Origin of the sequence: Mycobacterium sp. PS03-16 (genome assembly GCF_004570325.1) — a bacterium.
Lineage (GTDB): Bacteria > Actinomycetota > Actinomycetes > Mycobacteriales > Mycobacteriaceae > Mycobacterium.
This window is the reverse complement of sequence record NZ_SPQO01000002.1, coordinates 110,826-224,003: the sequence shown is the minus strand read 5'-3', so window position 1 is coordinate 224,003 and position 113,178 is coordinate 110,826. Positions and strand designations below refer to the sequence as shown.

The window sequence follows — 113,178 nt, the reverse complement described above, 5'->3', positions numbered from 1 at the left end:
ACAACTGCCGATGAACGGGCCGCCGAGCCGGGCGAGCGCGACGCAGACCGAGACCGCTGGTTGCAGGAAAACGTTCCGCCCCACCACGAGTGACCTGTGACTTCTCTGGGAATATCGCCCTCAGTCGATGAGGCGCCGGTCATTTTTGCCGTTTGACGCCGCCTGACGAGGCCGGACGCCGAGCCGCCCCGAATCAACGGCCGCGGTCGGCGCCGCCAGGCACGCGGGGCCTCAGCACATCTCCAGCAAATCCCGTACCGGCGGTAACGCGGGCGACGCACGCCCGACGGCTTGCGTTGCCGGTCGGATGCCTCCCCGTTATGTTCCCTGTGTCAAACAATGAGCTAGGCGTAAGAGCGGCGTGTGGGGTCTCTAATCCCACTCACATGTTGATCTTGCGAGGTGTGTGTGGAGCGGTCGGCCAGGCACCCAACCAACAACACTCGGCGATCTCCTCGATCGCCGGCGACATAGCTAGGGAGAACATGAAGGCAATCAGTCGGGTGCTGATCGCGTTGGTTGCGGCCATCGCGGCTCTGTTCACGAGCACGGGCACCTCTCACGCTGGTCTCGACAACGAGCTGAGCCTGGTCGACGGCCAGGGCCGCACGCTGACCATCCAGCAGTGGGACACCTTCCTCAACGGTGTGTTCCCGCTGGACCGCAACCGGCTGACCCGCGAGTGGTTCCACTCGGGCCGGGCCAAGTACATCGTGGCCGGCGAAGGCGCCGACGACTTCGAGGGCTCACTCGAGCTGGGCTACCAGATCGGCTTCCCCTGGTCGCTGGGCGTGGGCATCAACTTCAGCTACACCACCCCGAACATCGCGTTCGACGGTGAGGGCGTGAACATCATCGAGGGCGTCGGCGGCATCCTGCCGGCGGAGGGCATCGTGACCCCGCCGCTGTTCCCGGGTGTCTCGATCAGCGCCGACCTGGGCAACGGCCCCGGCATCCAGGAAGTCGCCACCTTCGCGGTCGACGTCGAGGGCGGCACCGGTGAGGTCGCGGTCTCCAACGCCCACGGCACCGTGACCGGTGCGGCCGGCGGCGTGCTGCTGCGCCCCTACGCCCGGCTCATCGCCTCCACCGGTGACAGCGTCACCACCTACGGCGAGCCGTGGAACATGAACTGAGTTCTTCCAGCTCTGAAGAAGCGGCCCCCGGAACTTCCGGGGGCTGCTTTTTTGTTTTTTCCCGGGCAAGAAGTGAGCAAACTCTAAGAGAACTCTGTGGTGTCTTTAATTCGGTTCACATCCGGCTCTTGGGCAGTGTGTCCTGATCGTTACCAGGCACCTAACTAACCAATCGGTGATCCACGGATCGCCGGCGACATGAGCTGGGGAGAACATGAAGGTATTCAGTCGGGTGCTGGTCGCGTTGGTCGCGGCCGTTGCGGCTCTGTTCACGAGCGCGGGCACCTCTCACGCGGGTCTCGACAACGAGCTGAGCCTGGTCGACGGACAGGGGCGCACGCTGACCATCCAGCAGTGGGACACGTTTCTCAACGGGGTGTTCCCCCTGGACCGCAACCGGCTGACGCGGGAGTGGTTCCACTCGGGCCGGGCCAAGTACATCGTGGCCGGCGAGGGCGCCGACGACTTCGAGGGCTCGCTCGAGCTCGGTTACCAGATCGGTTTCCCCTGGTCACTGGGGGTGGGCATCAACTTCAGCTACACCACCCCCAACATCGCATTCGACGGTGAGGGCGTGAACATCATCGAGGGCGTCGGCGGCATCCTGCCGGCCGAGGGGATCGTGACCCCGCCGCTGTTCCCGGGCGTGTCGATCAGCGCCGATCTCGGTAACGGCCCCGGCATCCAGGAGGTCGCCACCTTCGCGGTCGACGTCACCGGCGGCACCGGTGAGGTCGCGGTCTCCAACGCCCACGGCACCGTCACCGGTGCGGCGGGCGGTGTGCTGCTGCGCCCCTATGCCCGGCTGATCGCGTCGTCCGGTGACAGCGTCACCACCTACGGCGCCCCCTGGAACATGAACTGAGCGTTCTCTAAGAGACAGCCCCCGGGTTCACCCCGGGGGCTGTCTGCGTTCCGGCTCCAGCGAATCCCGCCGACGCCGATTTGGTGATGATCAAGCCTCGAGAGATATTTGCCTAGGAACAAACCCACCGCGCTGAACTGCACGTTTCGGTTGTTGACCTGTTGCCACGCTGTTATGTTCTTCGCGTCGCAAGATGGCTTGAGTCTAAGAGAACAGTGTGAACCTTCTCATTTTCATACTTTTTTGCGGCGCGTACGGGTGTGCAACGGCGGTGCACTGGTCCGCCGACGACATGAGCTGGGGAGAACATGAAGGCAATCAGTCGGGTGCTGATCGCGTTGGTGGCGGCCGTTGCGGCGGTGTTCACCAGTGCGGGCACCTCTCACGCAGGTCTCGACAACGAGTTGAGTCTGGTCGACGGCCAGGGCCGGACGCTGACCATTCAGCAGTGGGACACGTTCCTCAACGGGGTGTTCCCGCTGGACCGTAACCGGCTGACGCGGGAGTGGTTCCACTCCGGGCGGGCCAAGTACATCGTGGCCGGTGAGGCCGCCGACGACTTCGAGGGGTCGTTGGAGCTGGGCTACCAGATCGGTTTCCCGTGGTCACTGGGTGTGGGCATCAACTTCAGCTACACCACCCCCAACATCGCCTTCGACGGCGCCGAGGTCACCATTGCGGAGGATGACGGCGGCTTCGGTCTGCTGCCGGCCGAAGGCATCGTGACCCCGCCGCTGTTCCCGGGTGTGTCGATCAGCGCCGACCTGGGCAACGGCCCGGGCATCCAGGAGGTGGCCACGTTCGCGGTCGACGTCACCGGAGCCGAAGGCACCGTGGCGGTCTCCAATGCCCACGGCACGGTCACCGGTGCGGCCGGCGGTGTGCTGCTGCGGCCCTACGCCCGGCTGATCGCGTCGTCCGGCGACAGCGTCACCACATACGGCGCCCCCTGGAACATGAACTGACCTGCGCTGAGCACGTCGAGGTCCTCTACTCACCCGACGCTCGCAGAGGCGCTCATTCGAATCACAAGCCGGCACGTGCGATACGTGCCCAGTTTCCAGGCACCTAACTAATCGGTCGGTGATCCACGGATCGCCGGTGACATGAAACGGACAGAACATGAAGACAATCAGTCGGGTGCTGATCGCGTTGGTGGCGGCCGTTGCGGCGGTATTCACCAGTACGGGCACCTCTCACGCAGGTCTCGACAACGAGTTGAGTCTGGTCGACGGCCAGGGCCGGACCCTGACGATCCAGCAGTGGGATACCTTCCTCAACGGGGTGTTCCCGCTGGACCGTAACCGGCTGACCCGCGAGTGGTTCCACTCCGGGCGGGCCAAGTACATCGTGGCCGGTGAGGCCGCCGACGACTTCGAGGGCTCACTCGAGCTGGGCTACCAGATCGGCTTCCCCTGGTCGCTGGGTGTGGGCATAAACTTCAGCTACACCACCCCCAACATCGCGTTCGACGGCGCCGAGGTCGCCATCGTCGGTGAAGATGCTCTCGACTTCCTTCCCAACGAGGGCATCGTGACCCCGCCGCTGTTCCCGGGTGTCTCGATCAGCGCCGACCTGGGCAACGGCCCGGGCATCCAGGAGGTCGCCACCTTCGCGGTCGACGTCACCGGCGCCGACGGTGAGGTCGCGGTCTCCAACGCGCACGGCACGGTGACCGGTGCGGCGGGCGGTGTGCTGCTGCGCCCCTATGCCCGGCTGATCGCGTCGTCCGGAGACAGCGTCACCACCTACGGCGCCCCGTGGAACATGAACTGACACAACGCGACAACAGCCCCCGGTGCACACCGGGGGCTGTTGTCGTCTGTGGCGCGTCGGTCATGTGCGGTCGGCGCTGGTGGTCTCCGCGGTGTCGGGGCTGGGGCCGGTGCCCGGGCCGGTGGTGAGCTTGGGGGAGTCGGCGTTCTCGGCCAGCAGGTCACGGATCTCGGTGAGCAGGCTCAGCTCGGTGTCCTGGGCCTGCTCGACCTGGCCGCGCTCGCGGAGCTTCTTGTACGGCAGGACGATGAGGAAGTACACCACCGCCGCCACCAGGATGAAGTTGATGATGGCCGACAGCAGGACGTTGAAGTCAATGGTCTGTCCCGCGCCGATGTTGATACGCAGGACGCCGTAGTTGGACTCCCCGCCCGCGCCGACCCGCGTGATCAACGGTTCGATGATGCTGTTGGTGAACGAGGTGACCAATCCGGTGAACGCGGTGCCGATGACCACCGCCACCGACAGGTCGACGATGTTGCCGCGGGCGAGGAACTCCTTGAAGCCCTTCAACATGCTGTGATCCCTTTCTGCAGTGCCTTCTGCCGGTCAGCGCGAACGTTAGTCCGCGCATCTGCGGGGCACCGGCGATCGGACGGCACGAAGTGATGACAACTCGTGCAGGGAAGGACCACGGTCAATGAAGAGTGAGCGTGATGGCCTGCGTCAATGACGCGCCTGCCACGTCGGTGGCGGCGTGCGCAGGCAGCGCCAACAGCACCACCCGGTCGCCGCCGGCGCCCGGTCCCTGCGGTTTCGCCGAGACCAGCACCACCACCGCCTCGGTGGCGATCAGCCGGGGTCGTGCCTGCGGTCCGGTGTCGGAGGAGGGGGCGGCGAGCACGTCGACGATGTCGCCGGTGCGAATCAGATCGCTCAACGCGGTGTCGGCGGGATGCACCGACACCAGCCGCGCGTCCGGGCCGACGGCGGCGTCGGCGAGCCGGGGACCCAGGATCCGCACATCGGTGACCACCTCGCCGCGCCGGACGGGGCCGGCCGGCGTCGCGCCGATCACGGCGACGGTGTCGGTTTCGGCGCCGTCGGGGACGGTCGCCGCGGGGCGGCGGTCGACGCGCACATCGGCGGCCGACACCTCGGTCCCGGGAGTCAGGTCCGCCGCGGCGACGACGACCTCGACGTGGTCACCGTGCGGGTCCGAGCGCAGCGCGGCGATGGCGGCCAGCACGACGAGCGCACCCGCGGTGGTGCGCCGGGCCGCCACGGTGCGCGTCCACGCGGGCCGTAGCGCGGACAGCCTGGCCAGCGGCGTCGGATCCAGCGATTCCCCCATGCCGCCACGCTAGGCAGCCGAAGGCCCGCCCCGCGGAGATTGCCGCGCGGCCTGTGGATAACTCGAAGGTCAGCTCGAGGCGGCTGCGGCGGGGGCGGACGACGTGGAGCCCGACGACGACGACGAGGACGACGACGAATCGCTCTTCGACGAACTCGACTTGTCCGACGACGACGACGAGGACGACGACTCCGAGCTCTTGGCCGAGTTGCCGCCGGACGATGATGACGACGATTCCCGGCTGTCGGTGCGGTAGAAGCCGCTGCCCTTGAACACCACCCCGACCTTGCCGAACAGCTTGCGCAGCCGGCCGTTGCACTGCGGGCAGTCGGTCAGCGAGTCGTCGCTGAAGGCCTGCGCGATGTCGAACCGGTTGTCGCACTCGGTACAGGCATAGGAATAGGTAGGCACGAAAACCTCCGAGGTCATCAAACTTGTTAGCACTCTACCGTCTCAAGTGCTAGAACCGCCACGCGGTGGCGCTCATTCCCCCGAACGCGCCGTCGCGGCCAGCGTGACCAGTCCGCGGCCCGGGGTCAGCGCATGGGTCATGCGCACGTCGTGGGGTTCGGCCGGCAGGCGGTCGACCAGTTCCTCGTCGCGCACCACCGCGATCAACCGCGCTGACGGATCCGCACTGTCGAGCGAGCGGTCGTAGTATCCGGCGCCGCGCCCGAGTCGCACCCCGGTCCGGTCCACCGCCAACGCGGGCACCAGCACCGCGGCCGCCTCGGCCACCGCCGCCGCGGACCGCCACGGGGCCACCGGTTCCCACAACCCGTAGCGGGCGCGGACCAGCCCGCCCGGCCGGTACTGCCCCCACTGCAACGCCATTGCGGCGCCCGCCTCGTCGAGCCGGGTCACCGGTAACAGCACCGTCGCTCCCAGCTGCCGTAAATCGTCGACGAAGTCGAGGTCGCCCGGCTCCGCCGCGACCGGCACATACGCGCAAATAGTCTGCCCCGCCTCGACCACCGCGGGAAGATGCCGCCGCAGCGCCGTGGCCTCGGCCTCGTGCTGGTCGGGTGTCATGTTGCTGCGCGCGCGAAGCAATTCACGGCGAAGTTCGTCTTTCGTCGCATACTTCACAGACACCACGATGACATTTTCCGGCGCCGTCCGCCTCGGCCCTATACCGGGTTCAACCAGCGCGGAACGGTTAATCTGTCTGCGATGACTCGGCCAGAAGTTCCCATTCCGCACACTGCGGTCGTGCCCGCCGCCGGCCTCGGAACGCGTTTCCTGCCCGCCACCAAAACGGTTCCCAAAGAACTGTTGCCGGTGGTCGACACCCCCGGCATCGAGCTGGTTGCCGCAGAGGCCGCCGAAGCGGGCGCCGAGCGGCTGGTGATCGTGACCTCCGAGGGCAAAGACGGCGTGGTCGCACACTTCGTCGAAGACCTCGTGCTGGAAGGCACCCTCGAAGCGCGCGGCAAGAAGACCATGCTCGAGAAGGTGCGCCGGGCGCCCGCGCTGATCAAGGTGGAATCGGTGGTGCAGGCCGAACCGCTCGGCCTGGGCCACGCGGTCAGCTGTGTCGAGCCGACGCTGTCGCCCGACGAGGACGCGATCGCGGTGCTGCTGCCCGACGACCTCGTGCTGCCCACCGGTGTGCTCGAGACCATGTCCAAAGTGCGCGCCAAGCGCGGCGGTTCGGTGCTGTGCGCCATCGAGGTGGAGCGCGAGAAGATCAGCGCCTACGGCGTCTTCGACGTCGAGACGGTGCCGGACGCCGCCAACCCCAACGTGATGCGGGTGCGCGGCATGGTCGAGAAGCCGAAGGCCGAGGATGCGCCGTCGCCGTACGCGGCGGCCGGCCGCTACGTCCTGGACCGGGCGATCTTCGACGCGCTGAGGCGGGTCGAGCGCGGGGCCGGCGGCGAGATCCAGCTGACCGACGCGATCGCGCTGCTGATCGATGAGGGCCATCCGGTCCACGTGGTGGTGCACCGCGGCTCTCGACACGACCTGGGAAATCCCGGCGGCTACCTCAAGGCTGCGGTTGACTTTGCGTTGGAACGCGACGACTACGGCCCCGAACTACGGCAGTGGTTGGTCGAGCGATTGGGCCTGGCCGAGAAATAACCCTGCGCGACAGGCCCGGACGAAGGAGAAAGGCGTGTTGTGCGTTCGGTTGAGGAGCAGCAGGCTCGGGTAGCTGCCGCCGCGGTGGCTCCACGACCGGTACGGGTGGCCATCGCCGAAGCCCAGGGCCTGATGTGCGCCGAAGAGGTCGTCACCGAGCGCCCGATGCCGGGGTTCGACCAGGCAGCGATCGACGGCTACGCGGTGCGCAGCGTCGACGTCCTCGGAGTCGGGGGCGGTGACGACGTCGACGACCACGACGGCCGCGACATCAGCCTGCCCGTGATGGCTTCCATCGAGGCGGGAGCCCGCACGCCCAGCCGGTTACAGCCGCGGCAGGCCGCGCGCGTGCAGACCGGTGCGCCGATGCCGACGCTGGCCGACGCGGTGCTGCCGCTGCGCTGGACCGACGGTGGGGCGAACCGGGTGCGGGTGTTGCGCGGGGTGCGTTCGGGCGCGTACGTGCGGCGCGCGGGTGACGATGTGCAGCCCGGCGATGTGGCGGTCCGTGCAGGCACGATCATCGGCGCTGCCCAGGTCGGTCTGCTGGCCGCCGTGGGCCGCGAACGGGTGCTGGTCCATCCGCGGCCGCGGCTGTCGGTGCTGTGCGTCGGCGGGGAACTGGTCGACATCTCGCGTACCCCCGGCAACGGCCAGGTGTACGACGTGAACTCGTATGCGTTGGCGGCCGCGGCGCGGGACGCCGGTGCGGAGGTCAACCGCGTCGGCATCGTGGACACCGATCCGGCGCGGTTGCGGGAGGTGGTCGAGGGTCAGCTGAGCCGCGCGGAGATCGTGGTGATCGCCGGGGCGGTCGGCGGCGCCGCCGCGGAGTCGGTGCGCGGGGTGCTCAGCGAGCTCGGCGAGATGGAGGTCACCCGGATCGCGATGCATCCCGGGTCGGTGCAGGGCTTCGGTCAACTCGGCCGCGACGGCGTGCCGGTGTTCCTGCTGCCGGCCAACCCGGTCAGCGCGCTGGTGGTGTTCGAGGTGATGGTCCGCCCGCTGATCCGGTTGTCGCTGGGCAAGCGGTCGCCGATGCGTCGCGTCGTGCCGGCGCGCACGCTCTCGCCGATCAGCTCGGTGGCCGGCCGCAAGGGCTTCCTGCGCGGGCAGTTGATGCGTGATCAGGACACCGGCGAGTACCTGGTGCAGGCGCTGGGCGGGGCGCCGGGTGCCTCGCACCTGCTGGCCACGCTGGCCGAGGCGAACTGCCTGGTGATCGTGCCCGCCGACGTCGATCAGGTCCGCACCGGTGAGACCGTCGACGTGGCGTTCCTGGCCCAGCGCGGCTGAAGTCACGAGTCGAGGTGAGCCCGGTGCGGTCCAGTTCTGCACACCCCGGATGGCCGACGCCGGTGGGTCCGCTGCGAGTGGCCGCCGGCGTCGTGCGGCTGCGGCCGGTGCGGTTGCGCGATGCGGGACCGTGGAGCCGCATCCGGCTGGCCGACCGGGCGCATCTCGAGCCGTGGGAGCCCGCCACGGGCGTGGAATGGCAACAGCGGCACGCGTTCTCGTCGTGGCCGTCGGTGTGCTCGAGCCTGCGCAGCGAGGCCCGTAAGGGCCGCATGCTGCCCTACGTGATCGAGGTCGACGGGGAGTTCTGCGGGCAGCTGACCGTCGGCAACGTCACGCACGGCGCGCTGCGGTCGGCGTGGATCGGGTACTGGGTGGCGCGGGAGAAGACCGGTGGCGGGGTGGCCACGGCGGCGTTGGCGCTCGGCCTGGACCACTGTTTCGGTCCCGTCATGCTGCACCGCGTCGAGGCCACGGTGCGCCCGGAGAACCTGGCAAGCCGGCGGGTGCTGGCCAAGGCCGGGTTCCGCGAGGAGGGGCTGCTGAAGCGCTACCTCGACGTCGACGGCGGCTGGCGTGACCATCTGCTGGTCGCGATCACGGTCGAGGAGTTGCGGGTGTCGGCCACGGCGGCGCTGGTGCACGCCGGCCGGGCGAGCTGGGCCTGAGGCGGGTGTGGCACCGAGGGTCGCCGTCCGCGCCGCAACCACGACCGTGGACGCGAAATGTGGCGTCTTTGCGTGACGCGTGTGACCAATGTGACTGATGGTGCTTGTATACGACGAATTACAGGTGTGTAATTGTCTCGGCGCGTCGACCCCAGACGCGCTGGTCACCAGACCTAGCCTGTAGGGGAAAGGAGCAGGCACCATGCCAAGCATCCCCCAATCCCTCCTGTGGATCTCGCTCGTTGTGCTCTGGCTCTTCGTGCTGGTGCCCATGCTGATCAGCAAGCGGGACGCCGTGCGACGCACCAGCGACGTGGCGCTCTCGACCAGGGTTCTCAACTCCGGGCAGAGCGCGCGACTGCTCCGCCGGTCCCGCCCGTCGGCCGGGCACCACTCCGACCCGGACTGGCGGCCCTCGGAGGACGACCTCGACGAGGACCTCGACGACCACGACGAACGGGAGGACGAGGCGCCGAAGCGTTCGGTGGTGCTCGCCGCCGCCCCTTCCGCCGACGCGGAACCCGACTACCTCGACGTCGACATCGTCGAAGAGGACACCGGTGCGCTCTCGCTGGGAACGTCCGCCCCCGACATCGCCGACGAACCGTCCCCCGAGCCGGCGCCGGAGCCCGAGGTCGCGGAGGACGATGCCGAATCCCCAGCCGCCGCAACGGAATCCGAGGAGTCGCCGGACAGCGGTGATGGGACCGACGACGAGTACGAATACGTGCCGGACGACTCGGGGCTGGAGGCGTCACAGGACACCCCACAGGAGGCCGCGCCCGGAGTCGACTCGCTGAGCGCCGCGCGCCGGCGTCGCTACGAGTCGAAGACCGCCGCCGCGGTGAGCGCCCGCAAGTACCAGTTCCGCAAGCGGATGGTCACCGCCATGGCGGTCGCCCTGCTGGCCTCGGGCGTCGCGGCGTACCTCGTCGCGCCGTGGGCGTGGTGGGGGTGTGGCGCGGTGGGCACCGTGACCGTGCTCTACCTCGCCTACCTGCGCCGGCAGACGCGCATCGAGGAGCAGGTGCGCCGCCGCCGGGCGCAGCGCCTCAAGCGGTCGCGGCTCGGGGTGGAGAACACCGGCGATCAGGACCTGGACGTCGTGCCCGCGCGGTTGCGCCGGCCGGGTGCCGCCGTGCTGGAGATCGACGACGAGGATCCCATCTTCGAACACCTCGACGAGGTGGCGTTCGCGCGCCGCTACGACCTGCCGAAAGCGGCCGGACAGTAGCTCGGTTTCGGCTGGCGCGCGACGGCTGGTAGCCTTTCGTACCGGCATCAGGGGCTATGGCGCAGTTGGTAGCGCGACTCGTTCGCATCGAGTAGGTCAGGGGTTCGATTCCCCTTAGCTCCACAGTTTTCGACACGGCGGCCTTCGGGCCGCCGTTCTCATATGCCGGCCGCGACGGCGAGCATCAGCGGCATCGTGGCCATCGACAGCACGGTCTGCGCTCCGGTGATCGACGCCATGAGCCGTTCGTCGCCGCCCATGCGGGTCGCCAGCACGTACGCCGACGGGGCGGTCGGCAGTGCGCAGATGATCGTGATGCAGGTCAGCATGATGCCGTCCACGCCGAGCGCGGCGGCGAGCCCCGCCGCGGCCAGCGGCATCGCGACCAGTTTGAGCGCCGACACCAGTGCGATGTCGAGGGCGTCGCGGCGCCGCAGCTGCAGTGAGATCGCCGCCCCGGCGGCCAGCGTGCCGCAGACCAGCGCGGGCGAGGCGAGGATCTCCACCGGTGCGGCGACCGCCGACGGCAGTCCCAGCCCGGTGAGGTTGAGCGCGAGACCGGTCGCGCAGCCGAGGATGAGTGGGTTGGTGAGGATCTCGCGCCACACGCTGGTCCGTTTCCGGCCGTCGCCGGTCGTGCCGTAGAAGGACAGTGCCGTCACGCAGATGACGTTGACCAGCGGCACCATCACCGCCGCGGCCAGCGCGAACGACGCGACGCCGTCGACACCGTGCAGCGCGGAGGCGAAGACCAGGCCGATGTAGGTGTTGAGCCGGATGCTGCCCTGCACCAGCGATGTCAGCTGCGGCCCGGTGGCGCGCAGCACCCGGCGCAGCGCGATGAGCAGCGCCGACACCACGACGGTCGGGACGGCGAGGCTGACCAGCAGCGGGCCGACGGACACGCCGGTGAGGTCGGTCTGGGCGATCGATTCGACGAACAGCGCCGGGGTGAAGACGTGGTAGCTCAGCCATTCGAGGCCGCGCCAGAAGGCCGGTTCGGTGAGGAACTTGCGGCGGATGACCGCGCCGACGACGAGCAGGATGATGACCGGGACGATCGCGGCGGTGATCAACTGCACGGCTCAACTGTGGGGCAGCCGCGCGCGCCGGACCAAACGGCTTTACCGGCAGCAGTTCGGGTCGAGCACCGCGCACAGCGCACCGACCGCATCGCGATGGGGTCGGTGATACACGTTCATCCCGCGCCGGTCGGATTCGACCAGCCCGGCGCGGCGCAGCTGGGCCAGGTGATGGCTCACCGTCGACTCGCTCAGGCCGAGTGCCGCGGCCAGCTCACCGCTGTTCTCCTCACCGTCGGCGGCGCTGAACAGATAGGACATGATCTTCACCCGCGCGGGATCGGCGAGCGCCTTCAACCGCAGCGCGACGTGCAGCGCGTCCTCGTCACTCATCGGACCGGCCGCCACCGGCGCGCAGCAGACCGGCGCGGACATGTCGATCACCGGTAACGCCTTGGGCATACGGCAATTCTGCCAACCTTATTGACTTATGTCAAAGAGGTGGGCATGCTGGAGGCGTCAGTTCGACATACGTCGCAAAGGTAGGAGTTCACCATGTCCCGCGCACAACTCGCCCTCAATGTCGACGACCTCGACGAGGCCATCATGTTCTACGCCAAGCTCTTCGGCACCCAGCCGGCCAAGGTCAAGCCCGGCTATGCCAACTTCGCCATCGCCGACCCGCCGCTGAAGTTGGTGCTGCTCGAGAATCCCGGCCAAGGTGGCACCATCAACCATCTCGGCGTCGAGGTCGAGTCCAGCGCGGCCGTGCACGCGGAGATTGCGCGCCTCAGCGGCGAGGGCCTGTTCACCGACGAGGAGATCGGCACCACGTGCTGCTTCGCCACCCAGGACAAGGTCTGGGTCACCGGTCCGGCGGGGGAGAAGTGGGAGGTCTACACTGTGCTGTCCGATTCCGAGACCTTCGGGGCGGCACCCGAATCCGGCGCCGGCGGCGCGGCGTGCTGCGGCTCCGCCTTGTCCACCAATTAGATCTCTGTCAATATCGATGGGTGTCTAAATCGCAACTCCCGCCGGCGGGCGCGTGCGCGTACGCCCCGCTGGTGCGGGAGCCGTTGTCGGTGGCCGCCGCCGCGGAGGTGGCCGCGACCCTCAAGGCCCTGTCCGATCCGGTGCGGTTGCGCCTGTTCAGCCTGATCGCCAGCCGCGCCGGCGGCGAGGCCTGCGTCTGCGACATCTCCGGGGACTTCGACGTCAGTCAGCCGACCATCTCGCATCACCTGAAGGTGCTCCGGGACGCCGGCCTGCTGACTGCGCAGCGCCGGGCGTCGTGGGTGTACTACTCCGTGGTGCCTGGGGCGCTGAGCGCGCTGTCCACCGTCCTCGGCGCGGTCGCCGATCCGGCCGAGGTCGGCGCATGACGCGCGCGGCGACGGCCGATACCGAATCCGGTGTCGTCGAACGGCTTTCGCTGCTCGATCGGTTCCTGCCGGTGTGGATCGGCCTCGCGATGGCCGCCGGCCTGCTGCTCGGCCGCCTCGTGCCGGGCGTGGACGCGGCGCTGAACAGCGTGCAGATCGACGGCATCTCGCTGCCGATCGCGCTCGGGCTGCTGATCATGATGTATCCGGTGCTGGCCAAGGTCCGCTACGACCGCCTCGATACCGTCACCGGTGACCGCGCGCTGCTGGTGAGCTCGTTGGTGCTGAACTGGGTGCTCGGCCCCGCGCTGATGTTCGCCCTGGCCTGGCTGATGCTGCCCGATCTTCCCGAGTACCGCACCGGCCTGATCATCGTGGGCCTGGCCCGCTGCATCGCGATGGTGATCATCTGGAACGACCTGGCCTGCGGTGACCGCGAGGCCGCCGCGGTGCTGGTCGCGCTGAACTCGGTGTTCCAGGTGGTGATGTTCGCCGTTCTCGGGTGGTTCTACCTGTCGGTGCTGCCCGGCTGGCTGGGGCTGGAACAGGCGACCATCGACACCTCGCCGTGGCAGATCGCCAAGTCGGTGCTGATCTTCCTCGGCATCCCGCTGGTGGCGGGTTACCTCTCGCGACGGCTGGGGGAGAAGGCCAAGGGGCGAGCCTGGTACGAGTCGGCGTTCCTGCCGAAGGTCGGCCCGTGGGCGCTCTACGGGCTGCTGTTCACCATCGTCATCCTGTTCGCCCTGCAGGGAGAGCAGATCACCAGCCGGCCCGCGGACGTCGCGCGCATCGCCCTGCCGCTGCTGGCGTACTTCGCGCTCATGTGGAGCGGGGGCTATCTGCTCGGCGCGGTCCTGGGCATGGGCTACCGGCGCACCACCACGCTGGCGTTCACCGCCGCGGGCAACAACTTCGAACTCGCGATCGCCGTCGCGATCGCCACCTACGGGGCCACGTCCGGGCAGGCGCTGGCCGGGGTCGTCGGCCCGCTCATCGAAGTCCCCGTCCTGGTCGCCCTGGTGTACGTCTCCCTCGCGCTGCGGCGGCGTTTCGATCGGGGCCACCGATGACCGACACCAGACCCGCGGTGCTGTTTCTGTGCACACACAACGCCGGCCGCTCGCAGATGGCGCTCGGGTTCTTCACCCATCTGGCCGGCGGCGGCGCCATCGCCTGGTCCGGCGGTTCCGAGCCGGCCGATCAGCTCAACCCGGCCGCGGTGCAGGCGATGGCCGAGATCGGCATCGACATCACCGGCGAGTACCCGAAACCGTGGACCGACGAGGTGGTTCGAGCCGCCGACGTCGTCGTCACGATGGGGTGCGGGGACACCTGCCCGTACTACCCGGGTAAACGCTACGAGAACTGGGAGTTGTCGGACCCCGCCGGGCAAGGTGTCGAGGCCGTCCGCGCCATCCGCGACGACATCGAGGCGCGTATCCGCGTTCTCCTGTCTGAGCTGGGCATTCAGCCCAAGACCTGACCCCGGACCCGCCGCCGGCCGGCGTGACTGGGGCGGCGCCGCCGACCCGGGGCGAACCCGCCCGAAAACCCACAGGGTCTGGTACTGCCGTGCGGGTGCGGGGCGCGATCCGTACTGATAATCTTCGTGCGGGTCTTGACGTCAACAATCAGGGATTCGTCCCGCAGAGAAAGGGGAGGCAGATGGCCGAACACGCCGAAGCCCTCGTCCGCAGAACGAAGAAGCTGGGCCTGATGGGATTTGGTGCGCTCGCCGTCACGGGCGCCTTCCTGGCGTTCGGCGCCGGAACGGCCAGTGCCGACGTCGAGGACGTCGAGGGCGATCCCTCGGCACCCGCCGCCTTCCCGGTCGCCGAGGACGGCATTCGCGTCGCCGATCCTGGTGTCGTCAACGCCGGCCCGTCCGAGGTGCGTGCCGCCGACATCGGCGCGCCGCTGGCGCCCGCCGGTGGCGAGAGCAAGGACTCCCTGCGCGCGGTGCCGTCGATCACCGGTGGCATCGGCACCTACATCGACTTCGGCCCCTTCGGTGGCCCCGGCGCTCCCATCTGGGATTGGTGACGCTGGCCCAGCCGGCCTGATCTACCGGGAACGCCCGGTTCCGTCGCAGGACGGAGCCGGGCGTTTCCTGTTGTCCTGAAGCGAGATCACACCCGCGCGCCGGGCGCCTTCCTTGCCGCCGCCGGGGGCCCACCGTAGCCTCGGAATCGTGGCCGGTGCGACTGCCGTCCGCGCGGATGAGCTCGCGGCGTTGGACTTCTTCGTCGGCTGCTCCACGGAGGCGTTGGAGCCGCTGGCGGCCCAGCTGCGGCCGCTGCACGCCGCACCCGGACAGATCCTCATGCGCCAGGGCGAGGACGCGGTGTCGTTTCTGCTCGTCGGATCCGGGCGCATCCAGGTCAGCCACAGCGGCGCCGAAGGTCAGCGCATCGAGGCGGACCTGAGCGGCGGCATGATCGTCGGCGAGATCGCGCTGCTGCGCGAGACGCCGCGCAGCGCCACCGTGATCGCGCTCGACGAGGTGACCGGCTGGATCGGCGCGCACGATGCCTTCGACACCATGCTCGCGTGCCCGGGCATGATGGACAAGCTGGTGCGCATCGCCCGCCAGCGTCTGGCGGCGTTCATCACCCCGATCCCGCTGGAGGTGCGCGACGGGAACTGGTACTACCTGCGGCCGGTCCTGCCCGGTGACAACGAGCGCACCACCAACGGCCCGGTCGAGTTCTCCACCGAGACCCTCTACCGGCGGTTCCAATCGGTACGCAAACCCACGCCGCGGACGATGGCCTACCTCTACGAGGTCGACTACGACGACCACTTCGTGTGGGTGATGACCGAGGGGGCGCAGGGTCCGGTGGTCGCTGACGCCAGGTTCGTCCGGGACCCGGCCGACCGGTCCAGCGCCGAGGTGGCGTTCACCGTCGGCGACGACTACCAGGGCCGGGGAATCGGCACCGTGCTGATGAACGCGCTCGTCGTCGCGGCGGAATACGGTGGGGTGCGGCACTTCTCGGCCCGGGTGCTCACCGACAACTATCCGATGCGCAAGATGCTCGACCACTTCGGCGCCCGCTGGGTGCGCGAAGACCTCGGGGTCGTCACCACAGTGGTCGACGTGCCCGACCCGGCGACGCTGCCCTTCACCGAGGAGCAGACCGCCGACATCCGCGGAGTCGCACGCCAGGTCATGCGGGCCGTCGGCTGATGGCCCGACCACCGCTGAGCAAGGACACCCGCCTGTGCATCTCGCTGGCGGGCCGACCGAGCAACATCGGGACCCGGTTCCACAACCATCTCTATGACGTGCTCGGCCTCGACTTCCTCTACAAGGCGTTCACCACCACCGACATCGGTGCGGCCATCGGAGGCGTGCGGGCGCTGGGCATCCGTGGCTGTTCGGTGTCGATGCCGTTCAAGCGGGACGTACTCGCGCTGGTGGACGAGGTGGAGCCGTCAGCCGCGGCGATCGAGGCGGTCAACACGATCGTCAACGACGACGGGCACCTCACCGCCTGCAACACCGACTACCTCGCCGTGCAGCGGCTCATCGACGAGCACGGCCTCGACGCCGCGCAGCCGGTGCTCATCCAGGGCAGCGGCGGCATGGCGTCGGCGGTGGGCGCGGCCTTCCGCGACCACGGCTTCACGGCGGGGACCGTGGTGGCGCGCAATGCCGAGACCGGTCGGCGGCTGGCCGAGCGGCTCGGGTATGACTACGCCGGCGAGGTGGGTGACCGGCGCGCGGCCGTCCTGGTGAACGTCACGCCGATCGGGATGTCCGGTGGCGCCGAGGAACAGCAACAGGCGTTCACCGATGACGCTGTCGCACAGGCGCAGACGGTGTTCGACGTGGTCGCCCTGCCTGCGGAGACACCGCTGATCCGCGCGGCGCACGGGGCCGGGGTCCCGGTGATCACCGGCGCCGAGGTCATCGCCCTGCAGGCCGCCGAACAGTTCGAGCGCTACACCGGGGTGCGGCCCACCCCGGAGCAGATCGCGGAGGCCTCAGCGCTGTCGCGTCAGTGACCCCGTCAGACCGTGATCCTGATGGTCTCGTCGATGTTCGCGGTCGCATCCATGAGCGGGCCGATCTGGTCCTCGAGGCCGTCGGCGTTGATCTGCAGAACGTAGAGCCCGTCCGCGCCCGGGATGACGACCGTCTTCTGCGCGATCATCCGGGTGACGCCGTCGCGGGTGTACGCGCCGCCGATCTGGACCGCGTCGAAGCCGCTCATCTGTGTCTGCTCGCCGTCACCCAGGTTCTGATAGCCGGGCAGATTCTTGATCTCGCCGGGCGCGAATTCGAGAATCTTGGCGGGGTCGACGTCGCCGGTCAGCTTGGACATCAGCGCGATGATGGTCGGCGGGTCCTGCGCCATCGCCGGATCGGTGAAGAGGAACGCGGTGTAGGCCCAGGCGGGTGCCCGGTCGCCGGCGTCGGCCCAGCCGGGCGGCGGCGGCAGCTCGATGGTCGGCGCGCCGGGGTCACCGGGTTTGACCGGAGTCTCCTGGATTCCGTTGTCACGGATGTAATCGACGATCGTGTGGTTCTTCTCGGCCGCCTGCGGGGAGTCCGGCTCGGCGGCGGGCGCACTCGTCGACGTCTCGGCGGCGCTGCTCGAGGTGGTCTCCTCGGCGGCCGGAGCCGACTCTGAATCGGATCCGCAGCCGGCGAGCGTGATCGCCAGCGCCAGCGCGAGGGCGGTGACGCCGCCCGCCCGCAATGACCGTGCCATGGGTCCCCGTTCCTCGATGTTCTCTTGTCGCTGCGGATGATCGCACACACAACGACTGCGCGCTCAGGCTTGACGTCGATGCCGGTGGTGAGGCCGGTGTACGCATTGCGAAATTCGCGGCCATTCGTCTTGCTGTCGCAGCTCGCGGGCTCGCGGTCATTGCGTTCGACACCAGGTGATTGCATTCGCTAGGACTTCCTGAATTTTTCTTAGCGTTTGCCGGGGTCCTGTGTGAACCTGCATGTAGATGCTCGATTGTCCGGCATCTTCCGAGGGGGAGTCGGTGACCCGCCGACTGGATTCGGATAGCTGAGTACGGGGGGATGGTGCGATGGCGCAGACGCGTGTTCGTTCGCTGGTGTTGGTGATCGGTGCGCTGCTGACGGTGGTCTCGGTCAGTTGGTGGTCGGCTCCCGCGGCGATGGTGCACCTTCTCGCCTCGACGGTGCTCGCGATGGGCGGTACCGAGCATCCGCTGGTCGGTCCGGACGGTCGGCTGGCCGAGGACCGTGCGTTCGTGGACGGGTATGTCAGCGGCGCGATCAGCCGGTACGTCTCCCCGACCAGTCACACCAGGCCGGGCGGCACCGCGGAGGACCCGTATGCCGGTGTGGCGGTGCACAGCCCGGAGGAGTTCTTCCCGGTGTTCGGCACTATGACCTTCGATGACTCCACGGCCGCGGGCGTCACCAATCTCGACCACTGTGTGGAGGGCCGCGCCGGCTGCCGGTCGGTCACGATGTCGGGCGAGCGGGTGGACGGTGCGCCGATCATCATCTTCGGGTACTCGCAGAGCGCGCGCGTCGCCACGCTCGAGAAGCGGGACTTGATCGAGCGTTATGACGGCACGAAAAGCGCGCCGAACGTCTCCTTCGTGTTGATCGGCAATCCCAACCGACCCAACGGCGGGATCCTGCAGCGCTTCGAAGGGCTGTACATCCCGCTGATGGGGGTGACGTTCGACGGCGCCACCCCGACCGACAGCGACCTGGACGGCGACGGCATCCACGAGTTCCCGACCGCCGACATCACCCGGCAGTACGACGGCTGGTCGGATTTCCCGGCGTACCCGCTGAACATGGTCGCGACCATGAACGCCGTCGCGGGGATCTACTACCTGCACGGCGACTACTTCGGCGACACGGTGGGCCCGGCGGTGCAGCAGGGGGAGTACGGGGACACCACCTACTACATCGTGCCCACCGAGCGGCTGCCGCTGCTGCTGCCGTTCGAGCAGCTGGGGGTCCCCTCGCCGATTCTCACCGCAATCGACGCACCGCTGCGGGTGATCGTCGAGTGGGGCTATGACCGGGACCCCGCCCATCTGGGCATCCCGACGCGCGCCCGCCTCATCCCGCGGACCAACCCGGTGACCGGGCTCGTCGACCTCGTGGTGTCGATTCCGACAGGTCTCGACGACGGGTGGTCCGAGGCGGTCGGCGACCCGGAGGCGCGGCCGCTGGACACCGACCCGGTGGACAGCCCGTACGGCGTGGGCGGTGTGGCGGTGGGCGCACCCGAGGGGTCGAGCGGTGCGACGGCGTCGACCAGCACCCCGGAACCGACCGCGGCCCCGGCCGCCACGGCGGTGGAGCCGGCGGGGGAACCGTCCGGCGATCCTGAGCCCGACCCCGCGCTGACCGAGCGCCGTCGCGACACCACCGCCGCGTCGGAGGATGACGAGCCGTCGTCGCAGACCCGTAACTTTGGTGGCGGCCTGATCAAGCGGATCATCAGCCGCGCCACGACGCCGCGTACCGAATCCGAGACGACGTCCGAACCGTCGCCGTCCGGCGCCGATCCGACACCAAAAGACGAGGACCCGCCGAAGGATCGGGACGCCGCGCCGGCGGCCTGACCCGCGCCACGCCGGAATGCCGGCCGCCGCCTGAGCGATTCGTCGCGCAAGCTGTGATATCAACGCGGCGTGCGCCGCTTCGCGGCCGTCGTGGCCGCCGCTTCGACCGTGGCCGCCTGCGGGCAGCCTCCCGATCCGGCACCACCCGCCCCCGCTCCGGCCGCGGCGACGCCCACCGGGCCGATGGATCCCGGCCGGATCAACCGCGCCCGCTACGAACTGCCGCCGGGTTATGAGGTGGCCGAGATCAGCGGCCGCGTCGCGCCGTTGGCGCAGTGGGGCTTCGGATCCGGTTGGAACGCGGACCCGCCGCGGTGCGGTGCGCTCGCCGACCCGCCCCTCGACCCCGCGTCGGTGCGGGGCTGGTCGGCCTCCGGCGCCGGCGGCATCGTGTACGCGGTCGCGGCCGGCGGGGCGGTGCCCGTCGACCCGGCCGTGCTCGCCGAATGCGCAACCTGGACCATGTCGGCCGGTCCGGCCGGCGGCGACGTGCGACTCACCGACGCGCCGCCGGTCGCGGGAACGACCACCGTCGGTATGGCGGCCGATGCGCTGATCGTCGTCGAGGGCGGCACCGAGACGCGTTCACATGCCACGACGGTCGTCGCGTACGAGGCCCCGCACCTGGTGTATGTCACCGTCGTCACCGATCCCGGCCTGCCCGGCCCGCCCCTCGAGCAGGCCTTCGCGGCCGATCTGCTGACGAAAACGGTGGCGGCGTTGAGGAGTTGAGCCACCCGCCGCAGGTACATTGGCGGCGATGTTCAACCCGAGAGCGATGACGGCCGTGGCCTGTGTCGGTGTGCTGACCGCGTGCGGATCCGGTTCGGCCGCCGAGTATCCGAACGCCGACATCGCACACATCTCGCAGGTGAAGTCGGCGTTCGGCCCGCAGTTCCAGTACCGCGACATCGCGCCCGCCGGTATCGACCCGAAGCTGCTGCAGCCGCAGCAGATACCGCCCGGGCTGACGTTCCAGCCGCCGGACTGCGCGAAGCTCGCCGAAGGGCAACTGCCCGCGTCGGACCTGAAGGGCAACATGGCCGCCGCCACCGCGGAGGGTGAGGGGAACCGGTTCATCGCGATGGCCGTGGAGACCTCGCAGCCGGTCCCGCTGACCGACCCCGGCGATGCGTGCAGGAAGGTGGAGTTCAGCGGCGCCCAGTTGCGGGGCGTCGTCGACGTCGTCGAGGCGCCGCAGATCGAGGGTGTGCGCACCAGTGCGACGCACCGGGTGATGCAGACGGTGGTCGCCGGCGCCCCCCGCACCGGCGAGTTGTACAACTACACCGCCAGTTTCGGGCCCTACCTGGTGATCGTGACGGCCAATCCGCTGGTGATCCCGGGCAAGCAGGTGGCGCCGGTGAACACTCAGAAGGCGCGCGAACTTCTGGTCGCCGCGGTCGCCGCCGTCAGGGGCTGACGCTCACCGCACGTCGTGCGGGCGGAACTGGATGCTGATGCGCGGCCCGGTGGGTCTGGTGGTCTTCGGGATCGCGTGCTCCCAGGTGCGCTGACACGATCCGCCCATCACCAGCAGATCGCCGTGGTGGTGGTGGATGCGCAGGGAGCGGCCGCCACCGCGCGGACGCAGCGCGAAGACCCGGGTGGCACCGAGGCCGACGATCGCGACCATGGTGTCCTCGGTGCTGCTGCGGCCGACCGTGTCGCCGTGCCAGGCGACGCTGTCGTTGCCGTCGCGGTACAGGCACAGGCCGGCCGTGGTGAACGGTTCACCGAGTTCGCCCGCGTAGGCGTCGTTGAGGCGGCGGCGCATCTGCTTGAGCCGCGGGTGCGGCGCCTCGTCGTCGACCAGGTTGTGGAAGCTGACCAGCCGCGGCACGTCGAGCACCCGGTCGTACATCTGCCTGCGCTCGGCCCGCCACGGGATCACATCACGCAGCTCGGCGAAGAGTGTGTCGGCGTCGGTCAACCAGCCCGACCGGACGTCGAGCCATGCGCCGTCACCGAGGTGGCGGCGATTCTCGTGCTCGAAGAGCGAGCCCTGAAGCGCAAGCTCCATGAGAGCCAGTGTATCGCACAGGCGTTCGACTCAGAGGCGGGCCGCGCCCGGGCCCTGCGTGGCCAGGACGTCGTCGGGGTTGGACAGCACGCAGGTCTTGAGGCTCAGGCAGCCGCACCCGATGCAGCCGGCGAGGTTGTCGCGCAGCCGCTGCAGGTGCAGGATCCGCTCGTCGAGGTCCTCCCGCCAGCCGGCCGACAGCTTGGCCCAGTCCTTGCTCGTGGGCACCCGGTCGGTCGGCAGGGTGGCCAGTGCCTCGCGGATGCGGGACAGCGGGATGCCCAGGCGCTGCGACATCCGGATGAACGCCACCCGGCGCAGCGTGTCGCGGGCGTAGCGGCGCTGATTACCGGCGGTGCGCCGGCTGGTGATCAGCCCTTCGCGCTCGTAGAAGTGCAGCGCGGACACCGCGACGCCGCTGCGGGCCGACATCTCGCTGGGCGTGAGCTCCCGGCTCTCCATGACCCTCAACATTACTTCAGGTCTTCTCCGGGTCGGGATGGCGCTACGGTGCTAGATGTGACATTCGGCTGCGACTCCGAGGTCGGCACGCTGCGCGCGGTGATCCTGCACCGCCCCGGGGCGGAGCTGCAGCGGTTGACGCCGCGCAACAACGACGCGCTGCTGTTCGACGGGCTGCCGTGGGTGGCCAAGGCGCAGGAGGAGCACGACGCATTCGCCGCGCTGTTGCGCTCCCGCGGCGTCGAGGTGCTGCTGCTGGCCGATCTGCTCACCGAGGCCCTCACCAACAGCGGGGCGGCGCGCATGCACGGGGTCGCAGCGGCGGTCGATCCGCGCCGGCTGGGACGTCCGCTGGGGCAGGAGCTCTCGGCGTACCTGCGCACGCTGGAGGCGGCGGCGCTGGCCCGGGTGCTGATGGCGGGGATGACCTTCGACGAACTGCCGTTCGGGGAGAACGAACTGTCGCTGGTGCGCCGCATGCACCACGGCGGTGACTTCGTCATCGACCCGCTGCCCAATCTGCTGTTCACCCGGGACTCGTCGTTCTGGATCGGCGCCCGCGTGGCGATCACGTCGCTGTCGATGCCCGCCCGGGTGCGGGAGACCTCGCTGACCGATCTCATCTATGCGCACCACCCTCGGTTCCTCGGGGTGCGGCGGGCGTACGAGTCGCGGTCGGCGCCGGTCGAGGGCGGCGACGTGCTGCTGCTCGGCCCCGGCGTGGTGGCGGTCGGGGTGGGGGAGCGGACGACGCCGGCCGGTGCGGAAGCGTTGGCGCGCAGCCTGTTCGACGACGACCTGGCGCACACCGTGCTGGCGGTGCCGATCGCCCAGGAGCGGGCGCAGATGCACCTCGACACCGTGTGCACGATGGTCGACAAGGACGCTGTCGTGATGTACCCGAACATCGTGGATTCGCTGTCGGCGTTCACGATCCGCCGCACCGGCAGTGGGGTCGAGATCGACCGGGCGGCGCCGTTCGTCGATGCCGCCGCCGATGCGATGGGCATCGGCAAGCTGCGGGTGATCGACACCGGTCTGGACCCCGTGACCGCCGAACGTGAGCAGTGGGACGACGGCAACAACACACTCGCGGTGGCGCCCGGCGTCGTGGTCGCCTACGAGCGCAACACCGAAACCAACGCCCGGCTGATGGATTCGGGCATCGAGGTGTTGCCGATCGCGGCCTCGGAGCTGGGGACCGGCCGCGGCGGTCCGCGGTGCATGTCGTGCCCGGCGGCGCGCGATCCGCTCTAGCGGGAGCCGCTCGCCGGCACCTCACCGCCGATGACCACTTCCGACATGGCTCGATGTTGGCGTTGGGCGCCGACGACTCCGGCTGCAGCGGGCAGAGATCGCACAGGGCTGTAGATGACCAGCCCTACCGCCAGCTCGGCAACCAGATCTGCATGTTCCACGTCGACTGGGAGATCGGTATCCCGGTCAGGATCGGGAACAGCCACGCGAAGTTCGTGATGACCAGCGCCACGTAGCCGGCGACCACGATCAACCCGAGCGTTCGCCGCTCGGCGTTCTGCCGGGGCGCGTGCAGGATGTCGCCGAGGATCAACGCGATCGCCAACACCAGGAACGGCGCCATCACGGCGGCATAGAAGAAGTACATCTGCCGGTCGATGTCGGCGAACCACGGCAGGAAGCCCGCGCAGTAGCCGGTCAACACCACGGCGTAGCGCCAGTCGCGGTTCACGAACGCCCGCCACACCGCCCAGCCCAGCACCGGCACCGCGAGGAACCACATCGCCGGTGTGCCGACCAGCATCACGGCCTTCACGCAGGACTGTGCGCCGCAGCCCGGCACGTCCTGGTTGTCGATCGCGTACAGCACCGGCCGCAGCGACATCGGCCACGTCCACGGCTTGGACTCCCACGGATGGTGGTTGCCGTCGGAGTTGGTCAGCCCGGAGTGGAACCGGTAGGCGGCGTACGTGTAGTGCCACAGGGAGCGGATCGCGTCGGGCACCGGCCACACGCTGTCCTCACCGATCGACTGCCCGGCCTCGTGACGGTTGACGCCGGTCTCGGAGGCGAACCAGGGCGTGTACGACGCCAGGTACACCCCGAACGGGATCAGGCCCAGCGCGTACGCGGCCGGCCCCAGATCGCGGCGCAACACCCCGCGCCACGGCCGCGGCACGCGGTACTGCCTGCGGGCAGCGACGTCGAGGGCCAGCGTCATCACGCCGAAGAACGCGACGAAATACAGCCCCGACCACTTCGTCGCGCAGGCCAGGCCCAGCAGCACCCCGGCACCGAACCGCCACCACCGCACGCCCAGCCGCGGCCCCCACGGCGTCTCACCGATCCGGCCCTCGAGGAACGCGACGTGCATCCGCATCCGGACCTGGTCGCGGTCGACCATCAGGCACCCGAACGCGGCGACCACGAACGCGGTCAGGAACCCGTCGAGCAGCGCGGTGCGCGAGGCCACGAACGAGACCCCGTCGGCGATCACCAACAGCCCGGCGACGCCACCCACCGCGGTGGAGCGGGTGATGCGCCGGGCGATGCGCGCAACCAGCACCACCATCACCACACCGCACACCGCCCCGGAGAAGCGCCACCCCAGGCCGTTGTAACCGAACAGCGCCTCGCCGACCGCGATCAGCTGCTTGCCGACCGGCGGGTGCACCACCAGCCCGTAGCCCGGGTTGTCCTCGACGCCGTGATTGCCCAGCATCTGCCAGGCCTGCGGCGCATAGTGCTTCTCGTCGAAGATCGGCGTGCCGGCGTCGGTCGGCGACCCGAGGTTGAGAAAGCGGGTGATGGCGGCCAGCGCGGCGATGACGGCGGTCATCGCCCAGCCCTGCAGCCGGTCGACGGGCCCGAAGTCGGCCACCGGCACCATCGGCGCGGGGCCGATGACCGGGACCGCGCGTGGCGCATCGGTGGCGGGGGCGGTCACGACGTCCGATCGTAGGCTGTGTCCATGGGTGCCGGTCGACTGCTGCTCGGTGCGACACCGCTCGGCCAGCCGGGGGACGCCTCGGCGCGGTTGAGGTCGGCGCTGCACACCGCCGACATCGTCGCCGCCGAGGACACCCGGCGCGTGCGCCAGCTCGCGCAGGCGCTGGAGGTGCAGATCGGCGGCAAGGTGCAGAGCTTCTTCGACCAGAACGAGGAGTCGCGGGTCTCCGGCCTGCTCGACGCGATCAAGTCCGGGGCGACGGTGCTGGTGGTCAGCGACGCCGGAATGCCGCTGATCAACGACCCCGGCTACCGCCTGGTCGTCGCCTGCGCCGACGCCGGCCTCCCGGTCAGCTGCCTGCCCGGCCCGTCGGCGGTGACGACGGCGCTGGCGGTGTCCGGGCTGCCGTCGGACCGGTTCTGCTTCGAGGGCTTCGCACCGCGCAAGCAGTCCGCCCGGCAGGCGTGGTTGCAGGCGCTGGCCGGTGAACAGCGGACGTCCGTGTTCTTCGAGTCGCCGCGCCGGCTACCCGAGACGCTGCGCGACGCCGCCGGCGCGCTCGGCGCGGACCGCCGGGCCGTGGTGTGCCGCGAGCTCACCAAGACCCACGAGGAGGTCCGGCGGGGCACCCTCGGGGAGTTGGCGGAGTGGGCGGCCGACGGTGTGCTCGGCGAGATCACCGTGGTGGTGGCCGGCGCGGTGCCGAGGGCCGATCTCGCGACGCTGGTCGACGACGTCAACGACCGCGTGGCCGCAGGCGCCCGCGTGAAGGACGCGTGCGCGGCGGTGATCGCCGAACATCCCGGCGCCCCGTCCAAGCGGGATCTCTACGAGGCGGTGCTGCGCTCGCGTGACTAGGCCTGGGCGGTTGTGCGGGTCTGCCGAACAGCCACGTCCGGCCCGACGATCGACGCCGCTTTGTGCAGGCATTCCTCCCACTCGCGGTCGGGGTCCGAATCGGCGGTGATCCCGCCGCCCACGCCCAGCACGGCTGCGCCGTCGGGTCCGAACTGCACCGTGCGGATCGCCACGTTGAGTTCGCAGCCCGCCACCGGCGACGCGAGACCCACTGTGCCGCAGTACACGCCGCGCCGGGCCGGCTCCCAGCGGCGCAGCAGTTCCCGCGCCCGGCCCTTCGGGGTTCCGGTCACCGAGGCCGGTGGGAAGGTGGCGCCGAGCAGTTCGCGCATCGGCAGGTCGGGTGCCACCTGCGCCGCCACCGTCGACACCAGGTGCCACACGCCGGGCGCGGGCCGCACCGCGAGGAGTTCGGGCGCGGTGACGCTTCCGGTGACCGCGACCCGGCCGAGGTCATTGCGGACCAGGTCGACGATCATGATGTTCTCCGCGACATCCTTGACCGAGGCGCGCAGCGCCGCCGGATCCGCTGACCGCGGCAGCGTGCCCTTGATCGGGCTCGAGGTCACCGCGGTGCCGTGGCGGCGCAGGAAGAGTTCGGGGGACAGCGATGCCACCGCACCCCAGTCGCCGGCCAGGTAGGCCGCGCGCGCCGGTGTGGTGCGCGCGGCGACGTCGAGGAAGAAGTCGATCGGCGCGCCGCGCAGTCGCCCGGTGAACTGTGTGCAGATGCAGGCCTGGTAGACCTCGCCCGCGGCGATGGCGGCCAGGCACTCCGTCACCCCGCGTCGATGCACGTCGCGATCCGGTGCGCGCCAGGCGATCTCGTATCTCGACGCCGTCACCGGTGCACGCACCGCGGCGAGGAGCCAGCGGGAAGGTGCTGTGCCGCTGAGGCTTTCGAACCACCAACAACCGTCGCGGTCCTGCCGCAACACGTGATCCGACCAGCCGCCGGCCGCGTCGGGAACGGCGGAGCCGCGCCCGTCGGCGCCGCTGTCGGGATAGGACAGGTAGCCGAACCAGCCGCCGCCCACCGCGTCTCCCGCGCCGGGTTCGACGTCGAAGGCGCGGTGCGCCGCGACGGGGGTGATCGCCACCGACGGGGCGATGACGGCACGCGAGCCGAACCAGTCGCCGAGCAGTGCCGCCGGGGGTGGCAGCGACGCCGCCGAGGCGGCCCGCGCCAGCGCGGCGAGTACCGCGGGCGCGTCGCCCAGGTCGCCGAGCTGCTCGATCCGCACCCCTACAGCGTGTCAGACAGCTCAGCGGTTCAGACCGGTCAGCGGCTGATCTCCCGGCGGATGTCCACCCCGGCCAGCTTGTCCGGGTTGCGCATCGCGTAGAAGTGGGTGATGCGGCCGTCGATGACCTCGACGGTGATCACGCCCTCGAAGGTCTCCCCGAGATACAGCTTGAGCCCCGGCGCCCCGTTGAAGGTCGCCGACTCCACCCGCCCCGATTCGCCGGCCAGCCGGACCAGGCCGATGACCAGCTTGGCGACCCGTTCGGCGCCCGTGACCGGGCGGCGCGCCGCACTCTTCTTGCCCGCGCTGTCGGCGGTCCACACCACGTCGGGCGCCAGCATCGCCATCAGCGCCTCGGTGTCACCGGTCGCGGCGGCGGTGAAGAACCGGGCCGTGATCTCGTCGGCGCTGCGCGGGTCGACGGGTTCGAACCGTCTGCGCCGCGCCTGCACGTGCTCGCGGGCGCGGTGCGCCATCTGGCGCACCGCGGCCGCGGATTTGCCGATCGCCGCGGCGATCTCGTCGTGGCCGAAACCGAACACCTCGCGCAGCACGAACACGGCGCGCTCGTCGGGGCTCAGCGTCTCCAGCACCACCATCATCGCCATCGAGACCGATTCGGCCAGGACGGCGTCGGCGGCGCCGTCCCTGGTCTCGATCAGCAGCGGTTCCGGCAGCCACGGGCCGATGTAGTCCTCACGCCGCCGCGACGCTGCGCGCAGGGCGTTGAGCGACTGGCGCGTGACCAGTTGGGCGAGGTAGGCCTTGGTGTCCTGCACACCGGCCAGGTCCACCTCGGCCCACCGCAGGTAGCTCTCCTGCAGCACGTCGTCGGCTTCGGTTGCGCTGCCAAGGATCTCGTAGGCGATCGTGAACAGCAGCGGGCGCAGCGCGGTGAACCGGTCGGCGTGTTCGGTCATTCGGCCCGCACCTGTGCCCGGGCCTCGGCCAACCGGCGGGACCGCTTACCGCCCTTGAGCCAGAAGTACGACCCCGGCTTACGGGCCTCCTTGGCCAGGAATGAGATGGTGCCCTTGCAGACGGCCTCCTTCACCGTCGCCGCCGCCCGGCCGCCGATGAAGAGCGGCAGCACGGCGTCGTCGGTGTGGGAGAGCTGGATGACGCCGGCCCGGCGGCCCAGGCTCACGCACTGCCCGGTGAACGCCTGGTTGATCGCGGCGGGCTCCTCGCCGGCGAGGCGGCTCAGGATGGTGTTGGCGGCCTGGGCGCCGAGCGGGATGGCGGCCTGGCAGCTCATCCGCAATGGCAGGTCCGATGGCGCCGCGGCGTCCCCGGCGGCGATGATTCGTGGGTCGTCGAGGCTGGTCAGCGTCTCGTCGGTGAGCAGCCGGCCGATGCCGTCGGTGCGCAACCCGCTGCGGACGGCCAGGTCGGGCACCGCGAAGCCGGCGCTCCAGATGGTGACGACGCTGGACAGCTCCCGGCCGTCGGCCAGGACCACCGACCGCGGCGTCACCTCGGTGACGGTGGCGCCCGGCCCGTCGATGACGGTCACCCCGAGCGTGCGCAGGCGCCGCGCCGTCGACCGCCGGGCCGGGGTGCTGAAGTACGGGCCGAGCACGCTGCCGCAGACCATCGTGACGGCGCGGCCCTCCTCGGCGAGTTCGGCGGCGGTCTCGATGCCGGTGGGTCCGGCCCCGACGACCGTCACCGGGGAGCCGGGATGCGTCGCGTCCAGCGCCGCCCGCAGCCGCTCGGCATGCTCGTATTCGGCGATCGGGTGGGCGTGTGCGGCGGCGCCGGGAACCGTCATCGCGCCACCGGTGCTGCCCAGCGCGTAGACCAGGTAGTCGTAGCGCAGCGTGGTGCCGGAGGCCAGCGCGACGGTCCGCTCGCGGGCGTCGATACGTTCGGCCGTGTCGACCACCAGCCGCACCCCGTCGCCGAGGATGTCGCGGAAGTCGACGACGGCGTCGTCGGATCCGGTCAGCAACTGGTGCAGGCGGATTCGCTCGACGAACTGCGGTCGGGCGTTGACCAGCGTGATGTCGACGTCGCTGCGGGTGCGCAGGTGGTTGGCGGCCATCACGCCGGCATAGCCGCCGCCGATCACGACGATGTGGGTCCGGTCAGTCATTGCGTCCTCCTCGGTTCATCCGGCTCCCCGTCGAGCCGGTCTAGCCTCGAGACACCGCACACACCCCGAAGTGTGACACCCGCGCCGCGATGGTGGTGCACATCACACCCGGCGGATCCGGCGGGCGACGGTGACGCCGGCCAGCTTGTCGGGATTGGCGACGGCATAGAAGTCGGCGATCTTGCCGTCGACGATGTCGAGGACGAACAACCCGTGCAGCACGTCGCCGCTGTAGATGACGACCGCCGGGGCTCCGTTGAAGGTTTCGAGTTCGAACCGGACGTCGGGAAGATGCCGCGGCGCGACGCGGACGAAGCCGGCGATGACGGCCGCCACCTTGCGTGCGCCGATCACCGGACGCCGGATCGCCTTGGCCTTGCCGCCGCTGTCCGCGGTCCACGTGACGTCGGGGGCCAGCAACGCCAGCAGACCCTCGAGATCACCGGTCGTCGCGGCGGCCATGAACTGTTCGGCCACCCGGGCGGCCTCGGCGGTGTCCACGGGACGGAAGCGCTTGCGGCGGGCCTGGACGTGGGCGCGGGCCCGGTAGGCCATCTGCTTGACCGCGCCGACGGATCTGTCGACGGCAGTGGCGATCTCGCCGTAATCGAAGCCGAACACCTCCCGCAGCACGAACACCGCCCGCTCGTCCGGGGTGAGGGTCTCGAGCACCACGAGCATCGCCATCGACACGGATTCGGCGAGCACCACGTCGCAGGACGGGTCGTGCTCGTCGAGCAGCAGCGGCTCGGGCAGCCAGGGGCCGATGTAGTCCTCGCGGCGGCGGTCACCCGCCCGGCGCGCGTTGAGCGCCTGACGGGTGACCAGTTGCGCCAGATACGAGCGGGTGTCCCGCACCGTTGCGAGGTCCACGTCGGCCCACCGCAGATAGCTGTCCTGCAGCACGTCGTCGGCTTCGGTTGCGCTGCCCAGGATCTCGTAGGCGATGGTGAACAGCAGCGGGCGCAACAGCGTGAACCGCTGCGCGTGCTCGCCGGTGGTGGTCACGACTGTGCGACCGCCTCGGCGCCGAACGCCGACGTGGTGGGCCGCGGGCCGCCCGCGAGCCAGAAGCCCGAGCCGGGTGTGCGGGCCGCGCGCCGCAGACCCCACAGCGTGCCCTTGCAGATCGCCTCCTTGAGCGAGGCGGCCACCCGCCCACCGATGTAGAGGTCGACCGGGGTGTCGTCCCTGCGGGTGAACTGCAGGAGCCCCGCGCGGCGCCCCAGGCTGGTGCACGAGCCCGGCAACGCGTACTGCAGCGCCGCAGCCGGATCGCCCGCGATCCGGCTGAGCACGGTGTTGGCCGCCTGCGGTCCGAGCTGGGTGGCCGACGCGCAGCACATGCGCAGCGCCTGGCCCGACGGGGCCGCGCAGTCGCCGGCGGCGACGATGCGGTGGTCGTCGATGCTGGTGAGCGTCTCGTCGGTCAACAGGCGACCCACCGCGTCGGTGCGCATCCCGCTGGCCGCGGCGAGGTCCGGAACCCCGAAGCCCGCGGTCCAGATGGTCAGGCCGCTCGGCCGCACGGCCCCGTCGGCGAAGACGACGGCGCCGTCGCGCACCTCGGTCACCACCTCGGTCTCGAGCACGGTCACGCCGAGCCGGGCCATCGCCTTGGCGACGGAGCGGCGGCCCGGGTCCGACAGGTGCGCCGGCCCGATCCGGCCGCCACAGACCAGCGTCACCCTGCGGCCCCGCTCGGCCAGTTCGGTGGCCACCTCGATACCGGTCAGGCCGGCGCCGACGACGGTCACCCACGCGTCTCGCGGCAGCTGATCGAGGGCGCCGCGGACGCGCTCGGCCTGCTCTAATTCGGCAAGGGGAGAGGCGAAGTCGGCGGCACCCGGCACGGTGTCCGGGACGGTGCCGGTGCTGCCCACCGCGTAGACGAGGTAGTCGTAGCCGAGCGCGTCGCCCGATGCCAGCTGCACCGACCGACCCGCGGTGTCGATGCGACGGGCGGTGTCGACGACCAGCCGGATGCCGTTGGCGAGCAGCGGGCCGTAGTCGGCGGTGGCGCCGGCCGTGCCCGCGGCGAGCTGGTGCAGCCGGATCCGCTCGACGAATTGCGGGCGCGGGTTGACCACGGTGACGGCGACGTCCTCATTGGACCGCAGCTGGTTGGCGGCCAGGATTCCGGCGTAGCCGCCGCCGATGACGACGACACGGGTCTGCTGACGGGTCATGGTGCCTCCGATCGTTCAAGGGTTGATGCCCCTGAGACACCGTTCGGCGCCCGCGCGTCACGCAACCAGCCGCGACTGTGAGCTAGCTCACTAGATCAGGCCGAGTGCGAGCATGGCGTCGGCGACCCGGATGAACCCGGCGATGTTGGCGCCGGCGGCGTAGTTACCGGGTTGGCCGTACTCCTCGGCGGTCTGCAGACAGCTGTCGTGGATGCGGCCCATGATCTGGGCGAGGCGGGTCTCGGTGACGTCGAACGTCCACGAATCACGCGAGGCGTTCTGCTGCATCTCCAGCGCACTGGTGGCGACTCCACCCGCATTCGCGGCCTTGCCCGGGGCGAAGACGGTGCCGGCCTCGCCGAAGAGCTTCACCGCCTCCGGGGTGCACGGCATGTTCGCGCCCTCGGCGACGAGCTGGCAGCCGGCTTTGATCAGCCGGACCGCGTCGGCGCCGTTGATCTCGTTCTGCGTGGCACTGGGCACCGCGATGTCGCAGTCGACGTTCCACACGCTGCCCTTCGCGAACCGGGCACTGCCGCCGCGCAGGTCGGCGTAGTCGGCGATGCGCCCGCGGCGCACCTCCTTGACCTCCTTGAGCAGGCGCAGGTCGATCCCGTCGGGGTCGACCACGTAACCACCGGAATCCGAGCACGCGATCACCGTGCCGCCGAGCTGGTGCACCTTCTCGATGGCGTAGATGGCCACGTTGCCCGATCCGGACACCACCACCTTCTTGCCGTCGAAGGAGTCGCCGCGGGCCTTGAGGATCTCGGCGGCGAAGTAGACGGTGCCGTAGCCCGTGGCCTCGGTGCGCACCAGCGAGCCGCCCCACGTGGTGCCCTTCCCGGTGAGCGCTCCGGATTCGTAGCGGTTGGTGATGCGCTTGTACTGCCCGAAGAGGAAGCCGATCTCGCGCAGACCGACGCCGATGTCGCCGGCGGGGACGTCGGTGTGCTCACCGATGTGGCGGTACAGCTCGGTCATGAAGGACTGGCAGAACCGCATCACCTCGCCGTCGGAGCGACCTTTCGGGTCGAAGTCCGAACCGCCCTTGCCGCCGCCGATCGGCATCCCGGTCAGCGAGTTCTTGAAGATCTGCTCGAAGCCGAGGAACTTCACGATGCCCAGGTACACCGAGGGGTGGAACCGCAGCCCGCCCTTGTACGGGCCGAGTGCGGAGTTGAACTCGACGCGGAACCCCCGGTTGATCTGCACCGTGCCCTCGTCGTCCACCCAGGGCACCCGGAAGATGATCTGGCGCTCCGGCTCACACAGCCGGCGGATGATGGCGTTGTCGGTGTACTGCGGATGTTTGGCCACCACCGGTCCGAGGCTGTGCAGCACCTCGTAGACGGCCTGGTCGAACTCCGCCTCACCGGGGTTGCGGCGGGCGACTTCCTCGTAGGTGTCGTGCAGCTTCTCGTGCAGGCCGTCCATCATTCTCCCGTCTGATAGCGGGGGAATACCCCGACCGGTGCGGGTAACGCGGTACCCGGCACCAGCCGTGAACGCACCGACGCGAACGTGCGGGCATCGGCCGGCTGGCCGAGGAGGTCGAGCAGCGTGCCCATCGACTCGGGCATCACCGGCTGGCTGAGCAGCGCCGCGATGCGCACCGTCTCCAGCGTCGTGTAGAGCACGGTGCGGAACCGCACCTGATCCGGGGCCGACTCCGACTTGCGCAGCACCCAGGGTTCCTGGGCGGAGAAGTAGCGGTTGGCCGCGGCGAGCACCGACCACGTCGCCTCGAGCGCCAGGTGCATCGCCTGGTTCTCGTAGTGCCCACGCACCCGGTCCATCAGCGCGTCGGCGGCCTCGAGCAGCGCGTTGTCCTCCGCGGTGAAGTCGCCGGGTTCGGGGACGGCGCTGCCGAGGTTCTTGGCCACCATCGACAGCGACCGTTGCGCCAGGTTGCCCAGCTCGTTGGCCAGGTCGGCGTTGATGCGGCCGATGATGGCGTCCTCGCTGTAGCTGCCGTCCTGTCCGAACGGCACCTCGCGCAGGAAGAAGTAGCGCACCTGGTCGAGGCCGAACGTGTCGACCAGGTTGACCGGGTCGACGACGTTGCCCACCGACTTGCTCATCTTCTCGCCGCGGTTGAGCAGGAAGCCGTGGACGAACACCTTCTTGGGGAGCTCGATGCCGGCCGACATCAGGAACGCGGGCCAGTACACGGTGTGGAACCGGATGATGTCCTTGCCGATCATGTGCAGATCGGCGGGCCAGTAGCGGCGGAACATCTCGGAGTCGGTGTCCGGGAAACCGACGCCGGTGAGGTAGTTGGTCAGCGCGTCGACCCACACGTACATGACGTGGTCGGGGTGGTCGGGCACCGGGACGCCCCAGTCGAACGTGGTCCGCGAGATCGACAGATCACGCAGCCCGCCGGAGACGAAGCTGACCACCTCGTTGCGCCGCACCTCGGGCTCGATGAACTCCGGATGCTCGGCGTAGAGCGTCAGCAGCCGGTCGGCGTAGGCCGACAGCCGAAAGAAGTAGGTCTCCTCCTCCGTCCAGGTGACCGGCGTGCCGGTCTCGGTGGCGATTCGGACCCCGTCGGCGCCGACGGTGGTCTCGGCCTCGGTGAAGAATCGCTCGTCGCGCACCGAGTACCACCCCGAGTACTTGTCGAGGTAGACGTCGCCGGCGTCGACCATTCGCGCCCAGATCGCCTTGGACGCCTCGTAGTGGTCGGGGTCCGACGTCCGGATGAACCGGTCGAACGAGATGCCGAGCTTCTCCTGCAAGCGTTGGAACACATCAGAATTGCGCCGCGCCAGTTCGGCGGTGGGCACACCCTGGGCGGCCGCCGTCTCGGCCATCTTGAGCCCGTGCACGTCGGTGCCGGTGAGGTAGCGCACGTCGTAGCCGTCGAGCCGCTTGAAGCGGGCGATCGCATCGGTGGCGATGTACTCGTAGGCGTGCCCGACGTGCGGGTCGCCGTTGGGGTACGCGATGGCCGTCGTGATGTAGAACGGGGTCCCTGCGGTGCCGGTGCTCATTTGGGACTCACCTTATGGTGTGGGCGTGAGTCGCTCGAACCGTCCGGCGCCGCCGGCGCCTGAGCCGCTGGCCCCGCTGGTCGACGCGCACACCCATCTCGACGCGTGCGGCGCCCGCGACGGTGCGGGCGTGCGGGAGATCCTCGACCGGGCCGGTGCGGTCGGGGTGCGGGCGGCCGTGACCATCGCCGACGATCTGTCTTCCGCGCGCTGGGTGACCGAGGCGGCCGGCTGGGACGACCGCGTGTACGCGGCGGTGGCGTTGCATCCCACCCGGGCCGACGCGCTGACCGACGACGCGCGCGCCGAACTCGAGCGCCTCGCCGCGCATCCGCGGGTGGTTGCGGTCGGGGAGACCGGAATGGATCTGTACTGGCCCGGCAAGCTCGAGGGCTGTGCCGAACCCGCGGTGCAGCGCGACGCCTTCGCATGGCACATCGAGCTGGCCAAACGCACCGGGAAACCGCTGATGATCCACAACCGCGACGCCGACGCCGCGGTGCTCGACGTACTGACCGCCGAGGGCGCCCCGCCGACGGTGATCTTCCACTGCTTCTCGTCGGACGCCGCGATGGCCAGGACGTGCGTGGAGGCCGGATGGGTGCTCAGCCTGTCCGGCACGGTCAGCTTCCGCAACGCCGCCGCGCTGCGGGAGGCCGCCCACCTGATCCCCGCCGAGCAGCTGCTGGTCGAGACCGACGCGCCGTTCCTCACCCCGCACCCGTACCGGGGCGCCCCCAACGAGCCGTACTGCCTGCCCTATACGGTGCGCGCCCTGGCCGAGCTGCTCGACCGACCCGCCGAGGAGCTTGCTCGGCAAACCGCGGCGAACGCGGTCCGGGTCTACGGCCTGGACGCGAGTTGCTGCCAGTGAACGGTTTCGTTACCGTCTTGTGATCGAATACGGCTCGGCACTGTTGCCTGCCGTACGCTTGCCGTTTCACCGATAACGGGGATACACCGGATCTTGATTGCTCTACAGAGACTGCATGAGGCGCGTTCGCCCATGCTTCGCCTCCTGGTGGGCGCGTTGCTGCTGACGCTCGCCGCCGCCGGAGGTGTCGCCGTCGCCGCCCACAAGACCGTCACGCTGACCGTCGACGGGACGTCGATGACCGTGACGACGATGAAGTCCCAGGTGATCGACGTCGTCGAGGAGAACGGCTTCCAGGTCGACGAGCGCGACGACCTGCACCCCGCCGCGGACGCCTCCGTCGGCCCGGCCGACACGATCGTGCTGCGGCGCAGTCGTCCCCTCGACATCTCGCTGGACGGTCAGCGCAGCCAGCAGATGTGGACCACGGCTTCCACCGTCGACGAAGCGCTGGCCCAGCTCCAGATGACCGACAAGGCGCCGGCCGCCGCGTCTCGGGGTAGCCGGGTGCCGCTGGGCGGAATGTCGCTGCCGGTCGTGAGCCCCAAGACCGTCCAGATCGACGACGGCGGCGTGGTCAGCACGGTGCGGCTGGCCGCCCCGAATGTCGCCGGTCTGCTGGATGCGGCCGGTGCCCCGCTGCAGCAGCGCGACACCGTGGTGCCGGTCGCCTCGTCGCCCGTGGTCGACGGCATGCAGATCAAGGTGACGCGCATCCGCATCGAGAAGATGACCGAGCGGTTGCCGCTGGCGCCGACGAACAAGCGCATCGAAGACGTCACCCTCAACATGAGCCGGCAGATCGTCGAAGACGCCGGAACCCCCGGTGTTCAGGACGTCACCTTTGCCATTTCGAAGGTGAACGGTGTGGAAACGGGCAGGCTGCCAGTAGCCAATGTCGTTGTTGAACCTGCAAGGGAGGCCGTCCTGCGGGTCGGCGCCAAGCCCGGCACCGAGGTGCCGCCGGTGCGTCAGGGAGCCACCTGGGACGCCCTCGCGCAGTGCGAAGCGGGAGGCAACTGGGCCATCAATACTGGTAACGGATATTACGGTGGCGTCCAATTTGATCAAAACACCTGGGAGCGCAACGGCGGTTTGAGGTATGCTGCCAGGGCGGATCTGGCGACCCGTGAAGAACAGATCGCGATTGCTGAGGTCACGCGGGCAAGGCAGGGTTGGGGTGCCTGGCCCACGTGCAGTGGAAGAGTGGGGGCGTCCTGACCATCCGACTACTCGGGCGGACCGAGATACGGCGCCTGGCGAAGGACATCGACTTTCGCCCGCGCAAGTCCTTCGGACAGAATTTCGTCCACGATGCCAACACCGTGCGCAGGATCGTCTCCGCGTCCGGTGTGCACCGACATGACCACGTTCTCGAGGTGGGTCCCGGGCTCGGTTCGCTGACCCTGGCCCTGCTGGACCGGGGTGCGCACGTGACCGCGGTCGAGATCGACCCGCTGTTGGCGCAGCAGCTGCCGACCACGATCGCCGACCACTCGCACAGCGAGATCAACCGGCTCACCGTGCTCAACCAGGACATCCTGACCCTGATGCCGTCGGACCTGGAGAACCAGCCGACCGCGCTGGTCGCGAACCTGCCGTACAACGTCGCGGTGCCCGCGCTGCTGCATCTGCTCGCGGAGTTCCCGACGATTCGGTCGGTCATGGTGATGGTCCAGGCCGAGGTCGCCGAGCGGCTCGCCGCCGAACCCGGCGGCAAGGACTACGGCGTGCCGAGCGTCAAGGTGCGCTACTACGGCAACGTCCGGCGCTACGGCATGGTCTCGCCGACGGTGTTCTGGCCCATCCCGCGGGTGTACTCCGGGCTGGTCCGGATCGACCGCTACGAGACGTCGCCGTGGCCCACCGACCCCGGCTTCCGCGCCCAGGTGTTCGACCTCATCGACATCGCGTTCGCGCAGCGTCGCAAGACCTCGCGCAACGCGTTCGCCGAGTGGGCGGGTTCGGGCAACGAGTCGGCGCGCCGGCTGCTCGCGGCCAGCATCGACCCGTCGCGTCGCGGTGAGACGCTGGGCATCGCCGACTTCGTCCGGCTGCTGCAGCGGTCCGGGGAGTCCGAGGAGCAGGTCCGCGTCCTGTAGCGCGGCCGGCCCGGGTTTGCGGCACCCGAGTGCGGCGATAGTGTCGTTTCGTGCGTGACGGCAACACCGCCTCCGAGTGGGTTCCCACCGGATCGGTCACCGTGCGGGTTCCGGGCAAGGTCAACCTTTTCCTGGCTGTCGGCGAGCTGCGCGACGACGGTTATCACGACCTCACCACGGTGTTCCATGCCGTCTCGCTGCTCGACGAGGTGACGGTCTCCACCGCCGACGTGCTGTCGTTGGAGATGTCCGGTGAGGGCGTCGAGCATCTGCCCACCGATGCGCGCAATCTGGCGTGGCGGGCCGCGGAGCTGATGGCCGAACACGTCGGACGGGCGCCGGACGTGGCGATCTCGATCGAGAAGTCGATCCCCGTGGCGGGCGGAATGGCCGGCGGCAGTGCGGACGCCGCGGGCGTACTGGTCGCCATGAACCACCTGTGGGAACTCGGCGTGCCGCGCCGGGACCTGCACGCGATGGCCGCCGAACTCGGCAGCGACGTCCCGTTCGCGTTGCACGGTGGCACGGCGCTGGGTACCGGCCGCGGCGAGGAGCTGGCGACCGTGCTGGCGCGTTCCACGTTCCACTGGGTGCTCGCGTTCGCGCACGAGGGCCTGTCGACGCCGAAGGTGTTCGGTGAACTCGACCGGCTGCGCGCCATCACCGACGGCAGCCGGGCACAGCCCGAGCGGCTGGGCGATCCGGAACCGATGCTGGCCGCGCTGTCGTCGGGTGACCCGCGCCGGCTGGCGCCGCTGCTGGGTAACGATCTGCAGGCCCCGGCGCTCAGCCTGTACCCGGAACTGCGCCGCACCCTGCGGGCCGGCCTGGACGCCGGCGCGCTCGCCGCGCTCGTATCCGGATCGGGGCCGACGTGTGCGTTCCTGTGCCCGTCGTCGCCCGCGGCGATCGACATCGGTGCCCAGCTGGCCGGCGCGGGCGTGTGCCGCACGGTGCGGGTGGCCAGCGGGCCCGTGCAGGGCGCCCGGGTGGTGCCCGCGCCGTCGCCGTCGCGGTAGCCCAAACCGCTGCGGTGGACGCCGAGCCGTTGCGGCGGCAAAGTGTGACGCAGGCCTCAATCAGCCGTTTGGTTTGGCAGTTACTTAAGGGTTCTTTAAGATGAGTCGCGGTGAAAACTAGCGGTCGTGCAACGGACGCGTGTCCTTTCCCCGCCGGCCACTCCGGCGGGTACCGGACCGCACCGCATCGTTCGGCCGCACCCCCAACCACGGACCGGGCCTCCCGCCCAGCACCGTTTCGATACCCAACTGCTCCCCAATCGTGTGCGCGCGCCTACTGGGCGGCGTCATCGGACAAGCGGAGCATGAGAAGCCGGGCAGTGACGCCGGTCCCCAGGAGGATGTCGTGAGCAGGTTCACCGAGAAGATGTACCGCAACGCGCGCACCGTGAACACCGGCATGGTGACCGGCGAGCCGCACGAGCCCGTCCGCCACACCTGGGGTGAGGTGCACGAGCGGGCCCGGCGCATCGCCGGCGGCCTGGCCGCGGCCGGCATCGGACTCGGCGACGCGGTCGGCGTGCTCGAGGGACTTCCCGTCGAGATCGCCCCGACCGCGCAGGGCGTGTGGATGCGCGGCGCCAGCCTGACCATGCTGCACCAGCCGACCCCGCGCACCGACCTGGCGGTCTGGGCCGAGGACACCCTCACGGTCATCGGGATGATCGAGGCGAAGGCCGTCATCGTCGGCGAACCGTTCACCGCCGCCATCCCGGTGCTCGAGGAGAAGGGCATCACGGTCCTCACGGTCACCGACCTGCTGGCCGCCGAGCCCGTCGACCCCGTCGAGGTCGGCGAGGACGACCTCGCGTTGATGCAGCTGACGAGCGGCTCCACTGGATCTCCGAAGGCCGTGCAGATCACCCACCGCAACATCTACTCCAACGCCGAGGCGATGTTCATCGGCGCCGAGTACGACGTCACCAAGGACGTCATGGTCAGCTGGCTGCCCTGTTTCCACGACATGGGCATGGTCGGCTTCCTCACCATCCCGATGTACTTCGGCGCCGAGCTGGTCAAGGTCACGCCCTTGGACTTCCTGCGCGACACGCTGCTGTGGGCCCGGCTGATCGACAAGTACAAGGGCACGATGACGGCCGCGCCGAACTTCGCGTACGCGCTGCTGGCCAAGCGGCTGCGCCGCAACGCCACCCCGGGTGACTTCGACCTGTCCACGCTGCGGTTCGCGCTCTCGGGCGCCGAGCCGGTCGAACCGGCCGACGTCGAGGATCTGATCGACGCGGGCCGGCCGTTCGGCCTGTCGCCCGAGGCGATCCTGCCCGCCTACGGCATGGCCGAGACCACGCTGGCGGTGTCGTTCTCCAAGTGCGGCGCCGGCCTGGTGGTCGACGAGGTCGACGCCGACCTGCTGGCCGCGCTGCGCCGCGCCGTCCCCGCCACCAAGGGCAACACCAAGCGGCTGGCCACGCTGGGCCCACTGCTGGAGGGCCTGGAGGCGCGGATCATCGACGAGCAGGGCAACGTGATGGCCGCGCGCGGCGTCGGCGTCATCGAGCTGCGCGGTGAGCCGCTGACCCCCGGCTACATCACGATGGGCGGCTTCGTGCCCGCCCAGGACGAGCACGGCTGGTACGACACCGGCGACCTCGGCTACCTGACCGAGGAAGGCCACGTCGTGGTGTGCGGCCGCGTCAAGGACGTCATCATCATGGCCGGGCGCAACATCTACCCGACCGACATCGAACGCGCCGCCGGCCGCGTCGAGGGCGTGCGCCCGGGCTGTGCGGTGGCGGTCCGGCTCGACGCAGGCCACTCGCGCGAGACCTTCGCGGTCGCGGTGGAGTCGAACGCCTGGCAGGACCCGGCCGAGGTGCGCCGCATCGAGCACCAGGTCGCCCACGAGGTGGTCGCCGAGGTCGACATGCGGCCGCGCAACGTGGTGGTCCTCGGGCCCGGCACCATCCCGAAGACCCCGTCGGGCAAGCTGCGCCGCGCCAACTCGGTCTCGCTGGTCACCTAACCCGCCGAGCAGACGCAAAAGTGCCCGAAACCGCCGCGTTTCGGGCACTTTTGCGTCTGTTCGCGCAGAAAGTGAATGGCCGGGTGTCGTAGCGCACCGCTACCGTCGGGGGCATGACCCTGGCGATCGAGGCCGTCGATCTGGTGAAGCGGTTCGGTGACCACACCGCCGTGGACCGGGTGAGCTTCGCCGTGCCCGAGGGCACGGTGCTCGGCCTGCTCGGGCCCAACGGCGCGGGCAAGACCACGACGGTGCGGATGATGACCACGCTGACCGAACCCACCAGCGGCACCGCCCGCGTCGCCGGGTTCGACGTGCGCACCCAGCCCGACGAGGTACGGCGCAACATGGGGCTCACCGGCCAGGTCGCCACCGTCGACGAGCTGCTCACCGGGCGCGAGAACATCCGCATGATCGGGGGCCTGTACGGCATCCGGCGCAAGGAGCTCGCCCGCCTCGGTGACGAGCTGCTGGAACGGTTCGCGATCGCCGACGCCGCCGACCGGGTGGTCAAGTCGTACTCCGGCGGGATGCGCCGGCGCCTCGACCTGGCGGTCAGCCTGCTGGCCGCGCCGCCGGTGCTGTTCCTCGACGAGCCGACCACCGGGCTCGATCCCCGCAGCCGCAGCGATTTGTGGGACGTGCTGCGCGAACTCGTGCAGGGCGGCACCACGCTGCTGCTCACCACCCAGTACCTCGAGGAGGCCGATCAGCTGGCCGACAACATCGTGGTGATCGACAAGGGCCGCATCATCGCCGAGGGGTCGCCGCTGGAACTCAAGCGGCAGGCCGGCAACGCCAGCCTGGTGGTCACGGTGGCCGACGGGGACTCCCTCGCCGCCGCCGAGGCCCTGCTGGCCAAGACCGGCGCCGAGGTGTTCGTCGACGCCGGCGCGCGCCGGCTGACCGCCGCCGCCGACGGGCTGGCCGACATGGTCCGCGTCGCCGGCTGGCTGCGGGACAGCGGCATCGACGTCGACGACATCGGCCTGTCGCGGCCCAGCCTCGACGACGTGTTCCTCTCCCTGACCGGACACCGCACCGACGACGAACAGGAGGCGGGCGTATGACCGCCGTCGCCCCGCAGCTGCGCGACCAGACACAGCGCCCGCGCACGCATCGCACAAACCTCGCGCAGCAGTCGTGGATCATGGTCAAGCGCAACATGATCCACACCAAGCGCATGCCCGAGATGCTCAGTGACGTCACCGCGCAGCCGATCATGTTCGTGTTGCTGTTCGCGTTCGTGTTCGGCGCCTCGATCAACACCGGCGGCCCGTCCTACCGGGAGTACCTGCTGGCCGGGATCCTCGCGCAGACCATCGTGTTCTCGGCGTTCGTGGTGGCCTCCGGGATCACCGCCGATGTCGAGAAGGGCATCATCGACCGGTTCCGCAGCCTGCCGATCTCACGGTCGTCGGTGCTGATCGGCCGCAGCATCGCCAGCATCATCCACTCCTCGCTGGGTGTGGTGGTCATGTCGCTCACCGGCCTGGCCATCGGGTGGCGGATCCGCGGCGGCATCGCCGAGGCCGTGCTGGCGTTCGCGCTGCTGCTGTTGTTCGGCTTCGCGATGGTGTGGTTCGGCATTCTCATCGGCTCGCTGATGCGGTCGGTGGAGGCCGTCAACGGCGTCATGTTCACCGCGCTGTTCCCGGTGACGTTCCTGGCCAACACCTTCGTGCCGACCGAGCCCATGCCGCACTGGCTGCGCGTCATCGCCGAGTGGAACCCGGTGTCGTCGCTGGCGCAGGCGATGCGCGAGCTGTGGGGCAACGGGGGACCGGCCGCACCCGATGCGCAGCTGCCGCTGCAGCATCCGGTGCTGTCGACGATCCTGTGGTCGCTGGCGCTGACGGCGGTCTTCGCGCCGTTCGCGCTGCGTGCCTACGCGCGCCGCACGGCCGGCTGAGGCACCCGGGGCGGGCGCCGGCGCATCGGGGCGCGACCGGGCGGCCCGAGCTGAGTATGACAAGCTATACTCAGCTGCATGACGCTGCACGACGCCACGGTTCCGAAGCTGCCCGCCAAGCTGGCCGCCCATCCCACAGTGCAGGCCGCGCTGGCCCGGCCGCCGAAGCGCCCGGGTGTCCTCGATGCCGCCTGGTTACGCAAGATCTGTCTGGAGGCGGGTGCCGACGACGTCGGGTTCGCCGCGGTGGACAACCCGGACCTGGCGTCCGAACGCGACCACGCCGACGCCGCGTTGCCCGGGGTGCACAGCTACCTGTCGCTGGTGGTGCGAATGAACCGGGACAACGTGCGCTCGACCGCCCGCAGCGTGGCCAACCAGGAGTTCCACCGCAGCGGCGAGATCATCAACGAAGCCGCGCACCGCATCACCCGGGCACTGCAGGATGCCGGGCACCGGGCGTTGAACCCGTCGGCGACGTTCCCCATGGAGATGGACCGCTATCCCGGCCGCATCTGGGTGGTCGCGCACAAACCCGTCGCGGTGGCGGCCGGACTCGGCGCGATGGGTATCCACCGCAACGTCATCCACCCGCGGTTCGGCAACTTCATCCTGCTCGCCACGGTGCTTGTCGACGCCGCGGTCTCCGAATACGGTGCGCCGCTCGACTATTCACCGTGTCTGGAGTGCAAGCTGTGCGTCGCCGCGTGCCCGGTGGGGGCGATCGGCAAGGACGGCGAGTTCGACTTCGTCGCCTGCTCGGTGCACAACTACCGGGAGTTCATGGGCGGCTTCACCGACTGGGCGCAGACCGTCGCCGACAGCGCCGATGCCGAGGAGTTCCGCAGCCGGGTCAGTGATTCCGAGAACGCGTCGATGTGGCAGAGCCTGTCGTTCAAGGCCAACTACAAGGCGGCGTACTGCCTGGCGGTGTGTCCGGCCGGCGAGGACGTCATCGAGCCCTACCTCACCGACCGCAAAGGCTTCATGGACCTGGTGCTCAAGCCGTTGCAGGACAAGCGCGAGACGCTCTACGTGTTGCCGAATTCGGCGGCCCAGGCGCACGCCGAGCGGCGGTATCCGCACAAGCCGGTCAAGATCGTCGACAGCGGGATCCGCAACCGCACGCGCTGAACCGGCGCGGGATTCGCAGCGTTGGCCCAATTGTGGCCCAATCGTTGTTTTGACCGTGGCGGTCGTGCGGTACCCGTCTTCAGGTCTATGGCTGCCGGATGGCGGTAGACCTGACAACGAGGTAGGGAGATGTTTGATGGACGTGCTCGCGACTACTGAGATTCTCGCCCGCTCGTCGACGTTGACCAGCGTCGGCTGGATCGGCTACATCATCATCGGCGCGATCGCCGGATGGATTGCCGGGAAGATCATGAAGGGCAGCGGGTCCGGTCTGCTGATGAACATCGTGATCGGCGTCGTCGGGGCGCTGCTCGGCGGGTTCCTGTTGAGCTTCTTCGTCGACACCGCCAGCGGCGGTTGGTGGTTCACACTGTTCACTGCGATCCTCGGAGCGGTGCTCCTGCTGTGGATCGTGGGGAAAGTGCAGGGTCGTCGCCGGGTGAGCTGACGGACATGCCCCGGGCCGGGGTGAGCGCCCGGCCCCAGGGCGTTGCACGTCAGGTGCCGTCCCACACGACGTAGCCGTCGGCGCGCACCCGCGCACCCTCGGCCACCGGATGGGGGACCGGGGCCCCGTCGTGCATGAGATGGGTGGTCGGTGCGCCGAAGCGCAGCACCGCGACGTCGGCGACCAGCCGACGGTGGCACCGCCACCACACGCTCTCACTGCACATGACCGCCACGACGTGATCGACGCTGTCGGAGAGCACCTCCCGCAGCGCCGCGTCGAATTCGGCGGTGCGCGTGTGCGCGGCGTAGGCGGCGAACTGCTCGACGCGCCACCACGGATCCTCGCGCGGTTCGTCAGCGGCCAGGCGGCGCCGCCCGCCGAGCCGCTCGTCCCACCGATAGTCGATGCCGGTGGCGGGCAGCCACCGGGGGAGGGCGTCGCGCGCCACATCGGGATTGGCGCGGCTGCCGGGGAAGCGGCGGATGTCGACCAGGCTCCGGACCCCCGCGCCGGTCAACAGCGCCGACAGCGCCTGGCGGTCGAGCCGCCCGTGGCCGACGGTCACCAGCGGCATGTCCACCCGCCCCCGCGAGCAGACGCAGACTCGCACGAATCCGCCCGGAAAAGCGCGACTTTGCGTCTGCTCGTGCGGAAGAACGAGGGCATGCTCAGCCCCAGGCGTGCACGATGTTCTGGGCCGGCTCCAGGCCCTGGGCGATCAGCAGCTCGGTGGCGTCGGCGGCCTGCTCGCAGATCGTCGGCACCTCGGGACGCTCAGTCGCGGTGAAGGTCTCGAGCACGAATGTCGCCGGCTCTTTACGCCCGGGTGGGCGTCCAACGCCGACGCGGACCCGCTGATAGTCCTTGGTGCCCAGCGCGGCGGCGACCGACTTGAGGCCGTTGTGCCCGGCGACGCCGCCCCCGAACTTCAGCCGGATCCGGCCGAAGTCGATGTCGAGTTCATCGTGGATGACGATGACGTCGGCCGGGGCGATCGAATAGAACTTCGCCAGCGGGCCGACGTGGCGGCCCGACTCGTTCATGTAGGTGCGCGGTTTGGCCAGCACCACCGACCGGCCCGCGAGCCGGCCGGTGGCGACCTCCGCACCCGATTTGCGGTGTGTCTTGAAGGCCGAGCCCAACCGGCCGGCCAGCAGGTCGGCGACCATGAAGCCGAGGTTGTGCCGGGTTTTGGCGTAGTTGGGCCCGGGGTTGCCCAGGCCCACCACCAGCAGGGGCTCGGCCATCGAGTCCTACTCGGCCGGCTTCTCGTCGGCCGGCTGCTCGCCCTCGCCCTCGGCCTCGGCTTCCCCTTCGGCGGCCTCGGCGGCCTGCTCCTCGAGCGACGCGCCGCCACCCTCGGCCTCGAGCTCCTCGGCGGTCGGGGCGGTCACGACGTTGACGACCAGCAGCTCGGGGTCGGACACCAGGGTCACGCCCGACGGCAGCTCCAGTTGGCCGGCGGTGATCTGCGTGCCTTCCTCGGCGCCCTCGACCGACACGGTCAGGCCCTCGGGGATGGACAGCGCCTCGGCCTCGATCTCGACGGCGTTGGCCTCCTGGGTGACCAGCGCGCCCGGGGTGGCCTCGCCCTCGACGGTGACGGTGACCTCGACGGTGACCTTCTCCCCGCGGCGCACCACCAGCAGGTCGGCGTGCTGGATGTTGCGGCGGATGGGGTGGATGTCGAGCGACTTGGTCAGCGCGAGCTGCTCTGTGCCGTCGATGTCGAGGGTCAGCACCGCGTTGGTGCCGCTGTGGCGCAGCACGGCGGCGAAGTCGTGACCGTCGATCTCGAGGTGCTGCGGCTCGGTGCCGTGGCCGTAGAGCACCGCGGGGACCTTGCCCTCGCGGCGGGCGCGGCGCGAGGCGCCCTTGCCGGTCTCCGTGCGGACCGCGACGGACAGCTTGGTCGTGGGGGCCGAATTCTTGGCCATGATGTCTTGCTCCTGTATGCCGGTGATATCGCACGGCGGGGATCGCAAGAGCGTGAACGCAGTGTTCCCGTCGATAACGGTGGTCGAGCCACCCTCGCCGTGATGCGTCGTCGAGGCTACCGCACCCGGCCGGGACCGACGAAATCGCGCCGTCGGCCTCAGAGCGTGAATTTGGTGTCGGTGAGCTGCTCGGACAGCTCCCACAGGCCGGCGGCGGTCGACAGGTCACGGGCCCGGGGGGTGCGCCACACCCGGCCGGAGGCGCCGCGCATCGCGTACTTCGGGCCGACGAAGGTGTCCCCGGGCAGGTCCTCGGCCACCGCGTAGAGCGTCTGGCGAGCGCCGAAATCGGCGTCGGTGGCGAGGTATCTGCCGCCGATCGCCATGAGGGAATCGCCGAGCTTGCGCCCGGAGTGGCCCTGCAGGTTGGTGTGCGAGTAGCCGGGGTGCGCGGCCAGCGCCCGCACCGGGCTGCCGGCGCGGCGCAGCCGCCGCTGCAGTTCGCTGGTGAACAGCAGGTTCGCCAGCTTGGACTGTCCGTAGGCCAGCCATGCCGAGTACGGCCGCGCCTTCCAGTTGAGGTCGGTGAGGTTGATGCGCCCGAGGACGTGCATGAACGAACTCACCGTGACCACCCGGTCGGTGATCACCGGCAGCAGCAGGTTGGTCAGCGCGAAATGTCCGAGGTGGTTGGTGCCGATCTGGCTCTCGAAGCCGTCGACGGTCTGGGCGTAGGGGACGGCCATGATGCCGGCGTTGTTGACCAGCACGTCCACCTTGTCGACCCCGGCGGCGAACTCGCGCACCGAGGCGAGGTCCTGTAGGTCGAGCCGCCGCACGGTGACGGTGCCGGGCATGGTGGCGGCGGCCTCGTCCCCCTTGGTGGTGTTGCGGACGGCGATGACGACGTCGGCGCCGGCGCGGGCGAGTTCGCGGGCGGTCACCAGGCCGAGGCCGCTGTTGGCGCCGGTGACGATCACCGTGCGGCCGGCGAAGGAGGGCAGGTCGGCGGCGGTCCAGCTGCTCATGGCTGTCACTGTAACGGGACGGCTCAGCCCTTCGGGGCGACGGTGAAACCGGAGATGATCGACTCGATGTCCTTGCCGTGCTGCTGCGCCTCGTCGGCGAAGCTGGTGACACTCAGCTGCACCAGGTAGCGCTGGTTGGCCGGCGGCGCGCCGGTCGCGACGACGATCCGGTTGTAGGTCTGCATGCGCTGACCGTTGAGGTCGTAGCTGCCCTCGATCATCGCCGACGGCATGCCGCGCCAGTTCTCCTGGGAGGAGTTGAGTTCCTTGAAGTTCTCCGACAGGCGCGCGTCGTCGTCGCCGTGCTTGATCACCTCGGCGGGGTCGAACTGTCCGGTCAGCTCGAACACCAGCAGCATCGCGATCGGATACGTGTCGCCCTTGGCGATCACCCGGGTGCCCGGTTCGAACTGGGTCCCGGTGTAGGCCTGCCAGCCCGGCGGCGTCGGGATGCTCACGGTCAGGTCGGGCAGCCGGTCGGGGGCCACGGTGCGGCCGGTCACCCCGACGCTGTCCAGGTACTCGGCGACGGGCACCGGGGCCTCGGTGTCGGTGGTGGTGGGCGGCGCCGAACTGGTCGTGCGCCAGACCGATTCGTAGTCGGGGGTTTTCGGCCCGCAGCCGGAGACGGCGAGGACCAGCAGCGCGACGGTCGCCGCGGCGCGGCGGCCTCTCACAGGATCTCGCGCACCGCGTCGATCGGCCGGGCCAGCCGGGTGCCCTTTGCGGTGACGACGAACGGCCGCTCGATCAGGATCGGGTGCTCGGCCATCGCGTCGAGCAGCGCGTCGTCATCGGCGTCGGCGAGATTGAGCTCCGCGTACAGTGATTCGCGCTTGCGGACCGCGGTGCGGACGTCGATGCCTGCGGCCTCGATCATCGCGGCCAGCTCGTCGCGCGACGGCGGGGTCTTGAGGTACTGCACCACGGTCGGCTCGATACCGTTGTCCCGCAACAGTTCCAATGTCTTACGCGACGTGGAGCAGCGCGGGTTGTGGTAGATGGTCGGTTCTGACGCCATCTAGGCCGATCCGTCGAACAGGCTGGTGACCGACCCGTTGTCGAAGACCGCGCGAATGGTGTTGGCCAGCAACGGCGCGATCGACAGCACGGTCAGCTGCGGGAACTGCTTGTCCTCGCCGATCGGCAGCGTGTTGGTGACGATCACCTCGCGGGCGCCGGACTCCGCGAGCCGCTCGCGCGCCGGGTCGGACAGCACGCCGTGCGTGGCGGCGATGATCACGTCGCCCGCACCGTCCTGCTTGAGCAGTTTGACCGCACCGGCGATGGTGCCGCCGGTGTCGATCATGTCGTCGGTCAGCACGCAGGTCTTGCCGCGCACATCGCCGACGACGCGGTTGGACACCACCTGGTTGGGCACCAGCGGGTCACGGGTCTTGTGGATGAAGGCCAGCGGGACGCCCCCCAGCGAGTCGGCCCACTTCTCGGCGACGCGCACGCGGCCGGAGTCGGGGGAGACGACCACCATGTCGTGGTCGGCGTAGTTGTCGGCGATGTAGCCGGTGAGCAGCTTCTGCGCCCGCATGTGGTCGACCGGCCCGTCGAAGAAGCCCTGGATCTGGTCGGTGTGCAGGTCGACGGTGAGGATGCGGTTCGCCCCCGCGGTCTTGAGCAGGTCGGCGACCAGGCGCGCCGAGATGGGCTCGCGGCCACGGTGCTTCTTGTCCTGCCGCGCGTACGGGTAGAACGGCAGGATCGCGGTGATCCGCTTGGCGCTGCCGCGCTTGAGCGCGTCGATCATCAGCAGCTGTTCCATCAGCCACGTGTTCAGCGGCGCGGGATGGCTCTGCAACACGAACGCGTCGCAGCCGCGGACCGATTCGTCGAAGCGGACGAAGATCTCCCCGTTGGCGAAGTCGCGCGCGGTCTGTGCGGTCACCGGGGTGTCGAGTTCCTTGGCGACCTGCTCAGCCAGTTCGGGGTGTGCGCGGCCCGAGAAGAGCATCAGATTTTTGCGGTTGTCGGTCCACTCGGTGCCCACTGTGCCCTCGCCGGTCTCGGGGATCGATGTCGGCCTAATGGTACGTAGCGTTTCTGTGCGTTCGTGCCCGGGTTGCCGGAATCCGAACAGAAGTGGTCGAGCTCACGGCCTCTCGGCGTCGTCGGGGTGACCGAGCGCCTTCTCCGCTGCCGCCGCCGCCGCCGAACCCGGGCGTTTGCGGACCACCCAGCCTTCGATGTTGCGCTGCGGGCCGGCCGAGACGGCCAGCGCACCGGGCGGGACGTCGTCGCGGACCACGGTGCCCGCGCCGGTGTAGGCGCCGTCGCCGACGGTGACCGGCGCGACGAACATGGTGTCCGAGCCGGTGCGCACGTGGGAGCCGATCGTGGTGCGGCTCTTGTTCTCCCCGTCGTAGTTGACGAACACGCTCGAGGCGCCGATGTTGCTGTGCTCACCGATGTCGGCATCGCCGACGTAGGTCAGGTGCGGCACCTTGGTGCCGGTGCCCAGGGTGGCGTTCTTGGTCTCGACGAACGCGCCCAGCTTGCCGTCGCGGCCCAGCACGGTGCCGGGCCGCAGGTAGGTGAACGGCCCGACCGTGGCGCCGCCGCCGATCACCGACTGCGAGCCGTGGGTGCGCACCACGGTCGCGTCGTCGCCGACGGTGACGTCGGTCAGCGTGGTGTCGGGCCCGATCTCGCAGCGCCCGCCCACCGTCGTGCGGCCGAGCAGCTGCGTGCCGGGCCGGATGACGGCGTCGCGGCCGATGGTCACGTCGACGTCGATCCACGTCGACCGCGGGTCGACGATCGTGACGCCGGCGCGCTGGTGGGCGGTGACGATGCGCCGGTTGAGTTCGGCGCCCAGCGCGGCGAGCTGGACCCGATCGTTGACACCGGCGACCAGGGCGCTGTCGTCGACGTGTTTGGCCCGCACCGTGAGGCCGTCCTGGCGCAGGATGCCGATCACGTCGGTGAGGTAGAGCTCGTGCTGGGCGTTGTCGGAGCGCAACCGGCTCAGCGCGGACCGCAGCGCGGCGGTGTCGAACGCGTAGACCGCGGCGTTGACCTCGCGGATCGCCTGCTGCGACGGGCTGGCGTCGGCCTGTTCGACGATGCGGGTGATCTCGTTGTCCTGGGTGCGCAGGATGCGCCCGTACCCCGTCGGGTCGGGCAGCGTGGTGGTCAGCACGGTGGCCGCGGCCGAGCCGTGGGTGTCGAGCAGGTCGGCGATCGTGGCGGCGTCGAGCAGCGGGACGTCACCGGCGGTCACCACCACGACGCCGGTGAAGTCGTCGGGCAGCGCGGACAGGCCACACTCGGCGGCGTGGCCGGTGCCCAGCTGCTGTTCCTGCACGGCGATGTCGACGCGGCGACCGAGGTCCTCGGCGAGTGCGCCGACGGCGGGGGCGATGCGGTCGCGGTCATGGCCGAGGACCACCACCAGGTGCTGGGGCGCGACCTCGGCGACGGTGTGCAGCGCGTGGGCGAGCATGCTGCGTCCGCCGAGCGTGTGCAGCACCTTCGGGGTGTCCGAGCGCATCCGCGTCCCGGCGCCCGCCGCCAGCACGAGCACGGCGGTATCGGTGGGTTCGGTCATCGCTGTTGTCCTCGTCTCGCGAGCGTGCGTGTCTGCACAGGGACACACCGCTCAGACTGTCATTCGCGCACGCTCGCGGCAGGAAGTGCTCCGTCGCCAGGACTCGAACCTGAACTATCTGAACCAAAATCAGAGGTGCTGCCGATTACACCACGACGGATCGATCACCTCGAGATGGTAGTGCAAGCCGATACGCTCACCCATGTGGCAGCGCCCGATAAGGAAGTGCGCGCACCCCGCGCCAGGATGACCGGCAGCGAGCGGCGCCAGCAGCTCGTCGAGATCGCCAAGTCGCTGTTCGCCGAGCGGGGCTACGAGGGCACCTCGATCGAGGAGATCGCCCAGCGGGCCAACGTCTCCAAACCCGTGGTCTACGAGCACTTCGGCGGCAAGGAAGGCCTCTACGCGGTGGTCGTCGACCGCGAGATGTCGGCGTTGCTGGACGGCATCACCTCGTCGCTGACCAACAACCGGTCCCGGGTGCGGGTCGAACGGGTCGCGCTGGCCCTGCTGACGTATGTGGAGGAGCGCACCGACGGCTTCCGGATCCTCATCCGCGACTCCCCGGCGGCGATCACCTCGGGCACCTATTCGACGCTGCTCAACGACGCGGTCAACCAGGTGTCGTCGATCCTGGCCGGCGACTTCTCCCGGCGCGGCCTCGACCCCGAGCTCGCGCCGCTCTACGCGCAGGCGCTGGTGGGTTCGGTGTCGATGACCGCGCAGTGGTGGCTGGACACCCGGCAGCCCCGCAAAGAGGTGGTGGCCGCCCATCTGGTCAACCTGATGTGGAACGGGCTCACCCACCTCGAGGCCGATCCGCGGCTGCGGGACGAGGACTGACGCAGCGGGCCGAGGGCACCCCCGCGGCGCGGCCTAGGATGGAGTCATCATGACCGCATCGGGGCCCAACCATGTCCAGACCCCGATCGCGGGGCTCGTCGAGCTGGCGCTGCGCGATCCGTGCCTGGCCGAGCTCACCCGCCGCGCCGCCGACAAACCCGACGAACTCGCGATGGTGGGGCCGTCCAGTGCCCGGCTGCTCGTGGCCGCCGCGCTCGCCCAGGCCGGCCCGCTGCTGGTGGTCACCGCCACCGGCCGCGAGGCCGACGACCTGACCGCCGAACTCCAAGGTGTGATCGGCGACGCGGCGGCGCTGTTCCCGTCCTGGGAGACGCTGCCGCACGAGCGGCTCTCGCCCGGAGTCGACACCGTCGGGGCGCGGATGATGCTGCTGCGGCGGTTGGCGCATCCCGACGACGCCCGGCTCGGCCCGCCGTTGCGGGTGGTGGTGACCACCACCCGCTCGCTGGTGCAGCCGATGGCGCCGGAGCTGCCGACCATCGAGCCGGTCACGTTGACCGTGGGCGCCGAGGCGGAGTTCGACGGCGTGATCGCCCGGCTGGTCGACCTGGCCTACACCCGCTGCGACATGGTCTCCAAACGCGGCGAGTTCGCGGTGCGCGGCGGCATCCTCGACGTGTTCCCGCCGACCGCGGAACATCCGGTGCGCGTCGAGTTCTGGGGTGACGAGATCTCCGAGATGCGGATGTTCGCGGTCGCCGATCAGCGCTCCATCCCCGAGATCGAGGTCGACACGGTGATCGCGGTGCCGTGCCGCGAGCTGCTGATGACCGCCGACGTGCGGGAGCGCGCCGCGGCGCTGGCCGCCGAACATCCGACGCACGAGAACACCGTGCCCGGCACGGTGCCCGACATGCTGGCCAAGCTGGCCGAGGGCATCCCGGTCGACGGGATGGAGGCGCTGCTGCCGCTGTTGCGCCAGACGCAGCTCGCGATGCTGACCGATCAGCTGCCTGCGGGCACGCCGGTGCTGGTGTGCGATCCGGAGAAGGTGCGCACCCGCGCCGCCGACCTGATCAAGACCGGGCGGGAGTTCCTCGAGGCCTCGTGGTCGACGGCGGCGGTGGGCGGGGACGCGCCGATCGACCTGGAGGCGCTCGGCGCCTCGGGGTTCCTCGGCCTGAGCGAGGTGCGCGACGGGGCCCGCGCGGGCGGGCATCCGTGGTGGACGCTGAGCCAGCTGTCCGACGAATCGGCGGTGGAACTCGACATCCGCTCGGCGCCGTCGGCGCGGGGTCAGCAGAACAGCATCGAGGAGATCTTCGCGATGCTGCGGGCGCACGTGTCGACCGGCGGGTTCGCCGCCGTCGTCACGCCGGGCGCGGGCACCGCCCACCGCGTCGTCGAGCAGCTTGCCGAATCCGACACGCCCGCAGCGATGTTGGAGCCGGGCGAGCAGCCTAAGGCGGGCGTCGTCGGGGTGCTCAAAGGCCCGCTGCACGACGGTGTGGTGCTCCCGGGCTCGTCGCTGGTGATCGTGACCGAGGCCGATCTGACCGGCAGCCGGGTCACCGCCACCGAGGGCAAGAAACTGGCCGCCAAACGCCGCAACGTCGTCGATCCGCTGGCGCTGACCGCAGGCGATCTGGTGGTGCACGATCAGCACGGCATCGGCCGGTTCGTCGAGATGACCGAGCGGGTGGTCGGCGGCGCGCGCCGCGAGTATCTGGTTTTGGAGTACGCCTCCAACAAGCGCGGCGGCGGGTCGGACCGGCTGTATGTGCCGATGGATTCGCTGGACCAGCTGTCCCGCTACGTCGGCGGTGAGTCGCCGTCGTTGAGCAAGCTGGGCGGCAGCGACTGGGCCAACACCAAGACCAAGGCGCGCCGCGCGGTGCGGGAGATCGCCGGTGAGCTGGTGGCGCTGTACGCCAAGCGGCAGGCCGCCCCCGGGCACGCGTTCGGCCCGGACACCCCGTGGCAGAACGAGATGGAGGACGCGTTCGGCTTCACCGAGACCGTCGACCAGCTGACCGCCATCCAGGAGGTCAAGGCCGATATGGAGAAGCCGGTCCCGATGGACCGGGTGATCTGCGGCGACGTCGGCTACGGCAAGACCGAGATCGCGGTGCGCGCCGCGTTCAAGGCGGTGCAGGACGGCAAGCAGGTCGCGGTGCTGGTGCCGACGACGCTGCTGGCCGATCAGCATCTGCAGACGTTCACCGCGCGGATGGCGGGCTTCCCGGTCACCGTGAAGGGGCTGTCGCGGTTCACCGACCCGGCGGAGTCGCGCGCGACGCTCGAGGGCATGAAGGACGGGTCGGTCGACGTGGTGATCGGCACCCACCGGCTGCTGCAGACCGGGGTGGTGTGGAAGGACCTCGGGCTGATCATCGTTGACGAGGAGCAGCGGTTCGGCGTCGAGCACAAGGAGCACATCAAGTCGATGCGCACCCACGTCGACGTGCTGACCATGAGCGCCACGCCGATTCCGCGCACGCTGGAGATGAGCCTGGCCGGCATCCGCGAGATGTCGACGATCCTCACCCCGCCCGAGGAGCGCTACCCGGTGCTCACCTACGTCGGCCCGCATGACGACAAGCAGGTGGCCGCGGCGCTGCGCCGCGAGCTGCTGCGCGACGGGCAGGCGTTCTACATCCACAACCGGGTCCGCACCATCGACCAGGCCGCGGCCAAGATCGCCGCGCTGGTCCCCGAGGCGCGGGTGGTGGTGGCGCACGGGCAGATGCCCGAGGAGATGCTGGAGAAGACGGTCGAGGGGTTCTGGAACCGGGAGTACGACATCCTGGTTTGCACCACGATCGTCGAGACGGGTCTGGACATCTCCAACGCCAACACACTGATCGTGGAGCGGGCCGACACGTTCGGCCTGTCGCAGCTGCACCAGCTGCGCGGGCGGGTCGGCCGTAGCCGGGAACGCGGTTACGCCTACTTCCTGTATCCGCCGGAGAACCCGCTGACCGAGACGGCCTACGACCGGCTGGCCACCATCGCGCAGAACAACGAGCTGGGCGCCGGTATGGCGGTGGCGATGAAGGACCTCGAGATCCGCGGCGCGGGCAACGTGCTGGGCGCCGAGCAGTCCGGGCACGTGGCCGGCGTCGGCTTCGACCTCTACGTCCGGCTGGTCGGTGAGGCCGTCGAAGCGTACCGGGCCGTCGCAGACGGGAAAACCGTTGCGACACCGGAGGAACCGAAGGATGTGCGCATCGACCTACCGGTCGATGCGAACCTGCCGCCGGACTACATCGGCAGCGACCGGTTGCGGCTGGAGGCCTACCGCCGGCTGGCCGCCGCCCCCGACGATGCGGGTATCGACGCCGTCATCGACGAACTGGTCGACCGCTACGGTCCGTTGCCCGAACCGGCGCAGCGCCTGGTCGGGGTCGCCCGGCTGCGGCTGCTGTGCCGCGAGTACGGCATCACCGACGTGAGCTCGGTGTCGGCGGCGACGGTGAAGCTGTCGCCGATGGAGCTGCCGGACTCCGCCCAACTGCGGCTCAAGCGCATGTACCCCGGCGGTGGCTATCGCGCCACCACGTCGACGGTGACGGTCCCCATCCCGCGGGAGACCGACAGTGTGGGTTCGCCGCGGATCCGCGACGCTGAACTGGTGGCGATGGTGGCCGGTCTGGTGTTGGCGCTGAATGGAAAACCGCAGGCAGATGTTGATATAACGAGATTCGGTGTGCAGGCGAAGAGCGGGTAACGGCGATGACTGACAGAGGACGTGCGCGATGACGGTGGTCCTGGTCGATCCGCGTCGTCCCGCCCTGGTCCCGGTCGAGGCCGTGGAACTGCTCGCCGGTGACGTGCAGTACACCGAGGAGATGCCGATCAAGGTGCCGTGGTCGCTGCCGTCGGCGCGGCCGTGGCTGTCCGGCGCGGCGGACGACGCGGCGGCGCCGGTGCTGCTGTCGTCGGATCCGGGCCATCCCGCGGTCCGGTCCCGCCTGGCCGCCGGTGACCGGCTGATCTCCGCGCCGGACCCGCAGCCGGGTGAGCGACTGGTCGACGCGGTCGCGATGATGGACAAGCTGCGCACCGCGGGGCCGTGGGAGAGCGAGCAAACCCACGATTCGCTGCGCCGCTATCTGCTCGAGGAGACCTACGAGGTCTTCGACGCGGTGCGCGGCGGCAACGCCGACGAACTGCGCGACGAACTCGGCGATGTCTTGCTGCAGGTGCTGTTCCACGCCCGCATCGCCGAGGACGCCCCACAGCGCCCGTTCGGCATCGACGACGTCGCGGACTCGCTGGTCCGCAAACTCGGCAACCGCGTGCCCGCCGTGCTTGCGGGCGAGTCGATCTCGCTCGAGGATCAGTTGGCGCAGTGGGAGGAGCGCAAGAAGGCGGAGAAGACGCGCGGCTCGTCGATGGACGACGTGCCCACCGCACAACCCGCTCTCGCGTTGGCGCAGAAGGTGATTGCACGGGTGACGCAGGCCGGGCTGCCGGCCGACCTGATCCCGGCGGCGCTGACCACGGTCACCATCACCGCCGGCACCGATGCCGAGAATGATCTGCGCTCAGCGGTTCTCGAATTCATGGACACCGTGCGCGACGTCGAGCACGCGGTCGCGGCCGCGCGTCGCGGCGACGACGTGCCCGAGGAACTCGACAGCGCGACGCTGGGGGAGATCTCCGAGGACGAGTGGCGGGCGCACTGGCCGGCGGGGCCGTCGGAAGCGCCCCGACCCGATGCCGAGGAGCCGGCATCCGAGCCCGAGCCCGATGAGGCACAAGCCGAAGAGGTTCCCGTCGCCGCCGACGACGTCAGCACCGAAGAGGCGCTCGCGCAGACCGACGAACCGCGGGACGATCAGCCGACCAGCTGATCACCGAGGAACCGGTCGGGTGCGGTGACCCCGGGCAGGATGAAGAAGAACCCGCCGCCCACCGGCATGATGTACTCCTCGAGCGGTTCACCGGTCAGGCGGCGCTGCACCGCCAGGAAGCCCTTGTCGAGGCTGCGCTGATAGGAGATGAACGCCAGGCCCTGGTCGAGCCGGCCTGCCCCGTCGAAGCCGCGCGAGTAGTTGAAACCCCGTCGCAGGATCAGGTTCTCGTCGGTTTCGGGGGTGCGCGGGTTGGCCAGCCGGATGTGCGCGTCGAGGGGGATGCGGGTGCCGTCGGGATCGGACGCGTAGTCCGGATCGGTGAACTCGCCGTCCAGGCCCAGCGGGGCGCCGCTGACCTTCGTGCGTCCGATCAGCGCCTCCTGCTCGACCAGCTGGGTGCGGTCCCAGAACTCGACGAACATGCGGATGATGCGCACGGCCTGGTACGAGCCGCCGACCGCCCATTCCGGTTCCCCGTCGCCCGGCCCCACCCAGACGTGGCGGTCCATCAGCGCACCGTCCTCGACGTCGAGGTTGGCCGTTCCGTCTTTGAACCCCAACAGGTTCCGCGGTGTCGTGGCCTGCTCCACCGAGCCGGCGCCGATGCCGCGGGCGTAGCCGTCGACCATCCAGCGCAGCACCAGGTGACTGCGGGTGCGCCGCATCAGCTGGCGCAGCGCGAACTGCAGTGTGTCGTTGTGGCCGGCCTCGAAGATGATCGACAGGTCACCGTGGGAGAGCTTCGGGTCGAGCCGGTCGTTGGCCAGAAACGGCATGGTGACCAGCTCGCGCGGTTTGCGTTCGGCCAGCCCGAAGCGATCGTCGAACAGCGAGGCCCCGACGCCGACGACGATCGACAGGTTGTCCGGCGGGGGCTTCTCGCCGAGGATGCCGGAGTCGACGGGCGGGAACGCCGGATCGCGCACCTCGGGCGGCCGGCCGGCCATCAACCCGCGGATCTCGTCGGTCAGTTCGGCCAGGGTGGCCGCCAGCCCGGCCCGGTCGCGGGACAGCACGTTGAACGACGCCAGCAGGCCCTGCTCGGGGATCGGCAGCGTCGTGATGCCGCTCTGGTGCGGTCCTTCGAACGGGACGAACCGCGCCGCGGCGGCGGCCGCGGCGGGCGGTGCGTCCGAGCACCCGGACACCGCGGCGCCGACGCCGACGGCGGCGCCGGTGCCCAGGGCGCCGGTGACGAACGAGCGGCGCGACAGGCCGGGGCGCCGCGAACCTCGGGTCACGTCAGCTTCAGCACCCCGGACACCTGCGACAGGTTCTCCGACAGGCCGGCCAGCTGGGCCTTGAGCGTGTCGATGGTCGCGGGGTCGACGGTCACCTCGGGGCAGCGCGGCGACGGGTAGGGGTCGTTCTCGGTGCAGAACAGCACCCAGCCCTCGCCGCGGCGCAGCGGCCCCAGCGTCGCGAAGATCTCCGAGAACCCGGCCTCGATCTTGCCGAGCAGCGCGGGGTCGGCCTGCACCAGAGCGGGCGCCATCCGGTTCACCGCAGCCTGCGATCCCTGCAGGTTGGCGTCGAAGTCCCACAGGTCGGTCTTGGAGTAGCGGTCCTCTTCGCCGGTGATCTTGCCTTCGGAGACCTCTTCGATCAGTTCGGCGGCGCCGTTGGACACGTCGACCGGCGTGACCTCCACCGACGGCATCTGTTGCTGCAGCGTCGCGATGTCGGCGTCGAGCTGGTCGGCGAACTGCGCGCCGCCCTCGGTGGTGTTCTGCGAGAACAGCAGGTACTCGAGGCGGTGCCACCCGGTGAACGCGGGATCGTCGACGCCGGCGAAGTCGTCGACGCGTGCGTCGACCTTGCCGTCGATCTCCTCGACCAGCCCGGCCAGCGGCTCGATGCGCTCCCACGGCAGCCGCGACGGGGCGTACGCGTCCTGGGCGGCCTGCAGGTTCCCGGCGCGGACGGCGTCGGTGAGCGCCTTGACCGCGCCGACGAGTTCGTCGGTCTGCGCGACCGCGTACGCCTTATACTCGGCGGCCGCCTTGTCGGCCTCCGGGTTGGGCGCCGCGGCGGCCGACGTCGAGGTCGAGGTGGCGGCGGAGCTCTCGGTCTCGCCGGCCGATCCACCGCTGTCACCGGAACAACCGGCCAGGGCCAACGCCAGTGCCGCGACCGGTACCTGCCAGGCGAGATGCCGTCCCATCGATCCTCCTCGTATAGACGGTCGAACAGTACCCGCACACCCTGAAGGAGGGTAGGCATACCTAAAAGATTGACTTCTCGTCGTGCTGATCCGCCGCCGCACTCCGCGGGGCGGATACTCTGGCGGACGGCGAGTGGTTGTCCGGGGAAGGGATGCGGGCGCATTCCAGCAACCTCGCCACGGCCCCAGTTCGGCCGGGTAAGTCCCGTCGCATGGGAGGATGGTGCGACGGAAGTCGGTTGAGGGAGTGCGTTGTCTGACGAGGGGAGCGTGTCGACTCGGACGTCGGCCCCGCAAAGCGCGACCAGCGCTGTCGGCCGTCCCGCTCCGGGTGCGGAACCGCTCAGAAGGCGCGGCGTGAAGGTCGCGGCGGTCGTGCTCGCCACGGTGCTGCTCCTCGCGTCGAGCTGCTCGTGGCAGGTCGGCACCCCCATCCCGGAAGGCGTGCCGCCGCCGACCGGTGACCCGGTGCCCGCCGTCGACACCTACGCCAAGGGGCGCGGCGCCGACGCGCTGCACGAGTGGGCCGCGGAGCGGGCGCCGCAGCTCGGCATCCCGGTGACCGCGCTGGAGGCCTACGCCTATGCCGCCCGGGTCGCCGAGGTCGAGAACCCGGACTGCCATCTGACGTGGACGACGCTGGCCGGGATCGGCATGGTCGAGAGCCACCACGGCGAGTACCGCGGGGCGATGGTCGCCACCACCGGTGAGGTGACGCCGCCGATCCGCGGCATGCGGCTGGACGGGTCGAGCGGCAACCTCAAGATCACCGACACCGACGCGGGCGAGATGGACGGCGACGCGGAGCTCGACCGCGCGATGGGTCCGATGCAGTTCATCCCGGAGACCTGGCGGCTCTACGGCGTGGACGCCAACGGGGACGGCAAGGTCAACCCGGACAACATCGACGACGCGGCGCTGTCGGCCGCCGGATACCTCTGCTATGCGGGGAAGGATCTGTCCACGCCGCGGGGCTGGATGAACGCGCTGCGGGCCTACAACTACTCCGAGCAGTACGCCCGCACCGTGCGGGACTGGGCGACCGCGTACGCCGAAGGCCGCTCGCTGTAGTGACGCCTCCGGGTGGCGCCGTCGCAGGCCGCAGCATCTAGGCTGATGGGCGCATCGCGAAACCGGACCACCAGGACACAAGGAGAACGCCCGTGCCCATCATCGAGCAGGTCGGAGCCCGCGAAATCCTCGACTCCCGCGGCAACCCGACGGTCGAGGTCGAGATGGCCCTGACCGACGGCACCTTCGCCCGGGCGGCCGTGCCCTCGGGCGCCTCGACCGGTGAGCACGAGGCCGTGGAGTTGCGCGACGGCGGGCCCCGCTACGGCGGCAAGGGCGTCGACCAGGCCGTGCAGGCCGTGCTCGACGAGATCGCCCCGGCGGTCATCGGGATGAGCGCCGACGACCAGCGGCTGATCGACCAGGCGCTGCTCGACCTCGACGGCACCCCGGACAAGTCGCGGCTGGGCGCCAACGCGATCCTCGGTGTCTCGCTGGCCGTGTCCAAGGCCGCCGCCGAGTCGGCGGGTCTGCCGCTGTTCCGCTACATCGGCGGGCCGAACGCGCACATCCTGCCCGTCCCGATGATGAACATCCTCAACGGCGGCGCCCACGCCGACACCGGCGTCGACGTCCAGGAGTTCATGGTCGCCCCGATCGGCGCGCCGTCGTTCAAGGAGGCGCTGCGCTGGGGCGCCGAGGTGTACCACTCGCTGAAGGCGGTGCTCAAGAAGCAGGGCCTGGCCACCGGGCTCGGCGACGAGGGCGGGTTCGCCCCCGACGTCGCGGGCACCACCGCGGCGCTCGACCTGATCGCCTCGGCGGTCGAGGCGGCCGGCTTCACGCTCGGCAGCGACGTGACGCTGGCGCTCGACGTGGCGGCCACCGAGTTCTACACCGACGGAACGGGTTACAGCTTCGAGAAGCAGACCCGCACCGCCGAGCAGATGGCCGAGTTCTACGCCGGCCTGCTCGACGCCTACCCGCTGGTGTCGATCGAGGATCCGCTGTCCGAGGACGACTGGGACGGCTGGGTCGCGCTGACCAACCTGATCGGTGACCGGGTGCAGCTCGTCGGCGACGACCTGTTCGTCACCAACCCCGAGCGCCTCGAAGAGGGCATCGAGCGCGGGGCGGCGAACGCGCTGCTGGTGAAGGTCAACCAGATCGGCACGCTCACCGAGACCCTCGACGCCGTCGCGCTGGCCCACAACAGCGGCTACCGCACGATGATGAGCCACCGCAGCGGTGAGACCGAGGACACCACGATCGCCGATCTGGCCGTCGCGGTCGGCAGCGGTCAGATCAAGACCGGTGCACCGGCGCGCAGCGAACGGGTCGCCAAGTACAACCAGCTGCTGCGTATCGAGGAGACCCTCGGCGACGCCGCCCGCTACGCCGGTGACCTGGCCTTCCCGCGTTTTGCGGTGGAGACCAAATAGCTCGTGCCCGAATCGAAGCGGCCCGATCCCAAGCGCCGGTCCCCGGCCTCCCGTCCAGGGCGGCCCGGCGGCGCGGGACGGGGCCGCCCGAAGGGCACGTCGGCGCCGCGCCGCGAGCCGCGGGCCATCGAGGCGCGGCCGGCTCCCGAGCAGGAGCCGGCCGAGTCCGAGTCCGTCGGCCGGGCGATCGCGCACCGCGCCGAGCGGATCGCCGAGGAACAGTCCGAACAGCGGTTCGGCTCGGCGGCCCGGCGTGCGGCGATCCTCGCCGCGGTGGTGTGCGTGCTGACGCTGACCATCGCCGGACCGGTGCGCACGTACTTCGCGCAGCGCACCGAGATGAAGCAGCTCAAGGCCACCGAGGAACAGTTGCGCGCGCAGATCGCCGAGCTCGAACAGCAGAAGGTGAAGTTGGCCGACCCGGCGTTCATCGCCGCGCAGGCCCGCGAACGGCTCGGATTCGTCAAACCCGGCGACATCCCGTATCAAGTGCAGCTGCCGCCGGGGGCGGTGACGCCCGGCGGCCCCGAGGCGCAGCCGGAGACCGCGCCGTCCGGCGACCCCTGGTACACGTCGCTGTGGCATACCATTGCCGATGAGCCGCATGGCATTTCGCCGACCATCGCACCGGGCGTGCCGCCGGGGCCGCCGCCTGCGCCCGGTCCGCCACCACCGGTCCCGCCGCCCGGTGGTTGACCCCGCCGATCTGGACGCCGTCGCACGGCAGCTGGGCCGTGAGCCCCGCGGTGTCCTGGAGATCGCCTACCGCTGCCCGAACGGGGAACCCGGCGTCGTCAAGACCGCCCCGCGACTGCCCGACGGCACCCCGTTCCCGACGCTGTACTACCTCACCCACCCGGCGCTGACGGCGGCCGCCAGCCGGCTGGAATCCTCGGGGCTGATGCGGGAGATGACCGAGCGGCTCGGGCAGGACCCGGACCTCGCCGCGGCCTACCGGCGCGCGCACGAGTCCTTCCTCGCCGAGCGCGACGCGATCGAGCCACTGGGGACCACGTTCTCCGGCGGCGGGATGCCCGACCGGGTCAAGTGCCTGCACGTGGTGATCGCGCACGCGCTGGCGAAGGGGCCCGGCGTCAACCCGTTCGGCGACGAGGCGTTGGCGATCCTGGCGGCCGAACCGGGTATGCAGGGCATCGTGGACAAGGAGACATGGACGTGACCAGGGTGGCGGCGGTGGACTGCGGCACCAATTCGATCCGGCTGCTGATCGCCGACCTCGCCGACGGCGGGCTGACCGACGTGCACCGCGAGATGCGCATCGTGCGGCTCGGTCAGGGCGTGGACGCCACCGGGGAGTTCGCCCCGGATGCGTTGGCCCGCACCAGGGCGGCGCTGAGCGACTACGCGCAGCTGATGGCCAGCCACGGCGTGACCAGGGTGCGGATGGTGGCCACGTCGGCGGCCCGGGACGTGGCCAATCGCGACGACTTCTTCGCGATGACGGCCGAGGTGCTCGGCGCGGTGGTCGACGGCGCGGCCGCGGAGGTGATCACCGGGACCGAGGAGGCGGCGCTGTCGTTCCGCGGCGCGGTGACCGGCCTCGACCCGGCGCAGGGGCCGTTCGTGGTGGTCGACCTCGGTGGCGGCTCGACCGAGGTGGTGGTCGGGGACAGCGCGGAAGCCGGTGTCCGGGCGAGCTTCTCGGCCGACATCGGCTGCGTCCGGCTGACCGAGCGGTGCCTGCACTCCGACCCGCCGACCGACGACGAGGTCGCCGACGCGCGTACGGTCATCCGCGCCGCGCTCGCCGAGGCGCTCACCGAGGTGCCGGTCACCGGGGTGCGCACGTGGGTCGGCGTGGCCGGCACCATGACCACGATCGCGGCGCTGGCCCATCAGATGACCACCTACGACTCCGATGCCATCCACCTGAGCCGCACGGGATTCCGTGCCCTACTGCAGGTGTGCGACGACCTGATCGCGATGACCCGTCAGCAGCGCGCCGCGCTGGGCCCGATGCACGAGGGCCGTGTCGACGTGATCGGCGGCGGCGCGATCATCGTCGAGGAGCTGGCCCGCGAATTAGGGGAGCGGGCGGGCATCGACGAGCTGGTGGTCAGCGAGCACGACATCCTCGACGGCATCGCGCTGTCGCTGGCCTGACGGTCAGGCGCGGGATCGCGAGCCCGCCCGGGCGCGGTTCCGCGCGCGGTTGCGCGGCTTGGTCGGGTCGTGCTGGGCGGCCAGCGTGAGGGCCAGCAACACCATCACGATGCCGAGCCCGAGGTGCAGCCAGCTGTCGGCGCGGTTGAGCGGGAACAGTTCGGCGATGCCGCTGTGCGGGGCGGCCAGCCGGTAGAACCACAGACCCAGCAGCGCGATCCCGCCGGCCAGAAAGTATGCCCGGGAGGCGGCGTAGGTGCGGGCGCACGCCAGCCCCGCGACGCCGAGCACGAGGTGAACGACGTTGTGCACACCGGAGATTCCGAAGATGCCGAGCAGCTCGGCGTCCGAGGCCTGCCCGGCCCACTGCAGTGCGTGGTGATCGGCGGTGATGCCGGGGATGAAACCGAGAACGCCGACCAGCAGGTAGCCGGCGCCCAGGATCAACGCGGCGCCCTGGACGGCCATCAACGGTCGCTTCGCCATCTTCGCCTCCCTCGCCGCCCGATATTGACGGAACTGCAGTCAGGCGTACCCGGGCGGCGGGCCGGTTAACCGGCCCGCCGCTATGGGTGAGCGGATCAGCGGGCCGACGGTGGGGCGGTGCGGCCCGCCGTGTGTGCGGTGTCGCGGCGGCTCAGTGCGAGTCCGAGCGCGATCATGCCGACGCCCAGTGCCAGGTGCAGCCAGTTGTCGGCCATGTTGACGGGAACGAAGTTCGCGCCGCTGTGGTGGTCGATCACCAGGCCGTACAGGAACAGCACCAGGTAGATGACCCCACCGCCGATCAGGTAGAGCCGCGCACTGTTCCAGGTGCGGGCCATGGCCAGCCCGGCGACGCCGAACAGCAAATGCACGATGTTGTGCAGGATCGACACATTGAAGATGCCGAGCAGCATGGCCTCGCTGTGGTGGCTCGCGAACGTCATGGTGTCGTAGTTCGTGGTGATGCCGGGGATGAAACCCATGATGCCCACGAGCAGGAAGACGATGCCGACGGCAGCGGCGGCTTTCTGCACGGCAGTGGTGAACCGGCCCTTCGTCGGGACGGCCCAGGAGGATTCGTTCGTTGACATGGCAGCCCTTTCCTCGGGTGGAACCGCACAATTACCCGGCAACGGACCGCGCAAACAGATCAGCCGCCGGAACGCAGCACCGGGTGCAGGGCGTCGAGCACGGCGGGATCCTCGATGGTCGAGGGCAGCGGCTCGTCGCGGCCGTCGGCGATGCCGCGCATCGTCTTGCGCAGGATCTTCCCCGAACGGGTCTTGGGCAGCGCCGCGACCACGTCGACCTGCCGCAGGCACGCCACGGCGCCGATGGTGTCGCGCACCGCGGCGACCAGGTCGGCTTCCAGCCCGTCGCCCGACGCGCCGGCCTTGAGGACGACGAATCCGCGCGGCACCTGACCGCGGACGTCGTCGGCCACGCCGATGACCGCGCACTCGGCCACCGCCGGGTGGGCGGCCAGCACGGCCTCGATGGACCCGGTGGACAGCCGGTGGCCGGCGACGTTGATGACGTCGTCGGTGCGGCCCATCACGAACAGGTAGCCGTCCTCGTCGAGGTAGCCGCCGTCGCCGGTGAGGTAGTGGCCCGGGAACGCCGACAGGTAGGACGCGACGTAGCGGTCGTCGTCGCCCCACAGAGTGGGCAGGGTGCCCGGCGGCAGCGGGAGCCGCACGCAGATCGCGCCCTCTTCGCCGGCGTCGCACGCGGTGCCGTCGGGGCGCAGGATGCGCACGTCGTAGCCGGGCATGGGCACGGTCGCCGACCCGGGTTTGACCGGCATGGGTTCGACACCCATCGGGTCGGCGGCGATCGCCCAGCCGGTCTCGGTCTGCCACCAGTGGTCGATCACCGGGATGCCGAGCTTCTCCGACGCCCAGGCGTAGGTGCCGGGGTCGAGTCGCTCGCCGGCCTGGAACAGGTAGACCAGCGCCGAGAGGTCGTGGCGGCCGATGTGCTCGCCGTTGGGGTCCTCCTTCTTGATCGCGCGTACGGCGGTGGGGGCGGTGAACAGCGCCTTGACCTTGTGCTCCGCGGCCACCCGCCAGAACGCGCCGGCATCCGGGGTGCCGACGGGTTTGCCTTCGTAGAGCACGGTGGTAGCGCCGAGAAGCAGTGGCGCATAGACGATATAGGAGTGGCCGACCACCCAGCCCACGTCCGAGGCGGCCCAGTACACGTCGCCGGGATGGGTGTCGTAGACGTGGCGCATGCTCCACAGCAGCGCGACGGCGTGACCGCCGTTGTCGCGGACGATGCCCTTGGGCTTACCGGTGGTGCCGGAGGTGTAGAGGACATACAGCGGGTCCGTGGCGGCCACGGGCACCGGGTCGACGGGCTGCGCGGTGTCCATGAGCTCGGCCCAGTCGTGGTCGCGGCCGTCGACCAGCCCGCACGGGTGCTGTTCGCGCTGCAGGATGACACACGCCGCGGGCGTGTGCTGCGCCATGTCGAGCGCCGCGTCGAGCATCGGCTTGTACTCGACGGTGCGGGTCGGTTCGATGCCGCACGACGCGGACACCACCACCGTCGGGCGGGCGTCGTCGATGCGGGCGGCGAGCTCGTGGGCGGCGAATCCGCCGAACACCACCGAGTGCACCGCACCCAGGCGGGCGCAGGCCAGCATCGCGATCAGCGCCTCAGGCACCATCGGCAGGTAGATCACCACCCGGTCGCCCTTGGCGACGCCGAGGCCGCGCAGCACCCCGGCGAAGCGGGCGGTCAGGTCGAGCAGGTCGCGGTAGGTGTAGGTGCGCTGGGTGCCGGTGACGGGGGAGTCGTAGATCAGCGCGGCCTGATCGCCACGCTCGGAGATGTGGCGGTCGAGCGCGTTCGCGCAAGTGTTGAGTTCCCCGTCGGGGAACCACCGGTAGAACGGCGGGTTGGTGTCGTCGAGGATGCGGGTGGGCTCCCGCGTCCAGGTGACCGCCCTGGCGGCTTCGCCCCAAAACGCCGACGGGTCTTCGATACTGGCGTCGAACAACGCGCGGTAGCCACCCATACCGGAAGGCTAGTCCCGTCCCCGCGCGTTCACTGCTGGAATCGGTAGCCCATTCCCGCCTCGGTCAGCAGGTGCACCGGATGCGACGGGTCGTTCTCGAGTTTGCGCCGCAGCTGCGCCAGATACACCCGCAGGTAGTGCGTTTCCTTCGCATAGGCGGGGCCCCACACCTCGCGCAGCAGCTCCTCGCGACCGACCAGTTTGCCGCGGTGGCGCACCAGCATCTCGAGCATGCCCCACTCGGTGGGCGTGAGGTGCACCTCGGCGCCGTTCTTGGTGACCTTCTTGGCGGCCAGGTCGACGGTGAACGACGCCGTCTCGACCACCGGCTCGTCACCGTCGGACGCGGTGGTCGCGCGGCGCACAGCAGCCCGCAGCCGGGCCAGGAACTCGTCCATGCCAAAGGGTTTGGTGACGTAGTCGTCGGCGCCGGCGTCGAGCGCCTCCACCTTGTCGGCGGAGTCGGTGCGCGCGGACAGCACGATCACCGGCGCCGACAGCCAGCCCCGCAGCCCGGCCAGCACCTCGATGCCGGACATGTCGGGCAGGCCGAGGTCCAGCACGATGACGTCGGGCTTGTGGTCGGCGGCCTCGCGCAGCGCGTCGGCCCCGGTGGCGGCGGTGGTCACCTCGTAGCCACGCACCGACAGGTTGATGCGCAGCGCCCGCAGGATCTGCGGTTCGTCGTCGATGACGAGCACCCTCGTCACGCGCCGTCCCCCCGTTCCCCTTGGCGATTTCGGCGTGGTTCGTCGCGCTCAGCGCTACCGACCACGCCGAAATCGCCCGCGGGAGGGGCCGCCAGGTCGATCTCCACGGTCAGCCCGCCGCCGGGGGTGTCGCCGACGGTCACCGTCCCGCCCATCGCCTCGACGAACCCGCGCGCGACCGACAACCCCAGCCCGACACCGGTGCTGGTGTCCTGGTCGCCGAGCCGCTGGAACGCCCCGAACATCTGCTCCTCAGCGCCCCGGGGGATGCCGGGACCCTCGTCGACGACGGCGATGAGCACCCGCGCACCGACCCGGCCCGCGGTCACCCGCACCGGCCCGTCCGGCGCGTAGCGCAGCGCGTTGTCGATGAGGTTGGCCAGCACGCGTTCGAGCAGCCCGGCGTCGGCGAGCACCACGCCGTCGTCGACGTCGACCTTGACCCGGTCGACACCCGGCCGGCCGAAACCCGTCGCGCCCGTGCTGATCCCGAGCAGTGCGCGCTGCACGGTCTCCTCGAGGTAGACGCGGCGCAGCTCGGGCCGCACCACGCCCGCGGCCAGCCGCGACGAGTCGAGCAGGTTGCCGACCAGCGCGGTCAGCTGGTCGGTCGACTCCTCGATGGTGGCCAGCAGTTCGGCGGTGTCCTCGGCGGAGAAGTCGACGTCGTCGCTGCGCAGGCTCGACGCGGCGGCCTTGGCGGCGGCCAACGGGGTGCGCAGGTCGTGGCTGACCGCCGAGAGCAGTGAGCGGCGCAGTGCATCGGCCTGGGCGATGGCCTCGGCCTTCCCCGCCTCCTCGGTGAGCTCGCGCTGTTTGACCAGACCGGCGGCCTGCCGGGCGACGGCCGCGAGCACGCGACGGTCCCGCGCGGGCAGGGTGCGGCCGGCCAGCAGCAGCCAGAACTCGTCGTCGCCGACCTCGATCGCGGTGTCGGCGGAGTCGACGTCCACACACGGCTGCGTGCCGACGCAGCCGACCACGCCGACCCCCTCGCGCAACAGGCTGACCGCCCGCTGCGAATAGGCCTCCCGGACCCGCTCCAGCAGCATGTCCAGGTCGACACCGCGCAGCACCGATCCCGCGAACAGCGTCAGCAGCTCGGCCTCCTGCGCGGCCCGCCGCGCCTCCCTGGCCCGGCCGGCGGCGCCGTCGACCAGTGCAGCCACCGCCACGGCCACCGCGAGCAGCACGACGATCGTGATCGCGCTGTCCGGTTCGGAGATTGTGAACGTGTGCCTCGGGGTGATCAGGAAGTAGTTGAGCAGCAGGCCCGACAGCACCGCCGACAGCGCGGCCGGCGCGACCCCGCCGAGCAGCGCCACCACCAGCACCCCGACGAAGAACAGCGCGCTCTCCCCGCCGACGCCGAGCACCGGGTCCAGCAGCACCGCCACTGCGCAGATGACGCTCGGCACGATCAGCGCGGCCAGCCAGGAGGCGGCGTGCCGCTGCCGCGGGGTGGGGCGCCACCACGATGACCCGCCGCCGGCCTCCTCGTGGGTGACCATGTGGACGTCGATCTTCCCGGACTGCTGCACCACCGAGGCGCCGATGCCCTCCTCGAAGATCCGCGCCCAGCGTGACCGCCGCGAGGTGCCCAGCACCAGCTGGGTGGCGTTGCGCTCCCGGGCGAAGTCGAGCAGCGCGGCGGGCACCCCACCCGCGCTGTCGCCGACGACGGTGTGCAGGGTGGCGCCCAGGCTGGCGGCCAGTTCGCGCACCCGGCTCATCTGCGGCGCCGACACCCCGGACAGCCCGTCGCCGCGCACCACGTGCACGACCAGCAGGTCGGCGCTGGACTTCGACGCGATGCGCGACGCCCGGCGCACCAGGGTCTCGGATTCCGGCCCGCCGGTCACGGCGACGACGACGCGCTCGCGGGCCTCCCAGGTGTCGGTGATCCGGTTGTCGGCGCGGTATTTCGCCAGTGCGGCGTCGACCTGGTCGGCCAGCCACAGCAGCGCCAGTTCCCGAAGGGCGGTGAGGTTCCCGCGCCGGAAGTAGTTGCTCAGCGCCGCATCGATGCGCTCGGGAGCGTACACGTTGCCGTGCGACAGTCTGCGCCGCAACGCTTCCGGGGTGATGTCCACCAGCTCGACCTGATCGGCGGCGCGCACCACGTCGTCGGGCACCTTCTCCTGCTGCTCGATGCCGGTGATCTGGGTGACGACGTCGTTGAGGCTTTCCAGGTGCTGCACGTTGACCGTGGAGATCACCGTGATGCCCGCCTCGAGCAGTTCCTCGATGTCCTGCCAGCGCTTCGCGTTCCGGCTGCCGGGGGTGTTGGTGTGGGCGAGCTCGTCGACGAGCACGACCTGCGGGCGCCGCGCCAGCACGGCGTCGACATCGAGTTCGGGGAAGCGGGTGCCGCGGTAGGTGACGTAGCGGGGCGGGATGATTTCGATGCCGTCGAGCAGGTCGGCGGTCTTGGCGCGGCCGTGGGTCTCGACCACGCCGGCCACCAAGTCGGTGCCGCGTTCCAGCCGGCGGTGTGCTTCGCCGAGCATCGCGTAGGTCTTGCCGACCCCGGGGGCCGCGCCGAGATAGATGCGCAGCTCCCCGCGCTTCGGGCCGGTCCTCGCTGTCACGTGTCCATCATCCACGCGGATCCTCCTCGCCGAGATCCACACCAGGGTCGTGGATCGGCCGCGCTCGCGACCGTGGTGTCGATCTCGCGCATGGCTGCTAGCGACCGTCCAACGCGGCGTTGAGCTCGAGCACGTTGACCCGCGGTTCGCCGAGGAAGCCCAGGATGCGGCCGTCGGTGTGGGCCGCCACGAGCGAGCGGACGTGCTCGGGGCTCATTCCACGCGCGGCGGCGACCCGGTCGATCTGCAGATCGGCGTAGGCGGGGGAGATGTGCGGGTCCAGGCCGCTGCCGCTGGCGGTGACCGCGTCGGCGGGCACCTGCGGCTGCGCCGACCCGCGGATCGGCACGAGCTGCCCCACGCGGTTGTCCTCGCCGGCGGCGGCGCACTCCACCCGGACGCCCCGGTAGGTGTCCAGGAACGGACGCGGGGTGGTGGCGCACGGTTCGTTGACGCTCACCACGCGGGTCGGGTTGGTGACGGACCCGGTGGCGTCGCGCGGGCCCAGCACCGACAGCACCGCGCCCACCCCGCCGCCGGTGCAGAACGGCCGGGCCCCGTTGACCCCCTCGCGCGCGCCGATCTCCCGGCTGCGCGTGCACACGTCGGTGAGCAGGCCCGTGCGGTCCGGGGTGTCGACGACGTCCTCGGGGCCGAGGTTGCTCGCGCCGGTGGACAGCGGGTCGTAGCCTGAGCCGGCTGCGGACGGGCGTCCTTGGAAGTACTGCGGCAGCGGATTGCCGTCGGCGTCGGTGTAGAGCTGGCCGATCAGGCTGCTGCCGACGATCTTTCCGTCGGCCTCGAGGAGCGAGCCATCGGCATGCGAGCGCAGGCCGGGTAGCTGAGCGACCAGCCAGATCAGGGCGGGGTAGGCCAGGCCGAGGACGACGGTGAGGATCAGCAGCGCGCGCAGCGCGGCGGTGTGCTGGCGGACGACTGCGGTGAAGGTCATGGTCACATTCCGGGGAGGAGTCGGACGACGAGGTCGATCAGCTTGATGCCGATGAACGGGGCGATGATGCCGCCGAGCCCGTATACGGACAGGTTGCGGCTCAACAACTTCGACGCGCCGGCCGGCGTGTAGCGCACCCCGCGCAGCGCCAGCGGGATCAGCGCGACGATGACGACGGCGTTGAAGATCACCGCGGACAGGATCGCCGACTGGGGGCTGTGCAGTCGCATGATGTTGAGCAGGTCCAGGCCGGGGAACAGGCCGACGAACAGCGCCGGGATGATCGCGAAGTACTTGGCGATGTCGTTGGCGATCGAGAACGTGGTCAGCGCGCCGCGGGTGATGAGCAGCTGCTTGCCGATCTCGACGATCTCGATGAGCTTCGTCGGGTCGGAGTCCAGGTCGACCATGTTGCCGGCCTCTTTGGCGGCGGTGGTGCCGCTGTTCATCGCGACGCCGACGTCGGCCTGGGCGAGCGCGGGCGCGTCGTTGGTGCCGTCACCGGTCATCGCGACCAGCCGGCCGCCGGCCTGTTCGGTGCGGATCAGCGCCATCTTGTCCTCGGGCGTGGCCTCGGCGAGGAAGTCGTCGACGCCGGCCTCGTCGGCGATTGCTCTGGCCGTCAACGGATTGTCCCCGGTGATCATGACCGTGCGGATCCCCATCCGGCGCATCTCGTCGAACCGCTCGCGCATCCCGGCCTTGACGACGTCCTTGAGGTGGATGACGCCGAGCACGGTGGCGGTGCCGTTGCGGATCTCACCGACGGCCAGCGGGGTGCCGCCGGCGCCCGAGATGCCGTCGACCACCGCGCCGAGCTCGTCGGGCACCGTGCCGCCCTCGCTGCGGATCCACGCGGCGACCGCACTCGCCGCACCCTTGCGCAGCAGGTGTCCGTCGGGCAGGTCGACACCGGACATCCTTGTGGTGGCGGTGAATTCGACCCACCGGGCGTGTTCGAGTTCGCCGGGGGTGCGGGCGCGCAGACCGTACTGCTGTGTGGCGAACACGACGATCGAGCGGCCCTCGGGAGTCTCGTCGGCCAGGCTGGACAGCTGCGCGGCGTCGGCGAGCTGCGCGTCGCTGACACCGGTGAGCGGCACGAACGCCGCGGCCTGCCGGTTGCCCAGGGTGATGGTGCCGGTCTTGTCGAGCAGCAGGGTGTTGACGTCGCCGGCGGCCTCCACCGCCCGGCCGGACATGGCCAGCACGTTGCGTTGCACCAGGCGGTCCATGCCGGCGATGCCGATGGCGGAAAGCAGCGCGCCGATGGTGGTCGGGATGAGGCAGACCAGCAGCGCGACCAGCACGATGCCGGTGATGCCGTTGTCGTCGAGAGCCAAGGTGTCCGCGACGCCGGGGTTGTTCGCCTTGGAGTAGATGGCCAGTGGCTGCAGGGTGACGACCGCGAAGACGAAAATGATGGTCAGGCTCGACAGCAGGATGTTGAGCGCGATCTCGTTCGGCGTCTTCTGCCGGTTGGCGCCCTCGACCAGCGCGATCATCCGGTCGATGAAGCTCTCGCCGGGCTTCTGGGTGATCCTGACGATGATGCGGTCACTCAAGACGGTGGTGCCGCCGGTGACGGCTGACCGGTCGCCGCCGGATTCCCGGATCACCGGGGCGGATTCGCCGGTGATCGCCGATTCGTCCACCGAGGCAATGCCTTCGGTGACGTCACCGTCACCGGGGATCACCTCACCGGCTTCGACGATCACCAGGTCGCCCTGCTGCAGCAGCGGCGCGGCGACGGCCTCCTCGCGGATCGGCCCGCCGGGCGTCCAGTCCACGAGGCGGCGGGCCATCGTGGAGGTCTTGGTCTTGCGCAGCGATTCGGCCTGGGCCTTGCCCCGGCCCTCGGCGACGGCCTCGGCGAGATTGGCGAACACCACGGTCAGCCACAGCCACGCCACGATCAGCCAGCCGAACCAGCTCGGATCGATCACGGCGAGCACGCTGCTCCAGACGGCGCCGACTTCGACGATCAGCATCACGGGGTTGCGCCACAGCGTGCGCGGGTCGAGTTTACGCAGCGCGTCGGGCAGCGAGCGCCACAGCATCTCCTGGTCGAGCAGCCCGCCCTGCATCCGTTTCGGCGCAGTCTTTTTGGCGCGTTCCGTGCGCTCTTCGACGGCGGTCAGTGTCATGTCAGTGGAGTCCTTCGGCGAGCGGGCCCAACGCCAGCATGGGCAGGAAGGTGAGGGCGACGAGTACGAGGGTCACGCCGGCGACCATGCCGACGAACTGCGGCCGGTGCGTCGGCAGCGTGCCGACGGATTCCGGTGTCCTGTGCTGGCGGGCAAAGGATCCGGCCAGCGCGAGCACCAGGATGATCGGCAGGAACCGCCCGAACAGCATCGCCAGACCCAGGGCGGTGTTGTACCACTCGGTGTTGACCGAGATGCCGGCGAATGCGGAGCCGTTGTTGTTGCCGGCCGAGGTGAACGCGTAGAGCACCTCGGACAGGCCGTGCGGACCGTCGTTGAGCATGCCGTCCCGCTGGCCCGGCAGGGCCATGGCGATGGCGGTGCCGGTCAGCACGATCAGCGGGGTCACCAGGAAATAGGTTGCGGCCAGCTTGATCTCGCGCGGGGTGATCTTCTTGCCGAGGTATTCGGGGGTGCGGCCCACCATCAGCCCGGCGACGAACACCGTGATGATCGCCAGGATCAGCATGCCGTAGAGGCCGGAGCCGACCCCGCCGGGTGCAACCTCGCCGAGCTGCATGTTGAACAGCGTGACCAGGCCGCCGAGGCTGGTGTAGGAATCGTGGAACGAATTGACCGCCCCGGTGGACGTCAGCGTGGTGGCCGCCGCGAACACCGCGGAATTGGCCACCCCGAAGCGCTGTTCGACGCCTTCGAGCGCGGCGCCGGCGGCGGTGGGGACGGTGCCGTGGGCCTGCAACTGGAACAGCATCATCGCGCTGACGCTGAGCGTCGCGATGACGCCCATGACGGCGGTGATCGCGTAGCCCTGCTTCGGGCTGCCGACCATGCGGCCGAAGGTGCGCGGCAGGGAGAACGGGATCAGCAGGATGAGGAAGATCTCGAACCAGTTGGACAGCGCGTTCGGGTTCTCGAACGGGTGCGCGGAGTTGACGTTGTAGAAACCACCGCCGTTGGTGCCGAGCTCCTTGATGACCTCCTGGCTGGCGACCGGCCCGCCGGGGATGGTCTGCTGCCCGCCGGACAGGGTGGTGACCACCTGATCGTGCAGTGCGAAGTTCTGCACCACCCCGGTGGCGACCAGCACGAGGGCGCCGATCATGCTCAGCGGCAACAGGACTCGCACGACGCCGCGGACCAGGTCGACCCAGAAGTTGCCGAGGTCGCCGGTGGTGCGCCGGGCCAGGCCACGCACGAACGCCATCGCGACGGCCATGCCGACGGCGGCGGAGACGAAGTTCTGCACGGCCAGCCCGGCCATCTGCACCAGGTGGCCCTGAGTGGACTCCCCGGAGTAGGCCTGCCAGTTGGTGTTGGTCACGAAGCTGACGGCGGTGTTCCAGGCCAGCGCCGGGGTGATCTCGGTGGCCGGGTCGGCCAGGTGCAGCGGCAGTCTGCCCTGCACCAGTTGGAAGACGAACAGGAACAGCACGCTGACGGCGGAGAACGCGAGCACGCTGCGCGCGTAGGCGCCCCATGTCTGTTCGGCGGCCGGGTCGGCGCCGATGACGCGGTAGAGCGCGCGTTCGCCGCGCAGGTGCTTCTCCGACGCGTACACCCGGTACATGTGGTCGCCGAGCGGGACGTGCACCGCGGCGAGCGCGACGACGAGGCTGAGCAGGAACAGGATGCCGGCGGTGGTGGACGTCATCAGAACCGCTCCGGGAACAGCAGCGTGACGAACAGGAACACTGCGATGGCGACCGCGAGCGCCAGGCCGATGATGTTCTGGCTCATAGTCGCTCGACCCACTTCTGCACCAGGCCGAGCAGCGCGAAGATCGCGACCGTCAGCGCGATGTAGACGACAACAGACAATTCCGTCTCCCGGTCTTTACGGCCACCGGCTCTCGGCGGCCGTCGACCAGCATCGACGCAGTTCAGCGCGGTTTCGCTGGTCTTGACGGTTTCTTGACGGGCGCGCGGCGGACCTTTACGGGTTCGATGCGCGGCGGTGTTCCCGGCAGGGTCTCAGCGCATCATCAGGGTGGTCGGAGGTCGCGGCTTCACGATCAGTGCCATGACTCGCTTGCGCCGGACCTCCACCACGCCGCCCCGCTATGCCGTGTGCCGCCGCGCGTTGCGCGGCACACCGTTGCAGGTGCCCGCCGAACTGCTCACCACCGCGGCGGTCGCCGACTGGGTGCGCCGACGAGGGTTGGGCGTCGATGTGTCGAGTGCCGAGGAGCTCGAGCTGGCGCTGACGGCGGGCCTGCACCCCGAGCGGGTTGCGGCCCAGTGCCCGGACGCGGCGGCCGTGCACGCGGCGATCGGTGCGGGCGTCGGGCGGTTCGTAGTCGGCAGCTATGCCGAGGTGCTGCTGCTGGCCGCGCGGCGCTCACCGACGCCGCGGGTGCTGATCGATGTCACCGACGAGTCCGGCGACCGGCTGGCGGCGTCGGTGACCTCGACGCTGCGGTTCGACGTGGTCGGGCTGCGGTACCGCATCGAGAGCGACGACGCCGAGGCCGCCGACGCGGTGCGCGGGATGATCGAGAAGATGGCGCGGCTGCGCCGGGAGCGCGGGATCATCCTGACCCGGGCGTGCCTGACCGGGTACGGCCGCGGCGGTGCGGAATCGGCGGAGCTGCGGCAGGGGGTGCACCGGCTGCAATTGACCGTTGAGGAGGCGTGCGCGCGGCTGCGGTATCCGCGGCCGGCGCTGGTGCTGTCGCTGCATGCCGCGGCGCTGGTCGGCTCAGACTAGGCCAGAACCGCTGTCGCCTCGACCTCGACGAGCAGGTCGGGTTCGGCGAGGGTGGCGACGCCGATGCCGGTCAGGGGAGGCAGCGCGGTGATGCCGAGCCTGGCCGATGCGCGGGCGACGCCGTCGACGAACTGGCCCATCTTGTCGGGCGTCCAGTCGACGAGGTAGACGGTCAGCTTGGCGACATCGTCAAAGGTGGCGCCGACGGCGGCCAGCGCGGTGCCGATGTTGAGGTAGCACTGTTCGACCTGGGTGGCGAGGTCACCCTCGCCGACCTTGGCGCCGTCCGGGTCGCGAGCGACCTGGCCGGCGATGAACACGAGCTTGGAGCCGGTGGCCACCGCGACCTGGCGGTAGACGTCGACGGCGGGCAGGCCGGGCGGGTTGATCAGTTCGATGGGCATACTCCGGGCAACGGTGCGGGGGAGCGCTGTATGCCCCCAACCCGGGCGGCCGCGCTGTTGGTGGGCCATGCAATAAGGTCTGACCTGCGAGAGCCCCCATAGCCCAATTGGCAGAGGCAGCGGACTTAAAATCCTCTGAACTGGACGTTTGTTGTGTTTGCTGGCTCGGGTCGTCACTGGGAATGGTGTCTCAAGCAGCGGGTATGGCGTTGGTTGCGTTGGCCGAAGTAGAGGAAGAACGAAACCACTGCGGTATCTACTGCGATACCGATCCGTTCGTTTCAGCGTATGTGTGGTAGCGGCATATTGATCCGTGTCGGTCGCGGTGCCCCGAACCTCGAACCCTCTCGTCCTAAACCCCGCACCAGGCGATTTGGCTGAGATAGTCGGGTGAGCTCGCTCAAAGGCAGGTCGGCCGGTCCCTCAAGGAGCTGTGTGAAGGGAGGCCACGGATGATTGTGCTGTGGGAGACGATCAGAGTCTTCAGGTGCGCGGCGGGGCCAGCTTGTCGCTGGCCGCTTCAGAAGTTGAGTCATTGGGGCAATCGGCTAGCCCGATGGGCGATGATTACCCACTGTGTGGATATCGCGACTGAGGGTGACAGGTGGCTTTCTGACGGGACTCGACGTCAGGTTCGAGGAGGGCCTCAATGTGGTCATTGGTGCGCGAGGCTCCGGCAAGACGACCCTCCTTGAGCTGATGGGTCACGCGCTCGGCACACCCCATGCGGACAAGAAACGCCATGAGCATGAGACCAGGCGCATCCGCTCGATGCTTGGGGATGGCGAGGTCGTGATGGACGTCGAAGATCGCGACTCTTCGTATCGGCTGATCGTCGACGCTGAGGGTGGGGGGCGGCGTCCTGAGTTTGCGGTCAATGCATTGGTGTTGGGCCAGAACGAACTTGAAACAATCGCGTCAGACCCAGACAGTCGGCTCAGACTGATCGACTTCCGCGCAAAAGTGAAGCCCTCTTCGCTCGACAGCGACGAGATTGAAGTAAGAACTCGTCAGCTATCCGAACTCAGGCGCGAAATGGAAGAGCTCAGGGATAGAACGGACGTCGAGACACTGCTTAAGTCAGATCTCGACAGCCTGATCGCCGAAGAAAACGAAATGATGACCAATGCTTCGGCATCTTTGACGGCTAGGCGAGAGATACTTAGGACACTAGAGAATTCCTTACTTGTATTGCAGACGCAGCAAGCAGAGTCGGCCTACGCAAGGGATCAGCTTGAAGAATTAAGTAATAGTTTCGCAGGAGCGGTTGACGATGCAGAGCGACTGTTGGGCGTTTCAATCCCGGCCGAAGACGAAGCCTTCATTCGACCGCGGCTCCAGCGGTTTTATAACTCGGCAGCGGAGTTGACTCAGGAATTATCGACGTCCGTAACTAAGCTCAAGACTTCACACCAAACTCGCGCGCAACTGGAACTGGAGCTGAGAAGCCAAGCCGAACCAATACGGCAGGAGCTCAACGAGGCGGAACGTGGGCTTGGTGAGTTGACTTCACGGATTCGCCGAGTTCGAGCTGAACTTGAGCGGGTTGAGGTGGAGAAGGCGCGGTTGGCAGAGCTGGCTCGTCGTTACGCGACCATTCACGAGGAGCGCGAGCGACTCCTCGACTCTGCCGAGAGGGCCAGAGAAGAGCTCTATCAGGTCAGATTGGAAGTAGCTACCAACGTATCGCGAGACCTTAGTTCGCGGATTACGGTGACAATCGAGCATTTGGCAGATACCAGAACTTTTCGAAACTTCCTGAGTTCGTCGCTGCAGGGCAGCGGCTTAAAGTACGCATCAATTGCTGATTCGCTTGCTAGGAACGTACTACCGCGACAGCTTTTGAACTATGTAGAAAAAGGAGATGCGGCGTCGGCGGCAGCCGTTGCCGAACTGCCAATCGATCGCATGGGCCGCGTCCTCGAGCGGCTCGATAGCGCCGATTTACTATCAGAGCTGTCAATGATCTCGCTGGATGATATGGCTGACTTTCTTTTAATGGACGGCACCGAACTCAAAAGTGTGGATACGCTGTCAACTGGGCAGAAATGTGCGGTCACTTTACCAATCTTGCTGACCGAGCACACCAGGACCTTGTTGCTTGACCAGCCAGAGGATCATCTCGATAACGCGTTCCTCGTAGATAGCGTTCTGGTTGGCCTTAACAGGCGTAGTGCAGCAGGAGCGCAAACTATCGTTGCGACGCATAACGCGAACATTCCAGTACTTGGTTCGGCTGTTTGCGTTATGCGGCTTACCAGTGATGGACGCCGGGGGAGCGTAGCGACCGTAGGGGCATACAGTGATCAGCGAGTAGTAGACGCGATAACATCTTTAATGGAAGGTGGCGAGGATGCTTTCAGGCGCCGGGCAGCGTTTTATCGCGATCACGGAATTAGTACATGACTGATGATGATGTGTGCGCCGCATTGAGATCGACGTTACCATCCGAACGCATGAAAGCTGTTCAATGGTTACTTGATAACGAGCCGAATGAGACGATGCATGAGGCGCTCCTAGATATCGCTAACCGGGAGGGCGTCCCTCAAATTCGTCGAGCAATATCAATAGTTTTAGGCAAAATCGATAGTTTAAAAGACGATGATTTCGATCAATTCCAAGATGCGCAAGAGAAACAAAGCGATATAGCGCTAATCTTAAACGAACTATCTGGAATTATTCGGCACGAAATGCAACCTGCTATTGGCTGGGTACGGTACTCGGCGAGCCGAGAACTTGCGGATTTTGAAGCCACCGCAACAAACAGGGCTATTGAAGCCCTGCGCAGGCGCGTAGATGGCTTGAGCAGTTTGGCAGCGGCGCACCGTCTGCCGACGCGGAAGATTGTGTCGCTGAGCGAAGCGATATCTGCGTGCATATCCGACGAGTACCGACCCTCAACGATCCGTTTAGAACTCATTGGCCTCGATTCTGACGAGATATATACCGATCCCGGCTTGATGGCCTTGATACTGTCCAACGCAATACATAACGCGGTCGAAGCTAGCCGGGAAACTAACGAACAGATCTTGATTACCTGCAATGTTGCAACGGATGCCTTTTGGGTGACAATTCGCAATAGATTTTCCGGGACAACTTTCGATTATTCGGGAGTGTCTCCGACGGGCCGAACAAGCAAGAGTGGGCATCGTGGGCTTGGGACCACCATCATCGAACTTTCGTCGCGACGGCTTGGCTATCAATTTGACCTTCAGGCAACAGGCGGTACGGCGACATTCTCACTTAGGGGGAAACGGTATGGCTAGATACGCTGTGATGGTCGAAGATGACCCAGATCAAATCTACTTTAACCTTGAAATACTTCGTGAGCGCGGGTTCGAAGTTACGGTATTCGAGGATTACGATACGGCGCTAAAGAATGTCGATTCCGTCGATCGTCCCGTGGACTTGGTAGTGCTGGACCGCCGACTGCCCCGATCTAATACTGATGAGCCAGCTGACGCAACTGGCGACGAGCTGCTGGATCTATTGCTCGAGAAACTACCGGATAGCCCTTTCGTTATTTTTACCGGTCATACTGATTTCCCGCACGCCCAGTTCACGAAGGGGCGAGGGGTTGTGCAGCTGGGAGGCTACGGCGACCACGTAGATCGCGTCTACCCTTTTGAAAAGGGACAGGCGCCAGAATTTGCTGATTATATCGATGGGCTGCTGGTCCATCTCAATAAGATTAGCGATGTAGATGTAGCTGGAGTTCCTGGTACCGACGTAACGGCTCGGTTGAACCGGCGAATTCTAAAAAGGGTTGCCAGGCATTACGGCGGAGCTTCAGTAGAAGCTGTCCCGTTGTTCGGAGGTCTAACCGAAGATCCGGTTTGGTGGTGCAAGGTCAAAGACAAGGAGGGACGCCTGATTTGCTCGGTGGTCGTGAAGTCTTCATCGAAGCCTATCTCCGGTGCTTCCGCTGGCGGCCTTCACACCATTCTTCCCGCGCCGTTCGTCGCAGCGCCTGTAGCGGTAGTTAGCGGCGTATGCAATGGAAAGACGGCGCAAATCATGCAGCTCGCTGGTGAAAACCCGGTATCGCTATTGGAACTGTTGATGACCGGTGAAGACATCGCTTCCGCTGCCTTGAGCAGTGTGGCTGAGGTGATGATTGCCAGTCTGCACGGTGCGCAGGTGACACGCACGCTGGAGGAGCTGATTGACCCGCTAATCAGCTATGAATCCGCGCGTCAGCTGCTCGCAGAGGAAGGAATTCTTTGTCCACGAGCGAGCGTGGGTGCCACTACGGCTGTCGTTCCGCAGCACGGTGATCTTCATCCGGGGAACATACTTTTGGTGAGCAGTAGTCCTGTGGTGATTGACTTTGACAGCGAAACTATTGGCTCGCGGATCCTAGATCCCATCACTAGTCTGCTGTCTCCAGTTTTTCACCGCGCATCCCCGCTGAGGGATGGCGTGTGGCCTACTCTCGCTCAGTGTGCACACCTGTGGACGGCGCAGTTCTTGGATGGGTGTCCCATCCCACAGTGGGTCCAGGTGTGCCTCGACTGGATAGACCAAGCTTCGATGAGTGACCGCGAGAAATGGGCGATGGTGTTTGGATTCGCTGCTCGACAGCTTAAGTATGACGACGTCACCTCGAATCCAACAACGAAGGGACGCGCTGTTGCCTTGGCAAGGGCTGCGTCGGAGGCGTTGGCAGCTGACTGAGGTGTCCGCCGAACCCGATGGCGTACGGAGGCAGTAAATGCCGCCTTGCACTGGCGGAATCCCCTCCCGCGGCACTTCGGCACTGCATACTCAGATGGCCGTTTCGACGTCGATCTGGGGGATCGTGGCGACAAGCCGGTGGCCGATCTCGCGGCGGGCCGCCGTGGCACCCACGCCGTGAGCGACCATCGATTGCGCCGCCCAATCGTCAGGCGTTAGAGCGCCCAGGCAGATCTGAAGTAGTTCGGTGGCTTCCGAATCTTGCAGTGCAACAATGGTGTTGGGCCAGTTGGCTGTCCCGGCAGACACTGCTGGCCACAGGTCGCCGCGTTCGGTTCGGGTCATGACCAGCTGGGTGTATTCATCAATTGCGTTGGCGACGAGTTCGGCGGTGCCGGCAGAGACGCATCGGGATAGTTCGTCGAATGTGGGTTGAAGCAGGGTGGCGACGGTGATGCGGTTGCTGTTGGCAGCGCGGGGGATCTGGAACCTCCACATGTCGGCGGCGCGTTGCAGATCTTTCGAGGTGTAGCTGCCAGGAACCCGTGAGGAACCGAAGGTCTCGTAGTGCATGAGGATGCGGGCGACTGCTTGACGCACACCGGCGCTGGCGTTGGCTGCGGTTATGGCGTTGCGGATATGGGCGGCATGCAGTTTCTGCAGCGAGGACGCGATCTTGAGGCCGAGTGCGACTGCTTCCGGCTCTTGCGGGATGGGTCCCCGAGGCAACGCAGGGCCACGTCAACGAGGCGGCGTTGGTCGTTGGGTTTAGCTGCGGCTAGCCCGTCCTCGAGCAAGTACGCCGCCAGTTCCGGTGCCGCGGGATAGAGCCAAGCCGGCCAATGGCCGCGGTTGTCGCAGTGCTCGACGATGTCTAGGACAAGGTCACGCCGGTGTCGGCTGTCGTCGAAGAGTCGTCCGGCGGCGAACAGCCATGTGTTTCTCCAGTGCGGGCTGAATGCGGTAGTGGTCAGGTTCGCGCGGATGGCGTCATCGTTGCCGTCGACGAGGGCGCAGCCAGCCATGAGTTCCTGCAGGCTGCGTACGTCGAACGACACCGTGTCGTCCTTATCGGTGGAAAGTAGGACGAGGCGCTGGGTGGCGACGGCGAAGACCCTGGTGGCAAATTCGGTGGCGTCATTGTCGTCATGGCCATCATCGAGCATGTACTGGCGAGCGAGGTCGTGCAATTGAGTGCGAGGCATGCGGGCGTGGATCTCCCCGGTAGATTCGCAGTCAATCTGCAACAGCAGCCCAACCAGCTGATGTAGATCGGTAATGGCTTCGCGGTGGTCACGGAAGAATGAGCGATATGTGGTGTCCTTGCCGGCCTCCCGTTTAAAGACGGTTTCGAAGTAGTTCCAAAACAGCAGGTAGCGGCTTGTGGGCAAAGTGCCGGTGCTACCCAGGATAATAGTCAGGATCAGTACCTGAAGCGGGGTCTGCAGCAGCCGCTCCATTGCTGGGTCCTTTGTGGCGGTGTCAAAGCGCGAGAGCACCAGGTCTCGGTGTGGCGCGTCGTCGACGAGGCGCTGGCGTGTGATGTGGTGGCCATACTGGCTGGCTTCTTCGACGGACAGATAATCAAGATCGAGTTGGTCGAAGTGTTCTGGCATTATGCGTTCGGTGTAGCCGGTGCGCCGGGTGGTGATGACAATCAGCAGGTCAGCGTCGGCGGCGTCAGCGCTTTCCATCAGCCCGGTGATCTCATCAATGACACGGTGCCGCAGCGCGGGGGCAGTCACCTCGTCGAGCCCGTCGAACACTAGCAGCGTCGGCCAGGCCTTGATCCAAAGGTCGAGGGTGGCTGGCTGAATATCCAATCCGGCGCGTTCGGTGACGCGCTCGGCCAGCCAACGTTTGAGATCTGGGCCGCCGGCGGGGCCCATCTCTGTAGCCATTTTCGCCAGTTCAACTCGCAGCGGCCAGCGCAGGCTCGCCGGTGGCGCGACACCGATGCGTTCTAAGGACTTTTTAGTTCGATCGACAAGAGCGGTGATGCTGGCTTCGTTTGCCTCGCGCGCAGCGAACTGGGCCCGGTATAGCTGGGTGAGGTATTGGGCCAGGGTGCTCTTGCCGTTTCCCGGCGCCCCGGTGATAACCAGGTGCCGCGGGTGCGGGGACCGCCAAACCGACGCACGGGCGATCTGGTCGGCGCGGCGAAGCACCCGGTCGAGCACTGACGGGGTTCGGTGCGCGTCCTGGTCGCGGGCGGGCAGGTCAACGATGATCTGGTCGATAGGGTGGCGCGTCTCGGGGGAATCGCCGGCTTCGTCGAATCGCAGCCACTGCTCGTGACGCAACGCGCTTTGGGCATGCCCGATCAGGATAGGGGCCAAGTGCTCGGGGTCGATCCTGCCGGGCATGGCAGCGAGCCTGGTGAGAATGTCGCCGACCGTGAGTAGTGCCGGGAATGCGTCCCGGATGCTGGTGTGGCCCGAGATTAGGGCGTTGACCGTGTCGCGATGCCAGACGAACACGTCTTCGAGCCCACGCAGGCGGAGCGTGGCGACGAGCTGGCCGTCGTAGTTGTGCCGGTCTTTATCAAGTTCGGACTTGATGAACTTATTGATCTGATCGACGCCACCGACCTCGTCGTCGGCCGACAGTCGAACGTTGGTGACAAACAACAAGTTCTTGGGTAGGCGGCTACGCTTTCCGGCGTCCCAGTCGTTGAGTTCCTCGCGGATTTGCTTCTTCAACCAACTCAAATCGTTGGCGGGGGAGACCAGCCGTTCGCGCTGTTTGGCCTGCACGACGGTATACCCTGCCCAAGCGTTGTTCGGGCCGACCACCCGGGCCTCGGAGTTGATGCGTCGCCAGTCGATCGGGCCGTCATAGGTGGCTTCACGGCCGCCGTCTTTTCCGGAACCGTACACCTCGATATCAGGGCCGATCACTTTGGCGGCCAAGGCGACCGCGAGTTGCTCGAACGCGCGTGGGCCGAGCTCCTCCATCGCCCAGTCGCCTGCCATGCGAAGCACCTTAGTTCCTGAGGGTCGACAGCCAAGCTCTCCAGTGATTGAGAGTTCGATCCGCGACGGACATGAAGACTCGTCCAGCAGCGCTCGGAGCTCCGATAGCGAATCACGTTTTCGGGCATGTCAGCAGACTCGGGGCGGGATGGTCGGCGCGGCAGCGGTGGCACGCCCCACGCATGTACGCGGTCGGGGCGCTCGCTGCTGGCCGCGCCGTCCCAGCCTGTCCTTAATGGCGCTTCTCTGTTTCCCGAGAGAGGATTTGCGACGTTTGCAGGCCTCGCCACCCTCGCGACGCCGGGTGAGAAGTACACCGGGATTTGGAAGTCCTCCGCACTTCATCCGTCGATAAGCGGGCGGATCGGTCCCTTAGTGCAAGAGGTGTGTGGTCTGTCGGCGGGCTGTAAACGGGGTGTGAGGAGGGCGGCTGGCGGTGGGTGCGGTGGTTGGCGAGTGGGGTGGGTGACGGTGGGTTGAGGGTGGCGACGGTGAAGCGGTCAGGAGGGCGGACGAAAAAAGTCGTGGGCGACGAATGTGGCTGTGGTGGTGGCCTGCTCGGCCCGAACACTTCTAAGGTCCTCAACCATGACGGCAGCGAGAACATCCAAGGCGGAGGCCCGGCGCCGGGCTGTGGAAGCGGCTCGGCGCGCCAACGAGGAGCTTGCGGCGCGGGAGAAGGCGAACCTCAAGGACGCGACGATCCTGCTTCACGCGATCGACAAACTCGACGCGATTGGCGAGTGGAAGAAGCAGCGGCGCGCGGAGCTGCGCGCGCAGGCCGACGCGCAGTTGGCGCGCGAAGAAGCTAAACGGGTAGGCGACGATCGCGAAGCGGCGGGCGCGGCCGTCGAACGGATGCGTGAGCGGGGTGAGACGCTGACGACGATCGCCACCAAACACGACCTCGGGATCGCAATCGTTCGCGTGATGGCACGGCATGCGCCGAAAGCGGCAAATCCGGTATCGCGGAACGGTTCGCAGGCACTAGGTCGGAATGTGTCCGGAACGGGGGAGGCGGCGGCGGACGGGGAGGTCGGCCCGGACGCGGGCGAACCGCCGGCCGGAGCGGCGCCAGCGTGACGGTTCGGCGGTGGCGCGGCGACGGAAGTCTCAAGGGTGCGCTACGTCCTGAACCCGACGACAGAAGGGCGCTCGGCGCGGCGTTGCGACGGCGCAGGGCAGCGCGCAAGTTGATGCCGTCGCGGGGACGCTGCCGCGGGGCCGCGATCCCGCACTCCCGCCGGCCTGCTGGGCGCACTGAGCGATGCGTCGCCGCAGCGCGGCTGCGGGGTCGCGGTCGTGTCGACGCGGACGCTGTCTGATGGGGCGTGCGGCGTGGTGCGGTGGCCGAATACGCGGGCCGCGGTGAACGTAGGTGCCGGCTGTTAGGTTCACCGGTCTTGAGGAGAGCGGCGAGGTTATCGTGGACCGGCTGGCGCACGCCTCGGAGATCGCGCGTTTCACCGCCATGTGGTGTGCGGGCCCACGGTGTCGGACTCGACATCTGGGACAGGTGCCATCGGTGCCGATGGCTAGGGCCGGTTTTATCTCAGGTCAGTCTTCGGTGAACGGCGACGCCGGCTTCGGGCTATGGGGTGACGATGTTGCACCAGAACGGGAAGGTGTCGAGTAGGCCAAGGAAATCGTTGAACGACGCTTCTTGGCCATCGATGGTGAGTTTGTTCTGCTTCTTGGGGTCGTCAAGGGTGATGTTGCCCAGCTGAATATCGTCCAGCGTGGCTTTAGCAGTGTCAGGCTGGCGTTGGCGTTCGGTACCGGCTCGGGAGCGTAGTGCAGCACCGCGTTCTCGACGGTGAGGCCGTACTCCTTGTTGAGGTTGGTGAACTTGACGTTGAGCGTGAACGGTAATCACGGCCCGGGTGGGCTTGTCCTTGCCGACGGCCAGGCGGGTGCGTTCGGCGAGATCGACGTTCAGTCGTGCAGTGCGTTCGTCGGTGACGTAGAAGTGCGGGGCCGTGACGTGGATGACGAGCTCCGGGTGCTTCTCCACCGTCAGGTCTACCAGCGCGGCGTGCCGATTGATCCTCGGCAAGAGCATTGATGCCGTAGGGACGGCCGGTGCACAGCGGCAGCTTGTCGAGGCCGAAGCCCTCGTCGGCAAGCCGCTCAGCGGCGGGCTCCCAGTACACCCGCAGGCCCGCCTCCACGGCGGCTGCCGCCGCAGCGGCCTGGTGACGTGCAGCTTTGGTGTCCAGGATGATGGCGTCGGTGCCAGCGTGCTCACGCGACAGGAAATCTTCGACCTGCTTGTGGTCGTTGGGTCCGAGCCGAAACTGAATGCCCATCGTGTGAAAACGTCCTCTCGACCTCGGGCGTTGTTTCATGACAGAATGCATGACACACACGCAGACAAAAGGAAGACAGGCAGACGATATGGGAGCTAACGCGCTCGCCTCGACCGTGTCGAGTGCGATCGAGCGCTTGGGATTGACCTACGAAGAGGTCGGCGACATCGTCGACGCGTCGGCGCGCTCGGTGGCGCGCTGGACCTCAGGACAGGTCGTTCCACAACGACTCAACAAACAACGACTCATCGAACTGGCCTACGTCGCCGACGCGCTGGCCGAAGTGCTTCCCCGAGACCAGGCCAACGTCTGGATGTTCTCCCCGAATCGATTACTGGCCCACGCCAAGCCCGCCGACCTGGTGCGTGACGGCGAGTACCAGCGCGTCTTGGCCCTCATCGACGCCATGGCCGAAGGGATCTTCGTGTGAGCGATGCGCTCGACGAGGACCTGGTGCAGCGCATTGACGCGCGCGGCACCAGCCGGTGGTCGGGCACGTGCGCTCGCTACACCGGCGCCCACCGTGACCCCTTGTCGGGGGAAGGGGCGCGCAGATTCGGCGGAAGGTGGAAACCCTGCCGGACTCTTCTCGGCGATCTATCTGGCCGACTCCACGCAAGCGTGCATGGTCGAAGTAGAACGCGCCGCGCAGGCGGCGTCGACGACCCCGGAGAAGATGCTCGAAGCTTCCTATCGACTGCACACCATCGAGGCCACCGACCTGGCCGTCCTGGATCTCATCACCTCTGACGCCCGCGAAGCGGTGGGGCTCGAGGACGACGACATCTATGGCGACGACTGGTCGGCGTGCCAAGCGGTGGGCCATGCCGCATGGTTCCTGCATGTGCAAGGCGTACTGGTGCCTGCCGCCGGGGGAATTGGCCTGGTCATCACCGCCTACGAACAACGGACCCGCCCCGGTCAGCTCCACGTCAGCCACAGCGAGGATCTGACACCTACCCGCTACGGAGAACTGCGGCACGGCACCCTTAACTAGGGGCGGCGGCCTGCTCCCCGCCCCAGGGGAGCGTCTTGCAGCTCGTTCTTGTTGGACGCTCGCTCGGCTGGGGAATGTTTGTTGTCCTGACCGTGCGAGGATGCCAAATTCACCGGATGCAATAAGCAGACTAATACCGGTAAACCTGCATATTCGATTCCGCATATTGTCGCATCGACTCGATCGGGTCGTGGGGGACAAGTCAACCGCGCTATGGATATCAGTCGTTATCCACGATGAATGTCTGTATGACTCCGAATAGGGCTTTCAACCAGGAGGGCGCGTCGTGACGCTAGGGGAAGCGGTCGTGAGGCGGTAGCTGGTAAGGGGCGATGAGTCGGTGGTGTCGATTGCGCCTTCTTCATACCCTTAGCGCTTGACGTCGCGTGGGTGACGAACAGCGGGACCGAAGGATGCCGCTGAGCCGACGCAGTTTCGGGCCATCAGTTCAGAGCGCGCCCTAGAAAATCCGGCTGGACAGCGGCTGCCTGGCCTCGTAACCTAACCGTGACCTACGTATCTAGTACGTACTTGCTACTTAGCCGAAGGTTTTCGCTCTTGTGACTTCATCTGTGCTGGCGGTCCTGCCGCGCGCGTTGGGCAGGCGGCTCGTCTGCATTTTGGTGGCTTTCGGCGTTGTTGCTGCGCTTTTGGCAACCGATGTCCGCGCTGATCCGGCGGCTGATGCCCTTGCCGAACTGACTGAATTGTCGCGTCTGGCGGAGCAGACCACCGAGCAGATTCACACGGCGCAGATCGACCTTGACGAGAAGCTCGCAGCGCAGCAGGTTGCGGAGAAGGGGGCGGTTTCGGATCGCATGGCCGCGGATGCAGCGGCGGCCGATCTGGTGAGGTATCAGGCTGCTGTCGATAGGTTGGCCGCGGCTGCCTACATGGGTGGGCGCACGGATACCTTAGCGGCGGCGTTGACGGCGACGTCTCCTCAGGATTTGATCGATCAGCTGGCAGTTCAGAAGACGGTTGCGTCGGAGCTGACTGTGCAGATGGCTGCGTTCCGGTCGGCCAGCGCGCGGGCCGCGGCAACTGCGGAGCGGTCTGCGAAGTCGGCAGCCCAAGCACGGAGTGCGGCCGATGAGGCCGCGGCAGTGCGGACCGACCTGGAGGCCAAACAGCGTCGGATGGCGGAGCAGATTGCTGCTGTGCAGGCCCGCTACGACGCTTTGACGCCTGATCAGCGAGCGATTCTGGCCGACCCTGGCCCCGCGCCGCCTCCTTTGCCGTCGACTCCGCCGGTGAGCGATCCGAGCATCGTTGCTATGCCGGGCCCGGCGGGCGGGGCCTCCTCGGGGAACGGTGTTGCGGTGGTCCAGGCGGCGCTGACACGGGTGGGGTCGCCTTATTCGTGGGGAGCCACCGGTCCGGATGCGTTCGACTGCTCTGGGCTGATTAAGTGGGCGTTTCTGCAGAACGGCAAGTCGTTGCCTCGGTCGAGTCAGGCGCTTGCGCAGGGCGGGCAGCCGGTGGCGCTTTCAGACGTTCAGCCCGGCGACATCGTGACCTTCTATGCTGACGTGTCTCACGCGGGGATTTACATCGGCGACGGGTTGATGGTGCATGCGTCGACGTACGGAACGCCGGTGAAAGTCGCGCCGATCTCGTCGGCACCGATTCACAACGTGCGGCGGTACTAGGAGCTTCGCAGCGAGGCCGGTCCGTCGCAGTGGAAATTTCGGCGGTTCGGTCCATTCGCCGATGTCGTCGATGGTGTGAGCGATGTGCAGGGTTGAGTAGGCAATCGTTCTGCGCACTCGAAACCCCTCTCGCACGGCTTCGACGGGGGTTTTGCGGTCGTGTCTATTCGACAGCGGTGAGGACGTTGACGGTCGCGCCGTTGTCGGTGGAGCTGTAGATGGCGGTATCAGTGGCGATGTAGACCTGACCGTTGCCGGCGGCGAGCAGGGCCTGGGGTTTGTTGTTGAGCGAGTGGCCCGGCTGCCAGGTCTGCCCGTCGTCGGCGCTGGTGTACAGCCGTCCTTCGAGGTCGGCGCCGAGCAGGGGACCGCGGTCGGGCCAGCTGATGAACAGCAGTGCCGGCGCACCGGTGACTGCGCGGAACGTCCTCGCCCCGTCGGTGCTTCGGAGCAGCCCTTGGCGTGCTGTTGCGAGGATCTCATCCGGGGCATCCGGTGATATTGCGAGGTCGACGGCGGGGACTTCTGCGCGCTGCTGCCAGGACCGCTGATCAAAACTAACCATCACGGTGCCGGATTGACTGTCGTGACCGTAGACCCGTCCGTGGCGGTATTTGAGTGCGTGGAAGTCGGCGCTACCGTGCAATGACAGAGGTTCCCAGGACTGGCCGGCGTCGCTGCTTTTGATCAGGCCGAGGTGGGGCGGTTGTTGGCGGTCGGCGGGGTCGGGGTGGCCGCTGGCCAGGAATTCGTCGGGGCCGGCGACGGTGAAGCCCATGAAGTCCTGCGAGAGCTCACCGACTCGTTGTGGCGCCTGATCTTGCTCAACGGTGTAGAGGCCGTAATGGGTTGCGACGTAGAGCTTGTCGTCAGATGGGTTGATGCCGAGGCCGTGGATGTGCACCATGCCCGGCACGACGGCGGGTGGCGGGCTTTCGGGGGCGTTCGCCGAACAGGCCGCGGCCAGAGCCCCGGTCAGGGCGATGGCGAAAAGGTTGCGGATCAGCACACGGACACCTTCCGGTCACGAGATCTACGTAGTTCAATAGTAGGTGGGCGGTGCGTGAGGTGGCTGCGCCTCGGGTGGCGCGACCGCGAGTGATGGACCGGGGGAGTCGTCTTCATCAAATCTTCATCGGATCACGAACCGACCCATACTCGGCATGCTGAGGCTGGGGTGCGGCGGCGCGAGGGCTTGCCGTGTGGACGCATGGTGTCACGAAGATGTTCGAGGAAGGATGTGCGATGCAGCACAAGCGTTTTGGATTCGGGCTTGCGGCGCTTGCGGCGTCGGCCCTGTATATCAGCGGCTGTTCGAATGCAACGAACGAGTCTCAGTCATCGTCGTCGAGCACCACCTCGGCAGCAGCGTCGGCGTCGGCTTCGCCCAGTGCTGCGAGCAGTGACGCTGCCCATAACGATGCTGATGTGACGTTCGCTCAGGGCATGATCCCTCATCATCAGCAGGCGATCGAGATGAGCGACATGCTGCTCGGCAAGCAGGGAGTTGATCCTGAAGTAGTGTCACTCGCCAACGAGATCAAGAACGCTCAGGGTCCTGAGATCGAACAGATGCAGGGCTGGCTGCAGGACTGGGGAGTGTCCTCGTCGACAACGGCCCCCAGCACCGCCGCAATGCCCGGCCATGACATGCCTGGCCATCAAATGCCCAGCGGAGACATGGGTGATATGCCGGGTATGAGCGGCGGCGGTATGGGCATGATGTCGGAAGCCGATATGGCTGCACTGCAGAACGCGCAGGGCGCTGAGGCTAGCCGACTCTTTTTGACGCAGATGATCGAGCATCACAAGGGCGCGATCATGATGGCGCAGCAGGAAGTTGACAACGGCCAGTTCCCGGCGGCAGTCGAGATGGCGCGCAACATCGTGTCTTCTCAGCAAGCAGAGATCGACACGATGCAGGGAATGTTGGACAAGTAGCGCGGAGAGGGCACTAGTCAGGGACGCGTTGAGCAGCCGTCGCAGGGTGGTGTTCGCTGCGTATCGGGGTGATGGGCAGGGCGATGGTGAATGTTGCGCCGGCGCCGGGTCCAGCACTGGCTACCGAGATCGATCCGCCGTGCGCTTCGATGAGCGCTTTGGCGATGGCGAGCCCGATACCGGCGCCGCCATGCTCGCGGTCGCGGGCGGTGTCTGCCCGGTAGAACCGTTCGAACACTCGGGTGACGTGCTCAGCGGCTATCCCTTCTCCGGTGTCAGCGACAGCGATTTTTACCTGGTCGCCGTCACGAAGACAGTGAAGGTGTACCGACCCGCCGGGCGGTGTGTGCCGTAGCGCATTCTCCAGCAGGTTTCCCAACACTTGAGACAGTCGTTGTTCGTCGGCCCAAAGCGGCGGTAGCGGTTGCGGGAGGTGTACGTGCAGTCCGACCCCCTTGGCGTCATACCGTTCTTGTGCTGCTGCGACGCACTGGCGGGTTAGGCGGTCCACGTCGAGGGAGGCGTAGGACATAGACACCGCACTTTCCTCGGCCTTCGCCAGCGCGGCGACGTCATCGGAGAATCGCACCAGCCGACGGGTCTGGTCGCGCAGCATGGCTGCTGTCTGGGGTGTCAAGGAGCGCACGCCGTCTTCGAGTGCCTCGATGTAGGCCTCGAGTACTGCCACGGGTGTGCGGATCTCGTGCGCGAGGTCTCCGAACAGTTGCTGGCGTGTCGAATCGACGGCTTGAAGCCGGGAGGCCATTTGGTTGAATGCGGTTGCGAGGGCGTCGAAGTCATCGCCGAGGCGCGGCGGTGACACGCGGATGTCGTAGTTCCCTTCAGCGACATCGGTGGCCGCGGCGGCGACTTCGGTGATGGACCGTTGGAGGCGTCGACTGACGTAGAAGCTGACCGCGAGGGCGGCCAGTGCTGACACCGCTAAAGCGCCTCCGATGGAGATCACCGTTGCGTAGCCGTAGGCCTCTTCGGCGTGGACTTCTTCCAGGGAGTCCATCGGGACACCGGCACGGTGGAGGTGTTCGCGGAACAGCGGTGGGCCGACCACGGCAGCGACCACCGCGGTCGTCGCCGCTCCGGCCGCCAGCACGATGGCTTGGGCCGCCAGGAGTCGCAGGCCGATACCGGGACGGCCCGGCCGTCGACGCCGGCGAGGGGTCGACGTAGGTGGGGGAGTCACTGTCCGGTTCCCATCCGGTATCCGACACCTCGAACCGTGGCGATGTAGCGGGGGCGTGCGGCGTCGTCGCCGAGTTTGCGTCGTAAGTGTCCGATGTGGACGTCGACGAGGTGTTCGTTGCCGACCCAGGGTTCGTCGCGGATTATTTCGAGAAGTTGTCGGCGGCTCAGCACGATTCCTGGCCGCGCGGACAGGGCTTCGAGAATGTCGAATTCGGTGCGGGTCAACAGGATTAGTTCGTCGTCGATATGTACCTCACGGGCGGCGACGTCGATGCTCAGTGCGCCGAAGCGGCGCGGCGGGGCTGTGTCTCGTTCGGCGGGTGCGGCGGCTGTTTGCAGGATGCGGGGTCGCCGCAGCATGGCGCGGATGCGCGCGACCAGCTCGCGGGGACTGAAGGGTTTGGTGATGTAGTCGTCGGCGCCGACGGTGAGGCCGAGCACGGTATCCAGTTCGGTGTCACGGGCGGTGAGCATGACGACGTAGGCGTCGGAGAAGGTCCGCAATTGCCGGCAGACCTCGAGTCCGTCGATGCCGGGTAGGCCGAGGTCAAGGATGACGACATCGGGATCCAGGTCGCGTGCGACGGCGATTGCGTCGACACCGTTGCCGGCGACGACGGCTTCGAACTGCTCGCGTTCGAGATAGCTGGCCACCACTTCGGCCAGGGGGAGTTCGTCGTCGACGACCAGCGCGCGGTATCCCTTCGCGCTCTCAGGCGCGCCCAGGTGGTGGTGCTGCATGTCCCATATGGTGCCTGCTGGTGCGTCCGTAACCAGGTATGGCTGACCGGGCGGCTCGATCTTCAGCAGATCTTCACACGACTCATACCGTTTTCCTCCTGCGGTGGGGTGAGGCTCACTGCGGAGGAGGGCCTGACATGCGTTGGCTGATGGACGTGTGCCCGAACAGTCTCGGGTGGCAAGCGTGGCTGATCCTGTGTGCCGTGGTCGTGGCGCTGTGGGCGGCTGCGATCGCCGGCGCGACGGCGCTATTTAACGCCTCTCGTTGGCCGCGTCGTTCGGGGCGGCCTGACGTGCCCGAGGAGGCCGATTCGCAGCGGCCGCGCCGCGGCGCACTGACCGGTCCACCTGCGCGGCATCGCGGCGATGTCAATATTCGATCAAGCGGGTGACGTAGGGCGTCATGCCGGAGGTGCGTACGGGCGAGATCTTGACGACCGACCCGGTGTAGGGGGCTTCGATCATCATGCCGTCGCCCAGATACATCGCTTCGTGCTGGCTGGCGTTGGGGCCGTAAAAGATGAGGTCACCGCGTCGCATCTGTGACGAGGGGATCTTGCGGCCTGCGTTGTATTGCGATCCGGAGTAGTGGTCGAGTTTGATGCCGACGCCGGCGAAGGCATACAGCATCAGGCCCGAACAGTCGAAACCCACGGTGTTGGCGCCCTGGTCGATGCCTCGTGACGGGCCGTTGGCGTTGCCGCCGCCCCAGGAGTAAGGCACGCCCAGTTGTGACATGGCGCGGCGAATCACGAATTCTGAGGCCTGGCGGCCGTAGAGGCGGGGGATGCGTCCGTTGGTGATGCCGGGATCTGCGGCGGCGGTGACTGGAGACAGAATGCCGAGTTCGGTGAGGAACTTGCGGCCCATGTCGGCCGTCAGCTGCGCCGAGGTCGCCATGATCTTGAGGACGGCATTGATGATGGCCACCGGGTCGCCGGCCACGTTAGCGCTGGGCACCATCGGCAGCGTGGTGTCCCACAGGCCCCCCTTGGTGGCGCCCCCCGGCGACGTGGTGCCGCGGTCCCAGGGAGCGCCGGATGCCGGAACAGTGCCGGGTTGCGCGGCACTGGGCGCGGCGGCTGTCGCCGCCACCGGTCGGGCGGCTTCCAGTCGAGCTTGAGCGGAGTCGCGTTCGGTAGCGAACCGTTCGACCTCGCGTTGCTGTGCGGTAAACGTCTGCTGGGCGTCCCGGAGTGCGGCTACCGCGTCGTCTTGCCGGCGTTGGGCGTCCGCGGCGGCGCTCTCGGCGCGCGCCCGCGCTGCCGTCGCAGCAGAAAGCTTGTTGGCCTGATCGGTCTGCCGACGCAGGAGGTCGTCGCGGACCCGCTGAAAGCTGATGGTGAGGGTCTGCTGGGTCGAGGCCCCGGCCAGGATCTCCTCGGGACTTTGTGCCAGCGGCAACGCACCCGACGGCCCGTTCGTATAGGTCGACGCGGCGAAGCGGTCAAAGCGCTGTTGTGCGGCCTCGATCGCGTGTTGGCTGTCGGTAAGGGCTTGGTCGCTGGCAACAACGTCGCGCCGGGCCTGCGCGAGGGTGTCGCGAGCGGCCGCGATTTCGACCAGGGCACGGTTGACGCCCTCTTGCTTGATCTGGATGTCGCTACCGACGTCGGCCATCCGCTGGTTCGCTTCGGCGACCGCCGCAACCAATGAGGGAACGTCGTCGCGGTCGGGGCTGCCGTCATGCCCGGCAACAGCGGTACCCGGGGCGCTGATCACCAGTGCCGGCATTAATGCGAAGAGACTCAGAAAAGAAGTGAGGCGCCGCATCGAATCTCCTCAGCTGGGGTGAGCGTTGTCGAGCCGCGCATCGAAGCCGAACGGCACCCGCGGCACACCTACTACCGAGCTAAGTACGTAGCACAATAGTACGTAGACGGAACGTACATCACTTTGGTATCAGGAGGAACGTCTGTCACAGTCTCAGGTCGGTTACAACTGTGCGCCACGGGCGCTAGGTTCACGCGCCGCGGCCGGTAGTGCAGATGCTGGCCCTATGCGGTCCAGGTGAGGCGTATCGCGGCTTTTCCCAGCTCGGCGGCTACATTGGGGACTGAAGAGCTCGGGGCGCGAGGAGGCCAGCTCGTCGCGGAGAGCGGGAGGCGCAAATGGAACAGCGAGGATTCGGCGACCTCGAAGCGGTGGTCATGGATTGCGTGTGGGATTACGCCGAGCCTGTCACGGTGCGTGAGGTTTTCGACGAGATCTCTCAACGGCGCCAGATCGCTTACACCACCGTGATGTCGACGATGGACAACCTGTACCGCAAGCGCTGGTTGCAACGTCAGCGCGACGGGAAAGCGTACCTGTATCAGGCGTCCATGAGCCGCGAGGAGCGTTCCGCGCGTTTGATGAAAGCCGCGTTCGACGCCGGCGGGGATACCGATGCGGTGCTGGCCTTCTTTGTCGAGCAGATGAACGCCGAGCAGTCCGCCCAACTGAAGGCGGCTCTGCGCAAGGGGCGTCGGTGATGACCGCCGCGCTGTGGCTGCTCCTTTATGGCAGCGCGCTGGCCTGGTGGGCGCCACCGGTCCTGAGGCGGATGACCCGTCACGGCATCAGCCCCTATATGGGAGTGGCCGCCTGGCTGGCCACCGTCGCCGCGACGCTGGCGGCGTGGCTCGTCGCGCTGATCATGGTCATCGGCGCAACGACGGACAGTATTCGTACGGGCGCGGTCGTGACACTGTGCCTGGAGCTGTTTGGCTTCTCCGAACACACCCCCATGGCCGGACGAATCGGTTCTGTTGTTCTCATCGCAGTAGGAACCCTGACGTCAGGGTTCGTCGTACTGCGGATCGGTCGCTGCTTGTCGCGGCTGCGGGCGCGAAGTCACGAGCACGCGCGGGCCGCGCGGATCATCGGCCGACCCACCGACAATCCCAACGTGGTGGTCGTGGAGGCCGACCGGCCTGCTGCCTACTGCGTGGTCGGACGCCCGAACGCCATCATCGTCACCTCCGCGGCGATGAAGTCGTTGAACCGATCACAGCTCAAAGCGGTTCTGGCGCATGAAAACGCGCACATCGCCGGGCACCACCACCACATCCTCATGGTGCTCCGCGCTTTGGGGGGCACACTGCCGCGGCTTCCGCTTTTCGCGACGGCCCCTCATCGTGTGGGTGAACTGCTGGAGATGTGCGCTGACGACACCGCCGTGCGCCGCGTCGGCACGCATCCGCTGTTGGCTGGATTATCTGCTCTGGCCGGAGAACACCCGCCTGCACGGGAAGGCCTCGCCGCGGCGGGAACAGCGGTCATCGCGCGAGCGCAGCGCCTGCTCACCCCCACACGCCGGCACGTGCGATGGCGCCACCGCATCTGCCTGACAGCCGCGATCACCGCCATGCTCGCCACACCCGCTCTCATCCAGGTGCTCTGCCACCACTAGCGCCTCAACGCCGGCCGCACGCTGCGCAGGTGAAGCCAATGCGCGTAGGCCGCCAGCAAAGGAAACACCGCTTGGCGCGCGGGCCGATAGAGAGCAAATTATCTACGTAGTAAAACCGTAGATGATCTGCGGTACAAGCAGCGCTCCGATCTATTGCATCTCCTTCGCGGAACTTCCAAAAGGGCGTTTTCGCAAGGGCATCGGGCGAAGTCGATCGTGTGACGGAACGGCCGGTTGGCTCGGCGCAACGGCGGTCGCGCTCTGATCACAACCCGGCATCGGCTCAGGGGCCGAGCCTGAATTCGCCGATCCGCTGCTACAGTCGGCAACATCGTGAAGTACTTCGACGCGAACTCTGGGCAACGCCGCCGCGCCATCGTCGCGGCGTTGATCGCGTTCTGGACCGTCATCGTCGGAGCCGAGTGGGCACTGCCCGGCGTGAATGCGGCACCTGCGCACGGACCGCACACCCTGGCCACCAGTGCGGTCGGCGCGCCGATGTCTGTCGAGCTCGACCACCCCCACGTCTCCCAACCCGACGCCGAGTGCACGCCCGACACATTGGCCGAAGCGATCCTGCCGCGGGGAACGGTTTCCCTGATCGCGCTCGCGTTGGGCCTCGTCGTGGCTGTGCTTCCGCTGCTGTGGTGCCACGCGGCGAAGGCGCCTATCCGCGGTCCACCACGGAACGCCCGCGCCCTGCGCACCGGCCGCGACGTGCTCGCCCACCTGTGTATCGCGCGCCGCTGATCGGCTAGCGTCAGGCCCGTCGTCTTCGACGGTGGCCGGTGACCGCTACCTGCCGTCAGTCGCCGCGCTTCGTCGCGGCCTCACAGAAGCGACATTCATCGATGAATCCTGCCCTGCCAATCCGCCATGCACGCACTTCCCACACCCGATCGGCACAGCCACAACGCGGCCGCAACGAGCGGCCGGCCACCATGGTCGGCCAGACCCCTGTCTTGAGAATCAGCGCACCGTTCACGTCAGAAGAGCGGGGCTTTTGGGCCAAACTCGAAGGCTTCAACCCGGGAGGAATGAAAGACCGACCCGCGCTACACATGGTCGAACGCGCCCGCTCCCGCGGGGCACTTACCCCCGGCGCCCGCATCGTTGAATCCACCAGCGGGACGCTGGGATTGGGTCTCGCACTAGCCGGAACGGTCTACGGGCACCCCGTCACCTTGGTCACCGACCCCGGGATGGAGCCGATCATTCAGAATATGCTCGCCGCATTCGGCGCCGACATCGAATTGGTCACTGAACCGCACCCACAGGGAGGCTGGCAGCAGGCTCGCCGTGACCGCGTGCAGAAGATCTTGGCCACCGACCCGCGCGCGTGGCATCCCGATCAATACAGCAACCCCGATAACGTCGAGGCCTACCGCGGGCTCGCGTTGGAACTGAACGAACAACTCGGCGCCGTTGATGTCCTGGTGTGCTCGGTGGGCACCGGAGGCCACTCGGCCGGCGTCGCACGCGTCCTCCGAGAATTTAACCCGCAGCTGCGGCTGATCGGCGTCGACACGGTGGGCTCGACGATCTTCGGCCAGCCCGCGGCTTCTCGGCTCATGCGCGGCTTGGGATCGAGCATCTATCCCGGCAACGTCGACTACCAAGCGTTCAACGAAGTGCATTGGGTTGCCCCCGCGGAGTCGGTGTGGGCATGCCGCACCCTGGCGGCCACCCACTACGCCAGTGGCGGCTGGAGCGTCGGTGCGGTCGCCCTGGTTGCAGGCTGGGTCGCACGCAATAGCCCTGCCGGAGCCACTGTCGCAGCGATCTTCCCGGACGGTCCGCAACGCTACTTCGACACCATCTACAACGACGACTACTGCCGCGCCCACGGCCTGCTCGACGCAGCGCCCCCACGGCATCCCGCCACCATTGAGGACCCGATGACCCAGACAGTCACGGCGTGGACGCGATGCACCACCGTTGTCGACCCCACCGAGGTGCAGCCACGATGACCCTGCTGTCAGCCTTCCGCAGCTTTGGTTGGCCCAGCCGGATGCTGATGATCAACCAATTCGGCATCAACCTGGGCTTTTACATGCTCATGCCTTACCTGGCCGGCTACCTCGCCGGCCCGTTGGGGCTGGCCGCGTGGGCCATCGGCCTGGTGCTGGGTGTACGTAACTTCTCCCAGCAAGGCATGTTTCTCATCGGCGGCACTCTGGCAGACCGGCTGGGCTACAAACCGCTCATCGTCTGCGGATGTGTCCTCCGGACAGCAGGATTCGGCCTGCTCGTCTTCGCTGAATCGCTGCCGGCGGTTCTGATCGCCTCGGCCGCAACCGGCTTCGCCGGCGCCCTGTTCAATCCTGCGGTGCGCGCCTATCTGGCGGCCGACGCGGGCCCACGGCGCGTGGAAGCCTTCGCGGTGTTCAACGTGTTCTATCAGGCGGGCATTCTGGCCGGACCCCTTGTCGGGCTGGCCTTGATGTTCGTCGATTTCCGAATGACAGCTGCCGCCGCAGCGGTCGTGTTCGCAGCGCTGACCGTGGCCCAACTCTTAGCATTGCCCCACCGCGCCGCGGGGACACCTGACGAGAAGACATCGGTGCTGCAGGACTGGCGAACAGTAGCGGCCAACCGCTCCTTTCTGCTCTTCGCGGCGGCCATGATCGGGTCGTATGTTTTGTCATTCCAGGTCTATCTGGCATTGCCGCTTCAGGCGCGAGACCTGTTTCCGCGCAACGATTCCGTTGTCACCGCCATGATCTTCGTGGTCTCGGGTCTGGTTGCTGTCCTCGGCCAGATGCGGATCACACGATGGTTCGTCCACCGCTGGGGCGCCGGCCGCTCCCTGGTGATCGGCATGCTGATCCTCGCGGCGTCGTTTTTGCCGCTGATCGTGCTGCCCGATGACACCAGGGCAGGCAGAGTCGCCGCCGCGACCGCGCTACTCGTCGCCACGGCGGTGCTGGCGGTCGGGTCGGCGGCCGTCTTCCCGTTCGAGATGGACACCGTCGTCTCATTGGCCAACAACCGTCTCATCGGAACGCACTACGGCTTCTACAACACCATCGTCGGAGTCGGCATTCTTGTTGGCAATCTGGCCACCGGCTCGCTGATGCAGGCCGCCCGAGATCTCGGACAACCCTGGCTGCTGTGGGTTCTGCTGTCGGCAATCGGGCTGGCCTCCGCAGCGGCCTTGTTCCGGCTGGACCGACGGGGCCGACTTCAACCCGAACAGCTGACATCCTCTGGCGCGCAAACCCCCCGCTGAACACCCGACGACGCGAACATGCCCGACACCCCATATCGCCATCTACGTAGTAGCTACGTAGATGGCGATATGCTGGTTCCAGCATCCGCGCAGACGCCTTCACGCCGTGAATGGCCCACGCTGGCAAGGAGACTGCCACGACCATCGAGCCGCACCCCGCTTCGGGCAGCGTTGCCTCTCCGGCGATAGCCGCTGGGCGCATTCGCGTTCTGCTGGTTGAACCTCGGCGCATCTACGCCGACATGTTGGCCCGCACCCTGCGCGCCGAAGAGTTCGCCGTCGACGTCGCACGCTCAGACGCTGCAGCGCTCACCGCGGTGCGCGACGATGACCCCGACGTGGTGGTGGTGTGCCTGGGATCATCCGCGCACGGCGCCGTCGTCCTTGACCGTGTTCGCCAGGCCGCCCATTGCGGCGTCGTCGCGCTCGCCGACACAGAGATGGCGCCACTGATATCGCGCGTCGGAGTGGTTCCCATCGGCTCCCGCGACATACTCAACACGCGAATACGGCAGACACTCAGGCATTCTCGCCAACGCGGCGAGGACGGCGGCGCCCAGCGACGCCACGTCGACGATCTGGTGATCGACGTGGGGGTCCGGCGGGTCTATCAGCGCGGCAACGTCATATCGCTGACTCGAACGGAGTTCGCGATCCTTCGGGTGTTATCCGATGATCCAGGGGAGCCCGTGACGTGCCGACGACTTCAGGAAGTCCTTTGGGGGGCGACGCAGCCCGGCGGGCGGTCGGCACTGGGCGTGCACATCGGCAATCTACGTCGCAAGCTCGGTGACGCCCCGTCTTGTCCGCGCTATGTCCGGACGGTCCGCGGCATCGGCTACTATCTGGCCGGCTGAACCATTACCCGGTGCAGACAGGGCTTTTGGCGGGAGGAAGCTGTTGGCGGAAGCGTTCGGGGTCAGGTCTCGATAATCCGTATGACGTAGGGTGTCATCCCGGCGGTACGCACCGGTGAAATCTTGATGGGAACGCCGGTTTGTTGCGCCTCGATCATTTTTCCGCCGCCGAGGTAGATCGCTTCGTGTTGGCTTCCGCCGGGCCCCCAGAACAGGAGGTCACCGCGTTTAGCTTGCGCGGGAGGTACCTTGCGGCCAGCGTTGTACTGGTCGCCGGACCATCGCGGCAACAGTACTCCGACGCCGGCGAAGGCGAATCGTGTCAGTCCTGAGCAGTCGAAACCGACGGTGCCTGCGCCTTGGTCGACACCGCGACTAGGGCCGGTGAGGCTGCCCCCTCCCCAGGAGTAGGGAACGCCGATCTGCGTTCCTGCCCTGCGGATAACGTATTCGATCGCCTGGGCACCGTAGAGACGGTTGCCGCGGACGCTCGTTTGGGGGCTTGCCGCGGGACTGACGAGTCCGAGACTGCCCAGGAAGCTACGCCCCAAATCCATCGCAGTCTGGGTGGCAACGGCCGTCGCCTGCAAAGAAGCGTTGGCGATGGCAACCGGATCGCCGGGCGCTCCCGCACTCGGGATCTTGGGCAGGAGTGGATCCCACGGACCGCCTGTCGGCTCGGCGGAGGCTGCTGGCGTGCACGCCAAAAGTACCGTCGCGACGACGGCAACGATCACCCCAGTCAGGCGAAAGCCGAACGCAGATACGCGGCCTTCCTCCGGGCGGACGCATCGGGCCATCGGTTCCATATGGCGTTCTTTCTTTCGGCTGTCGGAGCGCCGGTGATTGGTTTCGCCAAAAAAGGCGAAACAGAGCGTTCCGTACTGTGCAGCAACGATGTACGTAGCGAATACGTAGATCAGCCTAACTCACATATGCCTCATCAGTAACACCAGCAACAAAATTACAATGCTGGAATTTCGGCGGCTGAAATTGCTAATGGCTTTTGCGAATGGGTGCTTGAAAGTGTCGATCGTCGATGCCGGGACTACGAAATAATCGGCGGTCCGGACACGTGAAAACGCCGTTACCTGAGGACGGCAAACCAAAGGTGCCGTAGCGGAAAGGGCTGCGCTACCTGTGCTGCGTGGGCCCCACGGCGCGCGATGCTCGGGTGACACTTGGCAGTTCGCAACCCGGTTCGGTGGATGCGAAACGTCCTGTCGACACGCGTAACTGGTGCCACGAGGTGACTGGGAGGCGGCGGTTGTGAGTCTCCGCTGCTGATCTGAGTTTCAGAGGTTGGCGTTGCCGGCTTTCCACTGATCCCAAGGGATGTTCCAGTCACCTAAACCGTCTGTCCCCGACAGCGTGGGGCCGGTGGTGTTGATGACCTCAACGATGTCGCCGCGTCGGGTGTTGTCGTAAAACCAGCGGGCGTTGGCCGGATTGACGTTGAGGCATCCGTGGCTGACATTGGCGATGCCTTGGCTGCCCACCGACCACGGTGCAGAGTGCACGTAGATCCCGCTGTAGGACATCTGGGTCGCCCACTCCACCTCGGTGCGGTATCCGTCAGGAGAGTTGACCGGAACTCCGTAGGTGGACGAATCCATCACCAGAAACGAGTAACGATCTCCGATGATGTAGGCGCCGTTATCGGTCGGGGTCTTGGCTTTACCCATGGAGATGGGCATGGTCTTGACGATCTGACCATTGCGCCGCACAGTCATCGTTTTGGTGGCGTCATCGGCGGTGGCGATGACCTCGTCACCGATGGTGAACCGGGTAGTGACGTCATCCTGACCGAACAGCCCGTCACCGAAATTGACGCCGTAGGCGTTGACCGCCACCTCTACTGTTGTTCCCGGTTTCCAGTATTCGGCTGGGCGCCAACGTACTTCGCGATTATTGAGCCAGTAGAAGGCTCCCTCGACCGGGGGGGTGGTGGTCACGTTGATCGCTTGCTGCGCCGCAATCCGGTCGGTGATGTTTTCATCGAAGCGGATCGCGATGGGTTGGCCCACGCCAACCGTTTCCCCGTCGTTGGGCAGGACGTAGGGCATCGTCAAGTTGTCGGGCGAGTGGGTTTCGAAGGTCGCTGTCGTAGTGGTCGCGCCGCCCAGTCCAAGGGCCTGGGCATGAAGGGTGTACTGCTTGTTGTAGCCCAGCGGCTCGGCAGACGACCAGGACACGCCATCGGGGCTGAGCTGTCCGTCGACGAGTTCGCCGGCTTCGTTGGTCAACGAGACTTGGCCGAGAACGCCGTCACCGGCGGACACGGTAACAGGGGAGTCCACCGCGACACCGATCGCTCCGTCGGTCACCGACGCCTGCAATTTGGGCACTAGCAGGTCGGCGAACGGGGTGCCTTTATCAGTGATGACCTCGGACTGGGGCGCGGCGGCCGGCGACGAGCTGCACGCGGCCGCGATCAGCAGCACCGCCATCGCCAGGACGGCCGTCCGCAGCCACTGCGCCGTCCTGCGAAACGGTGGGAGGCAAGTCGCCTGCGGCATCAGTGTGGTCTCCGTATCCGAATGTTGACATCGCTGATGAGCGGGCACTGCGTGCGCCGCGACAGCCGTTCGCGGGCGGCGGTGCACCGTTCACGGATATGGTTCAAGTGTGCTGATGCGTCATTTGGCTTTCTTAGTCCTTCGATGAAGATTCAGTAAAGACGCAGACTTGCGCACTGGTCTGCCCGACATGGCATCCGGCTAGCTCTGGCAGGCGCCGAACGGGCTGCCGATCCTTTGTTCGTCGATCGTCGGACCGTGGCGCGCAATAGGCCACGTAGAAGGCTATGGGTCTAGTACGCGTTCTGGGCTGATCGGGAACGCTTGAGGCAATCACGGTCCGGGAGCGCTAGACGCTGGTCCCTCTCAGCCCTGCTCCGGTGTTGGTCTCGTCGCGGTGCGGTCCTTCGTCGCTGTGGTGGACTTGAGGCTGCACCCTCCGGCGGGGGTGAAGGGGTGTAGCAGCTGCCGCCCGTACGCGGTGGGGTAGTCGGGGTGTGCGGCCATGCCGAGCTGGGTGGAGTCGAATCGGCGGGTGGGGTTATAGGAGTAGGTGCGCATCAGGTGGTCCCAGACCAGGGTGAACAGCCCGAAGTTGACGTCGCCGATGCCGGCCCACTTGAGGTGATGGAAGCGATGGCCTTCGTTGAGAGCCAAGACGTGCTTGGCGGGGCCCACGCGGTAGTCGGCGTTGGAGTGCTGCAGCAGCAGCTGGATCGCCACCGCGAGGGCGAGTAGGGAGGCGACGTTGACGGGCAGACCGATCAGGATGAGCGGTGCCACACCAGCGGCCATCTCAACGGTTTGGTGCAGCGGGTGTTTCATCAGGCCGTTGAGGCCGTAGAAGCGGGTGATGCTGTGGTGCACGGCGTGGAAACGTCACAACACGCCGATCTTGTGGCTGGCCACATGGACCACGGTGATGCCGAGGTCGGCGATCATGATCGCGGCGAGGACCTGCAGCGGCAATGCCCAGGTGCGCGGCCACAGCTGCGGGGCCGGGACGACCGCCGCCAGTAGTGGAATGGCAGCCACGCTGGCCAGGATCAGCGTCTCGTTGACTGCGACGTGGATGCGGTCGCGCCTGCTGTCTGCCTGATCATGATTCCATTCGGGGTCATACGGAATGACACGTTCGACCAGCAACGCGGTGGCAATCGCGACGGCCATCACGGCCAGCAGCCAGTATTTCGGGGCGCCGGCGGCGGTTAACGCCACACCGGCGCCGTTGAGGCCGAGCAGCATGACCGGCACGTAGCCGTATCGGGCCACCGCCTGTGCCGCGGTGACCGCCGTCAATGGCGGGGACTTCGTGCTCACCACCTGAGCGTCGCGGCTACTGGCGTGGCAGAGCTTGAATGATCCGGCTACACGGCGGTGTCGAGGTCCCAGGACACGTGCCGGCTCAACACCGAGGGCGCCAGCCCGAACATCTCCCGCGTGGTACGGGTCAGATGGGCGCTGTCGGAAAACCCCGCATTATGTGCGGCGCCGGTCAGGTCATCGCCGGCGTGCGCGCAAATGATGGCGAGCCGCAGCCGTAACCACAGCACGTAGCGGCGCAGCGGAATGCCGACCTGTTCGGTGAACAGATGGGTCAATCGGCTCGCAGACACACCGACCTGGGCCGCGAGTTCGGTACCTCCCACTGGGCCCGCGGCCACAAGGTCGGGGAGCACCCGCAACGCCTCGTCGACGGCGCGATGGCGCGTCATTTCTTCATCAGCTGCCATGGCGGGTGCGAGGTGTTCGAACAGCTCGTCGACCACGACGGCCAACGGACGTCGGCGGGTGAACGTCAACACCGGAGCAACAGTCCAGCCGGACCGAAGCGCGCGCAAGTGCGCCGAGCGCCCTGGGGCAGACTCCGGTTCCAAGAACACCACGGTGCCCTCCGGCGCGCCGACTTCGACCCGGTGTGGCGCATCGGCGGGCACGACCACCTTGGTGCCGCGATGCTGGTTGCCGTGCTCGTCACGCATCGTGAAAGGTGTTGTTGCGGTGACAATCTGGACGGCATGGTGGGCGTGTAGGTGGGTGGTGCCAATCGATCCGGTGAACGCCAACACCCCAGGTCGCAGCAGTGCCGTCCCGCCCCAGTGCGGTTCACCGGTGATACCACCGCCATCCCGCATCATCGCCACGAATCGATGCTACGGCCTTCCACTAATCAACTTACCGCGGCGCCAGCAACGGGGAACATCGAATCAGGCGTGGCCAGCCATCCGCCGCCACGGGTAATGCAGGATATGCGCCATTGGCCAGTCACCCACCGCCGCGCCTAGCTCGGGCACCCTTGTACCGTATACCCCTCAGGGGTACCTTCGTTGTATCACCCGGGGGCGGGTAGCCCGACGACTGGAAGGCGTATCGCTGGTGACCGTACAAGAAAGATTTCGGCAGCTCGTCCAAAGCCAGACCGCACGGTCGATCGCCAAATGCATCGCTTTGTGCGCGGTGGGTCGTGTCACTAGTGGGCGCCGCTCAGGCAAGGCCAGCGAGGGAAAGTCCTGCTGCGGCTGACAGCACCGCGACAGGCTGCCCCCGAGCGGCTTGCCGCCGGAGCGTCAGGCCCCTCACTGCTGCCCCAGTCCTTGGTGCCCGTCTTCATGGACCCGAGTGTCCCGGTCCGATGTTCTACGAAGGAAGTTCTCGATCGCCGGGCCGAAAGCGTGTGCCATGTCCTCAGCGTCGACGAATTGGCGGGACATCGAAACTTCGGCGAGAACCCCTCGTGGAAGGACATCGGCGAGGCTGTGTGCCAAGCACTCGGGGTGACGGATGTCGTCGCCGGCGATGACGAGCGTCGCAGTGTCGATGCGCCGGAGGTCCTCGACCGTTGCAAAGGCGCGGTCATGACCGATTGACGCCGCGGCCGCCGCACTGTGGGCGTCAGCGCGCGGAATAGCCTCAGCGACCAGGTTGGCGATCAGCGGCTGAAGATCAGGAATGAACAATTCCCAGGCGGCCTGCAGACCGCGGGAACGGGCACGCTCGGCGAAACGATCCATCAGATCGGTGTCTGCGGCTTTGTCCGCATCGTCCTCTATCGCTTCAGCGCTGATGACCACCGCCGACCGGGCGATACGGGGGTGCTGGAGGCACGTCCGCAAAACGATGGTGCCGCCCAGTCCGGCGCCGACAAGGTGGGCGCAGGTGTCATCGAGCGCGTGAATGATCGCAATGACGTCGCTGACGTACTGATCCCATCGGTGCAACGTCGGGTCGGGACAACGCGATGCTCCGTACCCTCGAATGTCAGGCAACGCAACGCGATACCGGCCAGCGAGCCGGTCAGCAAGCGGTCGCATGCTGTAGTGATCCGGACCCCCACCATGAAGCATGATGATCAGTTCGCCGCGCCCGACGACCTCCCCCATGAGGGGCCAGCCATCATCTCCGACGTGTAACGCGCGCACCACCAACTGATCCCTCCCTTCGTTCCGGGATAGCGCTACGCGCGTCGACACCACACCAACGACCCCGGAAAGTAACCCTTGAAGCATACCCCCAAGGGGTATATGCTCTCTTACGTATACCCGGTAGGGGTATCTACACCCGTTGAGGATAGGAGATCGGTGATGAGCACGAGCACGTACGCCGTCACAGGAATGACTTGCGGACATTGCGAGCTCTCGGTGCGCGAAGAGGTCAGCGAGGTCGCCGGAGTTGAAGACGTCGAAGTTAGCGCCAAAACCGGCACGCTGATCGTGACGTCGAGCCGTCCCGTCGACGACGCGCAGATCCTCAACGCCGTCGACGAGGCCGGCTACTCGGCGGTGCGTGTCGCATGAACGCCGCGGGACGATTGACAGCGTTTGGCGCCGGACTGGCAGGGGCGTTCACGGCTGCATACGTCACCGCCGCAGCGGTCGTCCCTGATACCGCGGCGACATCTTCCCAGACCCAAACTTCCGATGCTGCAGCGGATCACAGCGCGCCGCCGACCGAGCAGGCGTCGCCAGTCGTTCCCTTCGCCGACCCGCCGGGGTTGTCGTTGGCCGAAGACGGATACGTCCTGAGCCCGGTGCGGGCCCCCAGCGCACCCAACGATCGGGGAACGATGAGCTTCACCATCGTCGACCCGGGCGGCACGCCGCTGCTGGACTACGCGAACGTGCACGACAAGCAATTGCACCTCATCGTGGTCCGTTCCGACGGCCAGCACTTCGCCCATGTACACCCAAGGCTGGACGCGGCTACCGGCACGTGGTCAACGCCGTGGACGTGGAATGCCGCCGGCACCTACCGCGTGTTCGCCGACTTCCAACCCGCAGGGGCGGGCAGCGCCAAACTCACCCTCACCCGAACCGTGCAGGTGGCCGGCGCGTTCGTCCCGGCGGTGGCGAGTGCCACACGCACCGTGGATGAAATCGCCGGATACACCGTGAAACTGGACGGTGCCCTCACCGCGGGCGTCTCCCACCAACTCACCGCGACAGTCACGCGCGACGGCCGGCCGGTGATGACCTTGCAGCCCTACCTGGGGGCTTACGGCCATCTCGTCGCCTTGCGTGAGGGAGACCTGGCGTATCTACATGTGCACCCTGAGGGGGCCGAGCCGGTACCGGGCGGCACCGGTGGGCCTGCGGTGTCGTTCGCGGCGACCGCACCCACCGCCGGGCGCTACCTGCTCTACCTCGACTTCAAAGTCCAGGACACCGTGCACACCGCCAGCTTCGTCGTCGACGCCGCACCCGGTGGCACCAACGAGCCCGCGCCAGAGCCGTCGCGTGACGCCGGCCATGCCGGCGGGCACTGAGCTATCCCGTCCGAATCAGAAACTGAAAGGCAGTGGCTTCATGACGACATCGACACCGGTGTCTGGCCCGAGTGTGGAACTCCGCATCGGGGGAATGACCTGCGCCTCCTGCGCCAACCGCATCGAGCGCAAGCTCAACAAGCTCGACGGCGTGGCCGCGACAGTCAATTACGCGACGGAAAAGGCCACCGTCACGGTGCCTGACGGATACGATCCGGCGCTGCTGATCGCCGAGGTGGAGAAGACGGGCTACACCGCCGCGCTCCCGACACCGCGCACGCCGATGCCCTCCGACGCATCCGGTGACACCCCGCACGCCGTGGACACCGCCGACCCCGAACTGGCGTCGCTGCGGCACCGCCTGAGGGCCTCGGCCGTCCTGACGGTGCCGGTCGTCGCGATGGCGATGATCCCGGCGCTGCAGTTCACGTACTGGCAGTGGGCGTCGCTCACGCTGGCTGCCCCCGTCGTCGTGTGGGCAGCATGGCCATTCCATCGGGCCGCCTGGGCCAACCTGCGACACGGCACCGCGACCATGGATACGCTCATTTCACTGGGCACCGTGTCGGCGTTCCTGTGGTCGCTGTATGCGCTGTTTCTGGGCAGTGCCGGCACGCCGGGTATGAAGCATCCCTTCGCGTTCACCCTGGCGCCGTCGCATGGCGCCGCCAACATCTACCTCGAAGTCGCCGCCGGCGTAACCACGTTCATCCTGGCCGGACGCTACTTCGAGAAGCGGTCCAAACGGCAGGCCGGAGCGGCACTACGAGCCCTGCTCGACCTAGGCGCCAAAGACGTATCCGTCCTGCGCGGCGGGACGGAAACCAAGATCGCCATCGAAGAACTCGTGGTTGGCGACGAGTTCGTCGTGCGCCCGGGGGAGAAGATCGCCACCGACGGCGTGGTGGTGTCCGGTTCCTCGGCTGTCGACGCCTCGATGCTGACCGGCGAAGCGGTACCCGTGGAAGTCGCTGCCGGCGACACCGTGGTCGGTGCCACCGTCAACGCCGGCGGTCGGCTGGTGGTGCAGGCCACTCGCGTCGGCTCGGACACCCAGCTCGCGCAGATGGCCCAGCTGGTCGAACGCGCCCAGACCGGCAAGGCCGAAGTGCAACGCCTGGCCGATCGCATCTCCGGCGTCTTCGTACCGATCGTCATCGCTATCGCCGTGATCACCCTCGGCGCCTGGCTGGGCGCGGGATTCTCAGTCGCCGCCGCGTTCACCGCAGCGGTCGCGGTCCTCGTCATCGCCTGCCCCTGCGCCCTCGGGCTGGCCACGCCCACCGCCCTGCTGGTGGGCACCGGTCGCGGCGCACAAATCGGCGTGCTGATCAAAGGTCCCGAGGTGCTCGAATCCACCCGCAAGGTTGACACCGTGGTGCTGGATAAGACCGGAACCGTCACCACCGGCAAAATGACGCTGGTCGATGTCATCACAGCGCCGGAAACCGAACGCGCGGAGCTGCTTCGACTGGCCGGCGCCCTGGAGAACGCCTCCGAGCACCCCATCGCCCAAGCCGTCGCCGCCGCGGCGGCCGAGGAACTCCAGGCCCTGCCCGTTCCGGAGGACTTCGCGAATGTCGAAGGTAAAGGCGTCCACGGCATCGTGGATGGACACGCCGTCATCGTTGGGCGCGAATCACTGCTGTCCGACTGGGCGCAACACCTCAGCCCGGATCTGTCCCACGCCAAGGCCCGCGCGCAAGCCCAGGGAAAGACCGTGGTAGCGGTCGGGTGGGACGGGCAGGCGCGCGGTGTACTCGTCATCGCTGACACCGTGAAATCGACGAGCGCACAGGCAATCTCGCAGATGCGTGACATTGGGCTGACCCCCGTGTTGCTCACCGGCGACAACCAAGCCGTCGCTCGACAGATCGCCGCCGAAGTCGGCATCGACGACGTCATCGCCGAAGTCATGCCCGAAGGCAAGGTTGACGTCATCGCAGGCCTCCAAGCCGAAGGCAAGACGGTCGCCATGGTCGGCGACGGAGTCAACGACGCGCCCGCCCTCGCCCAAGCCGACCTCGGTCTGGCGATGGGCACCGGCACCGACGTCGCCATCGAGGCCTCCGACATCACCCTGGTGCGCGGTGACCTGCGCAGCGCCGTTGACGCGATCAGGCTGTCCCGCGAAACACTGTCGACGATCAAAACCAACCTGTTCTGGGCGTTCGCCTACAACGTCGCAGCGATCCCCGTCGCAGCACTGGGCATGCTCAATCCGATGCTGGCCGGAGCCGCAATGGCATTCTCCAGCGTCTTCGTGGTGGGCAACAGCCTGCGCCTGCGCCGCTTCAAAACCACTTCCGCCGACACCACCAGTTAAATCACCGCCACCTGTGAGGAGAACCAATGTCCGAGAATCAGAACCGCACGTCAGCCTGCTGCTGCAGCGGCGCAGCCGACAAAATCGATACCTCACCCATCGACCCTACGGCGAGGAACCTGCTTGACCTCGGATCGCAGAACGAGACCACCTGCCCCGTGATGCCCGGCACGCCGGTGAACAAGACGGTCGCCGAAGCGGCGGGACTATTCCGTGACTATCGCGGTCGGCGTTACTGGTTCTGCTGCAAGGGATGCGGACCACGCTTCGACCGCGACCCCGACAAGTATGCCGCCGTCGCATGACCGCGACCCTCGTCGCGCACTCCTCGCCGGGCACCCGAAGTTAGTCACCACCACGCACAAGGAAAGCGTCATGACCCACGCCGACAACACCAGGCACTGCCCCTCAACAGGCACCACCCACCACGGCTACATCACCGATAAAGACAAATACCTCAAGCGGTTGAAGCGCATCGAAGGCCAAGCCCGCGGCATCAGCAGAATGATCGAAGAGGAGCGGTACTGCATCGACATCCTGACCCAAACAGACGCGCTCACCAAAGCCCTCCAAGGCGTCGCGCTGGCACTGCTTGACGACCATCTTCGCCACTGCGTCCGTGACGCCGCCGCCACCGGCGGACCGGCCGCTGACGCCAAACTCACAGAAGCCTCTGAAGCCATCGCCCGCTTGGTGCGTTCCTAACACCCACATCATCAATGCGCGTCGACTGAAACGCGAAGTCCCCTAAGGAAAGAACATGACAAACCGCGATGACCACGGCGTAGCAACATCCCACCCTGGCGGGCACGCCCACCACCAATTCCCCAGCGCACACCCTGACACCCACCCACACGGCGAACACCACGGCCATGACAATCACACCGGCCACACTGGCCATAGCGGTCACGGCGGTGACCACGTGGCCCAATTCCGCAAGCTCTTCTGGATCAACCTGATCATCGCCATACCGGTCGTCGCGTTCTCGACCATGTTCGCGATGCTGCTCGGTTACGACGTCCCCGACTTCCCCGGCGCACGCTGGATCGCGCCCCTGCTCGGGACAGTGATGTACGTCGTCGGTGGCCGCCCCTTCCTCACCGGTGCGCTGAACGAGATCCGTTCCCGCAAGCCAGGAATGATGCTCCTGATCGGACTGGCGATCACCGTCGCCTTTTTCGCGTCCTGGGGCGCGAGCTTGGGCCTGCTCCACCACGAGCTGGAATTCTGGTGGGAACTCGCCCTTCTCATCGTCATCATGCTGCTCGGCCACTGGGTAGAAATGCGCTCGCTGGCCCAGACCACCTCAGCGCTGGACTCACTGGCCGCACTACTTCCCGACGAAGCCGAGAAGATCGACGGCGACCGCACCGTCACCGTCTCGCCGGCCGACCTGCACGTCGGCGATGTCGTTGTAGTCCGACCCGGCGGCAGCATCCCTGCCGACGGCAAGATCGTCGACGGACGCGCCGACATGGACGAGTCCATGGTGACCGGCGAATCCCGGCCCGTTACCCGCGGCGTCGGGGATCCCGTCACAGCCGGCACCGTCGCCACCGATTCCGGGCTTCGGGTCCAGATCACCGCCACCGGCGACGACACCGCCCTAGCAGGCATCCAACGCCTGGTCACCGAAGCACAGAATTCGTCCTCGCGTGCCCAGCGCCTTGCCGACAAGGCCGCCGGCTGGCTGTTCTGGTTCGCCCTGATCACCGCCGCGATCACCGCGGCGGCATGGACAATCGTCGGCAACCCCGATGCCTCGGTGGTACGAGCGATCACCGTGCTGGTCATCGCCTGCCCTCATGCGCTGGGCCTGGCGATACCACTGGTCGTGTCCATCGCCACCGAACGCGCCGCCAGAGGCGGCGTCTTGATCAAAGACCGGCTGGCCCTGGAAGGTATGCGCACTGTCGACGCCGTGCTGTTCGACAAGACCGGCACCCTGACGAAAGGCGAACCCACCGTCACCGCCGTCGAGGCGACCGGAGACGACGACGGCGACACCGTGCTCGCGCTCGCCGCCGCCGCCGAGACCGACAGTGAACACCCCCTGGCGCGGGCCATCGTGAAAGCCGCCGAGGATAGGGGATTAACCGTGCCGCGCGCCAGCGGCTTCTCGTCCTCTCCTGCCGTCGGTGTGACTGCGACGGTCGACGGGCACGAAATCCGAGTGGGCGGCCCCCGACTTCTCGAAGAAGTCGGCGCCCAGGAGGTCCCCGCGGCCACCGCGTGGCGCGGCGAAGGCGCCATCATTCTGCACGTCATCCGCGACGGAGAGGTGCTCGGCGGCCTGCGCTTGGCCGACGAGATCCGCCCCGAATCCCGCGAAGCCGTCGATGCGCTGCACAAGCTTGGCGTGCAAGTCGTCATGATCACCGGCGACGCCGAAGCCGTCGCCAATAGTGTCGGCCACGAACTGGGCATCGACCGGGTGTTCGCGGGGGTGCGCCCCGAAGACAAGGCGTCGAAAGTTGCTGCCCTGCAACACGAGGGCAAAAAGGTTGCCATGGTCGGCGATGGAGTCAACGATGCCCCCGCCTTGGCGCAGGCCGACGTCGGCATCGCCATCGGTGCCGGCACTGACGTCGCCATCGCTTCCGCCGGTGTCATCCTGGCCAGTTCCGACCCCCGCTCGGTGCTGTCGGTCATCGAGCTGTCCCGCGCCAGCTACCGCAAGATGAAACAGAATCTCTGGTGGGGCGCCGGGTACAACCTCATCTCTGTGCCCCTGGCTGCTGGTGTGCTGGCACCCATCGGCATCGTGCTGCCCATGTCGGTCGGCGCCATCCTCATGTCACTGTCAACGATCGTCGTCGCGCTCAACGCGCAACTTCTGCGCCGCCTCGATTTGGCGCCCGAGGCGAGCACCCGTGCCGTTCTCAACCGTTAGGGGACGGCCCACCATGTGGAGCATCCGGCGACCATGGGAAGTTCGAATCGCCGCTCCCCACCAGGTGGAGCTTCGCACGAAGAAAGCAAATGCAGTCGCCGGTCGAATTCTCAATTATCCGTCGACCGCCGGTACCTTCGGATGCGCCGTAGACGGCGTGTAGCTGAGCGACAAGCCACCCAATCGGAGCCGGGGAAGCGGAGGAAGGAGCACCAGTGACCGACCCCGCCACTGTCGAAAATTCGATTCGACGACGGTCGTTCGGCACCCTGTCGACGCTCGATAGCAGCGGCAACCCCCACGCGACGGCCGTCACGTACGCAGCGGCCGGTGAAGGCACAAACCTGACGTTGTACATCACGACCCGGACTACGAACGTCAAGGTGGGAAACATTCGACGACGCCCACAGGTAGCCTTCGTCATTCCCGTGCCGCACCGCTTTCTCCCCATGATGCCGCCGGCAGCTGTCCAGTTTGCGGGGTCGGCCGAAATACTGAACCACGAAAACGCCGACGCGCGAGGGGCATTCCATGCGGACTGGTTCCTCCGTCGCATTCTCGCCGCCGAGGAGCGCATCGTCTCTCAGCGTGCTGAGCTGTGCTTCATCGCGGTCCGGCCGAGGCGATGGTTATCCACCTACGGCATCGGAATGTCGGCCCTCGACATCGTGCGTCATCCGGGCGACGCCATCGGGCGGGCAGACCTGACGGGCGGAAACTAGCCGTCAGTCCGTGGATTGGCCACGCATGCGTAGGTCAATGCACATGGTCGTGGTCTTGGTGGTCGTCTAGCGGCGTCGCTGCTGGAAGCGGCTCGCTGATGGGCACGGGCGTAGCCTGCTCAGGCGCGCCGCCAGAGCCAGCGCCGGGCGCAGGAGCTTCGACTGGGCGCACGGCAGGCGGGGGAGACGTCGGTTCCGGATCGTGATTGTGATGGTCGTCGACGTGTTCTGCACCGGTTCCGTGATCATCGGAGGCGGGCTCCCCAGCGGGCGCTGCAGGGGATGGTTCAGGATGGCTGTGATGGTCGTCAGTCTGCTCTGCACCAGCTCCGTGGTGATGAGCCCCTGCTTCAGCACCGGCTGGGGCGTGGTGGCCGTGCCGTAGACCAGAGGCAGCGCCCACTGTGGACGCCAACGTGACGATCCCAATCGCGCCCAGGAGCACCATGGCGCTGCCGAAGGCGGGCACCGGTTCTCCTTGAAGGCCGCGGTGCCAGACCCAGCCAGCGCCCATGACGACATAGATCTGAAGCAGCAACGCGCATAGGTCCGCGGCTTGGATCAGTTCGGCTTGACCGGCGTGGGGCCCGAGCGGCGCTCCCGCGGTTCTCGACACGGACCAAAGCGCAATAACGGCAAGGTTGACCAAGATGCCAAGAGCCAGCACCGGGGTGGTGGTACGGGTGAGTACTAGCCGCGCCCACAACAGTTGGAACAGCGCGATGGCAGCGAAAAACAGGCCCGCTGGCATCCATTCCTGCCAGTGGGCGGGAACGACGGCGAAGTGGATGACAGAAGCACCTAGTGAGGCGAGCGCGGCAAGCCGAGCCGCTAACCGGCTGTCGGTCTTCTTCGCGGTCCTAGGCGCCACCGAACCAGGATGAC

General features: G+C 67.9%; 105 protein-coding genes, 2 tRNA genes and 4 pseudogenes (1 of these 111 cut by a window edge). 60 read left to right on the top strand and 51 right to left on the bottom strand.

The window, feature by feature from the left end; genetic code table 11:
* Positions 1-485 precede the first annotated feature (485 nt).
* The 4 genes from E4P42_RS02640 (at position 486) to E4P42_RS02625 (ending at position 3,777) form a co-directional block, all read left to right on the top strand.
* Positions 486-1,136 (top strand): MspA family porin, encoded by a 651-nt coding sequence (locus E4P42_RS02640; RefSeq protein WP_135122789.1) that lies wholly within the window; start codon positions 486-488, stop codon positions 1,134-1,136.
* A gap of 214 nt (positions 1,137-1,350) precedes the next feature.
* The gene (locus E4P42_RS02635; RefSeq protein ID WP_135122788.1) at positions 1,351-2,001 is read left to right on the top strand and encodes an MspA family porin; all 651 of its coding nucleotides are present in this window, start codon (positions 1,351-1,353) and stop codon (positions 1,999-2,001) included.
* 308 nt (positions 2,002-2,309) lie between these two features.
* Positions 2,310-2,966, top strand: a complete 657-nt coding sequence (locus tag E4P42_RS02630; protein WP_135122787.1) for an MspA family porin — start codon at positions 2,310-2,312, stop codon at positions 2,964-2,966.
* A 157-nt stretch (positions 2,967-3,123) separates the two neighbouring features.
* Complete coding sequence (locus E4P42_RS02625; RefSeq protein WP_135122786.1) at positions 3,124-3,777, top strand: MspA family porin; 654 nt, start codon at positions 3,124-3,126, stop codon at positions 3,775-3,777.
* 60 nt (positions 3,778-3,837) lie between these two features.
* On the opposite strand, the gene mscL is transcribed toward E4P42_RS02625, so the two are convergent.
* The 4 genes from mscL to E4P42_RS02605 form a co-directional block, all read right to left on the bottom strand.
* Positions 3,838-4,293 carry a large-conductance mechanosensitive channel protein MscL gene (gene mscL / locus E4P42_RS02620; RefSeq protein WP_135122785.1) on the bottom strand — a complete coding sequence of 152 codons (456 nt, stop codon included), beginning with the start codon at positions 4,291-4,293 and terminating at the stop codon, positions 3,838-3,840.
* Positions 4,294-4,414: 121 nt separating this feature from the next.
* Complete coding sequence (locus E4P42_RS02615) at positions 4,415-5,071, bottom strand: SAF domain-containing protein (RefSeq protein ID WP_135122784.1); 657 nt, start codon at positions 5,069-5,071, stop codon at positions 4,415-4,417.
* A gap of 69 nt (positions 5,072-5,140) precedes the next feature.
* Positions 5,141-5,482, bottom strand: coding sequence for an FmdB family zinc ribbon protein (locus E4P42_RS02610; protein ID WP_135122783.1), 342 nt, complete (start codon positions 5,480-5,482; stop codon positions 5,141-5,143).
* Positions 5,483-5,554: 72 nt separating this feature from the next.
* Complete coding sequence (locus E4P42_RS02605) at positions 5,555-6,169, bottom strand: 5-formyltetrahydrofolate cyclo-ligase (protein ID WP_371286975.1); 615 nt, start codon at positions 6,167-6,169, stop codon at positions 5,555-5,557.
* A 75-nt stretch (positions 6,170-6,244) separates the two neighbouring features.
* On the opposite strand from E4P42_RS02605, the gene E4P42_RS02600 reads away from it, so the two are divergent.
* The 5 genes from E4P42_RS02600 to E4P42_RS02580 all read left to right on the top strand — a co-directional run bounded on the left by E4P42_RS02600 (position 6,245) and on the right by E4P42_RS02580 (position 10,477).
* Positions 6,245-7,156 carry a UTP--glucose-1-phosphate uridylyltransferase gene (locus tag E4P42_RS02600; RefSeq protein WP_135122782.1) on the top strand — a complete coding sequence of 304 codons (912 nt, stop codon included), beginning with the start codon at positions 6,245-6,247 and terminating at the stop codon, positions 7,154-7,156.
* Between the two features lie 39 nt (positions 7,157-7,195).
* Complete coding sequence (glp, locus tag E4P42_RS02595) at positions 7,196-8,452, top strand: gephyrin-like molybdotransferase Glp (protein WP_135122781.1); 1,257 nt, start codon at positions 7,196-7,198, stop codon at positions 8,450-8,452.
* A gap of 14 nt (positions 8,453-8,466) precedes the next feature.
* Positions 8,467-9,120 carry a GNAT family N-acetyltransferase gene (locus E4P42_RS02590; RefSeq protein ID WP_135122780.1) on the top strand — a complete coding sequence of 218 codons (654 nt, stop codon included), beginning with the start codon at positions 8,467-8,469 and terminating at the stop codon, positions 9,118-9,120.
* Between the two features lie 202 nt (positions 9,121-9,322).
* Entirely contained in the window at positions 9,323-10,354 is a 1,032-nt protein-coding gene (gene glpR, locus E4P42_RS02585; RefSeq protein ID WP_135122779.1) for a gephyrin-like molybdotransferase receptor GlpR, read from the top strand.
* Between the two features lie 50 nt (positions 10,355-10,404).
* Positions 10,405-10,477, top strand: a tRNA-Ala gene (locus tag E4P42_RS02580).
* A 35-nt stretch (positions 10,478-10,512) separates the two neighbouring features.
* Here E4P42_RS02580 and E4P42_RS02575 read toward each other — a convergent pair.
* Positions 10,513-11,436, bottom strand: a complete 924-nt coding sequence (locus E4P42_RS02575; protein ID WP_135122778.1) for an AEC family transporter — start codon at positions 11,434-11,436, stop codon at positions 10,513-10,515.
* 42 nt (positions 11,437-11,478) lie between these two features.
* The gene (locus tag E4P42_RS02570; protein ID WP_135122777.1) at positions 11,479-11,838 is read right to left on the bottom strand and encodes an Rv2640c family ArsR-like transcriptional regulator; all 360 of its coding nucleotides are present in this window, start codon (positions 11,836-11,838) and stop codon (positions 11,479-11,481) included.
* A gap of 93 nt (positions 11,839-11,931) precedes the next feature.
* On the opposite strand from E4P42_RS02570, the gene E4P42_RS02565 reads away from it, so the two are divergent.
* From E4P42_RS02565 to E4P42_RS02535, 6 genes and pseudogenes are all read left to right on the top strand, one after another.
* Complete coding sequence (locus tag E4P42_RS02565) at positions 11,932-12,369, top strand: ArsI/CadI family heavy metal resistance metalloenzyme (protein WP_135122776.1); 438 nt, start codon at positions 11,932-11,934, stop codon at positions 12,367-12,369.
* Positions 12,370-12,389: 20 nt separating this feature from the next.
* On the top strand, positions 12,390-12,758 hold the full coding sequence (locus tag E4P42_RS02560) for a helix-turn-helix transcriptional regulator (RefSeq protein WP_135122775.1): 369 nt from the start codon (positions 12,390-12,392) through the stop codon (positions 12,756-12,758).
* Positions 12,755-14,244 (top strand): annotated as a pseudogene (gene arsB / locus E4P42_RS02555) (ACR3 family arsenite efflux transporter). The gene E4P42_RS02560 and the pseudogene arsB overlap by 4 nt, the downstream one beginning before the upstream one ends.
* 182 nt (positions 14,245-14,426) lie before the next feature.
* Positions 14,427-14,804: a hypothetical protein gene (locus E4P42_RS02545; RefSeq protein WP_135122772.1), complete on the top strand. Its 378-nt coding sequence runs from the start codon at positions 14,427-14,429 to the stop codon at positions 14,802-14,804.
* Positions 14,805-14,952: 148 nt separating this feature from the next.
* Positions 14,953-15,951, top strand: coding sequence for a GNAT family N-acetyltransferase (locus E4P42_RS02540; protein ID WP_135122771.1), 999 nt, complete (start codon positions 14,953-14,955; stop codon positions 15,949-15,951).
* The gene (locus E4P42_RS02535) at positions 15,951-16,772 is read left to right on the top strand and encodes a shikimate 5-dehydrogenase (protein WP_135122770.1); all 822 of its coding nucleotides are present in this window, start codon (positions 15,951-15,953) and stop codon (positions 16,770-16,772) included. Before E4P42_RS02540 ends, E4P42_RS02535 begins: the two co-directional genes overlap by 1 nt.
* Positions 16,773-16,777: 5 nt before the next feature.
* On the opposite strand, the gene E4P42_RS02530 is transcribed toward E4P42_RS02535, so the two are convergent.
* Entirely contained in the window at positions 16,778-17,482 is a 705-nt protein-coding gene (locus E4P42_RS02530) for an LpqN/LpqT family lipoprotein (RefSeq protein WP_135122769.1), read from the bottom strand.
* 331 nt (positions 17,483-17,813) lie between these two features.
* Between E4P42_RS02530 and E4P42_RS02525 the strand changes: the two genes are divergently transcribed.
* From E4P42_RS02525 to E4P42_RS02515, 3 genes are all read left to right on the top strand, one after another.
* Complete coding sequence (locus E4P42_RS02525) at positions 17,814-19,340, top strand: PE-PPE domain-containing protein (RefSeq protein WP_135122768.1); 1,527 nt, start codon at positions 17,814-17,816, stop codon at positions 19,338-19,340.
* A 69-nt stretch (positions 19,341-19,409) separates the two neighbouring features.
* On the top strand, positions 19,410-20,072 hold the full coding sequence (locus tag E4P42_RS02520; protein ID WP_135122767.1) for a DUF5642 family protein: 663 nt from the start codon (positions 19,410-19,412) through the stop codon (positions 20,070-20,072).
* Positions 20,073-20,100: 28 nt separating this feature from the next.
* The gene (locus tag E4P42_RS02515) at positions 20,101-20,763 is read left to right on the top strand and encodes a DUF5642 family protein (RefSeq protein ID WP_135122766.1); all 663 of its coding nucleotides are present in this window, start codon (positions 20,101-20,103) and stop codon (positions 20,761-20,763) included.
* Between the two features lie 3 nt (positions 20,764-20,766).
* On the opposite strand, the gene E4P42_RS02510 is transcribed toward E4P42_RS02515, so the two are convergent.
* Positions 20,767-21,363, bottom strand: a complete 597-nt coding sequence (locus E4P42_RS02510; protein ID WP_135122765.1) for an alpha-ketoglutarate-dependent dioxygenase AlkB — start codon at positions 21,361-21,363, stop codon at positions 20,767-20,769.
* 30 nt (positions 21,364-21,393) lie between these two features.
* On the bottom strand, positions 21,394-21,825 hold the full coding sequence (soxR, locus tag E4P42_RS02505) for a redox-sensitive transcriptional activator SoxR (RefSeq protein WP_135122764.1): 432 nt from the start codon (positions 21,823-21,825) through the stop codon (positions 21,394-21,396).
* 48 nt (positions 21,826-21,873) lie between these two features.
* Here soxR and arcA point away from each other — a divergent pair, with 48 nt between their 5' ends.
* Entirely contained in the window at positions 21,874-23,082 is a 1,209-nt protein-coding gene (arcA, locus tag E4P42_RS02500) for an arginine deiminase (RefSeq protein ID WP_135122763.1), read from the top strand.
* 124 nt (positions 23,083-23,206) lie between these two features.
* Here arcA and E4P42_RS02495 read toward each other — a convergent pair whose 3' ends face one another.
* The gene (locus E4P42_RS02495) at positions 23,207-24,691 is read right to left on the bottom strand and encodes a dolichyl-phosphate-mannose--protein mannosyltransferase (RefSeq protein WP_209305680.1); all 1,485 of its coding nucleotides are present in this window, start codon (positions 24,689-24,691) and stop codon (positions 23,207-23,209) included.
* A gap of 81 nt (positions 24,692-24,772) precedes the next feature.
* On the opposite strand from E4P42_RS02495, the gene rsmI reads away from it, so the two are divergent.
* The gene (gene rsmI / locus E4P42_RS02490; RefSeq protein ID WP_135122761.1) at positions 24,773-25,609 is read left to right on the top strand and encodes a 16S rRNA (cytidine(1402)-2'-O)-methyltransferase; all 837 of its coding nucleotides are present in this window, start codon (positions 24,773-24,775) and stop codon (positions 25,607-25,609) included.
* On the opposite strand, the gene E4P42_RS02485 is transcribed toward rsmI, so the two are convergent.
* From E4P42_RS02485 to metG, 7 genes are all read right to left on the bottom strand, one after another.
* On the bottom strand, positions 25,606-26,853 hold the full coding sequence (locus E4P42_RS02485) for an aminodeoxychorismate synthase component I (protein ID WP_135122760.1): 1,248 nt from the start codon (positions 26,851-26,853) through the stop codon (positions 25,606-25,608). The genes rsmI and E4P42_RS02485 overlap by 4 nt on opposite strands.
* Before the next feature lie 38 nt (positions 26,854-26,891).
* The gene (locus tag E4P42_RS02480; protein WP_135122759.1) at positions 26,892-27,776 is read right to left on the bottom strand and encodes an RNA polymerase sigma-70 factor; all 885 of its coding nucleotides are present in this window, start codon (positions 27,774-27,776) and stop codon (positions 26,892-26,894) included.
* Complete coding sequence (locus E4P42_RS02475; protein ID WP_135122758.1) at positions 27,773-28,954, bottom strand: NAD(P)/FAD-dependent oxidoreductase; 1,182 nt, start codon at positions 28,952-28,954, stop codon at positions 27,773-27,775. The genes E4P42_RS02480 and E4P42_RS02475 overlap by 4 nt, the downstream gene beginning before the upstream one ends.
* 102 nt (positions 28,955-29,056) lie before the next feature.
* Positions 29,057-29,962, bottom strand: coding sequence for an RNA polymerase sigma factor SigJ (gene sigJ, locus E4P42_RS02470; protein WP_135122757.1), 906 nt, complete (start codon positions 29,960-29,962; stop codon positions 29,057-29,059).
* A complete protein-coding gene (locus E4P42_RS02465) occupies positions 29,959-31,143 on the bottom strand; it encodes an NAD(P)/FAD-dependent oxidoreductase (RefSeq protein ID WP_135122756.1) in 1,185 nt (394 codons plus the stop codon). The genes sigJ and E4P42_RS02465 overlap by 4 nt, the downstream gene beginning before the upstream one ends.
* Before the next feature lie 90 nt (positions 31,144-31,233).
* Positions 31,234-32,580 carry an NADP-specific glutamate dehydrogenase gene (gene gdhA, locus E4P42_RS02460; protein ID WP_135122755.1) on the bottom strand — a complete coding sequence of 449 codons (1,347 nt, stop codon included), beginning with the start codon at positions 32,578-32,580 and terminating at the stop codon, positions 31,234-31,236.
* Entirely contained in the window at positions 32,580-34,145 is a 1,566-nt protein-coding gene (metG, locus tag E4P42_RS02455) for a methionine--tRNA ligase (RefSeq protein ID WP_135122754.1), read from the bottom strand. Before metG ends, gdhA begins: the two co-directional genes overlap by 1 nt.
* 19 nt (positions 34,146-34,164) lie before the next feature.
* Here metG and E4P42_RS02450 point away from each other — a divergent pair, with 19 nt between their 5' ends.
* The 9 genes from E4P42_RS02450 to E4P42_RS02410 all read left to right on the top strand — a co-directional run bounded on the left by E4P42_RS02450 (position 34,165) and on the right by E4P42_RS02410 (position 43,615).
* Positions 34,165-35,019: a TatD family hydrolase gene (locus tag E4P42_RS02450; protein ID WP_135122753.1), complete on the top strand. Its 855-nt coding sequence runs from the start codon at positions 34,165-34,167 to the stop codon at positions 35,017-35,019.
* A 93-nt stretch (positions 35,020-35,112) separates the two neighbouring features.
* Positions 35,113-36,240, top strand: a complete 1,128-nt coding sequence (locus tag E4P42_RS02445) for a resuscitation-promoting factor (protein WP_135122752.1) — start codon at positions 35,113-35,115, stop codon at positions 36,238-36,240.
* Positions 36,237-37,121 carry a 16S rRNA (adenine(1518)-N(6)/adenine(1519)-N(6))-dimethyltransferase RsmA gene (gene rsmA, locus E4P42_RS02440; RefSeq protein WP_135122900.1) on the top strand — a complete coding sequence of 295 codons (885 nt, stop codon included), beginning with the start codon at positions 36,237-36,239 and terminating at the stop codon, positions 37,119-37,121. Before E4P42_RS02445 ends, rsmA begins: the two co-directional genes overlap by 4 nt.
* Positions 37,122-37,171: 50 nt before the next feature.
* The gene (locus E4P42_RS02435; RefSeq protein WP_135122751.1) at positions 37,172-38,140 is read left to right on the top strand and encodes a 4-(cytidine 5'-diphospho)-2-C-methyl-D-erythritol kinase; all 969 of its coding nucleotides are present in this window, start codon (positions 37,172-37,174) and stop codon (positions 38,138-38,140) included.
* Positions 38,141-38,486: 346 nt separating this feature from the next.
* Positions 38,487-40,121 (top strand): fatty acyl-AMP ligase, encoded by a 1,635-nt coding sequence (locus tag E4P42_RS02430; RefSeq protein WP_135122750.1) that lies wholly within the window; start codon positions 38,487-38,489, stop codon positions 40,119-40,121.
* A gap of 113 nt (positions 40,122-40,234) precedes the next feature.
* Entirely contained in the window at positions 40,235-41,191 is a 957-nt protein-coding gene (locus tag E4P42_RS02425; protein ID WP_135122749.1) for an ATP-binding cassette domain-containing protein, read from the top strand.
* Positions 41,188-42,033 carry an ABC transporter permease gene (locus E4P42_RS02420; protein WP_135122748.1) on the top strand — a complete coding sequence of 282 codons (846 nt, stop codon included), beginning with the start codon at positions 41,188-41,190 and terminating at the stop codon, positions 42,031-42,033. Before E4P42_RS02425 ends, E4P42_RS02420 begins: the two co-directional genes overlap by 4 nt.
* Before the next feature lie 78 nt (positions 42,034-42,111).
* The gene (locus tag E4P42_RS02415; RefSeq protein ID WP_135122747.1) at positions 42,112-43,167 is read left to right on the top strand and encodes an epoxyqueuosine reductase; all 1,056 of its coding nucleotides are present in this window, start codon (positions 42,112-42,114) and stop codon (positions 43,165-43,167) included.
* A 136-nt stretch (positions 43,168-43,303) separates the two neighbouring features.
* Positions 43,304-43,615 carry a GlsB/YeaQ/YmgE family stress response membrane protein gene (locus tag E4P42_RS02410; RefSeq protein ID WP_135122746.1) on the top strand — a complete coding sequence of 104 codons (312 nt, stop codon included), beginning with the start codon at positions 43,304-43,306 and terminating at the stop codon, positions 43,613-43,615.
* 49 nt (positions 43,616-43,664) lie between these two features.
* On the opposite strand, the gene E4P42_RS02405 is transcribed toward E4P42_RS02410, so the two are convergent.
* The 9 genes from E4P42_RS02405 to E4P42_RS02365 all read right to left on the bottom strand — a co-directional run bounded on the left by E4P42_RS02405 (position 43,665) and on the right by E4P42_RS02365 (position 50,305).
* Positions 43,665-44,192 carry a DUF488 family protein gene (locus E4P42_RS02405; RefSeq protein ID WP_135122745.1) on the bottom strand — a complete coding sequence of 176 codons (528 nt, stop codon included), beginning with the start codon at positions 44,190-44,192 and terminating at the stop codon, positions 43,665-43,667.
* A 94-nt stretch (positions 44,193-44,286) separates the two neighbouring features.
* Entirely contained in the window at positions 44,287-44,865 is a 579-nt protein-coding gene (gene pth / locus E4P42_RS02400) for an aminoacyl-tRNA hydrolase (protein ID WP_135122744.1), read from the bottom strand.
* A 6-nt stretch (positions 44,866-44,871) separates the two neighbouring features.
* Positions 44,872-45,555 carry a 50S ribosomal protein L25/general stress protein Ctc gene (locus E4P42_RS02395; RefSeq protein WP_135122743.1) on the bottom strand — a complete coding sequence of 228 codons (684 nt, stop codon included), beginning with the start codon at positions 45,553-45,555 and terminating at the stop codon, positions 44,872-44,874.
* Between the two features lie 158 nt (positions 45,556-45,713).
* The gene (locus E4P42_RS02390; protein ID WP_135122742.1) at positions 45,714-46,583 is read right to left on the bottom strand and encodes an oxidoreductase; all 870 of its coding nucleotides are present in this window, start codon (positions 46,581-46,583) and stop codon (positions 45,714-45,716) included.
* Positions 46,584-46,606: 23 nt separating this feature from the next.
* Positions 46,607-47,260, bottom strand: a complete 654-nt coding sequence (locus E4P42_RS02385; RefSeq protein ID WP_135122741.1) for an LpqN/LpqT family lipoprotein — start codon at positions 47,258-47,260, stop codon at positions 46,607-46,609.
* Positions 47,257-47,604 carry an arsenate reductase (glutaredoxin) gene (gene arsC / locus E4P42_RS02380; protein ID WP_135122740.1) on the bottom strand — a complete coding sequence of 116 codons (348 nt, stop codon included), beginning with the start codon at positions 47,602-47,604 and terminating at the stop codon, positions 47,257-47,259. The genes E4P42_RS02385 and arsC overlap by 4 nt, the downstream gene beginning before the upstream one ends.
* Positions 47,605-48,585 (bottom strand): ribose-phosphate diphosphokinase, encoded by a 981-nt coding sequence (locus E4P42_RS02375; protein WP_135122739.1) that lies wholly within the window; start codon positions 48,583-48,585, stop codon positions 47,605-47,607.
* 102 nt (positions 48,586-48,687) lie between these two features.
* Positions 48,688-50,145 carry a bifunctional UDP-N-acetylglucosamine diphosphorylase/glucosamine-1-phosphate N-acetyltransferase GlmU gene (glmU, locus tag E4P42_RS02370; RefSeq protein ID WP_135122738.1) on the bottom strand — a complete coding sequence of 486 codons (1,458 nt, stop codon included), beginning with the start codon at positions 50,143-50,145 and terminating at the stop codon, positions 48,688-48,690.
* Between the two features lie 88 nt (positions 50,146-50,233).
* A tRNA-Gln gene (locus E4P42_RS02365) sits at positions 50,234-50,305 on the bottom strand.
* An 86-nt stretch (positions 50,306-50,391) separates the two neighbouring features.
* Between E4P42_RS02365 and E4P42_RS02360 the strand changes: the two genes are divergently transcribed.
* From E4P42_RS02360 to E4P42_RS02350, 3 genes are read left to right on the top strand one after another with little or no spacing between them, the layout of a single operon-like run.
* Complete coding sequence (locus E4P42_RS02360) at positions 50,392-50,988, top strand: TetR/AcrR family transcriptional regulator (protein ID WP_167759334.1); 597 nt, start codon at positions 50,392-50,394, stop codon at positions 50,986-50,988.
* 49 nt (positions 50,989-51,037) lie between these two features.
* Positions 51,038-54,679 (top strand): transcription-repair coupling factor, encoded by a 3,642-nt coding sequence (gene mfd, locus E4P42_RS02355; protein WP_135122737.1) that lies wholly within the window; start codon positions 51,038-51,040, stop codon positions 54,677-54,679.
* 28 nt (positions 54,680-54,707) lie between these two features.
* The gene (locus E4P42_RS02350; RefSeq protein ID WP_135122736.1) at positions 54,708-55,808 is read left to right on the top strand and encodes a nucleoside triphosphate pyrophosphohydrolase; all 1,101 of its coding nucleotides are present in this window, start codon (positions 54,708-54,710) and stop codon (positions 55,806-55,808) included.
* Here E4P42_RS02350 and E4P42_RS02345 read toward each other — a convergent pair.
* Both E4P42_RS02345 and E4P42_RS02340 read right to left on the bottom strand, forming a co-directional pair.
* A complete protein-coding gene (locus E4P42_RS02345) occupies positions 55,793-57,052 on the bottom strand; it encodes a Dyp-type peroxidase (protein ID WP_135122735.1) in 1,260 nt (419 codons plus the stop codon). The genes E4P42_RS02350 and E4P42_RS02345 overlap by 16 nt on opposite strands.
* The gene (locus E4P42_RS02340) at positions 57,049-57,975 is read right to left on the bottom strand and encodes an EfeM/EfeO family lipoprotein (RefSeq protein ID WP_135122734.1); all 927 of its coding nucleotides are present in this window, start codon (positions 57,973-57,975) and stop codon (positions 57,049-57,051) included. The genes E4P42_RS02345 and E4P42_RS02340 overlap by 4 nt, the downstream gene beginning before the upstream one ends.
* Before the next feature lie 357 nt (positions 57,976-58,332).
* Between E4P42_RS02340 and E4P42_RS02335 the strand changes: the two genes are divergently transcribed.
* The 5 genes from E4P42_RS02335 (at position 58,333) to E4P42_RS02315 (ending at position 62,552) form a co-directional block, all read left to right on the top strand.
* Entirely contained in the window at positions 58,333-59,046 is a 714-nt protein-coding gene (locus E4P42_RS02335; RefSeq protein WP_135122733.1) for a lytic transglycosylase domain-containing protein, read from the top strand.
* Between the two features lie 92 nt (positions 59,047-59,138).
* Complete coding sequence (gene eno / locus E4P42_RS02330) at positions 59,139-60,428, top strand: phosphopyruvate hydratase (protein WP_135122732.1); 1,290 nt, start codon at positions 59,139-59,141, stop codon at positions 60,426-60,428.
* Between the two features lie 3 nt (positions 60,429-60,431).
* A complete protein-coding gene (locus E4P42_RS02325; RefSeq protein WP_135122731.1) occupies positions 60,432-61,124 on the top strand; it encodes a septum formation initiator family protein in 693 nt (230 codons plus the stop codon).
* Positions 61,117-61,608, top strand: a complete 492-nt coding sequence (locus E4P42_RS02320) for a DUF501 domain-containing protein (protein ID WP_135122730.1) — start codon at positions 61,117-61,119, stop codon at positions 61,606-61,608. The genes E4P42_RS02325 and E4P42_RS02320 overlap by 8 nt, the downstream gene beginning before the upstream one ends.
* Entirely contained in the window at positions 61,599-62,552 is a 954-nt protein-coding gene (locus E4P42_RS02315) for a Ppx/GppA phosphatase family protein (RefSeq protein WP_135122729.1), read from the top strand. Before E4P42_RS02320 ends, E4P42_RS02315 begins: the two co-directional genes overlap by 10 nt.
* A gap of 3 nt (positions 62,553-62,555) precedes the next feature.
* Here E4P42_RS02315 and E4P42_RS02310 read toward each other — a convergent pair whose 3' ends face one another.
* The 9 genes from E4P42_RS02310 to kdpF form a co-directional block, all read right to left on the bottom strand.
* Complete coding sequence (locus tag E4P42_RS02310) at positions 62,556-63,038, bottom strand: DUF4383 domain-containing protein (protein ID WP_135122728.1); 483 nt, start codon at positions 63,036-63,038, stop codon at positions 62,556-62,558.
* 95 nt (positions 63,039-63,133) lie between these two features.
* Positions 63,134-63,628 (bottom strand): DUF4383 domain-containing protein, encoded by a 495-nt coding sequence (locus tag E4P42_RS02305; protein ID WP_135122727.1) that lies wholly within the window; start codon positions 63,626-63,628, stop codon positions 63,134-63,136.
* A gap of 59 nt (positions 63,629-63,687) precedes the next feature.
* Positions 63,688-65,562 carry a propionyl-CoA synthetase gene (locus E4P42_RS02300; RefSeq protein WP_135122726.1) on the bottom strand — a complete coding sequence of 625 codons (1,875 nt, stop codon included), beginning with the start codon at positions 65,560-65,562 and terminating at the stop codon, positions 63,688-63,690.
* Between the two features lie 29 nt (positions 65,563-65,591).
* The gene (locus E4P42_RS02295) at positions 65,592-66,272 is read right to left on the bottom strand and encodes a response regulator (RefSeq protein WP_135122725.1); all 681 of its coding nucleotides are present in this window, start codon (positions 66,270-66,272) and stop codon (positions 65,592-65,594) included.
* Positions 66,269-68,899 (bottom strand): sensor histidine kinase KdpD, encoded by a 2,631-nt coding sequence (locus tag E4P42_RS02290; RefSeq protein WP_245233864.1) that lies wholly within the window; start codon positions 68,897-68,899, stop codon positions 66,269-66,271. The genes E4P42_RS02295 and E4P42_RS02290 overlap by 4 nt, the downstream gene beginning before the upstream one ends.
* A gap of 61 nt (positions 68,900-68,960) precedes the next feature.
* Positions 68,961-69,815, bottom strand: a complete 855-nt coding sequence (locus E4P42_RS02285; RefSeq protein WP_135122723.1) for a potassium-transporting ATPase subunit C — start codon at positions 69,813-69,815, stop codon at positions 68,961-68,963.
* A 2-nt stretch (positions 69,816-69,817) separates the two neighbouring features.
* Positions 69,818-71,962 (bottom strand): potassium-transporting ATPase subunit KdpB, encoded by a 2,145-nt coding sequence (gene kdpB / locus E4P42_RS02280; protein WP_135122722.1) that lies wholly within the window; start codon positions 71,960-71,962, stop codon positions 69,818-69,820.
* Between the two features lies 1 nt (position 71,963).
* Positions 71,964-73,634, bottom strand: a complete 1,671-nt coding sequence (gene kdpA, locus E4P42_RS02275; protein ID WP_135122721.1) for a potassium-transporting ATPase subunit KdpA — start codon at positions 73,632-73,634, stop codon at positions 71,964-71,966.
* Positions 73,634-73,735, bottom strand: a complete 102-nt coding sequence (gene kdpF / locus E4P42_RS27315; protein ID WP_245233857.1) for a K(+)-transporting ATPase subunit F — start codon at positions 73,733-73,735, stop codon at positions 73,634-73,636. Before kdpF ends, kdpA begins: the two co-directional genes overlap by 1 nt.
* Before the next feature lie 267 nt (positions 73,736-74,002).
* Here kdpF and E4P42_RS02260 point away from each other — a divergent pair, with 267 nt between their 5' ends.
* Positions 74,003-74,689 carry a decarboxylase gene (locus E4P42_RS02260; protein ID WP_135122720.1) on the top strand — a complete coding sequence of 229 codons (687 nt, stop codon included), beginning with the start codon at positions 74,003-74,005 and terminating at the stop codon, positions 74,687-74,689.
* On the opposite strand, the gene E4P42_RS02255 is transcribed toward E4P42_RS02260, so the two are convergent.
* Positions 74,686-75,093, bottom strand: coding sequence for a RidA family protein (locus E4P42_RS02255; RefSeq protein ID WP_135122719.1), 408 nt, complete (start codon positions 75,091-75,093; stop codon positions 74,686-74,688). The two genes, E4P42_RS02260 and E4P42_RS02255, sit on opposite strands and share 4 nt — an antisense overlap.
* A gap of 597 nt (positions 75,094-75,690) precedes the next feature.
* Between E4P42_RS02255 and E4P42_RS02250 the strand changes: the two genes are divergently transcribed.
* Genes E4P42_RS02250 through E4P42_RS02240 form a run of 3 tightly spaced genes read left to right on the top strand, consistent with a single transcriptional unit; the run spans position 75,691 to position 79,770 of the window.
* Complete coding sequence (locus E4P42_RS02250) at positions 75,691-77,499, top strand: AAA family ATPase (protein ID WP_167759328.1); 1,809 nt, start codon at positions 75,691-75,693, stop codon at positions 77,497-77,499.
* Positions 77,496-78,359, top strand: coding sequence for a GHKL domain-containing protein (locus E4P42_RS02245; protein WP_135122717.1), 864 nt, complete (start codon positions 77,496-77,498; stop codon positions 78,357-78,359). Before E4P42_RS02250 ends, E4P42_RS02245 begins: the two co-directional genes overlap by 4 nt.
* Positions 78,360-78,369: 10 nt before the next feature.
* Complete coding sequence (locus E4P42_RS02240; RefSeq protein ID WP_167759327.1) at positions 78,370-79,770, top strand: response regulator; 1,401 nt, start codon at positions 78,370-78,372, stop codon at positions 79,768-79,770.
* Positions 79,771-79,860: 90 nt separating this feature from the next.
* On the opposite strand, the gene E4P42_RS02235 is transcribed toward E4P42_RS02240, so the two are convergent.
* Both E4P42_RS02235 and E4P42_RS02230 read right to left on the bottom strand, forming a co-directional pair.
* On the bottom strand, positions 79,861-80,343 hold the full coding sequence (locus E4P42_RS02235; protein WP_135122715.1) for a hypothetical protein: 483 nt from the start codon (positions 80,341-80,343) through the stop codon (positions 79,861-79,863).
* 50 nt (positions 80,344-80,393) lie between these two features.
* Positions 80,394-82,745, bottom strand: coding sequence for an NACHT domain-containing NTPase (locus tag E4P42_RS02230; RefSeq protein ID WP_135122714.1), 2,352 nt, complete (start codon positions 82,743-82,745; stop codon positions 80,394-80,396).
* A gap of 588 nt (positions 82,746-83,333) precedes the next feature.
* On the opposite strand from E4P42_RS02230, the gene E4P42_RS02225 reads away from it, so the two are divergent.
* Positions 83,334-83,828, top strand: coding sequence for a hypothetical protein (locus E4P42_RS02225; protein WP_011856867.1), 495 nt, complete (start codon positions 83,334-83,336; stop codon positions 83,826-83,828).
* A gap of 508 nt (positions 83,829-84,336) precedes the next feature.
* Here the strand turns inward: E4P42_RS02225 and E4P42_RS27665 are convergent.
* A pseudogene (locus tag E4P42_RS27665) lies at positions 84,337-84,551 on the bottom strand (alkyl sulfatase C-terminal domain-containing protein); the annotation flags it as partial.
* Between the two features lie 43 nt (positions 84,552-84,594).
* Between E4P42_RS27665 and E4P42_RS27660 the strand changes: the two are divergent.
* The 4 genes and pseudogenes from E4P42_RS27660 (at position 84,595) to ripC (ending at position 87,703) form a co-directional block, all read left to right on the top strand.
* Positions 84,595-84,810 (top strand): hypothetical protein, encoded by a 216-nt coding sequence (locus tag E4P42_RS27660; RefSeq protein WP_371286974.1) that lies wholly within the window; start codon positions 84,595-84,597, stop codon positions 84,808-84,810.
* Between the two features lie 332 nt (positions 84,811-85,142).
* Positions 85,143-85,484 (top strand): antitoxin Xre/MbcA/ParS toxin-binding domain-containing protein, encoded by a 342-nt coding sequence (locus E4P42_RS02210; protein ID WP_011856840.1) that lies wholly within the window; start codon positions 85,143-85,145, stop codon positions 85,482-85,484.
* A pseudogene (locus E4P42_RS02205) lies at positions 85,481-86,051 on the top strand (RES family NAD+ phosphorylase). Before E4P42_RS02210 ends, E4P42_RS02205 begins: the two are co-directional and overlap by 4 nt.
* Before the next feature lie 572 nt (positions 86,052-86,623).
* Complete coding sequence (gene ripC, locus E4P42_RS02200; RefSeq protein WP_371286973.1) at positions 86,624-87,703, top strand: peptidoglycan hydrolase RipC; 1,080 nt, start codon at positions 86,624-86,626, stop codon at positions 87,701-87,703.
* Positions 87,704-87,866: 163 nt separating this feature from the next.
* Here ripC and E4P42_RS02195 read toward each other — a convergent pair whose 3' ends face one another.
* The gene (locus tag E4P42_RS02195; RefSeq protein WP_135122712.1) at positions 87,867-88,712 is read right to left on the bottom strand and encodes a F510_1955 family glycosylhydrolase; all 846 of its coding nucleotides are present in this window, start codon (positions 88,710-88,712) and stop codon (positions 87,867-87,869) included.
* Between the two features lie 236 nt (positions 88,713-88,948).
* On the opposite strand from E4P42_RS02195, the gene E4P42_RS02190 reads away from it, so the two are divergent.
* On the top strand, positions 88,949-89,644 hold the full coding sequence (locus tag E4P42_RS02190; RefSeq protein WP_114733526.1) for a DUF305 domain-containing protein: 696 nt from the start codon (positions 88,949-88,951) through the stop codon (positions 89,642-89,644).
* A 13-nt stretch (positions 89,645-89,657) separates the two neighbouring features.
* On the opposite strand, the gene E4P42_RS02185 is transcribed toward E4P42_RS02190, so the two are convergent.
* From E4P42_RS02185 to ripA, 3 genes are all read right to left on the bottom strand, one after another.
* Positions 89,658-90,845 carry a cell wall metabolism sensor histidine kinase WalK gene (locus E4P42_RS02185; protein ID WP_011856862.1) on the bottom strand — a complete coding sequence of 396 codons (1,188 nt, stop codon included), beginning with the start codon at positions 90,843-90,845 and terminating at the stop codon, positions 89,658-89,660.
* Positions 90,842-91,588, bottom strand: coding sequence for a response regulator transcription factor (locus E4P42_RS02180; RefSeq protein WP_135122711.1), 747 nt, complete (start codon positions 91,586-91,588; stop codon positions 90,842-90,844). Before E4P42_RS02180 ends, E4P42_RS02185 begins: the two co-directional genes overlap by 4 nt.
* Positions 91,589-91,957: 369 nt before the next feature.
* Positions 91,958-93,361: an NlpC/P60 family peptidoglycan endopeptidase RipA gene (gene ripA, locus E4P42_RS02170; RefSeq protein ID WP_135122709.1), complete on the bottom strand. Its 1,404-nt coding sequence runs from the start codon at positions 93,359-93,361 to the stop codon at positions 91,958-91,960.
* Positions 93,362-93,699: 338 nt separating this feature from the next.
* Here ripA and E4P42_RS02165 point away from each other — a divergent pair, with 338 nt between their 5' ends.
* From E4P42_RS02165 to E4P42_RS02140, 6 genes are all read left to right on the top strand, one after another.
* The gene (locus E4P42_RS02165) at positions 93,700-94,062 is read left to right on the top strand and encodes a BlaI/MecI/CopY family transcriptional regulator (RefSeq protein WP_135122708.1); all 363 of its coding nucleotides are present in this window, start codon (positions 93,700-93,702) and stop codon (positions 94,060-94,062) included.
* A complete protein-coding gene (locus E4P42_RS02160) occupies positions 94,062-94,982 on the top strand; it encodes a M56 family metallopeptidase (protein WP_135122707.1) in 921 nt (306 codons plus the stop codon). The genes E4P42_RS02165 and E4P42_RS02160 overlap by 1 nt, the downstream gene beginning before the upstream one ends.
* A 333-nt stretch (positions 94,983-95,315) precedes the next feature.
* The gene (locus tag E4P42_RS02155; protein WP_135122706.1) at positions 95,316-95,732 is read left to right on the top strand and encodes a hypothetical protein; all 417 of its coding nucleotides are present in this window, start codon (positions 95,316-95,318) and stop codon (positions 95,730-95,732) included.
* Positions 95,733-95,833: 101 nt separating this feature from the next.
* A complete protein-coding gene (locus E4P42_RS02150; RefSeq protein ID WP_135122705.1) occupies positions 95,834-96,952 on the top strand; it encodes a PLP-dependent cysteine synthase family protein in 1,119 nt (372 codons plus the stop codon).
* Positions 96,949-98,214 carry an MFS transporter gene (locus E4P42_RS02145; protein WP_135122704.1) on the top strand — a complete coding sequence of 422 codons (1,266 nt, stop codon included), beginning with the start codon at positions 96,949-96,951 and terminating at the stop codon, positions 98,212-98,214. Before E4P42_RS02150 ends, E4P42_RS02145 begins: the two co-directional genes overlap by 4 nt.
* Positions 98,215-98,324: 110 nt before the next feature.
* Complete coding sequence (locus E4P42_RS02140) at positions 98,325-99,071, top strand: response regulator transcription factor (RefSeq protein WP_209305674.1); 747 nt, start codon at positions 98,325-98,327, stop codon at positions 99,069-99,071.
* Positions 99,072-99,133: 62 nt separating this feature from the next.
* Here the strand turns inward: E4P42_RS02140 and ripB are convergent, their stop codons facing one another.
* From ripB to E4P42_RS02115, 5 genes and pseudogenes are all read right to left on the bottom strand, one after another.
* Positions 99,134-99,880, bottom strand: a complete 747-nt coding sequence (gene ripB / locus E4P42_RS02135) for an NlpC/P60 family peptidoglycan endopeptidase RipB (RefSeq protein WP_135122703.1) — start codon at positions 99,878-99,880, stop codon at positions 99,134-99,136.
* 486 nt (positions 99,881-100,366) lie between these two features.
* Positions 100,367-101,590 (bottom strand): Ig-like domain-containing protein, encoded by a 1,224-nt coding sequence (locus tag E4P42_RS02130; RefSeq protein ID WP_135122702.1) that lies wholly within the window; start codon positions 101,588-101,590, stop codon positions 100,367-100,369.
* Between the two features lie 366 nt (positions 101,591-101,956).
* Positions 101,957-102,910: pseudogene (locus E4P42_RS02125) on the bottom strand (sterol desaturase family protein).
* 47 nt (positions 102,911-102,957) lie between these two features.
* Positions 102,958-103,728, bottom strand: a complete 771-nt coding sequence (locus E4P42_RS02120; RefSeq protein WP_135122886.1) for an AraC family transcriptional regulator — start codon at positions 103,726-103,728, stop codon at positions 102,958-102,960.
* Between the two features lie 438 nt (positions 103,729-104,166).
* A complete protein-coding gene (locus E4P42_RS02115; protein ID WP_135122701.1) occupies positions 104,167-105,015 on the bottom strand; it encodes an alpha/beta fold hydrolase in 849 nt (282 codons plus the stop codon).
* Positions 105,016-105,171: 156 nt separating this feature from the next.
* Between E4P42_RS02115 and E4P42_RS02110 the strand changes: the two genes are divergently transcribed.
* From E4P42_RS02110 to E4P42_RS02080, 7 genes are all read left to right on the top strand, one after another.
* Positions 105,172-105,384, top strand: coding sequence for a heavy-metal-associated domain-containing protein (locus E4P42_RS02110; RefSeq protein WP_011856847.1), 213 nt, complete (start codon positions 105,172-105,174; stop codon positions 105,382-105,384).
* Complete coding sequence (locus E4P42_RS02105; RefSeq protein WP_135122700.1) at positions 105,381-106,352, top strand: heavy-metal-associated domain-containing protein; 972 nt, start codon at positions 105,381-105,383, stop codon at positions 106,350-106,352. The genes E4P42_RS02110 and E4P42_RS02105 overlap by 4 nt, the downstream gene beginning before the upstream one ends.
* A 40-nt stretch (positions 106,353-106,392) precedes the next feature.
* Entirely contained in the window at positions 106,393-108,678 is a 2,286-nt protein-coding gene (locus tag E4P42_RS02100) for a cation-translocating P-type ATPase (RefSeq protein ID WP_114733763.1), read from the top strand.
* A 26-nt stretch (positions 108,679-108,704) separates the two neighbouring features.
* The gene (locus E4P42_RS02095) at positions 108,705-108,983 is read left to right on the top strand and encodes a YHS domain-containing protein (RefSeq protein WP_011856767.1); all 279 of its coding nucleotides are present in this window, start codon (positions 108,705-108,707) and stop codon (positions 108,981-108,983) included.
* Between the two features lie 70 nt (positions 108,984-109,053).
* On the top strand, positions 109,054-109,383 hold the full coding sequence (locus E4P42_RS02090; RefSeq protein ID WP_011856766.1) for a metal-sensitive transcriptional regulator: 330 nt from the start codon (positions 109,054-109,056) through the stop codon (positions 109,381-109,383).
* Between the two features lie 55 nt (positions 109,384-109,438).
* Positions 109,439-111,571 carry a heavy metal translocating P-type ATPase gene (locus tag E4P42_RS02085; protein WP_135122699.1) on the top strand — a complete coding sequence of 711 codons (2,133 nt, stop codon included), beginning with the start codon at positions 109,439-109,441 and terminating at the stop codon, positions 111,569-111,571.
* Between the two features lie 215 nt (positions 111,572-111,786).
* Positions 111,787-112,293, top strand: coding sequence for a pyridoxamine 5'-phosphate oxidase family protein (locus tag E4P42_RS02080; RefSeq protein WP_135122698.1), 507 nt, complete (start codon positions 111,787-111,789; stop codon positions 112,291-112,293).
* Between the two features lie 34 nt (positions 112,294-112,327).
* Here the strand turns inward: E4P42_RS02080 and E4P42_RS27310 are convergent, their stop codons facing one another.
* Positions 112,328-113,178 carry the 3' portion of a hypothetical protein gene (locus tag E4P42_RS27310; RefSeq protein WP_135122697.1) on the bottom strand. Its footprint extends 34 nt past the window's final position, so only the last 851 of its 885 coding nucleotides appear in the window; the start codon falls outside the window, past its right edge — the gene reads right to left on this strand; its stop codon occupies positions 112,328-112,330.

What these genes read in the sequence shown, in the direction of transcription:
- E4P42_RS02090 (WP_011856766.1), top strand. Translation starts at nt 109,054, where the DNA reads ATGACCCACGCCGACAACACCAGGCACTGCCCCTCAACAGGCACCACC.
- E4P42_RS02245 (WP_135122717.1), top strand. Translation starts at nt 77,496, where the DNA reads ATGACTGATGATGATGTGTGCGCCGCATTGAGATCGACGTTACCATCC.
- E4P42_RS02285 (WP_135122723.1), bottom strand. Translation starts at nt 69,815, where the DNA reads ATGACCTTCACCGCAGTCGTCCGCCAGCACACCGCCGCGCTGCGCGCG.
- ripA (WP_135122709.1), bottom strand. Translation starts at nt 93,361, where the DNA reads ATGCGGCGCCTCACTTCTTTTCTGAGTCTCTTCGCATTAATGCCGGCA.
- E4P42_RS02260 (WP_135122720.1), top strand. Translation starts at nt 74,003, where the DNA reads ATGACTCGCTTGCGCCGGACCTCCACCACGCCGCCCCGCTATGCCGTG.
- E4P42_RS02425 (WP_135122749.1), top strand. Translation starts at nt 40,235, where the DNA reads ATGACCCTGGCGATCGAGGCCGTCGATCTGGTGAAGCGGTTCGGTGAC.
- E4P42_RS02110 (WP_011856847.1), top strand. Translation starts at nt 105,172, where the DNA reads ATGAGCACGAGCACGTACGCCGTCACAGGAATGACTTGCGGACATTGC.
- E4P42_RS02225 (WP_011856867.1), top strand. Translation starts at nt 83,334, where the DNA reads ATGACGGCAGCGAGAACATCCAAGGCGGAGGCCCGGCGCCGGGCTGTG.
- E4P42_RS02165 (WP_135122708.1), top strand. Translation starts at nt 93,700, where the DNA reads ATGGAACAGCGAGGATTCGGCGACCTCGAAGCGGTGGTCATGGATTGC.
- pth (WP_135122744.1), bottom strand. Translation starts at nt 44,865, where the DNA reads ATGGCCGAGCCCCTGCTGGTGGTGGGCCTGGGCAACCCCGGGCCCAAC.
- E4P42_RS02640 (WP_135122789.1), top strand. Translation starts at nt 486, where the DNA reads ATGAAGGCAATCAGTCGGGTGCTGATCGCGTTGGTTGCGGCCATCGCG.
- E4P42_RS02475 (WP_135122758.1), bottom strand. Translation starts at nt 28,954, where the DNA reads ATGACTGACCGGACCCACATCGTCGTGATCGGCGGCGGCTATGCCGGC.
- E4P42_RS02410 (WP_135122746.1), top strand. Translation starts at nt 43,304, where the DNA reads ATGGACGTGCTCGCGACTACTGAGATTCTCGCCCGCTCGTCGACGTTG.
- E4P42_RS02160 (WP_135122707.1), top strand. Translation starts at nt 94,062, where the DNA reads ATGACCGCCGCGCTGTGGCTGCTCCTTTATGGCAGCGCGCTGGCCTGG.
- E4P42_RS02495 (WP_209305680.1), bottom strand. Translation starts at nt 24,691, where the DNA reads ATGGTGCCGGTGGCCGACTTCGGGCCCGTCGACCGGCTGCAGGGCTGG.
- E4P42_RS02515 (WP_135122766.1), top strand. Translation starts at nt 20,101, where the DNA reads ATGTTCAACCCGAGAGCGATGACGGCCGTGGCCTGTGTCGGTGTGCTG.
- E4P42_RS02255 (WP_135122719.1), bottom strand. Translation starts at nt 75,093, where the DNA reads ATGCCCATCGAACTGATCAACCCGCCCGGCCTGCCCGCCGTCGACGTC.
- E4P42_RS02105 (WP_135122700.1), top strand. Translation starts at nt 105,381, where the DNA reads ATGAACGCCGCGGGACGATTGACAGCGTTTGGCGCCGGACTGGCAGGG.
- E4P42_RS02305 (WP_135122727.1), bottom strand. Translation starts at nt 63,628, where the DNA reads ATGTCAACGAACGAATCCTCCTGGGCCGTCCCGACGAAGGGCCGGTTC.
- E4P42_RS02150 (WP_135122705.1), top strand. Translation starts at nt 95,834, where the DNA reads ATGAATCCTGCCCTGCCAATCCGCCATGCACGCACTTCCCACACCCGA.
- E4P42_RS02145 (WP_135122704.1), top strand. Translation starts at nt 96,949, where the DNA reads ATGACCCTGCTGTCAGCCTTCCGCAGCTTTGGTTGGCCCAGCCGGATG.
- E4P42_RS02085 (WP_135122699.1), top strand. Translation starts at nt 109,439, where the DNA reads ATGACAAACCGCGATGACCACGGCGTAGCAACATCCCACCCTGGCGGG.
- E4P42_RS02420 (WP_135122748.1), top strand. Translation starts at nt 41,188, where the DNA reads ATGACCGCCGTCGCCCCGCAGCTGCGCGACCAGACACAGCGCCCGCGC.
- E4P42_RS02340 (WP_135122734.1), bottom strand. Translation starts at nt 57,975, where the DNA reads ATGGGACGGCATCTCGCCTGGCAGGTACCGGTCGCGGCACTGGCGTTG.
- E4P42_RS02510 (WP_135122765.1), bottom strand. Translation starts at nt 21,363, where the DNA reads ATGGAGCTTGCGCTTCAGGGCTCGCTCTTCGAGCACGAGAATCGCCGC.
- E4P42_RS02565 (WP_135122776.1), top strand. Translation starts at nt 11,932, where the DNA reads ATGTCCCGCGCACAACTCGCCCTCAATGTCGACGACCTCGACGAGGCC.
- E4P42_RS02405 (WP_135122745.1), bottom strand. Translation starts at nt 44,192, where the DNA reads ATGCCGCTGGTGACCGTCGGCCACGGGCGGCTCGACCGCCAGGCGCTG.
- E4P42_RS02100 (WP_114733763.1), top strand. Translation starts at nt 106,393, where the DNA reads ATGACGACATCGACACCGGTGTCTGGCCCGAGTGTGGAACTCCGCATC.
- E4P42_RS02120 (WP_135122886.1), bottom strand. Translation starts at nt 103,728, where the DNA reads ATGATGCGGGATGGCGGTGGTATCACCGGTGAACCGCACTGGGGCGGG.
- E4P42_RS02635 (WP_135122788.1), top strand. Translation starts at nt 1,351, where the DNA reads ATGAAGGTATTCAGTCGGGTGCTGGTCGCGTTGGTCGCGGCCGTTGCG.
- E4P42_RS02190 (WP_114733526.1), top strand. Translation starts at nt 88,949, where the DNA reads ATGCAGCACAAGCGTTTTGGATTCGGGCTTGCGGCGCTTGCGGCGTCG.
- E4P42_RS02630 (WP_135122787.1), top strand. Translation starts at nt 2,310, where the DNA reads ATGAAGGCAATCAGTCGGGTGCTGATCGCGTTGGTGGCGGCCGTTGCG.
- kdpA (WP_135122721.1), bottom strand. Translation starts at nt 73,634, where the DNA reads ATGACGTCCACCACCGCCGGCATCCTGTTCCTGCTCAGCCTCGTCGTC.
- rsmI (WP_135122761.1), top strand. Translation starts at nt 24,773, where the DNA reads ATGGGTGCCGGTCGACTGCTGCTCGGTGCGACACCGCTCGGCCAGCCG.
- arsC (WP_135122740.1), bottom strand. Translation starts at nt 47,604, where the DNA reads ATGGCGTCAGAACCGACCATCTACCACAACCCGCGCTGCTCCACGTCG.
- mfd (WP_135122737.1), top strand. Translation starts at nt 51,038, where the DNA reads ATGACCGCATCGGGGCCCAACCATGTCCAGACCCCGATCGCGGGGCTC.
- E4P42_RS02480 (WP_135122759.1), bottom strand. Translation starts at nt 27,776, where the DNA reads ATGACCGAACACGCCGACCGGTTCACCGCGCTGCGCCCGCTGCTGTTC.
- E4P42_RS02230 (WP_135122714.1), bottom strand. Translation starts at nt 82,745, where the DNA reads ATGGCAGGCGACTGGGCGATGGAGGAGCTCGGCCCACGCGCGTTCGAG.
- E4P42_RS02095 (WP_011856767.1), top strand. Translation starts at nt 108,705, where the DNA reads ATGTCCGAGAATCAGAACCGCACGTCAGCCTGCTGCTGCAGCGGCGCA.
- E4P42_RS02395 (WP_135122743.1), bottom strand. Translation starts at nt 45,555, where the DNA reads ATGGCCAAGAATTCGGCCCCCACGACCAAGCTGTCCGTCGCGGTCCGC.
- E4P42_RS02570 (WP_135122777.1), bottom strand. Translation starts at nt 11,838, where the DNA reads ATGCCCAAGGCGTTACCGGTGATCGACATGTCCGCGCCGGTCTGCTGC.
- E4P42_RS02625 (WP_135122786.1), top strand. Translation starts at nt 3,124, where the DNA reads ATGAAGACAATCAGTCGGGTGCTGATCGCGTTGGTGGCGGCCGTTGCG.
- E4P42_RS02315 (WP_135122729.1), top strand. Translation starts at nt 61,599, where the DNA reads ATGGACGTGACCAGGGTGGCGGCGGTGGACTGCGGCACCAATTCGATC.
- metG (WP_135122754.1), bottom strand. Translation starts at nt 34,145, where the DNA reads ATGAGCACCGGCACCGCAGGGACCCCGTTCTACATCACGACGGCCATC.
- E4P42_RS02530 (WP_135122769.1), bottom strand. Translation starts at nt 17,482, where the DNA reads ATGGCACGGTCATTGCGGGCGGGCGGCGTCACCGCCCTCGCGCTGGCG.
- ripB (WP_135122703.1), bottom strand. Translation starts at nt 99,880, where the DNA reads ATGGAACCGATGGCCCGATGCGTCCGCCCGGAGGAAGGCCGCGTATCT.
- E4P42_RS02465 (WP_135122756.1), bottom strand. Translation starts at nt 31,143, where the DNA reads ATGACCCGTCAGCAGACCCGTGTCGTCGTCATCGGCGGCGGCTACGCC.
- E4P42_RS02350 (WP_135122736.1), top strand. Translation starts at nt 54,708, where the DNA reads ATGACGGTGGTCCTGGTCGATCCGCGTCGTCCCGCCCTGGTCCCGGTC.
- E4P42_RS02615 (WP_135122784.1), bottom strand. Translation starts at nt 5,071, where the DNA reads ATGGGGGAATCGCTGGATCCGACGCCGCTGGCCAGGCTGTCCGCGCTA.
- E4P42_RS02310 (WP_135122728.1), bottom strand. Translation starts at nt 63,038, where the DNA reads ATGGCGAAGCGACCGTTGATGGCCGTCCAGGGCGCCGCGTTGATCCTG.
- soxR (WP_135122764.1), bottom strand. Translation starts at nt 21,825, where the DNA reads ATGGAGAGCCGGGAGCTCACGCCCAGCGAGATGTCGGCCCGCAGCGGC.
- gdhA (WP_135122755.1), bottom strand. Translation starts at nt 32,580, where the DNA reads ATGGACGGCCTGCACGAGAAGCTGCACGACACCTACGAGGAAGTCGCC.
- E4P42_RS02210 (WP_011856840.1), top strand. Translation starts at nt 85,143, where the DNA reads ATGGGAGCTAACGCGCTCGCCTCGACCGTGTCGAGTGCGATCGAGCGC.
- kdpB (WP_135122722.1), bottom strand. Translation starts at nt 71,962, where the DNA reads ATGACACTGACCGCCGTCGAAGAGCGCACGGAACGCGCCAAAAAGACT.
- E4P42_RS02390 (WP_135122742.1), bottom strand. Translation starts at nt 46,583, where the DNA reads ATGAGCAGCTGGACCGCCGCCGACCTGCCCTCCTTCGCCGGCCGCACG.
- E4P42_RS02545 (WP_135122772.1), top strand. Translation starts at nt 14,427, where the DNA reads ATGGCCGAACACGCCGAAGCCCTCGTCCGCAGAACGAAGAAGCTGGGC.
- E4P42_RS02535 (WP_135122770.1), top strand. Translation starts at nt 15,951, where the DNA reads ATGGCCCGACCACCGCTGAGCAAGGACACCCGCCTGTGCATCTCGCTG.
- E4P42_RS02130 (WP_135122702.1), bottom strand. Translation starts at nt 101,590, where the DNA reads ATGCCGCAGGCGACTTGCCTCCCACCGTTTCGCAGGACGGCGCAGTGG.
- E4P42_RS02140 (WP_209305674.1), top strand. Translation starts at nt 98,325, where the DNA reads ATGGCCCACGCTGGCAAGGAGACTGCCACGACCATCGAGCCGCACCCC.
- E4P42_RS02525 (WP_135122768.1), top strand. Translation starts at nt 17,814, where the DNA reads ATGGCGCAGACGCGTGTTCGTTCGCTGGTGTTGGTGATCGGTGCGCTG.
- glmU (WP_135122738.1), bottom strand. Translation starts at nt 50,145, where the DNA reads ATGACCGAACCCACCGATACCGCCGTGCTCGTGCTGGCGGCGGGCGCC.
- E4P42_RS02180 (WP_135122711.1), bottom strand. Translation starts at nt 91,588, where the DNA reads ATGCAGCACCACCACCTGGGCGCGCCTGAGAGCGCGAAGGGATACCGC.
- mscL (WP_135122785.1), bottom strand. Translation starts at nt 4,293, where the DNA reads ATGTTGAAGGGCTTCAAGGAGTTCCTCGCCCGCGGCAACATCGTCGAC.
- E4P42_RS02235 (WP_135122715.1), bottom strand. Translation starts at nt 80,343, where the DNA reads ATGCACTACGAGACCTTCGGTTCCTCACGGGTTCCTGGCAGCTACACC.
- E4P42_RS02415 (WP_135122747.1), top strand. Translation starts at nt 42,112, where the DNA reads ATGACGCTGCACGACGCCACGGTTCCGAAGCTGCCCGCCAAGCTGGCC.
- glpR (WP_135122779.1), top strand. Translation starts at nt 9,323, where the DNA reads ATGCCAAGCATCCCCCAATCCCTCCTGTGGATCTCGCTCGTTGTGCTC.
- E4P42_RS02360 (WP_167759334.1), top strand. Translation starts at nt 50,392, where the DNA reads ATGACCGGCAGCGAGCGGCGCCAGCAGCTCGTCGAGATCGCCAAGTCG.
- E4P42_RS02600 (WP_135122782.1), top strand. Translation starts at nt 6,245, where the DNA reads ATGACTCGGCCAGAAGTTCCCATTCCGCACACTGCGGTCGTGCCCGCC.
- E4P42_RS02240 (WP_167759327.1), top strand. Translation starts at nt 78,370, where the DNA reads ATGGTCGAAGATGACCCAGATCAAATCTACTTTAACCTTGAAATACTT.
- E4P42_RS02300 (WP_135122726.1), bottom strand. Translation starts at nt 65,562, where the DNA reads ATGGGTGGCTACCGCGCGTTGTTCGACGCCAGTATCGAAGACCCGTCG.